Genomic DNA, 96,120 nt, shown 5'->3' on the forward strand with positions numbered 1-96,120 from the left:
CCTCTCCGAAAGCGGTAACCCTGATTACATCAGATACATTTAATTCCAATTCTGATTCACCATAGAGTGTTGCTTTCGCTGTTTTACCAGTTACGGCGAGCGTATTTATCTTACTTTCCCCGTAAGCGGTAAACCTCTGATCTATAATGTTTCCGGACTTAATCTCCAGCCTACTCTCGCCGTAGATCGTTGTACCTAGTTTTTTTAACTGAACATCGTCAAAGGATACTCTTGCTTCGCCGTAGATTAGTAAATGGAAGCTATCCTGATCTAGTTTACTTTGCAAGCGGATAGTTTCTTCTCCTCTTAAAGATAATTCCTGCAGGGTTTTGTAAGAAATCGAAACGGTTAAAACTGTTCCGGTGTAGATACTCTTTTTTATTTTACGACCGTTTTCTTCCGTTTTTTCATTGCCGGTTATCTCTTTAGCACCTTCCAGATAGACTCGTAAAGTATTGCCCTTGGACTCGATATTCACTTTTTGACGGCTCACCGTGCTGTTCTCGATAGTAACACTTTCCTTGTCACCTTTTATGAAGACAACCTGTACGTGAGGACTAATGATAACTTTATCGAAATGATCAACGGATACAACTTCCTGGGCGATTATCCTTCCAGAGGTGAACAGTGTGAAAAGGCTCAGGATTATCACGTGTTTTCTTAAATTAAGCATGGCGAAACTATTGTTTTGGGTTTATCAAAGATTGGTTTTTAAAGCTATTGAGATACTAGCAATTGCGCTGCCGATCTTCTATTTTTCGTTAAGTGGTTGAAAATAAGAGTAATAATATGAATGCTTATTTGTTTTTGTCCGGATTCGGACGTTTGTAGTCCGAATCCGGACAGTTTAACTGATGGAAACATGATCTATATATAATTCCCCATTCAGAATTGACCACTTTGCAAAAATTTGGACAGGTAAGGGGCAGTTTTGCTTTCGCTGATTTTTGCAAATACTTCAGGTGTACCGGAAGCAGTTACCTTTCCGCCGAGATCTCCTGCACCTGGTCCGATTTCAATTACCCAGTCGCTGTCGGCAATTACCTGCATGTCATGTTCAACTACGATTACTGTGTTTCCCTGGTCAACAAGCCTGCCAAGCTGAAGCATGAGTCTTTCTACGTCTGCGGGATGTAAACCGGTAGTAGGTTCATCAAGTACATACAGCGAATTTCCATGTTGAGTTCTCTGTAGCTCAGCGGCGAGCTTAATACGTTGCGCTTCTCCCCCGGAAAGTTCAGTTGCAGATTGACCGAGTTTAATATAGCCAAGTCCGACCTGGCGAACAATATCCAGACCGCGGTGTATTTGAGGTTCATCTTTAAAAAATGCCCAGGCTGAGTCAACGCTCATTGCCAGGACTTCTGCAATGTTCTTATCCCGATAGTTGATTTCCAGTGTTTTGGCATTGTATCTCGTTCCCAGACAAACCGGGCAGGGAGTGTAAACACTCGGTAGAAATAAAAGTTCGACCATTACAAATCCCTCACCCTGACAATGGCCGCACCTGCCTTTTGCGATATTGAAAGAAAAGTGCCCCGCATCGTATTTTCGTCTTCTGGATTCAGGAAGGGTGGCGAAAAGTTTACGAATTGGGTCAAAAAGACCTGTATAAGTTGCAAGGTTTGAGCGTGGAGTTCGGCCGATCGGCTTCTGGTCGACTACGACCAGGCGCTTAATAGCGTCCATTCCCTTAGCGATTTTGCCTTTCGGAGCAACGCTTATTTCTTTTTCCAGTAGGTTTATCTGCGTGTCATCGCTACCAAGTTGTTTCAATCCAAGTTGCGCTGCCACTAAAGAAACAAGCACCTGGCTAACCAGACTACTCTTTCCTGATCCGGAAATGCCTGTTACACTCGTGAAAACTCCAATTGGAAATGATACATTCAACCCCTGCAAATTATGATGAGTAACTTTTTCAAGTTCCAGCCAGCCTGCAGGCTCCCGATTATCCTTTTTCTTCTTTATTTTTTGGCCATAAAGATACTCTCTGGTTTTAGAGCCTTCGGCATTTTTTAAACCTGCTGCAGGCCCGCTGTAGATTATCTGTCCACCATTTTCTCCGGCACCCGGGCCGACATCTACGATCCACTCTGCATGGCGGATCACATCGATTTCATGTTCAACCACAAATAATGAATTGCCCGAAGCTTTTAACTTATCAAGTGCCCGGAGCAGTGCTGCTGTATCGGCTGGGTGTAAACCTGCAGATGGTTCATCCAGTACATAGACCACTCCGAACAGATTAGATCTGATCTGTGTTGCCAGGCGAAGCCGTTGTAACTCGCCTGGCGACAGGGTAGGTGTACTTCTGTCCAGCCCGAGATAACCCAATCCGAGGTCAAGCATGACGGCTAGCCTTGCAATAATATCTTCGGCTATTCTCTTGGTAACAATATGTTTCTCCGGATGTCTGTGATCTCCGGCCTTCTTTTTAGCTGTTCCATTTGCATAGGGTGTGAAAATCTTGTAAAGTGAATTTATAGGTTGCGCCGAAAGTTCAGTGATATCCATTTCGTCGAACAATATAGAGAGTGACTCTTTTTTGAGCTTTTTTCCGTGGCATACCGGACATTCAGCACTTAGCATGAATTTACTAACACGGTTTCTCATCAGTTGACTTTGTGATCCGGCAAAGGTTTGCAGTACATAGCGCCTGGCACCGGTAAAAGTACCCATATAGCTTGGCGGAATGTCCTTCTTTATGGCGTCTTGCACCTGGACTCCATTTAGGCCTGGGTAGACCGGAACTACGGGCTTTTCTTCTGTAAATAGGATCCAGTCACGATCCTTCTGAGAAAGATCTTTCCATGGAGTGTCGACATCGTAGCCGAGGGTAATTAGAATGTCGCGTAAATTTTGTCCCTGCCAGGCAGTTGGCCATGCAGCAATAGCACGTTGTCTTATGCTGAGAGTATCATCCGGGACCATAGACCTTTCGGAAACCTGGTAAACCCTTCCCAGACCATGACATTCCGTGCAGGCGCCTTCTGGTGTATTATAAGAAAAAGCCTCTGCATACAGAATATTCTGCCCTTCAGGATATTGGCCCGCCCGGGAGTATAACATGCGTAGCAGGTTAGATAAGGTAGTTATACTTCCCACTGAAGATCTGGAGGAGCCCGATCCGCGTTGCTGCTGTAATGCGATTGCCGGCGGCAGTCCTTCTATTTCATCAACTTCCGGGACAGACATCTGGTTGAACAACCGTCTTGCATAAGGAGATACAGATTCCAGGTACCTGCGTTGTGCTTCAGCATATAAGGTCCCAAAAGCAAGGGAAGATTTCCCTGAACCCGAAACCCCTGTGAAAACGACCATTGCGTCTCTGGGGATTTCCAATGATACATTTTTCAAGTTGTTTTCTCTGGCTCCTTTTACGCTGACAAATCCATTATGTTGGCTTTTACTCGCGGTTGATTTCCTTTTCATATCACATCTGAAACAGCAGTCAGGTTGGATTGTTTTTCGCCAATGGAAGCGCCTTCACATTTCTGGGAGGCGCTTCCGGCTACTAAATACTATGTCAGGTATAACGTCTTTTTACTTTTCGCCACCATAGTAAAGCACCAGTAATAGAAAGCAGGCCTGGTGACAGGCCGACGATCACATAAAGGATTTTAATGGCCATGCCTCCAAAGCTACCCACATGCAAAGCAAAAAAAGTAGCCTCTATCTTTTCCCATAGACTTCGGGTCGATAATCTTTCTACAGATTTAATCACGCCGGTAGATGGGTCAACAGACACAGTGTTACCTTTGTAGAATAATGCCAGTTGATGTTTTACTGGACCACTGATCCGGAAATCTTTCTCCGGCTGGGTGGGTAGGTAGACATTCTGTATGATCAGATCCGGCATACTTTTTCTAGCAGTAACTAACATTTCGTCTATAGATTGTACTGCAAAGGTATTTGCAGGAGCAGAGACTATTTGTTTTTGCCAGTAAGAGCGGTCCATGGAGAACTTGTTCATCCAGAATCCGGTGAAAAATATAACTACGTTAAACACCATTGCCCAAACGCCCACTATTCTGTGGAGACCTGAAGAAATGGTCCGCCAGTTATCCCATTTAATGCCGACCTGGAAAATCAGAACTTTCCATACATATTTCCGGTAAATGATGAAACCGGTAATTGTAGAAAAAAGCATTGTAATCCCAAAAATAGTCGCCAGTAACAACCCTGGAATTCCCAATTGAAAGCTCCAGTGGAATTGTATTAACCACTGCAGGAAACCTGTATTCATATCTTTCAGATTCCCTTCGCGTAATGTTTCTCCGGTATATGGATTGATGCTGATCATACCCAGGTCATAAGTAGTTAACTTTCCATCATTCTGATAGAGCCTGAATTCATAGGCATCATTAGGCGCGGCATCTGCATTTAACCAGCCAATACCCGCTAAATTTGGATGGTCAAAACCAATCTTCCTGTAAATAGAGTCCAGTGATTGCCTTTTTCCCTTCGGTTGTACAGTCAGCAAATCTGCATTGAGTACATGATCTATCTCTTTCAGAAAAACCAGAGCAGAACCGCTTAACCCAAGCATAAGTAGAAAAACACCACTGATCAGTCCAAGCCAGCTATGAACGGAAAAGGCGATTTTGGTGGTTGAGTTTACTTTTTTCATCGGATCTGATAGCTAATTCCTATGCGATAATTGAAAGGGTCACCCAATCCAGCAGTTACAGTACTGGATCTGCTGCCTGTAAAATAATGCTTGTTCGTCAAATTGTATGCATTAAACTGTATGTTGTAACGACCTCTCTGGTAGTTTACCGCCGCATCAAATACAGTGTATTCCGGAAACACGAAGTTTTGATTGCTGATCAATCCAACCTGGTCGCTCACATACCTTACACCGGCCGCCAATCCTAATCCTTTGGCAGCTGTAGTACGTAAATTATATTTTAACCAGAGGTTAGCGATATGTTTGGGGGCATTTGCGAAACGGTCACCCTTTTTGCCAAATGCGCTGTTACTCAATACAATATGTTCATTATAGGCATATCCGGCGATAATGTTAAAATTACCGATCGTTCCCGTCGCTGATAATTCTACACCTCTGCTTCGGGTTCCATCTATAGCTGCCTGACGGTGAGAATTTTCTTCAGTAGGGGCTGCGGTCAGAATATTAGCATAATTGATTTGATACAAGGATAGTGTGGCCGACAATTGTTCATTAAAGAAGTCTGCCTTCGAGCCTAACTCATATTGCGTTGCCGTTCGTGTTGGAAATGGCCCTCCCGAAAGAACATTATTAGATGTTTGTGGGTTGAACGACCGGAGAAATGTTCCGTATACGGAAACGTTGGTCATTGGTAAATACACCAGTCCAAATCTTGGAATCCAGCCAGTCGCCTGAAGTTCATCACCCTGTTTATTATCTCTGGCGGAAAGTGGCGTTTCCTGCCCATTGTAATTATCATATCTGATGGAAAGCAGCGCTTTAAATTTTTCGCTGAAGCTAAGCTGATCCTGTATATAGAGGCCAAGTAGATTGGTAATTCTCTTATTATCATCAGACTCTTCTGCTTCCACACTTGAGGCGGGAGGGTCGTTACTGTAATCGGGATTGAAAATCGAGATCCGTGTAGATGGTTTGTATTGATAATCATTTTTTGTCCAGCCATAACGGTTATAATCGGCACCAATAATAACCTGGTGTTTAATTGAACCGGTTTTAGTTGTATAAGTCCCATAAGCGGTGGTTTGCAGGCTAAAGCGGTCTGTTCTCCAATCCTGGTAGGCTCTGCTGACAGAGTCGTTCCTGATCTTGCCGACGGGAATATGATCTGTAAAATCGAGCACATTTCTTACCCCACGCTGTACTACAGTTAAGTCGAGATCTTTAGCGAACCTATGATTAAAGGTCAATGTAGCTGAGGCATTATCGGTCTTTCCGTAGTCTGATGGACTTTGAATGGTCAAATTGTCTGGATAGTAATTGAAATCAAAAGTCCCATCCGGACGGGTACGTATAAATGTTCCGTTGTCATATTGCTGAACAGCTTTCTGGTGAGCATAGTTCAGTTCCAGATTTAGATTTGTATTTTCAGAGAAGATGTACGTCAGGGACGGAGCAAGGAAAATGTTCTCTTTATCCTGATTATTGCGGAAACTTTTCGATCGGTCATAACCTATAATTGCACGATAGAGCAGCTTTTTGTTCTTTGTTAAGGGGCCTGTCAAATCCAGTGATGCCCTACGGAAATTCCAGCTGCCTAATGATAGATCGACATTATACCTGGCTTCCGTCAAAGGCTTCTTAGTTACAAAATTGATTACCCCTCCCGGAGCCCCTTCACTGAAAAGAGCTCCTGAAGGACCGCGCAGTAATTCGACAGATTCTACGTTATATAATAATGGTTGCTGACTCCATAAGAATAGGTTTCCGCGTACGCCGTTATAAAGCAGAAAACTGGCATCGGTAGGAGAATAAGCAGTGAATCCACGCATATTGAAGGAACCGTTACCATTATTGGCTTTCATACCGGTAAATGTACTTGCAATCTCATTCAGTGTAAATGCCTGCCGGTCCTGCATGACCTCTGATGAAACAACTTGTACCGATTGGGGGGTAGAAAGTAGAGGGATATCCATTCTGGTAGAGCTATTAGACCGTTTCACCTGGTACCGCGTTTTGGTCGTATTGATCGCCACCTCCTGGAGTTCATTTTTACTTTCAGAAAGCTGGAGGTTAAGAAACGTGTTTTTTCCTGATGCAATGACAAGGTTTTGTTTTAGAGCGCTGTAGCCGATATTTGATACGACTAGAACGTAGGTTCCTGCAGGAACTCCGTTTAGACTAAAACCTCCGTCTGCGTCTGTTTGCGTTGTGATTTTTGTATGCTGGAACTGGACCGTTGCGCCTCTAACAGGCTCATTGTTAATTGTAACTATGCGACCCTTTAACATACCTGTGTTAATTTGTGCAAAGGAATTCGTGGTGACTACTATAAATAGCACCAGTAATGTGAAAATATTGATTTTCATTTGAATGATAAAAATTGGTAATGACAGCACTTTTTGGCGCTATCATTTATACCCGATAAATATTCGTGAACACGAAAAGGCCATATAGACCAGCGGTAGCCAATATCAGTCCAGCCCGTATTGAGCTTTGTCACAATCTGGCGTTCTTGCAGTATTGTGTTAAAAAAACGGAAAAGGCTATGCGGAAAGCTTCTGTGGTGGTTTGAAGATATCGTTTGCGAAAAGAGAAGGTTTGAATTTCAGGTAAAAGGGATTGAATGTCAAGGGCCCATTTTCGGACACGGATTCATTTACCTCAAGCTTGTTCATTCTACAGAAGAACAGGATATTTGTTTTTTCAAGATTTTCTACTCTATGCTTCTCCTCATTCTGCTCTGCCTGCTTTATTTTCTTAGCAAGAAAGCATCTCCCGTTGCAGTTCATTTCCGGCTTGTCTTTATTTTCACAAAAACTAGCCGTAATGTATTCCTGATTCACTTTAAAAGCCAGGATTAAACCAAGTTTATTAAAGGACTGGGTGATCAGGGTGAGCAACAATAAAAGGCAAATGAATCTTTTCAAAGGTTTTATTTAACGCCTGCGAAGGTATATATTTTTTACGATCATTCGGAAAAGTTATGGCCGATAATGCTGCTATTTCTGAATGAGTCCGGCTATTATATTAATTGTAAATGCTACAATGAAAGTATTAAATGCAAATGATAGCAAACCGTGCATTAAGGCTAACCTCCGGATTCTCCGGGAGGTAATCTGAACGTCCGATACCTGAAAAGTCATACCGATAACAAATGAAAAGTAAGTAAAATCCAAATAATCAGGCTCTTGATCATTTGGAAAGATCAATCCTTTATCTTTGATATGTTTTCCCTTTTTATCATTGTCTGCATCGAAATAATAGAAGTCGGCATACCTCAGCGTGAAAAGAGTGTGTACTAACCACCACGAGCTAATTACACAGGCGAGTGGGATAATAATAGAAGTAGATAACTGTTCTTTGGACTGTGCTGAAGCTCCCTGCAAAAGAATAATAATGGCGAACAAACTTGCGAAGGCTGCAACTATTACAAATATAAATATCACTTTACGGCTCGAATCCTGGGCACGGGCTTCATGTTTGACATCGGCAGGGTGACTGGTTAAAATAGTTATCCAGGATAAACTGACATTGGTGAACACATAGGTTAGCCAGCTGAGCATTAGACGAATCTCAGGTTCTAGATGCATTATTGGAGTAAGAAACGTCAGCAAGGCAGCTCCTAATGATATATAAAGCTTGTGATGTGCGTCGAGTCTGTTTATTTTTAACTGCAATTTACCGATGAAAGACATAAGAATTTTCTCTTTTTGACGACTTTTACGAAATGTTGTTTAGTAAATATATGCAGAAAGAATACTAAAATAGCGGGAGTTAATACGATTGTGTACTCATTTCGGTGTGCTGTTTTATATTTGGGAGAAAACCTGCCGGAGCACTGGTAAATTAGTCGGTTTACAACATTCCATCTTAGAAAAAGAGATGGAGCTGTTTTAGCCGCAAGTGGTTTAGATTAAGTATTTTTGAATTCAATAACATCTCCTATGTATATCCCTAATGGTTTTCAGTTCGACAACGACGACGAAAAAGTAGCTTTTATGAAGCAATATAGCTTCGCCACAATAATTACCACAAAAGACAATTTTCCGATAGCTACACAGCTACCTTTTCTTGTAGAAAAGAATTCAGACAAGCTGGTCTTAAGTTCGCATTTTGCCCTGGCCAATGAACAAGCTAAGATTATAACGGAAAATATCTCACTGGTTATCTTCACGGAACCTCATGCGTATATTTCACCCAAACACTACGAGAAAAGGGAGAGCGTACCAACATGGGATTATATTGCCGTACATGCCTATGGAAAGGCTAAGATTTTAGATGATGAAACATCTAAATTGAAAATACTGGAACGGATGATACATTTCTATGAAAAAGACTACCTACAGCAATGGGATGGTCTAACTGAAAAATTTAGAACCGGAATGATGCGCGGCATAGTTGCTTTCGAATTGGAGGTGTCAGACCTGCAGGGGCAAAAGAAATTAAGCCAGAATAAAACAGTGGTAGAGCGTGACAGAATTATAGAACAACTGGAAAACGGTGGTAATACAGTAGAGAAAGATCTTGCAAAATATATTCGGGAAGAAAACAAATAACCAGCTGTACCACTGTTAAATCGTAATTTAAAACGACCAAATCAGGTATCTTGTATCTGAGGTTCTACCAGCTTTGCCAATTTTTCCAGAGATTCCTGCCAGCCTAAATAGCACATCTCTAAAGGGATAGCTTTGGGAATACCCTCCTGAGTGATTTTTATCTCGGTGCCTGCAAAAGTTTTTCGGAGCCAGACTGAAGTTGTCATCTCACCCGGGAGATTAGGGTCATCAAATTTATTTGTGTATTTGAGGAACTCGTTGGGTTCAATACTAATATAGTCTCCGCCAAATGAATGGCTGTTGCCGGTTGAGAAATTTTGGAATGACATGCTGTAAGAACCTCCTGTCTGTACATCCATTTGATGGACGGTACAGAGAAATCCATAAGGAGGAAGCCAGGAAGCAATTGCCAGGGCTTCAGTAAAGGCGCGGTATATCTTCTCCGGAGATGCCTTGAGGATTCTGTGGAGTAAAACGGTATTGTCTGACATATGATTTAGTTTTAGGTTAGAATCAATAACATAAAGATGGCATGAAAATTTGGTTTTTAAAGGGGGGCTGAATCTACATTCTCGTTTCTATTTTAAGGTTATGATTGTTTAGATTGACTATTGTTTTTTTTAAATTCACTTGGGCGCATTCCATATTTTGATTTGAAAACTGTTGAAAAGTAATTTGGGGAGGAAAAGCCTACCATATAGGTGATTTCTGCGATGCTGTATCTTTCGTTAATCAATAGGTATTTTGCTTTCTTTAATCTTCTGCTCATGATGTAGTCGGTTACACTGCAGTCTAACAGCGCTTTGACTTTTCTATACAACTGCACCCTGGAAATTCCTATTTCTTTACTGATTTCATCTACACTAAAATTTTCATTGGAAAGGTTTTGTTCTACGATTCCGGAAAAGTCATTTATGAATTTTTTGTCCAGCGATTTTGATATAGGTGGTTTTCCTGAACTGCTGATGTCGCTCATATAATGGCTTTTGAGCAGGTAGCGGTTTTTTAACAAACTCTTTACGGTGGCCACTAGATAGTCGTAGTTGAATGGCTTTATAATGTAAGCATCCGCCATGCTTTCCATTCCATTAATTTGCTGTTCCAGGCTACCGTGAGCAGATAATAAGATGATAGGGATGTGTGAGGTCCTGATATCCGATTTTAGTTTTTCGGTTAGCGAGCGTCCTGATAAGCCCGGTAGAATGAGGTCTGATATAATCAGGTCTGGTACCTGTTCGTATGCCGAAGCTATTCCATTTTCACCTGTGTTTGCTAGGAAAACTTCATAATCTTGTTCAAGTTTATTGCCCAGGTAATTCAGAAGGTCAGCATTATCTTCAATAATTAATATCGATTGCGGTTTTATTGTTCTTAATAAATCCGGGTTTGTATACTCAGGGATGTCATTTAGCCCCGTAGTGTAGATTTTTGCATCTTCATATAATAGGTCTTTATTAGCTTTCCCTCTTAATTTTTCTTGTTCAGTAAAGTGATCCTCTCCCAATTGAAGCTGAATGCTAAATTTGGTTCCCTGGGATTTTGTGCTTTCGACGTTAATATTACCATGATGGAGGATCATCAGTTCCTTGGATAAGGATAAACCAAGTCCCGAACCTTTGGCCGTATTTGTTTGAGCTTGATAGAAATGCTCAAAGACATGATCAATCTCTTCTGCGGGAATTCCGGGCCCATTGTCTTTAATCGAAAGCGTTACAGACGTCGAAGTATGAGTGATTTCTACGTAAATGACCCCATTGGCGGGTGTGAATTTTAAGGCATTAGATAATAGGTTGAAGATAACTTTGTCGAGCATATTGACGTCCAGCCATACCTTAATGTTCTGGGCATCTGTGAGGAGTCTGATTTCAATATTTTTCTTTTTTGCACTATGCTGGAAGCTTTCCAGTATGTCAGTTACAAAACTGACAATATTGTTTTGAGAAACACTTAATAGCATTTTATCATGTTCAATCTTACGATAATCGATTAGCTGGTTGATGAGTCTAAGCAGCCGATAAACGTTCTTTTGAATGAGATTTAGGTTGTTTTCTGCCCCCGCCTTGATTTTTTCATTTTGTATCAGGTCTTCTAAGGGGGATAAAATCAGGGTGAGTGGCGTGCGAAACTCGTGAGACATATTGGTGAAGAAGTTTAGTTTAGCTTCTGTAGCTGCCTCAGCTTTACTCGACATTTCTATCAATTGATTCCGCTGATTTAATATTTCAATGTTATTTGTTTCCAGGTTTTTATTAATTTTTCTGTTTTCTAGCAAAGCGTAGAGGGCAAGTCCTCCAAAAACTACAGAGAGCACAAGCGCGATTACTGTTACATTAAGAATGATTTGCTGGTTTTTGAACAGGACCTTCTGTTCTTCCAATAGACTTCCCTGTCGTTCAATGTCTTTCTGCTGACTTATAAATTTGTTCCATTGGAGCTTCATGAGCTCAACATTTGTAGAATCGATTACAAGCGACTGTAAAATGTTTTCTTTAGAAAAGGATTCTTTGTTGAGGATTTTAAAGGCAGTACTTATGGCTTCTTTTCCTCCGGTGGGATAAACCACGCTTGCGGTTAAAATTCCACTACTAACCATCTCCAAGCCTCCCCCTTGTCCTGGCAGGGCATCAACCCCGATTACTTTGATCTGTTTTTTATCCAGGAGTGTATTTATAACTTTTCTGCTTGCTGAGGCCATCTGATCGTTATGTGCAAAAATGGCGTCTATGTTTATCAAAGAATTTTTGATTTTATTCAGCTGCTCTTTGGTGTCTTCTCCGAGCCAGTTTCCATAAACCTGATTGGTAATTTTAATATCCGGGTATCTTTTCAATCCCTGGATAAATCCCCTCTGCCGCTCTATAGTGGGTGAGGAACCTGGGAGTCCTAAAACCTCCACTATATTTCCTTTGCCCTTAAGTACTTCGCCAGCGTATTCACCTGCCATTTTTCCAATCTGGAAATTGTCTGCACCCACGTAAGCAGTATAAGCTGATGAAGCTGTTTTTCTATCGATGATAATTACAGGGATACCCTTATTGTAGGCTTGTTCCACAACTGGCGTCAGGGGTTGGGCCTCATTTGGGGATATGATCAGAATATCAATTCCCTTACGAATCATGTCCTGGGCCTGCAACACTTGAAGTTTACTATTTCCATTGGCTTCTTTATAGATCAGTTTGGCACCCGGGTGTAAGGAAAGTTCAATTTTAATTTCTTCAAGCATGGTTTTTCGCCATAGGTCTGAGCCAATGCATTGTGAAAAACCAATGGTATAGGTAGGGTTTTCCTTCTGCTTTTCACAACTACTGAAGCCGAAGGTTAAAAGAAAAAGTAGGATAAAGCTTTTAGGCAGGTAAAATTTGGTTTTCATGGTATTGTTTCAAATTCCAGAGCGGAACAGCGGAAATAAGTAATGGTTGGTGATGGTTATGCAGGGAATTAATTTAAATATATAGAAAAGGCAGAGATAACAGAAATACGGTCAGTCCAGAGCTAATTGCCGTTGAGTTATGGAGGTATCAAAACCTAACCTTATTTGATTCGAAATTGAAGGTTTATAATAATCAGTGTTAGCTGTGAATTATAACTAACTGATTATTAGTCTTTTGTTTGTTTATTGAAATTTGTAGTTTTTAGAAACGATTTTGATGGTTTTGCTTCAGGCTTTGATCTAATTTACGATCATTAACCAATATAAACTTTAGCATGAAAAAATATTCCGTCCTGGCATGGTCCATGGTCGTAGCCCTGGGTGGCTTTCTTTTTGGATTCGACACAGCAGTTATTTCCGGTGCTGAAAAATCAATCCAGCAATTTTGGCATTTATCTTCTTTTGAACATGGCTTTACAATTTCGATAGCACTAATAGGTACAGTAATCGGATCACTTATTGGCTCCAAACCTTCCGATCAATTTGGGCGTAAAAACACCTTGTATTTTGTAGCTATCGCTTATTTGCTTTCTTCTATAGGTACTGCACTGGCTTTAGATTGGTCTGTATTTCTAACCTTTAGATTTCTTGGTGGATTGGGCGTGGGAATATCCTCTGTGACTGCGCCTATCTATATATCGGAAATCTCCCCTGCGCACAAAAGGGGACAGCTTGTTGGTTTATTCCAGTTCAATGTCGTTCTGGGGATCCTGATTTCTTATTTATCAAATTACCTGATTAGTCAGGGGGGCGAATCCTCCTGGAGATGGATGCTTGGAGTTCAGGCATTTCCTTCTTTATTGTTTTTGGTGCTGATTTATTTCATACCGGAGAGCCCTAGATGGCTGGTGTTAAAAAAGGGTGCTAATGAAACTGCTTTGAAGATACTAAGAGTTATTAATCCAGTTAATTGCGAACAAGAACTTGCCGCTATTCAGAACTCAGCATTAAAATCAACATCAGGAAATGATGAAAATCTTTTCAGTAAGAAATATCGGACTCCGGTGATGCTAGCCATACTTTTTGCATTTTTTAATCAGGTTTCTGGGATTAACGCCATTATATATTACGCACCCCGGATTTTTGAGATGGCAGGATTAGGCGCCCACTCTTCTTTACTCTCAACAGTAGGGATTGGCATGGTCAATTTTATTTTTACGTTGATTGCCATCAATTTTATCGATAGAATTGGTAGAAGGGTGCTGATGCTGGTGGGGTCTTTTGGATTGATTGCTTCTTTATTCCTAGTTGGATTTACCTTTTATACAGAGAATTTCTCTGGCTTTGCAATCCCTGCCTATATCATGCTATTTATCGCATTTTTTGCTTTTTCTCAGGGAGCGGTCATCTGGGTTTTTATTTCCGAGATTTTCCCCAATTCTGTTCGCGCCAAAGGTCAGACCCTCGGTAGTTCTACGCATTGGATCATGGCCGCAATTATTGCATTTTGTTTTCCTTATCTGGCAGAAACATTTGGAGGGGCGACCACCTTTTTCTTCTTTGCAGCGATGATGTTGCTTCAGCTAATTTTTGTTTGGAAACTGATGCCAGAAACTAAAGGCAAATCATTAGAGCAAATAGGGACTAATTTAATCATGCATTAATCTTAATAAGATATCGGTATGAATCTTTCGAAAATAAAATCGGTAGTATGTTTTGGCGAAATTCTTTGGGATATTCTGCCAGATGGAAAAAGGCCGGGCGGTGCTCCGATGAATGTAGCCTATCACCTGTATAAATTAGGCCTCCAGAGTCATTTGATAAGTAGTATCGGAAATGACAAGGCCGGGATAGAGTTATTAGATTTTTTAAACAGAATAGGTGTATCATCGGACTGGATACAGACTAATGCTCACTATGACACCAGTCAAGTGCTAGCCTCTATTAACCAGGCAAATGAAGTAAGTTATGAGATTGTAGCACCGGTGGCCTGGGATTATATCCATTGGGACAATGAGATGGAACAATTAATCAAAGCAGCTGATGCATTTGTGTTTGGAAGTCTTGGCTCCAGAAATGAGACTTCCAGGGCTACCTTAATTAAGATGTTGGAACATGCTAGTTATAAGGTTTTTGACGTAAACTTAAGGGCACCACATTACAGTCCTGAATTTGTATCAGATTTACTTAGGCATGCTGACATGGTCAAAATAAATGCTGCTGAACTCTGTTTGATTGCAGAATGGAATGGGATTGATTATTCAAAGGAACTGGAATGTATTGAAGCCATTTTTAGCAAGTTTGGGATGAATGAAATCCTGATTACTAAAGGCGCGCATGGCGCGACCTATTACAATAGAAACCTGACCTATGAATATCCTGCATATAGTATCAATGTAGCGGATACCATAGGGAGCGGCGATTCTTTTCTTGCTGCATTCCTCGCTATGAAGCTCGCTGATGAGCCATTAGAGATAGCGTTGGATTATGCAGTGGCCATGGGTGCCTTTATCACGGCACAGTCGGGGGCTTGCCCTGAATATTCAAAATTCGATTTTGACAGATTCATCTGGAAACGAAAATGGTGTGAATCACTCAAACTAACCAAATAGGTCTATTTTACTATAAATGTCATAGCTCACCATCCATGCCGCTCATTAAAAACTAGAACACATGAATATGAACCGTAAAACTTTAATGATTGCTTTTTTTAGTGTAATAACATTAGGAAGTTCTTTTTTAAACGTTGTAAAAGCCCAGCAGCAAGCAGCTGCAGGAGCTGAACAATATCGTCCTCAATTCCATTTTTCTCCAAAGGAACATTGGATGAATGATCCCAATGGAATGGTTTATTATAAGGGTGTCTATCACCTTTTTTATCAATATTATCCTAAGGGAACCGTGTGGGGCCCGATGCATTGGGGCCATGCCACCACTAAAGATCTGTTCAATTGGCAGGAAAAACCAATTGCGTTGTTTCCCGATAGCCTGGGATATATTTTTTCGGGAAGTATTGTGGTCGATAAAAAGAATACTTCCGGGCTTGGTAAAGATGGAAAAGTACCTCTTGTTGCCATATTCACACACCACGATCCTAAATTGGAAGAGAAAAAATTAAATACATTTCAGACTCAAAGTATTGCTTATAGTCTGGATGAAGGAAATACCTGGAACAAGTATTCGGGAAATCCAGTGATTAAAAACCCTGGGGTCACCGATTTTAGAGATCCAAAGGTGATGTGGTATGAGTCTGGGGAAAAATGGATCATGACGCTGGCAACTAAGGATCGAATAACCTTTTATTCCTCCAAAAATTTAAAGGAATGGAAGAAAGAGAGCGAATTTGGAAATGATTTGGGAGCACATGGTGGAGTATGGGAATGTCCTGACTTATTTCCTATGGAGCACAATGGAAAAACCATTTGGGTTCTGCTAGTGAGTATCAATCCAGGCGGGCCTAATGGTGGTTCTGCGACACAGTACTTTACGGGCAGTTTTGACGGTAGTAAATTTATAGCCGACTCAAAAATAGAGAAGTGGCTGGATTATGGGACTGACAACTATGCAGGTGTTACCTGGTCAAATACGGGTAAGAGAAAAATATTTATTGGATGGATGAACAATTGGCAGTATGCTAACCAGGTTCCCACTAAGGCCTGGAGAGGAGCGACTACTATTCCCCGAGATCTATATTTAGCACAAACATCTGAACAATATTATCTGCGTTCTGTTCCTGTGAAAGAAATGGATCAGCATCTCAGCTCGGTTTATAAAAAAGCAACTTTAACGTTCGGCAACGAAATTGACCTTTCCGGTTATACCAAAGATCTGAATGGACAATTAAAGTTGGATTTCAACTTCAATGCGACAAGTAGTATGGAGATTGTATTGAGCAATAAGGCAGGGGATAAGCTATTAGTCGGATATGACAGCAAAAGCAAAATGTATTATATCGATCGTACCCATTCGGGTGCCACAGATTTTGAAAAAGATTTTGCTAAAAAACATAGCGCCCCGAGGATAGCTGTATCTGAGAATGCCAAAATCAGTTTGATACTTGATGTTGCATCTGCGGAACTTTTTGCTGACGATGGATTGACAGTGATGACTGATGTGTTTTTTCCAAGTACGCCAATTGACAGTGTGAAATTATTTGGGAATGAAAATCAAAAATTGACTAATCTTTCAATTTCTTCAATTCCAACATTTAAGTAAAGTTAAAATGCTTGTTTTTCATGAACTGATTCATGGATTACCAGTTAGATACTAAATAGACGGGGAAATCACCGCAAGCGTAATTTTTTGCTTTTCATGCAAAAATTTAGTCGTTGATCATTCATTTTTCACAGGTGATCATTGGATAAACCGTAGTTTTTGGCATAATAAAAGCCTGCAATCAAATGATTGCAGGCTTTTGTTTGTTCTGGTACTATTTCGCGTGATTCCGCTGGGATTTAGACCTTTGCGAAAATCAGCGTTTATTCATAAGGTCGAAGGTTTTGAAATTGATACTCACCGCTTGAACGTGTGCCTAACAAGTCACTTAGTTCATTTTCAGATAAATCATTTGTTCCGTTCGAAACTTTATAGCTTCTATTGGATTTGGATAAGAAACAGGATAACGTGCTAGTTCATATTCTTTGATTAATAGGCTTAAGATTTCTAATTCATCAGAAATTGCAGAGCCCTCTACGATATCAGTTTGCATCAACTCATACACATGAGCCAGAGCATCATCGTATTCTTTCTCAGTTTTAATTGGTTTTAACATAACTAATTGTTTTAGCATTTATTTTATCATCTTGATTATGCGTTCCAAACCAGACAATAAAAACAATTTTTAATCGACATTCTATATCTACAATTAAGCGGTAACTATTAAATACAATTCTTTTTTCATTAACTATAGAAGCATTTTTATATTGTGCTTTTTAATTCATTTGGATTATTCCATAGTGCAGATTCATACCAGCTTAATAACTCTTGTTCTGCCTGGTGGAATTCATCAATACAATCTTTTTAGAATTTTTATTGCTATCATTCGCATATTAACAAAGACACTAAAATGTTCCCAAAAAGGGAACATCTTGTTCGTTAAGTTCTTTTCCAAAATTTATGTATGCATACCGATAGCGATCTAAAAACTCAAGAATAAAACTTCTTATTTCAAATGCGAATTTGGCAGAGAAAATAAGCGACAATTTGATCAGAATAAATACGACATGGGAGTTAGTCGATCAGTTTTCTAAGAATCAAAAATTAATCAAAGAAATTGAAAACGTAATCAAAACGATTTTAATACAAAATGCCTCAATTTGCATTGAGGCATTTCTTGTGATCCCGCTGGGATTCGAACCTAGTTCAAAAATCAACGTTTATTCAATATTTAGTGGGTTTTGAAATTGGTACTAACCGAATCGCTCACCTTTTGTTTGATACGTTTTAGCTGCAAATGCTATATTCTAATATACTAGAATTATTTTGTAATTAGATTTTATCCCAAATTTGTGATAATGTCTATAGTACGCATCGGGTGATTAATAATATCGTTATCTCTTGTGAAAATCATCCAATTCTTTTGCTGAGCCAATTCTAAAAAACAACAATCATTATAGTCTGCATAATAGCACATTTTAGAAATTATTTCTGCATCAGAATTGTTAAAGTTATCTGGGAATGGAGAAGCTAACTTTAAAATATTTTTAATTGCTGAATTTATAGCTAATGTAGAATCTTTGAACTCTTCAGTCGGTCTAAAATCTTTTTTTAAATTCAACGAATGAGCAGTCATCCTACTTGCTTTCCAATTATCAAACGAAGCGGAAAGAAGCACATTATAAACTTCAGACAGAACTAATGATGTAACATATAAAGATGCATTGACTTTTCTTGCTGACTCTAAAAATTTAGTTATTTGTTCTTGAATTTGGATTTTATAATTTGCCAAAGGTGCAAAAGCATAAATGAGAATATTTGCATCTAAAAAAATATGATGAGAGCCTTTTGGCTCAAAATCTTTCAATTTTAAGATTCTGCCCATTTAGTCAAATTTACCCTCAAGGCCTTCATTAAAAGACTTTTGATCTTTGAAATACGCCTTAGCCCGCTCAATTACTTTTTTTAAAAGTTGTAGATCGTCATTTGGTATATTTACAATATGTAATGCAGAGTTTAATTCGCTAGAACTGTATTTAGAATACAATCTACCAACTGCAGAATTTAAAAAAGCGGAAGTAATTATTTCTATCCCTTTAAAATCTAAAGAAATGCTTCTTTTAGAAGCTATTTCCTCTTCTATTATATTATATATTAATTCTCCAGAAGAAGGAGTTAACGCGCTATCGCTATTTAATATTTCCTTAATATTCACTAACATGTCTTATGGTTCCAAATGTACTAAAAAATATTTTGAGTTTCTTCATCTTCCGTATCAAGAATGTAAAAATTAGGGTCACCAAGTTTAAGTTCAATAGTAACAATGGTTCCTGGAAAATCATATTGAAGCTCTGTAGTAGTTATAATCTTATCTATTATTTCTACAAAACCATTGCCAGAAATCATTTGTAGCTTTCCCTTATTGTAAAATAGTAAATCTTGTAAAAGCTTTAATCCCAACCCACCTGGCTCATCTCCAAATTTGGTTGTGTTTCCTTCTTGTAATGCCCATTTAATAGCTTCTATTCCATTTAACAAAAGTTTTAAATGCCTATTAACATTTGCGGTTATTGTTTTTCCTAAATCTACAAACGTTATGGTGGCTCTAGGATTGTTATTACCTTTAAAAAATTGTCCACAACAATATACATATTCACAACCAGCATGAGTAATCGCATTGACACATATTTCAAAAATACTTCTCAGTATAGCTTTTTTCGCTGCAACACTCATCTGTGGCATACCTTCTTTTCCAAATAATTCAGAATCAAAGAAATCCTTTGCTCTAGTCTCATCATTAAGATTGAATTTTTTAAACTGTACACTGTTTGTATGATACTTAGGAACACTGTATGGATAATTGAACTTTTCTAAAAATCCATTATTGGCTAATGACCTAAGTGTTGCTGGAGTAACATTCGCAATATCTATGATATTGTCTCTTTCTATCAAACCTTCTAATATATTACCTAAGATAGCACAAAGATTCCCTTCTATTAAGCTACAATTTTGAAAATCTATTTTAATAGATAGTTTTGAATGAAGAAGTGATTCGCCCGCCAATTTTGACATAAATGAATACCCTATGAAGTCACTTTGTAAACTTTCAGGAATAGCGATGGATATATCGTACATAAACTAAGTTTGTTTAAAACGGTAAATCATCTTCATCGCTGTAGACAATTGCTTCAACTGTATAAATACTCCAATTAGTATTCCAATCATTCTTTTTGAAAAATTTTAGTTTTTTTTCATCGTCAAATATTTCCGTACTAACAATTAATTTATAGATGTTATTATTAAAGGTTCGAACAAATAAATAGGGGCCAAATAAGGGTTCATCATCATCAATAGTATAGCCATATGCGATCATAAATGCTTTAAGGTCATCGAAGCCCTCAATGTAAAAATTGTATTTAATGCCTAAGTCAGATTTTACACTTTCAGTCAAAGGATGACTAATCATTAGGATACGATTAATTTCCTCAGCTTGATCTTTATTTTCATCGCTTAAATAGTTTACAAGTCGATTTAGTGTTTGAGCTGTTTTTTCTAATCCTTTAATTAAATTAATTTCTTTTACTCTAGTTTGTTCTTGTAGAAATCTTTGAAATAATCCTGCTAATTGTTCTTTTAAATATTTTGTGATGTCTGAAACAGTATCAAAACCTTTAATATTGTTATTTGCTTTTAGCGATTTAATTTCTTCAATGAAATTATAAATTCGCTGATCATCAACATACCTATATTTAATATCTGAGTCTTTATTTAACAAATAAGTCTCATACTCTGAGAGAACATTTTTATCAATAAATAAGTAAATCTGTTTATTTTCCGCAAGTGCCGCTCTTATCTCCATTTGAGAAACTGAAGAGTCATGTTTTTTTGATTCAGAGCCAAATCTACCACCGACTATAGATATTAATATATCTATACTTTTAATTTCTTTATAACAATACTCTTCAAGTGCATCTTCTTTTCCATAGGGAATGTCACCTTCTTCATTCCGAACTGGCTCATAACCTAATTGATCCAGGAATAAATCTAGATCAGCTCTTGTTTGCTTTAAATCATAGAATGTTGAACTAATAAAAACTCTAGGTTTTGCCATATTTTTTTTGTTATGCTGTAAAATCAGAATAAATTGTTCAAGTACCAAAAAACATTCATTATAAATTATAGACCTTTTTCTTGCAAGCGGAAGTTTGGCAGTTGCCGTAGTTTCTTTCCCCATGCTCTGCAAATGGGATTATAAGGATACTCCAAGTATCCTTTACGATTTTGATGGTAGTGAGATAAACGAAAGCAGAATACTCGAACGTATACTATAAGACATTGAGGGAGCAAGTTTATGTTTTTCTACTACATAAACTATTTTACTACTCCCGATGGTCGCAATTTTAAGGCGTGGTAATATTGTGAGTTAGCCCGACGCTTCCTTGCGGCCTGTGAAAATCCTTTGGGATTTTCACTTTGCTTTTACGGAAAAGGCTCTCCCGTTAAGAGTGTGAGACATTCGATGACAAAGGCAGTTCAGTAATTCGGTAGTCAGTTCCTTTATAATTATCTGTAATATATTTTGAGCGCTCTGCTAAAACTGCATTTAGCCATTGTGCCATTACTTTTCGGCCTGAGCGCTACGCATTTGTTCCTTCTTCATCATGATCTAAGAGTTGCAAAAGTCTAAGGTTAAAGATGCGCAGGTAAGGTTCTTCCAATTCTCTGTCGACTTCATATGCATCTTCTTCTACATCTAAAAAATTAAGAAAGAAATAAGTTGCCCAGCGGTCGGTACCAGTAGGGTTGCTATAAAAACAGGGGAAAAATACCTGATTGATAAAACCTTGTATGAGGGTTGCAGGGTTAATCTGGTAAATGGTACATAGAGTACTAAAATCTTCCGGTAGGGCCAGTTGAACAGTAGTTTCCATAGTATTCAATTAAGGGTTAATATTTTGATGACGGGAAAGGTAAAAATCATGTAGGATGGCCGTTCTTTCGGTCAGGCTCCTTACAATATAAAGTTCAAGGCGCGTTTCTTCCATGCGTTCATAAAAATCAAGTTCTGTTTCCGTAAAGTGTAACTTTTCAGAACTGTCTCTTGCAAAGCCATTGGCGATCATCATAAACAAGCCCATTGTTAAATTATCATTTGTTATTTTAAGTCCTTTGCGGGCATGACAATCTGCCAACGAGATCCTACCCATAAAATGTTCCAGATATTCCTTCGGATAGCAGTTATGCAGTTCACAAAGCACAGAGAAATTTTTGCTGAGGTGTATTGTGGTATTTTCATCCAGATATAGTACATCAGATGGAACATAAGTTCTTTCCATAATTTTAAAGAGGGAATCCACGTAAAACATTGATTTCTTTCTTTTCAACTGGTCTTTACCTTTTTCCTTTCTGGCCAGTTCAATAACTCCTTTGATACAACCTACAGCCACTGTTCTGCAATGAAGCAAAGCTTTGCTTTCCCTGAACTTTCTTTTCCTAGCGATCACAAAGGCAGAAATTGTTCTGGTAGCCTCAGAAAACCCTTCATGGTAATAGGGACAGATTGTATCATACAAAGTGACGTGGTCAGTGAAAATCTGTAACACTTCGGGTATATTAAGTTTATAGATAGTACAGGCCACTTTAAATTCTATTGGAACATCAATCAGTTGATACTTTGCTTTTTTCATATCAATACCTGTTCTGAGTGATCTTGTGTTCTTAAAGCAAAGCGCAGTTCTTTGTAATTTGTAGCTTCTTTGTCTAAATACTCAATTTTCTCCTGGCACATTTCCAAAGTCATAACTTTAAACGCAGATACCTTTTGATAGATGGCTTCTTCTTCGTTCACCTTAAAAGTAGGGGCATATCTGGCACCGGTATAGCTCTTTGTCAATACTTCAAATAATCTTTTATCTTCAGCACTACCGGATAAAAACTTTTTTAATGGCCTGTCTGAAAAAGCTGTGCATAAGCCAAGCATCCGGCCAAGGTTATGAATTTCTGAGCGGTAAGCTAAATGTACCCTAATCAATGCAATCAGACACTGTTCTATAACCTGATGAATCATAAAAACGCAAACCGTAAATTGCTCCTTAGTTAGATAGGCATTCACCGGCTCCATTAAAAAAGCCGTCGGCTAATGGCATCCTATGGGATAAATGTTTGATTGCTTTAACTGCGCTTTGTGTTGGGATGAAAACGTTAGAACAGTCCATATTACCCATTCCGTCATGGCTGTAAATTAATTGGCCTTTAGTGCATGCCGTCATGAAGAAGCGGTTGTTAGCTTTAATGGCATCGTTTATGTTTTCCAAGCTATGGCATAGAATAGTAATATTACCATGCTGATAATGATAATTGGAAAAATCCTGTACCTCATAATCATTTCAAATAGTCCCGCAATAAAATAAGAAAGCGGAAATGATCGACGACCATTTCCGCTTCTCTAAATTAACGCTCTCATATTAAAGCGTTAAACAACGCTAAATATTGTATAGCAAATAAATTAAATCACCGCAAATTTCTTTTTCAATAGTGCCATATCAACCCCAACCTTAATATCCAATATTTTTGCGTAATGCTGGGTAGTCCTGATGTTAGTGTGCCCCAACATCTTAGACACACTTTCAATAGGAACGCCATTAGAAAGGGTTACAGTAGTTGCAAAAGTGTGGCGGGCAACATGAGAGGTCAGTTTCTTTTCAATGCCACACAGGTCTGCAATCTCCTTTAAAAACTCATTCATCTTTTGATTACTTGGAACGGGCAATAAAGTTCCTTTATGTAGGCAAGTAATGTTTGTAGCATATTTATCTATGATTTCAACGGCGGTAGGCAATAGCGGAATTGCAGAACGGGTTTTAGTTTTCTGCCTGTTGGTGAAAACCCAGCGTCCCCGTCATTACCCTTACTAATGTGGGAGGTTTTCAAATTAAACACATCTACATAGGCCAGTCCGGTAAAACAGCAGAAGAGAAATACATCCCGTACCTGACCAAGGCGTTCAAAGATAAATTTCTTATCTGCAATCTGTTGTATCTCTTCATTGTTGAGGTAATAGCGGTCTATATTTTTAGATTTTCCCTTGTAGCCTAGAAATGGATCGCTAGCGATCCAGCTATTTGTTAAAAAATGTGAATGATCTTGCTGAGGTTCTTCATATTTTTGACCACATAGTTATTACAACAGTTTTTATCAGCCCTTAGATAGTAATCAAAATCATTTATAAAAGGTTGATCTATCTTCTTAATATCCATATCAGCAATGCCATATTTTGATTATATGAATGCACTAATGTGACGTTCCAGTACCAAATAACGGTTTAATGTGCCCTGCACATATTCCTTGCCCACCAAAGCTCTCATTTTTTGGTTATGGTTTGTAATCGCTTCCAATAGGGTGTGAGAAACAACAGTTTTCCATAGATAGCTGTTTTTAATGGCTTCCGAAGTAATAATTTCTCCTGCTTGGTCAAGCGAATGATATGCCTGATAAACTGAGGTTTGTAATTGATCGAGATAAGTATTTAATAATTTCACTTTTTCTTTTGTACCGATTGCCTTGCCAGCTTTGGCATTCCAGCGAGCAGGTTCACACTCACGGCCAGTAGTCATTTCAGCTCTTTTTCCTTTCACCGTAATACGAATGTAAATAGGAGCAGTACCACTGATGTAGTTCTTTTGCTTTTTCAGATAGAAAAGCAGGCTGAAGTTCGTTTTCATCATTTAATGATTAAGGGTGAAACAAAAATAGCTTTGCAGTTTAACGATTACAAGATGTTCAGTTTGTAACTACCTGTTCAGTAGCTGAATATGCGCAATTCGGTGAGTAGGGTAAATTTTCCAAATGACTCACCGAATCGCTCACTTTTTTTATGTGAATTGGTGCAAGTTTTGGTACCCCCGTAAAAGTAAAAAGGCCGTTAATCATGCGATTAACAGCCTTTTGTATGTTTTGATTTTGAATCTTGTGATCCCGCTGGGATTCGAACCCAGGACCACTACATTAAAAGTGTAATGCTCTACCAGCTGAGCTACGGAATCATTCCTTTTTGTGAAGGAGGTGCAAAGATAGAATTTAAAAATTCTTTTGCAACGTTTTTAGCTAAATAAATTGCTAAAGATACCTTTGCTCTATGGTAGAGTAACTCAAATGGTCTGAAAACCAAAGTATAACATAGGTCTTGCAAACAGACTATCGGTTTTCAGAAGCGGACTTATTTCTGCAATTCAACAAAATCGGGATTATAGAGCTTATCATTAACGCTCTTTAACTTAGTTTCAGGAACCTTGATAATTTTCCGGTCATAAGTCATTAGTCCATTTGTTTCCTGTTCCACGTCGGTTGTCTGCGTATAAACAGCAGCAGAAAGGCCGCGTTGAATAAGGTTTTCCATTGTCGTGATGAAGCTAGAGTACTTTTCAAATAACTCATCTGCAGTTTTAAAAGATTGATAACCCCAGTTATCCTTGTCTTTCCAGGTGTGGCCCGGGACAGGAAGTCCTAAACCGCCATATTCGCCCAATACTAATGCATGTGCTGAGCCAAATAAGTCCGGACGTGGCATGGCAGGATCAGGATAATGGTGCAGATCTACGATATCACCCGTTATAAAATGATTACCACCACTGGCGCTGTTCACTAATCTGGATGGATCTTTCTTCTTTGTCCAATCGCTAATTTCTATTGTTTTGAATTGTCCCCAAGCCTCGTTGAAAGGTACCCAGGTAATGATGCTTGGGAAATTATGCAGGTCGTCCATGATTTTATTCCACTCCTTACGGTAGATAGCTTCAGATTCAGCAGTACGATCTTTATCAGTCCCACCCATTAATCCCAGGTCTGGCTGCCATTTATTACCAAGGTCACCGCTTGGCATATCCTGCCAAACCAATATACCCAGTGAATCGCAAGCATGGTACCAGCTCGCAGGTTCTACTTTGATATGCTTACGTATCATGTTAAAACCCATTTCTTTGGTTTTAATAATGTCGAATACCAGCGCTTCCTGCGTTGGAGCAGTGTATAAGCCGTCTGGCCACCAGCCTTGGTCTAATGGGCCATATTGGAATACAAACTCATTATTCAATAACATACGCTGGACGCCATTCTTATCCTTGCCTAAAGAAGATTTACGCATGGCGAAATAGCTTTTTATTTTGTCTACTGTTTTCCCTTTGCGGATAACTTCGACGGTCAGGTTATATAAAAATGGATGGGCAGGTGACCATAATTTGGGCTGATTAATTTTTAGTTCAGAAGCAACTTCCGGATCTGCAGTTAGCTCGGCGATTTTAGTGGAACCATCATAAGCCGTAAACTTCAGCTGGTCACCAGGTTTGGCAGACTTCACTTTCGCCGAAAGCTGAATATTTCCAGCGTCAATGTCCGGTGTATGTTTCGTTGATTCTATATAGGTTTCCGGAACATTCTCCAACCAGACCGTTTGCCATATTCCGGTAACAGGGGTATACCAGATACCCTCTGGTTTAATTTGCTGTTTGCCTCTTGGCTGCGGTCCTTTATCGGTTGGGTCCCATACGCTCACTACGAGTTCCTGTTTGCCACCTTTTTTCAGATGAGGTGTAATGTCGAATGAAAATGGGTCGAAACCACCTTCATGTACACCAACTTTTTTACCATTTAAAAAGACTTCAGTTTTCCAGTCAACCGCTCCAAAGTGAAGCAAAATCGTTTTACTGCTTTTGGAAGAAAGAGTGAAACTAGTCTTGTACCATAATAAACTGTCTTGTCCAACGGTTCTTCCCACGCCAGATAGCGAGGACTCCACAGCAAAAGGGACCAGGATTTTTCCTTCGTATTTTGCAGGTTGAGCATTTGATTTTGGTTGTATTGCATAGTCCCAGAGGCCATTCAAATTCTGCCAGTTTTGCTGACGGACCAGTTGTGGTCTTGGATAAGTTGGCAAAGGTGCAGCAGGATTAAGCTGTGAGGACCATGGAGTAGCGATTTTTCCAGGAACCGGTTTCCAGTCTTTGTTCTGGGCAGAGACTAAAGTTACTTGTGTCAGGCACAGCCCGAAAAGCAAGGGTAATAATTTCATAAGATTATATTTGGTGAATACTGTAGCTAAACACGTTTGTGTTGCAGGCCTTAAATTAGGAAATATTTTTTACAACTGGTTTATAAAACTGAATATGAGTAGGGTGAATTTTTGGCGTATAGATTTCTGACCATACAGCAGATGACATAATCCTATGAGAATAAAAGACTAAAACCAAAATTACCCGACGGCGTTATAACAGCAAAACTGAATCATATATGCTGCAAAATGAAGTGTATTTTGGGACAAGCGGGTTGCTGCTTCCTGTACCAAACAAGCAATTTTACCCGGAAGAATTTAAAGAGAAGAGCCGGCTGAACTATTATGGGTCATTAATGAATTCCATAGAAATTAACAGCTCCTTCTATAAAATACCCCAGGCTAAAACTGTGCAGCGCTGGTCAGAAAGTGTGCCTGAGAATTTCAGGTTTACCTTTAAGTTATGGAGGGAGATTACGCATAACAAAGGGCTGGTTTACAGAGATCAGGATGTCTTCCGTTTTATGGAATTCATATCTGCTGCAGGAGATAAAAAAGGATCTTTATTGGTGCAGTTTCCTCCATCAGTTACTTACGGTAATAGATTTCAGGTAGAGAAATTAATAGATTTAATCAAGACAGCAGACCCGTCGGATCAATGGGATATAGCAGTTGAATTCCGGCATCCGGGCTGGTATCGCGAAGAAACTGCCGATATGCTAGCTGATAGAAAGATTGCGATTGTCTTACATGATAAGTCGCCGGCAGTTACACCGTTTAACTTCCACGAATCTAACTTTATTTATCTGCGTTTTCACGGTCCAGGTGGTGATTATAAGGGGAGCTATGACGACGCAACACTGGCGGAGTATGCAGGATATATCCGTGAATGGGTTGAAGACGGTAAGCGCGTGTATGTATACTTTAACAATACGGTAGGAAATGCCCTGCAAAACCTGAATGATCTGCGCGATCTGGTTTTGCAGGACTAAATTTTAAATATTGATCTTACCCTCGATCGAATCATCTATTGTTTTCCCCAGAACTGCACCTGCAGCCATTTTAATGGCCGCTATAGCATTTCCATTTTTGTTATCCCAATAATAACCACTTGATGGCGTGAAACTAACTACAGCAATACGCGGATCATTTTCTCCCTCAGTGAACCATGTTTTTAACAGCGGACTCCAGTACTTTTCAATTTTATTCCGGTCCGTCGACGCTTTTGCAGCCCCTTCCAAATATAAAAAATCGGAGTGAGCCGATCCCTGGAAATACAATTTAACTGCAGGATCTGCCTGGATTTCCTGGTAGGTATGACTGTCATTAGACATTAGAAACCAAATATTTCCAGCTTCGTCAACCTCCTGAACACTCATTGGTCTGGTTCCTTGTGATGGGGAACTTTGGCTTTGTGTTGAAAAAAAACAAGTTTTACTTGTTTCTGCCAATTCCTTAACCTTATCTATAGCCGGGCTTCCAGCCAGGTTTTTTCTGTTTTCTTCTTCTTGATTCTGATTGATACTGTCCATAAGCTTTTCATTTCAGCATATTACAAATGAATTTGGGTATTGTTTTTTTAGATTATGGTTGAGCAGAAGGATTGACGTTAAAATGATTCGGAAATACATATCAATTTATAAATTTGATCAAACCGTAAATATCATTCAATCTTATTTCTATGAAAATCGAGACTGTCAATTTATTAAGCCGGGACATCCAGCAGACGAAAGAATTTTACACTGGGGTTCTTGGTCTGGAATCCGTAGGAGAGTCTGTACATGAGATTACTTTTTTAGTTGGCTATACGCAGCTTAATTTCCGAACGACCGAACTTATTAACCCCAATTATCACCTTGCAATTGATATTCCTCGGAACAGGTTAGAAGAAGCGAGCTGCTGGCTTCAGAAGCGAACCGATCTAGTTCCGGTTAATGAAGGGGAGGTGTTTTCAAGATTTGAAGCCTGGAATGCCGGTTCATTTTATTTTTATGATAATAATGGGAATCTGCTGGAGTTTATTTGCCGTTACGATCTTGATAACAGGTCGGAAGAAGAATTTACTTCGTCGTCCATGCTATATATCAGTGAGGTGGGAATAGTAAGCAAGGATGTTCAGGCAACCGCGAAAACACTCATGGCAAAGTATGATTTAACGTATTATGCTAAACAACCACCTGCAGAAAATTTTATTGTGCTGGGAAATGAAACCGGCCTGATCATTTTGGTTTCAGATGACCGCAATTGGTACCCGACAAAAAAAAAGGCAGAAATATTTCCACTTCGTATAGCTATTGAAATGAACGATGACCCTTATCAAAAGTTTCTGATAGATATACCTGCAGATTTGATCTGAAATATATAGTTAGTCATCAGATTTGGTTAATTGAAAATATTAATTATTAACAATTAACCAAATTTAACGTCGTTAATTCAGGGGCTTTTACAAATTGCATTCTCCTCTTTCAAGTGGCATCTGCTCATTGAAATTTAGCGTTTTCAAATCTTTGTAGGTTACTTTGTTTCCAACACTATTGATTTCGCCAAAGCCCTCTAGAAGTCTTTTACCTTGTATCTGAAATACCATTTCCCTTACACTTTCGGATCCTTCTGAATTAAAGGTATAAAGCCCGATTACCTGATCTCCTTTAATCTGTCCGGTAAAGGTGCCGGTATTCTTATCTTTTTCGGCCAGAGCATATACTAATGGGCCTGATACTTTATCGCCGTCGACTGTCGGTTTGAATGCGATATAGTCGCCATTTTTTTCATACACGTAGCATCCGTTTTCTAAAGTGGGTACTGCGTTTAGTGCATCAGACTGTTTTTCTGCCGATACAGTGTCTTCTGTTGAATTGCCGTTTACCTTTTGATCACTGTTACAGCTGCTGAATGCCAAAGGAAGTAAAGCGAGTAAATAAATGATTTTCATATAATTCAGTTTTGATAGAGTGTTTATTTATACAATTATATTACAAAATCAATCGAGTATTGTTTGAAGGTCAGGTTTTTGCGGTTCCCTGCTGCTTTTATTGCCAATTTCTGGGTGTTTAGATTTTGCTTGAAACGGATTCGAAAGGCTATTCATACGGTGTTGAGTCGGTGTTGATATACCAATTTACCGACCCAATACCGTATCAACACCGACTCAATACCCTTTCAATGTGCTGTGAAATAAGTTTAAAGTAAATATTTACTATCTTAAACAGCCGGCCTTTTCAGCCGGTTTATGAAGATTTTAACTGATAATTACCTTATGAAAGTTGCTGTTTTTAGTACAAATCAATATGACCAGGATTTTCTTACCCAGTATAATACCGGGCATGAAGTTAAATTCCTTAAAGTTTCTTTATCTGAAGAAACCGCCGCCGTAGCTTTTGGGTATGAGGCAGTATGTGTTTTTGTTAATGATAAGCTTAATAAAGCCGTTCTGGATTTGCTGGCGGTCGCAGGTCTGAAACTGATTGTTCTCAGGTGTGCGGGATTTAATAATGTGGACCTTCCTTATGCAGAAGAACTAAACATTCCGGTGCTTCGGGTTCCTGCATATTCACCTGAAGCAGTTGCAGAGCATGCAATGGCACTTATACTAACCTTGAACCGTAAGACGCATAAAGCTTATAATCGTGTAAGAGAAGGAAATTTTTCATTGGAAAAACTAATGGGGGTAAACCTTTTTCAGCGTACTGTCGCTGTCATAGGAACCGGGAATATCGGGCAGGCTTTTTGCAGAATCCTTAAAGGATTTGGATGTACTGTCAAAGCATATGACCCTTATCCGTCTTCCGATATGCAGGATCTGGGCGTCATTTATGGAACGCTGGAAGACACGCTGAGAGACGCAGATATCATTTCGCTGCATTGTCCGCTTAATTCATCAACACAATACCTGATTAACGAGAATCAACTTAAGCAACTTAAACGGGGAGCAATGTTAATTAATACGAGCAGGGGAGGTTTAATACATACCCATGCGGTTATAAAGGCTTTGAAATCAGGAATTATCGGTTCATTAGGGCTCGATGTATACGAGCAGGAATCTGAATTCTTTTTTCATGATTTCTCAGAAGATGTAATTCAGGATGATCAGCTTACACAGTTAATCTCATTCCCGAATGTACTGATTACCGGCCATCAGGGATTTTTAACAGCCGAAGCACTTTCAGAAATCGCTAAAGTCACTTTTGGGAACATAGATGCCTGGTATTCGGGATCGGAACTCGTCAACCGCGTTCGGCCTTAATTAAGATAAAAAAAACGCTCCATAAAGTATCTAAATCATGGAGCGTTTTTTTATAAGGGGGAAGAATTAGTTCGCTTTAAGTACAGTAACCTCGACTCTTCTGTTGATTAATCTGCCTTCTTTAGTCTTGTTATCAGCAATGGGACGTGTATCGCCTATTCCAGCCGTTTTAATACTTACTGCGGGGATGCCTAAGCTGACCAGGTAAGCTTTTACAGATGCTGCTCTTTTTTCAGATAACCACAGGTTGTATTCTGAAGTCCCTGTTTTATCGGAGTGGCCTTCAACAAGGATCTTTCTGTCAGCGTATTTATTTTGAATTACCCTGGATACTTCATTAATTCTGGTTTTTGAATTTTCATTCAGATATGAAGAATTTGTAGGAAATAATATCTCTGAACTGAAGGTAAATCTGATACCTGCATCAGTACGATCGACCTGATCTCCAGGTAACGCTTTCTTGATGTTGTCCAGTTCATTATCACCAGTTTTCGTCTCTACGGTTGCAGGTGTTTTTACCACATTTTTCTTGGCTTTGCAAGAATAAATTGCTGGCAGCAATAAAGCTAAAAATAGTATTGTTTTATTTTTCATTATAAAAAGTTAAACGTAAATATAACAAAATAGATAAAGGACGGGATATTAATTTATCAGTAATGTATACAAACTGTTCGTTTACAGCGTGTATTTTTGCCATCCTGATTAAATTCGTGCAATCTCAGGCAGTTCCGTTTTTTTGCAGATATCTAGCTTTAATAGCCGCGTATCAAACATTTTGCATGTTTTTTGGTTAAATATGCACATGAATATTGACTGCGGGCTAAGACCTGAAACACCCAAAGAAACTTCTTATAGCCAGAAAGTCTGGTTGACAGCTGCAATTGTTGTATTAATCATTGCAGTATTGCTCATCGCAAGAGTGGTATTCAATGTTTTGCTGATGGCTTTGGCTGGTTGTTTAATCGCTACTTATTTTCACGGTCTTGGCGATCTTTTGGAGAGAAAGACCGGTCTCAAGCGCAGAATTTGTATGTTTATTTCGATAGTCGGGTCAATTTCACTGCTCGTTACGCTTCTTTGGTTTATGGGTGCAAAGATTCAGGTGCAGGTTGCTGAATTAAGCAACTCATTACCCGGTACCATAAACACCGTAAAGGATAAACTGGGAGAGACGCCTATCGGGCAAAAAGTACTCGGGTATTTTAGTGATAATAATTCCAAGCAGCTTTTTGATACAGCCAGGCAATTTTTTAGTACCAGTTTTGGTGCTTTGGGAAATCTATATATTATTTTGTTCCTGGGTATTTTCTTTACTGCGGAACCGTCTTTGTATAAAAATGGTATTTTGCTGCTGGTACCGCCTGACCGTAAAGAGGTAGCTAAAAGAATAATGGACCGGATTAGTTTTTCGCTAAAAGGATGGATTAAGGGGACTTTACTAGCGGTGGCCTTAATTACAATAATGCTGGCGATCGGACTGTCTGTAATTGGGATACCAGTCGCACTGATTCTGGCCTTAATTGCGGGTATGCTAAAGATTATTCCCAATTTCGGTTCTATGGTCGCCATGATCCCTGGCGTATTACTTGCGCTTACTGTGTCCACCAATACTGCTATAGGTGTTGCTTTACTCTATATTGTCTCACAAACCATAGTCAGCAATATTATTACACCCGTTATCCAGAAAAAAATGATCAGCATTCCACCTGCCTTAACGCTGATCAGTCAATTAATTATGGCTGCATTATCCGGAGCACTTGGGATTATCCTCGCCGTTCCTTTATTATCCATGGTGATTATCTTCACGGATGAACTTTATGTGAAGAAAATAAACAAAGCTCAGCTTATTCCGGCATCGGAGCTTGATAAATAAGCTTTGCCTGTTTAATGGTCCATTAATATCTGTTCCAGCATCATTTTCCCATTTTCATTGTTGGGATTAAGCTCAAGGGACTTTCGGTACATTTTAACGGCGTCTTGCTTCTTTCCATGTTTCAATAAAATTTCTGCATAACTATCATATGTGTTCCAGCTTGAAGGAAAAAGCTGCATGTTTTGCTTAAATGTGATTTCTGCTTCAAATTCTTTATTATTCGACATGAAGGCATATCCTAATGAATTTATTTCATCTTCACTTAAATAATAGTTAGAAGTATCTTTTTTTATTTCTGCTAAAGCTTTATCCCCAGCTTCCAGGCCATTTTTGGCAAGAGCAACTCCGTAAATTCTTGCACCACTTTGTTTGGGTTTTTCTATTACTACACCATTTAGAATACGCAATGCATTATCCGAAATAGGAATAACATTGTTAGCTGTATTATCAAAAATGATAATCGTTTGATGTCTGGTTATGTTTCTAAGCAGCATAGTACGGCCACCGGGAAGGCCTCCGTCATGTTTTACTATTTCCCCCATTGAAGTATCTTCTCTGGTAATCCATCCTAATGCGTATCGTTGAATATTGTCTTTTCCGTTTTTAATTTTAACAGGTGTGAACGCCTCTTTTAAAGTAGCTTTACTTAAAAGCCTACCGTTGTACAGCGCTTCATCATATTTTAATAAATCATGAGTCGTACTTATGATGTCACCATGTCCCTGGCAATTAAATCGATAGATAATTTGAAATTCAGCGGCGGTATCTGCGCGCTGCACCTTATCGGAATATGGATATTTTAAACTATACCTTTCAGAAAGATTATTGTCTTTTCGCTTGAAAAACAAGGACAAAGAAGTGTTCGTCATCCCGGCAGGTTTGAAAATATGCGCTTTAAGATATGCGTCAAATGACAAACCTGTAATCTCCTCTACGATCAAAGCAAGAATATTATAGTTAACGTTATTGTAAGAGAAATCTTCCCCGGGCTTAAAAATTAAGGGTGCTTTTCGTGAAATGAAGGCGGGAATTAAATCCTTATTGGTGAAAACCGTATCAGGGTGTTCAAGTATCATCGCATCAAACAGTGTGTCGGTAATCGGCAGTCCTGCAGTATGTGCTAATAATTGTTTAATTGTGACATTTGAATAAGGGAAATCAGGAAGGAATTTTGAAACAGGATCACCCAATTGCAGTTTTCCTTTTTCTTTCAGTTGTAAGATAGCAGTAGAAGTAAATGTTTTCGTGATGGAGGCCATCGGAAAAGAGGACTGAGCTGTATTAGGCCTTTTGTCCGAATAATCTGCGTAGCCGAATGACTTCTCATAAACAACTCTGCCGTTTTCAGCAATTAATACATTACCATTGAACTGCTGGTTTTGTGATAGTGCCGAAAAGTATGCATCTAATTCTTTTTGTTTGTTTTGGGCAAAAGTATGTGTGGCTGCAATGAGTAATAGAGTCAGTAGACCTAGTTTTTTGATCATAAAGATGTTTTTATACCTGGTTTTATTGAAGAATATGCATTTCAGCCTTTTGATGACAAGTTCGGTCAATTGTTACATTTATATATAACTAATCAATAATTTTCGTGCAGGATGCGAAAAAGTATCTTTAATTCGATCAGGGTTTATAAAGTTCATACCTCTAAAAATGAGCAATGTCATTTTTAGAAGTATGAACTGAATTTGCTCAATGTGAATGGATATTTCTGTTAAAACTTATTTCTGTACATCCAGGTGCAGCACGTTCGCACCCAGTTCTTTTTCAAATACCCGTTCCAGCTTTTTATCGTGCACAGTAACCATAATTTCCAGCGAGCCGGTGCCGACTGTGCCTTTTAAAATATGCCCTCCATATGCTTTAAAATCATCACCTGCGACAATACCATGCATATGTATACTGGGTTTGCTTTCCTGCCAGGCTATACTGCCGGTAAAACTTCCCAACTCTACGTCATTGAATGTCCTGGGATTAAACTTCTTCTTGGCAGAATCGAAAAAACCAAATGTTACATTGACGAAACCCATCCCTGTAAAGTTCGCTGATGGAATATTTTCGGCTTTGGCAAATGATTCCAGTTGCGAATTAATATCATCACCTTGTCGCAGAACCAGGAGATACCCGGCCGGTATTTTGATATACCGTTTAATGGTGTCGGCTTGTTGTGCATTGGCGCTAAATGTGACACTTAATAATATTGCTGTTACGGCTAATAATAGTTTCTTGTAATTCATGACGTTTGATATGTTTATATAACGTGGTAGGCCGGATAATCGGTATAGCCTTTGGCATCACCTCCGAAAAAATATGTTCTGTCCGGTTCATTTAACTTTGAAACGCATGTTTTGAAATTTAAATCAAAGATTAATGTTTGTTTCTTTTAAATTTTATCAAGTTCGGATTGAATCAGTTCCAATTCGGCAGTATCCAGATCAAAACTCATTGCGGCAGCATTAGAAATTGCCTGTTCTGCATTTCTGGCACCAGCTAAGACCACTGTTATACCTTTTTGCATGGTAGTCCAGCGTAAAACGAGTTGGGCCAGGGATACATTTTTCTCTTCAGCTATAGGACTGATGTTGGCTAATAATGTCTTCACCTTTTCCAGATCAAACTGACTGAAGTATCCATTTCTATGGTCAGTACTTTTTAGTTTTTCCTGCAGAAAGTATTTTCCCGACAACAGACCGCGTTCCATAGGGCTATAAACAATAATTCCGATTTTGTTATTGATGGTATAAGGAACTAATTCCTTTTCAATCTCCCGGTTAAGCATACTGTAGTAAACCTGATTGGAAGCAGGAGTGAAAGTTTGTGTCGCTTCTTTCAGTTGATCCAGGCTATAATTTGATACAGCTGCTGCCCGTATTTTGCCCTGCTGGATTAGGGTTTCCATCGCCTCCATAGTTTCAGAAATAGGGGTGGTTGAGTCTGGCCAGTGTTGTTGTAAGAGATCTATATAGTCTGTATTCAGGCGTTTAAGACTTTCTTCTACCTCTTTAATGATGTTTTCTTTGGAGGCGTATTTGTAAATTGAAACTGGTTTTCCATTTTCTTCCATATCAAAAAAGTGTTCGCCTTTTCCTTGATTACTGCCGTCCCAGACAAGCCCGAATTTATTCAGAATTTGGACTTTATCTCTTTGCTTTCCTTTTAATGCCTCTCCAATTAGTTCTTCGCTTAAACCAAAACCATAAAAAGGTGCGGTGTCCAGCGTACTTATTCCATGGTCTAAAGATGCATGTATAGCTTCTATTGAGTCTTTTTTCTCATTTCCGCCCCACATTGTTCCGCCAATTGCGAATGCACCATATGTTATCGCTGACAGTTCTAAGTCGGTATCTCCTAACTTTCTATATTCCATTTTGTGTTTGAATTAATTAATAACTCAAAGGTCTGGAAATAGGATTTAACAGTAAAATAAGTTAAATCATGGGTATCTATCATAATTATGATAGCTGAATACGATAGATATACTGCTATTACTTTTTTATATTTAACCAGTAAACATCAACCCGGATTTTAATTAGGTATATGCAGGATCGAATTTCAGAAAAAGACGGCGACCAGAAGAATGCCGCAATTCAAGAGAAAAATAGTAATCTGACAGTTGGTTTAATATTTATTAACCTGATTTTGCTGCTCATATTTTTGAATTGGGGTTATGTCAGTGAAAATCAATACTATTTTAATATAATCCTGATGATAGGTGCCTTATCTTTTCTTCTGGGCGGGTATGCACTGAGTTACCGGGGTAAGGGGTACAGGGCGGGGAGATGGCTCTTTGTAGCATCCCTTGTGCTGGCTGCAGCAGCTATTGGTCTATATCTTTATGCGGCCGGTATGGCGGCTGCTTTTCAGCATTAAAATATGAAATTGAACCTGGTTAATAAACTATATATCTCCATTGCCGTTTTGTTATTCATTTGTCTTTCCTATAAAATCATAAACTATAAAGGCTGGGAAAGATTTTACTATTTCTCTAGTGTTTCAGCACCAGCAGATTACCCTGTATTTATTGAGAAAATACAGTTTCAGCTACCGGATAACGAAGATTCGCATGACTTCTATCAGTCCAGGGACGAAAATGTAAATGCATTCAGAACAGGATGGGGTGAGGAATATTACTCTGCATGGGTTCATAAACCCTTGCGTTTACCTGAAAAACTGGTAATTGAATATGCATCTTATTCCGAGCAGAAGTTCTATTCCGGTGTGATTGATCTTCCCGGTCCGGAGATTCTTGAAATTTTTAAGGCAGCACTAAAAGAAAAACAGGCTGCTAAGCTGAGTTCCAGTGGTGGGGATAAGCTGGGTTTAAGATTTGTTGTTGGGATTGCTCCGAAAGGGAATATCGTTGTGTGGCTGCGCGGGGTTTACCTGGAAAAGAAAATATTACAGACCAAAATCGAAAGCGTAAATTCTCAGGGAAAGGTTCTTCCAGGAAAGAATAATGCTGCGTTGAATCTCTTATTTAAGGAACTTTCAGATAGTGTGAAACTCGAGTTAAAGAAAGGGTCGGGAACACCTGCAAATTATCTGGATAGTTCTACACATTATATTGAGCAAAATAAAGAACTCTGGGAGTATCAAAAAAAGAATCATTTTATCGACTAAATAGCCAGTCACATTTGAAATGGCATGTATGGTTGAATGAACCATTTACGCTTTTCGAGGCTGTCGGTAGTCATATGTATGTTAATCTTTTAATGGATGAGGAGATGTTTAATAGGCTGTTAGTTTGATATTTATGTGTAAGCATTTTTTTTAATTAAAATTAGCTTTCTTTTTTTTGATTTATTATTCTATACATTTACAAAAAACTTTAGGGGTGCCTTTGTGCTGAGAAATACCCTTTGAACCTGATGCAGTTAGTACTGCCGAAGGGAAAAGTGGAAACGACATGACGATGTTGTTTTTCCTTCCTCTATACGGGGCGTCCTATAGTTTGTAATTTTTTAAACTATGGATATTACCGTCAACCAAAAAACTTATTCTTTATCTCAGGTATGCTCAGTGGTGCAGATGCTCCGGACTGTTATTCAGCATCCTTTAACCGGCATCGCTGTCGCGGTTAACCAGCAGATTATTTCGAAAGCAGATTGGGGTAATTATCTATTGCAACCAGGTGACCAGGTCACTATTATCAAAGCAACTCAAGGCGGATAATTAAAAAACCAAAACATGAAAACGGAAAAACAACCAGGAGAACAAACGATCAGTAGAGCGCCCTTTCCGGCGTCGAAAAAGATATTTGTCAAAGGACAGATTCACGAGATTGAAGTTGCCATGCGTGAGGTTAGTCTCAGCGATACCCAGCTACATGGGCGTTTTGGAGAGACAGAGCCCAATGCTCCCGTTACACTTTATGATACCAGCGGGCCTTACACCGATACTTCAGTCGAAATTGACATTAAAAAAGGACTTTCCAGACTACGTAAAACATGGATTTTCGATCGTGGAGATGTAGAACAGCTCGATCATATTTCTTCTGATTATGGTAATCAGCGGGCCAATGATGAGAAACTGGATCACTTACGTTTCGCACATATCAGCAAACCGTTCAGAGCAAAAAAGGGCCAGAATGTGTCACAGATGCATTATGCGAGGAAAGGAATTATAACTCCGGAAATGGAGTATATAGCAATTCGTGAAAATCAGCGTGCGGACCTCTTGAAAGAGCAGCTTAACGGGCAATACGAGGTCATGTCACATCAGCATCCGGGACAAAGTTTCGGTGCATTGACACCAACAGGTTATATAACTCCCGAATTTGTGAGACAGGAAGTGGCTGCGGGCAGAGCTGTTATTCCTGCAAATATCAATCATCCGGAATTAGAGCCTATGATTATCGGTAGAAATTTCCTGGTAAAAATAAATGCTAATATTGGAAATTCTGCAGTGACATCCAGTATAGAAGAAGAGGTTGAAAAGGCTGTCTGGGCTTGCAGGTGGGGTGCAGATACCATTATGGATCTCTCCACCGGCAAAAACATTCACGAGACCAGAGAGTGGATTATCAGAAATTCACCGGTGCCTATTGGTACAGTGCCTATTTATCAGGCATTGGAAAAAGTGAATGGAAAAGCTGAAGATCTGACCTGGGAGATTTTCCGCGATACCCTTATCGAACAAGCCGAGCAGGGGGTAGACTACTTTACCATTCATGCAGGCGTATTGTTGCGTTATGTACCACTCACAGCCAAAAGAATTACCGGTATTGTTTCAAGAGGTGGTTCTATTATGGCCAAATGGTGTCTCGCACATCACAAAGAAAATTTCCTATACACACATTTTGAAGACATCTGTGAGATCATGAAAGCTTACGATGTTTCATTCTCTCTTGGAGATGGCTTAAGGCCAGGCTGTATTGCCGATGCAAATGATGCCGCACAATTTGGTGAACTGGAAACCCTTGGTGAACTGACGAAAATCGCCTGGAAGCATGATATTCAGACCATTATAGAAGGTCCGGGGCATGTTCCGATGCACCTGATTAAAGCGAATATGGATAAACAGCTGGAGCATTGTTCTGAAGCACCGTTTTATACATTAGGTCCGCTAACTACTGATATAGCGCCTGGGTATGACCATATTACCTCTGCAATCGGTGCTGCTATGATCGGTTGGTTCGGGACAGCGATGCTGTGTTATGTGACGCCAAAAGAGCATTTAGGATTACCAAATAAGAAGGATGTTAAAGACGGCGTCATCACTTATAAAATTGCAGCACATGCGGCTGATCTTGCCAAAGGGCATCCGGGTGCACAATACAGGGATAATGCGTTGAGTAAAGCTCGTTTTGAGTTCCGCTGGGAGGATCAGTTTAATCTATCGCTTGACCCTGATACGGCTAAGGAGTTCCATGATGAAACATTACCTGCAGACGGTGCTAAAATTGCGCATTTCTGTTCAATGTGCGGTCCTAATTTCTGTTCGATGAAAATTACTCAGGATGTCAGGGCATATGCAGATAAGCAAGGGGTTGATGCACAGGAGGCGTTACTCAAAGGTATGGAGGAGAAATCAGCTGAGTTTTTAAATAAAGGCAGTGAAATCTATTTGTAAGCTGGATTTTACCCGTATGCAGGTTCTGGTTATCTCCTCACCGCAAGTGATTTCAGGTGAAGCCCGGCTGATTAATCTGCTTTTTGAAGCAGGCTTACCCTGCTTTCATTTGCGTAAACCGGGGCTCGGTCATCAGGATTTAAGAAGTTTAATCGACGGCATAGATGCTGTTTTTCATTCCCGAATCGCCTGGCATCAGCATCATGAAATAGCTATTGATTTAGGAATGAACAGGTTACATTTCCCAGTGGCACAAAGGAATCTTTCGGGCGGGACTTATTTGTCTGGACTGGCCTCTAATGGTTATATACTGAGCACTTCGGTACATGAAAATGAAAGCTTTACCGGACTTGAGCTTTTTGACTATACATTTTTCGGCCCGGTGTATAATAGTCTTTCCAAGAACGGATATCAGGGGATCTGTACTGAAGATTTCGAATTGGATAGCCAGTTGAAAAAATGCACCTGTGTAATTGGTCTGGGGGGTGTAACACCGCAAAAAATACCGCTAATGCGTGAGATGAATTTCGATGGTGCAGCTGTCCTTGGATTGATTTGGAATGAACCCGAAAGAGCCATTGAGAACTATAAAAATTTGTTGACTGCTTTGCATTAACCTTTTACACAATGAATACTATAGATAAACTACATTATATATCCCAGCAAAGTTTGACTTTTTCGCACCTGGATGCGATAAAAAAAGCTCTTCAGTTCGGTTGTAAATGGATACAGCTGCGGATCAAAGACGAGTCAGCGGAAAACGTATCTGAAATTGCTTCGCAGGCCAGGGTGCTTTGTGAAAGCTTCCAGGCCAGACTGATAATTAACGATTATGCAGATATAGCATTAAAATCGGGTGCCGATGGGCTGCATCTAGGAGAACATGATTTGCCCGTTCATCAGGCCAGACAATTATTAGGAGACAGGCTTATTATTGGCGCCACTGCGAATACTTTCGAGCAAATCGTTAGGCATGCTCAGGATGGAGCCGATTATATTGGCCTGGGCCCATATAGATTTACATCTACTAAAAAGAACCTGAGCCCTGTTTTAGGGTTAGATGGTTATGCCCGGATAATGGAGCAGGTAAATGCGGCAAAGATTCATATCCCTGTAATAGCTATCGGTGGAATTTTAACGGAAGATCTTCCCGCTATACTTCAAACAGGTATCTATGGTGTGGCGTTGTCGGGTGCAATAACCAATGCCGCCGACGGTGCTGTAACTGTAAGATCTATTAAACAGGCTTTGTCGGTTCCTGCTCTAAAATCTGTTCATCTCAATTGAAATAAAATATGCTTCAAATAGGCGATAAATTTTTTGGTTCCCGGTTGTTTACCGGGACAGGTAAATTCAGCTCTGCTGAACTCATGGAAGAGGCATTGATCGCATCGGGATCTGAATTGGTCACAGTGGCGCTCAGACGTGTTCAGCTAGATGGCAGTGAGCAGGATGATTTGCTGGGAAGACTTTCAGCACCTCAATTTAACCTGCTACCTAATACTTCTGGTGTCAGAAATGCTAAAGAGGCTGTATTTGCAGCACAGATGGCAAGGGAAGCACTGGAGACCAACTGGATTAAACTGGAGATTCATCCGGATCCAAAGTATCTGATGCCCGATCCTATTGAAACGCTGAAGGCTACAGAAGAGCTTGTCCGGCTTGGCTTTACGGTATTACCTTATATTCATGCTGATCCTGTATTGTGTAAGCGGCTGGAAGAAGTCGGTACGGCTGCAGTTATGCCTTTAGGGTCTCCGATAGGGAGTAATAAGGGGCTTAAAACTGTTGATTTTCTGGAAATCATTATTAGCCAGAGTCGGGTACCTGTTATTATTGATGCAGGAATTGGATCGCCTTCAGATGCCGCCTATGCGATGGAAATAGGTGCTGACGCAGTACTGGTCAATACTGCTATTGCAGTGTCAGAAAATCCGGTTCAAATGGCAGTGGCTTTTAAACTAGCCGTTCAGGCCGGTCGTATGGCATATTTAGCCAAACTTGCACCCATTGTAAACCGGGCAGCGGCAAGTAGCCCATTAACCTTGTTTTTAGATGAGTAGTTTCAAAGAAGTTTACGACAAAATGGACTGGGAAGAGTCTAAAGCCAGTATTTATTCTAAAACATCGAAAGATGTAGAGCGCGCAATAGCCGCGAATCATCGGACATTGGAAGATTTTAAAGCCCTGATCTCACCGGCCGCTGCACCATATCTGGAACAGTTGGCTTGGGTTAGCCAGCAACTAACTTTGCAGCGTTTTGGTAAGGTAATTCAGTTGTATATCCCCTTATATCTTTCCAATGAATGTAATAATATCTGCACGTATTGTGGCTTTAGTTATGACAATAAAGTGAAACGTAAAACTCTTTCTGGGATTGAGATTATGCAGGAAGTACAGCATCTCAAACAGATGGGATACGACCATGTGCTTTTAGTTACGGGCGAAGCAAATCATACCGTTCACGTCGATTATTTAAAGAAAGCTCTGGAGTTGATCCGTCCTCATTTTGCTCATGTTTCTATGGAGGTTCAGCCGCTTGATCTATTGGATTACAAGGAATTGGTTCCTTATGGTTTACATACGGTTTTGGTTTATCAGGAGACATATCAACGGGAAGCTTACCAGATTCATCATCCTAAAGGGAAGAAGTCAAACTTTGTATACCGGCTGGAAACTCCTGACAGATTGGGGCAGGCAGGTATTCATAAAATGGGCTTGGGCGTACTTATAGGTCTGGAAGACTGGCGAACGGACTCCTTTTTCACTGCCGTACACCTAGACTATCTGGAGAAAAAGTACTGGCAGAGCAAGTATAGCCTGTCTTTTCCAAGGCTGAGACCCTTTAGCGGAGGACTGGAGCCGAAAGTAGAGATGAGTGACCGGGAACTGGTTCAGTTAATCTGCGCCTACAGGCTCTGGAATCAGGAAGCTGAGTTATCTATCTCTACCAGAGAATCGGAGGTGTTCAGGAATAATATAATTAAACTGGGGATCACCTCTATGAGTGCGGGCTCAAAGACGAATCCGGGAGGGTATACAGTGGAGCAGGAATCTCTGGAACAGTTTGAGATTAGTGATGAACGCAGCCCGAAGGTTATTGCGGAGATAATTAGTGCGCAGGGATATGAGCCCGTATGGAAAGACTGGGATCAGCATTTAATGTAAAATCTATTAATTGAGCGCAGATGGACACATTGGAAAAAGAAGATCTGGCGAGGTATAACCGGCAGATCATCCTGCCTGAACTCGGTATAACAGGTCAGGAAAAACTAAAAGGAGCTAAAGTACTAGTGATCGGTGCGGGTGGCCTGGGCTGCCCGGCTTTGCAATATCTGGTAGGAGCCGGGGTTGGGTTTATAGGTATTGTAGAGGATGATGTTGTGGAGCTCAGTAATCTTCATCGTCAGGTATTGTATGGTATAGCTGATATAGGGCGATCTAAGGCATTAGCAGCCAGTGAAAAATTGTCTTTACTTAACCCACTTATTCAGATAATATCTTACCAGCAACGTCTGGTGCCGGAGAACGCGGAGATGTTATTCAGTGGATACGATCTGGTTCTGGATGGATCCGATAATTTTGAAACGCGGTTCCTGGTTAATGATACTTGCGTGCTGTTGAATATGCCTTTTGTTTTCGGGGCAGTTTTTAGATTTGATGGTCAGGTTTCTGTATTTAACTATGAGGGAGGGCCTGTTTACCGGGATGTTTTTCCGGAAGCTCCGTCGGAAGATCAGCGTCCAAATTGCGAAGATAGTGGTGTTTTGGGTATGCTGCCGGGTGTTATCGGGAGTTATATGGCTGCTGAGGCTATTAAAATGATTACCGGTATAGGAACTCCTTTGTCCGGCCGGCTATTGGTTATAGACCTGCTTGATAATAGTAGTCAGGTCTTTATGATTGCGGGGGCTAATCCCGACCTGAAAAAAGACAAAGAAAAATCGGGCACCGAAGAAGCGTATGCAATTAATCTGGAGCAGTTTAAACGTCTTTCGGATTTACATGCTCAAAGGGTCTGCGTAATTGACGTGCGTGAAGTGTACGAATTTGAAGAACTACCGACCCTGGCCCTAAATATTCCGCTCTATGAGCTGCTTACCGCCCAATTACCTTTAGACAAAATACTGGTTTTCATTTGTCAGTCTGGTTCAAGAAGTAGAATGGCTGTTCAGGTATTAAAAGGTCACTATAAAGGTGAAATGTATAGTCTGGGCACTTTATTATTCAAATAGGCGTAGGGGTAGATTTGGATTTAGGTGTTAAGTGATATAGTGTTAGTAATAATATTAATTTTGATGGGTGACACCTGTCAATTATACCCCCGACAAGCGAAATGACCTTTAGAAAAAAACTACTCTGTTCTTGTGTTTACGTCCTGACTTTGGGCTTGCTGTGTTCCCATGCCTATGGCCAGCACAATCTGATGAAAATCGTCACCCTTAACGAAGTTAAAAAACAACCCGTTCAGCAGGTGCTGGAAATGGTCGCTGACAAAGGTGACTTTTACTTCGCCTATAATAGTAATACAATCCCGGCAGACAGCCTGGTTTCGATAAGTGCTTTTAAAGGGTCTGTATTTAGTTTATTGGATAGATTGCTCGGCAACGATTATGAATTTAAGGAGGTTCCGGGTTATATCGTACTTAGAAACGCACCTGGCAAATTCTATATAACTGCAGAAATAGAATCTGCTAAAGGGAAGCAGGCCATAATTAAGGGTTATGTAAATGAACTGCCTTCTCTTAAACCTGTGTCCAGGGCAAGTGTTTATGAGCATAACCAGCTGATTTCTGCAATGACTAATGATCATGGTTATTTTGAATTGAAGCTGAAAAATAAAGATGTATCTATATTGCTGAAAGCAAGTAAGGAGAATTACCGGGATACCGCCTTGTATCTGCTGCCCGAAATAAATATTGCCGGAAAAGGGCGCGATCAGCGCTATGATTATTATCCTGACAATGACAACGGTGTTGAGCACAGCCGGTTTGCCCGGTTCTTTATTAGCTCCAGGCAATTGATGCAAGGAATTAATCTCGGGAATTTTTTTGCTTCGCGGCCATATCAAATCTCTCTTACCCCCGGGCTAAGCACGCATGGAATGTACAACAGTCAGATTATTGACAATTTTTCATTAAATCTGATCGGAGGCTACACTGCGGGGATAAAAGGGTTGGAGATGGCAGGGGTGTTTAATGTCAATAGGAAAGATGTTAGTTTTATTCAAATTGCAGGTGTTTTTAATGTGGTAGGCGGTAATACAAAAGGGATTCAGCTTGCCGGGGTTTACAATAATGTAAGAAGTAAAGGTTCGGGCTTGCAGATTGCCGGAATAGCGAATAACAATGATTCGATGGATGGTCTGCAAATCGCTGGCCTGGTTAACCGGACTAAGGGGGTGGCGGGATCCCAGCTTTCAGGTTCTGTTAATATAGCCGAGAAAGTGAAAGGTTTTCAGATTGGATTGTTGTTAAATGTCGCAGATAGCAGTGATTATCCGGTTGGCATAATAAACCTGATTAAAAATGGGGAGAAAACATTCTCCTTATCTACAGACGAATCTTTACTCAATCATCTTGAATTCCGTTCTGGAGGGCGTGTTCTATACAGTATAATCGGTATTGGATATAGGCCTGGCCATAATCCGGCGAAATATGCTTACGAAGTTGGACTGGGTGGCAGATTGATAGACCGCAGGAATTTTACGCTAAATCTGGAGCTCGTAACTAGAAATCTCATTGACTTTAAAACTAGAAATGGGCAATTCAACTCTGCGAGGGTATTGAATACGATTCGTTTGAACAGGCATTTCAGAATAATCTCCGGACCAACGTTTAACTTCAGTACCACCTATTCTGAGGATGGAATGGAAATTAAGGGATGGAAGTTTAAGGAAAGTTTACATAGCAGAAACCGGATTAAAACGCTCTACGGTGGCTTTAACGCTGGCTTGCAGTTTGTGTTATAAAGGGTCGTATTTCCGATTACAACCCTTTAAACTTACTGGAGGTGAATTATAGGTCCCTTCTTTTGGATCCGGATCTCAGGTGTGGTTTCCCGGATAATCTCCAAAATATCGGATAACGGGCTGTCCCATCTGATTGTAACGGTAATTGGGACATGATTCAGGGCTTTGTTATCGATCCGGATATCAGCACCATAAGCCTCATTTAAGACGTTAACCAGGCGGTCTAGCGGGGTGTTGTTTGCGGTGAAAATTTTGCTTCGGTAATAGTTGTACAGATGATCCGGGCTTTTTTCAACAATCATTTCCGCACTACCATTCTGAATATTGACCATTTCATTTTCATTTAATCGAATAGTCTTCGCAGCTTTACTTACCTCTACAACTCCTTCTTCTACGATAACTTCTGTCTTACCCAAGTAGGCTTTAACATTGAATGCTGTACCAATATCTTTTACAAGGACGTCATTTACGCTGACGGTAAAAGTCGATTTTATTCCATGCTTGACCTCAAAAAAGGCTTCTCCTATCAAATTTATGTTTCTGTATTTACTGAAGTTCTTTGCATACGTAATGCTAGAATTTTTATTGAGGTGAACTATAGAACCATCTGGTAATGTATCTGTAATGAATTTTTCTGTGCTGGTTAAGGTAATTGTTTTTATATCATTCCGGCCAGGGTGGTATAAATAACTATACATCCAGCCGGCCGCAGAAATCAATAATACTGCAGCGGCAATCTGTGCCCAGCTGAATCGTGTGCTGACAGATTTTAAAAGTATCGGATCCGGTACCTGCTTTTCTTTTCTTACCTTAAAATTAGACCAGGCCTGTTCTTCATTTAAGGGACTGGATACAGCCAATTTTCTGCTTGCTTCCAGAATAATCCTCAAATCGTCAAGTTTCTTAGCATTTTTAAGATCTGCGGTAACCCATATCTCAGTTTCCATTTTTTCTACTGCATTTGCTTCTCCAAGTAAATATTTGATCAGTATATCTTCGCTCATGGTCCCTTTCATCATCTGAATATTTTATATAGTACAATAGAAATAAGAGGCAGAAAGTCTTTCATTTCTGCTCTTAATATTCTCAATGCTTTTCCCATCTGGCTTTCTACAGTTTTAATGGAGATATCAAGTTGTACGGCGATCTCCTGATATTTTAACTCTTCAAAACGGCTTAGATGGAAGATTGCCCTGCATTTTTCGGGAAGTTTATTTAATGCACTGCTCAGGTGCTTTTCGAGTTCACTCATTTTCAACCTGCCTGCAGCATCGTCTGTATGGTTTTTCATGCTGTGTACCGTAATGTTCTGATATTTTAACTGGACTTTCTGTCTTCTGATATAATTCAGGCTGTCATGATAAACTGCTTTATATAAGTAGGATCTCACAGCAGTCTGCAAAAGCATCCACTCGTTTTTCTCTAATAGTTTAAGAAATACTTGTTGAACGGTATCTTCGGCAAGGTCCCAATCTTTTAACAGGCTGTAGGCATAGGCATGAAGCTCTCTGAAATGTGTCTTAAACAGTTTTTCAAACGCTGCTTCATTTTCCAGGGAGGTATTGTTTTGAGTATACTCCATTTAGCTGTTTCTTTCGCAGATTGATTCGATCAAACTTAATATTATTGAAATTTAAAACCAACGCTAACACTAAATATGTTGGTTTTCTGTCCCAGGTCTTTATTCATTTTACTCAGGCCAAGGCTGTAACGGGCATCGAAGGTAAGACTTCCTACATCAATACCAGCGTTAACGACTCCGCCAACTGATAAGTTTTTGTACTTATGTCCTGCGGGTGCCGAGGGAGTATTGAGATTGTAATACAGATCCGGGCCGGCAGAAACTCTCAGGTTCATCTGATCGGTATTCATTAACTTGATTCCGGCCATCAATGGTACGTTTAACTGTTTAAACTTAGACTCATATTTCGTGTTGTTAAAACGATATTCATTGCTGAATGAAACGTAGTTTAACTCTGGTTGAAAGAAAATCTTACTTCCGATCCTGGCAAATGCGCCGGCATTCAAACCCAATTTGCCCGATTTATCGTTAATGGCATTCAGTCCGGTTTTCAGGGTGGAAAAGCTCACTCCGGCTTTCAAGCCATAAGTAAATTCGGGTGTGGTTTGTGCTTTAACAGCAGTTGAAGCAAGCGCAAGTAAGGCAGTAGCTAATGTCAATTTGAAAGTTTTCATGTTTTTTTTGTTTTTAATTTTAATGATATTAATTCGTATGTAAAGTTTTAGAACAGGAGTTGTACCCCTGCAGAATAGCCGATATAGAAGCCATATAGATCTTTGTTTTTGTTACCGTTCCAGCTTGATAGATAATGTTTGGTGAGACTCTTTCCATCTTCAGAGCTGGTCTGGACGAAATTCAGAGAAGGCCCGCCGAATATTTCAAGAGTTGGAGTGATTTTGTAAGCTGGGAGTATCCTTAGGGTCGACTTAATGTAGTCTCCGCGTTTAAAACTTTCCAGACCACCACCCGTAAGTTCCGCGTTTAATCTGAACGAGCGGATGTCCAGCAGATGTGCACCGATACCTCCCTCATAGGCATATTTGTCCTTTTTGTTTTTGAAGTTGTAACCGATACCCAGAATCCCGTACAGAGTCTTGCCACCTGAACGAAAAGTTAACATCGTAGTCTGATTTTCGTCAATAGTAAGTCCCAGACTTTTCTCTCCGTTTTTGGAAAGGTTAATAATTCCAATCTGCAGGTTTGCGGTGTCTGCGATGTTGATAAATGCAATTTGCATTCCTTTCACTGTTTTCGCAAGATTGATAAAGCCGGTGAGCTGAACTGAATAGACATCTTTGCTTTTATTCATAAATCCTGAGATCTGACCAGAACTATTACCACCGGATAAATTCGTAAAACCAGCGATCGCCATGCCTTTACCGCCTTTATAAATATTCATAAATCCGGCAACTTGTGTACCACTGGCTTGCTGTCCGATATAGTTGGAGAAGCCGGCAACTTGTGTACCGCTGGCTTGTTGTCCGATATAGTTGGAGAAGCCGGCAATCTGAAAGCCGGATGCATTGTGATGGATAATATTGATCAATCCGGCTATAGTGACCCTCCGTTCTGCTGCCGAAACGCCTGCAAGTATGTTTAAAGAGAAATTATTGGTGTCTCTCGGCGCATTTGTCCAATTGCTGCTTAAAGGATAAGTTAACCCGACATTAGTACGGACTTGTTTCCGGTTTTGCGCATTTAAACGTGTTCCGATAAAAAGCATGCATAGGAGCAGGATGGAGTAAAATTTAGAGTTCATAGGGGTGTTTTTTTTCGTGTATTCAGAGCCATAACACGGAACTCTATCTTTACCCTTACGTCAACTTGCAACTAATTGATTTTACAAGAATTGGAGACAATCTGTTAATAGGGGTAAATACTACATTGCTTGTCTTATCTTAAATTAATTAAGATGACGACAAAACACCATGGCCTGAATTTCATTTACTACCTTATTTTTCCTCCGATCTACTTACTGGGAATGCTGCCTTATTTAATTGTGAACGCATTAGTTGGCAGACCGTTGTTTTTCTTGTCCTATACAGTTTTTAGGTACAGGTACAGTGTAGTTTTACAAAATCTGTCCAGAGCGCTGCCCCTGAAATCTTACCTTGAAATTGAATTGCTGGCCAAAGAATTCTACCTGCATCTTGCATCAATGATTGTTGAAATTATTAGATTGTTTTCTATCAGTAGTCATCAGCAGCTTAAACAAGTGAAGCTTATTAATCCGGAAGTGTTGGAAGAATATTTTAAAGGAGGAAGAAACGTTATCGCTGTTCTGGGGCATTATGGCAACTGGGAATGCCTTAATGTGTTGCCTTTACTGCTGCCTTTTCAAGTGAATGCAATTTATAAACCTTTGTCCAACCCGGTAATGGCGAAATTAGTTACCCGTGTAAGATGCAGGTATGGTATGCGGTTGATCCCAGCACAGCATGCATTAAGACACTTATTAAGGCAGACGCGGCAGCCGCAATTCTCCTTGTTTATTGCCGATCAGTTTCCTGGAAAACAGGCTAAATGCCAGGTTGATTTTCTCCATCAACCGACATTGATGTTTAATGGCGCAGAGAAGCTCGCCAGAGCAACTAATGCTGTTGTGGTTTATTTGGATATGATTCCGCAGGATAGGTGCTGCTGGAAGATTTCTTTATCCCTAATCACTGACACAGCTTCAGCAACAACTGAAAACCTGATTACGCATACCTTTTCGAGCAAGCTGGAACAGACGATCGAGCGGCATCCGGCCTACTGGTTATGGTCTCACCGGCGGTGGAAAGCATAATTTTAAATTGATATTGTCTATTTCGGATATTCGCCGATTTTTTGATCTTTGGGATACACAAATGTAAACCCGGAATTTATGAAAAAGATTTTTTTAAGCGTACTGCTGCTCTGCACGGTATTCTTTTCACAGGCGCAAACTGTTACCAGTGCCCGTTTTTTTGTTGACAACAATCGTGATAGTTTCAGGTATATTGAACTGCTGCTGGATAATGATGTAATGGTTGTAATAGATGACAGCGGGCAGATTGAAAGTATGGAATCTGCGAGGTCCGGTGGAAACAACAGTATAGATAGACCTGATTTCAGGGTGAGTTATTATGACCAGTTTGATATGCATGATCCAACCGGCAAAATTAAGTCAATCGGGAACCTTCAGTTTACTTACTATAATACATTTGATATCCACGATAAATTTGGTTTACTGAAGTCAATAGGAGACATTAAAATTGAATATTATAACAGTTTTGACATCAACGATCCGAAGGGGAAAGTGAAATTGGTAGGTCCTGTGAAAATTGAATATTTTAATAAGTTTGACAGAGATGAGGATTTCGGAAGGATAAAATCTATTCAGGGAAATACTTCCAGGGTAGCTGTAATGGGTAGAACAAATAACAATAATAACTGGAGAAAAGGAAGAAATGATAGATACTAATATAATTAAATTACATACTGCAGGACTCGTGGTATTACGTGATGAAAAACTATTGCTCGCCTACAGCAGGAATAAGAAAGCCTGGTATCTTCCCGGTGGTAAAATTGATCAGGGGGAGACCTCCCTGGAGGCGATACAGCGGGAAATAAAAGAAGAGCTTGATATAGATCTGGTTGCGAATAATTTAAAGCTGTACACACATATTACCGCTCCTGCGTTCGGCGAAAACACAAATATACAGATGGAGCAGGATTGTTTTCTCTATAAGCTGACCGAAGAAATCAAACCAACTAATGAAATCGAAGAGGTTGCTTATTTTAACCTGGAAACGTACCTTTCCGAGCCTGTACAGGTACCCGGTGTAATTTCTATTTTTAAACAACTGATAGCAGATCGTCTAATTTCAGAGTAGCCAGAATGTGACAAAAACGGTCTGATCTTTTAATTCGCATCTGCATTAATTAGCTAAATTTAGCCATCTGAAAATTTTATGAAAAGATTATTATCCGCCCTCGTTATCTCTTCGTTTTGCTATGCAAATCCTGTATTCGCACAACAGACGCAAAAACCGGTTCTTCATGGTAAGAACTGGATGGCCATTACCGGAAAGCCACTGGCTGCTACAGCAGGTGCTATGATCTTCCAGCAGGGAGGTAATGCTGTTGACGCTGCTTGTGCAATGCTCGGAGCTACCTGTACAATGTGGGATACTTTAAGCTGGGGCGGTGAAACGCAGCTATTGCTTTATAATCCTAAAACGAAAAAAGTAATCGCTATAAATGCGATGGGAGTAGCACCCACTGGTGCAACCCCAGAGTTCTTCAAAAGTAAAGGATATAATTTCCCACCTGAATATGGCCCGCTTGCAGCTACGACTCCAGGGACACCGGGAGGACTGATTTATATGCTTGCCAATTATGGTACGATGAGTCTGGAACAGGTACTCGCACCTTCTATGGATCTGGCGAAGGGTTATCCTATTGAAGCGCAGGCAGCCAATATGATTGAAAAGAACAAAGACAAAATTAAACAATGGCCATATAGTAAAAAGGTATTGCTAACCCACCCGGGCGAACAGAGAGAAGCACCTGAAGCGGGCGAGATCTTTGTTCAGCAAGATTTGTTTGAGACATTGTCGAAATTAGTCGCCGCTGAAAAAGCTGCGCTTAAACAGGGGAAAACCAGGAAACAAGCGTTAATGGCTGCATATGACCGTTTTTACAAAGGTGATATTGGACAGGAATTTGTAAGGGGCAGTAAAGAGCAGGGAGGTCTGATCACCATGGCTGATCTGGCTAATTGGAAACCTGTGGAAGAAGAACCTTTAAAGGTTAGTTATAAAGGAGTTGACGTATATAAGCTAAAGCAATGGACACAGGGCCCGGTTATGCTGCAGGCTTTAAATATCCTGGAAAATTTTGATCTCAAGACTATGGGCTTTAACAGTCCTAAATATATTCATACTTTATATCAGGCGATGAACCTTGCTTTTGCTGATCGCGACTTTTATTACGGTGACCCTAACTTCGGTCCTCAGGAACCGATGAAAGGTCTGTTAAGTAAGGAGTATTCTCGTCAACGCGCCAAACTGATCTCATTTGATAAAAACAATCCTAATATTGGTCCCGGCGATCCTTATCCGTTTGAAGGTAAAACCAACCCTTATTTACACTTGCTGAAATCAAGAGGTTTTGAGATGGATACTACCCAGCGTAATTTTGCCCCTAAACATGACCTGACCAATCATTCAAAGGATGAGGTATATCAGGAAAGATTATGGTTAGGTACTACTTCAGTTGAGGCTGCCGATAAAGAAGGCTGGATTGTGTCCATTACACCGAGCGGAGGCTGGTTACCCGCGACTATAGCTGGAAATACAGGTATGGGGATGAGTCAGCGGATGCAGAGTTTTGTACTCGACTCTACTATTAACCCTTTTAATGTAGTTGCTCCCGGGAAACGTCCGCGGGTAACACTGTCGCCTTCACTGGCTCTAAAAGATGGCAAACCCTATGTTTCTTTTGCTGTACAGGGAGGAGATACACAAGACCAGAACCTGCTGCAATTCTTCTTAAATATGACTGAATTTGGTATGAACGTGCAGCAAGCTGCTGAAGCGCCGAATTTCAATACGAACCAACTATGGCTTTCATTAGGCGGTACCAAAACAGAAGACAGGTTGCCTAAACCGGGTCAGATTTTACTAAACAGTAACACCAAAGCAGAAGATCGCGAAACGCTCAAAAAGATGGGTTACACGCCAACTTACAGTGATAGAACGAGCGGGCCGATTAATGCAGTTTACTTCGACTGGAAGCATCAAAGTCTTTGGGGAGGTTCGAGCAATCATGGTGAAGATTATGGAATAGGCTGGTAGCCTTTAATGAAATAAAATGGCAAATATTCAGGATTTCAAACAGTCTGTTTCTGAAGGAAGACTTCCTTCAGATCTGGCACCTCATTTACTGGCGCTCTGGTATGACGGTCGCGGGGACTGGAAAAAGGCACACGATCAGATTGACCATCTTGAAGACAAGGCTTCTTCTCACGTTCATGCATACCTGCACAGAAAGGAAGGGGATATCTGGAATGCCGATTACTGGTATCGCAAATCGGGTGTTTCACGTCCCGATGTCACATTAGAGCAGGAGTGGGAGCAATTATTGTCAATATACTTGTAAAGCGCATCTAACAATATCTGGAAATCTTGATCAATTATGACCTGTGTATGAATACGATAAAAATAACAAAATCTGATGTGCTATCTGATGATTGGTATGTATTGAAAAAAATAAGTTTTGAGGTCACACATTCCGACGGAACGGTATCTGTTCAAACCAGAGAGGCTTACGACAGGGGAAACGGAGCTACTATTCTTCTGTATAATACGGAACGCAGATCGGTTATTTTAACCAGGCAATTCAGAATGCCGACGTTTATTAACGGTAATAAAAGCGGATATATGATAGAATGTTGCGCTGGCTTGCTTGATAAGGATAATCCTGAAGATTGTATCAGGAAAGAAACAGAGGAAGAGACTGGTTTCAGAATAGAAAAAATAAATAAGGTTTTTGAGGCCTATATGTCACCAGGCTCAGTAACAGAGCTTATTTATTTTTTTACAGCCGAATATGCTGCGGAGATGAAAGTGAGTGCCGGCGGCGGACTTAAAGCTGAAGATGAGAACATCGAAGTGCTGGAAATCCATTTTGAACGCGCATTGGAAATGATAACCAGCGGTGAAATCAAAGATGGTAAAACTATCATGTTACTACAGCATGCGGCTATTCATAAATTGTTAGGATAAACTACTGGTCAATTTGGCCGGTTTAAAAAAAGTTTCTTAAGGCTGCTGACATGAATACAGCTTTATCCAGCGTATACATTAAACGGATATCGTCTAATAAACTGCTTTCCTCGTCTAAAAATGACAGGATAACCTCTGCGGGCAATTTGCTGAACATAGCACTGAAAACAGATACTGCAGGGATCTTTTTTTCTGATAACACGCGTAAAAATATGCTGTCATAAAATCGATACTTATCAAGTCGTTTGCTACTTTTTGCCAGGGGATGCACGCCAGCAGCAAGATTATCCGCAATTTTGGCACATTGTTTCTGAATAAAGCTGAATGTATATCCGGTAGATGCTTTCGTTGCTCCTCCGGCAGTGCCGATATTGATGAGTTTTTTACTGCCTTTGTCAAACGCAGCATCTGTCATCGGGATTATCCCAAATTCTTCATGTGTAATTTTATACTTACTGATATTCAGATATTCCTGAATATAGGCTTGCAGTTCCCGGTCATAGCATTCCTGACTTAAAGCTTCGCTTGAAAATCCCGTATATTCTATTAGTGCTTCTGTGTTATTCACCGGGAGTACATATACGAATCTGCAGTCGTTATGCTGTGGAATTCTAAAATCCATGAGCGTGGCTTCTTCGGCATTAAATACAGGGACTTCAGTCTGTATGAAAATTCCTTTGAAGTGTTGCAACAGATAGTGTTTTCCGGGAAGCTGATTGATGTTTTTGAACAGAATGCTGTTAAATATATATGCAGCCTGATAACTATCTTTCAGGCCAGCTACCAATCCCTTCTCCTGGTCTACGTGTCGAATTTCATCTTGTATAAAACTGATATTAGTCTTGTCTTTAATCAGATTGAAACAATAGTTGTAAAACGAAAGACTATCGAGCATTTTATAGGCATAGGGTTTGATGTCGAGCAATCTGGAACAATCGGGGGAATGGAAGGATAGTTTTTTCCAGGTATGCTTTAAACAGCTTTCAAAAGGACTTTCTCCAGTATCCCAAAAACACCAGGTCCGGTCATTTTTATCTTTCAGGTCTCTGTCGATTAGCAGGATGCTTTTATCTTTTAGGTTGTCATTGGAAAGAATATGGCAAAGCAGGCTAAGGCCTGCAGCTCCTGTTCCGGCTATAATATAATCGTAGATTTTGGGTTTTAACTCCATTTGGGTACGCTTCTTAAAATAAAATGCTGCCGGAACCTGCCGGATGCTAAAGATAAGTTATAGTTTTATTTGTGTTCGAATTTTAATTAACTTGTATGCGTCAACGATATTCATTTCAATATATCATAATCTAAGCTTTCAGACAATTTATGCACCACACTTTACTTCTTATCCTGGGACTGCTGTTCTTGGTATTCCTGCTGGTGATGCTTGCGCAGAAAATAAAAGTCGCTTACCCCATTTTTTTAGTTATTGCCGGATTAGGGATAAGTTTTATCCCAGGTGTACCGCTGCTTCATCTTGATCCGGACCTGATCTTTCTGATTTTTTTACCGCCGCTGTTATATGAAGCCGCATGGTATACGTCCTGGAATGACTTTTGGAAATGGAAGAGACCGATTGGATTACTCGCCTTTGGGCTGGTCTTTTTCACCTCTACTATTATAGCTTATACCTCGGTTTCGATCATCCCCGGATTCACACTCGCGCTGGGTTTTTTACTTGGCGGTATTGTTTCGCCACCTGATGCTGTTGCAGCTGCAACGGTTTTAAAGGGTATGAGTGTCCCAAAGCGACTGATGACGATTTTAGAGGGGGAGAGTCTCGTTAATGATGCATCTTCTCTTATCGTATTTAAATTTGCTTTACTAGCAGTACTGACAGGAACTTTTTCGATGCAGGAAGCGACAGGACAATTTTTTCTGGTTGCCGGCATGGGTGTGGTCGTTGGTTTGGCGGGGGCCCATATTGTATACTTTATTCATCGTTTTTTGCCAACTACGCCAGCTATAGATGCTGCCATCACAGTAATGACGCCTTACTTGCTATTTCTGATTGCCGAGCAGTTTCATTTTTCTGGTGTAATGGCCGTTGTGAGTGCCGGACTCTTTATGTCGTATCGTTCACATGAGATATTTAATACCGGAGACACCCGCATGAATATGCTTGGTGTCTGGACTACAATGATTTTCGTGATGAATGCACTGGTCTTTATTTTAATAGGTCTTGAGCTTCCCGAGATTATTATGGGCCTGGGTGACTACTCTGTGGCCGACGGGGTCAAGTATGGTTTGATTATCAGTGCAATTACCATCGCGCTCCGGTTTCTGTGGGTTTATCCGGCGACTTATCTTCCGCGTTGGATTAATGCGAAAGCGAGACAGGAACCTACTTTAGGATGGAAAGGTCCGTTCGTAATCAGCTGGGCAGGTATGCGTGGCGTGGTATCCCTTGCTACTGCACTTTCGATTCCTTTACTCATGCTGGACGGCACTGCTTTTCCACAGCGTAATTTGATCATATTTATAACATTTGTTGTAATTTTCGTTACGCTAGTGTTTCAGGGATTGACTTTACCTTTTATGATTAAGCTGATTAAAATAAAAGATATTGATCATTTGGTAAGGGAAGAGGAGCAGCAGGCGGGTATCAAACTAAGACTGGACAGAATTGCACTAAATTTAATCGATGAAAAGTATCAGCATGCTATTTTAGAAAATGAGTTGGTTGGTTTTTATAAATCCAGTCTGGAAAATGATATCTCCAGAACTCAGGGGCAGTTGGCCTCACTGGAGTGTGATGAGACAGAGCTGAACGAAATTGAATATTATCATCACATGTTATTTGATATTTACGCGCTGCAGCGTAAGGAGTTATTTCAGCTGAGAAAGGAAAAGTTTTTTAGTGACGAGGAAATACGCAAAGCCCAAATGCAGCTGGATCTCAATGAACTAAAAATTCAGCGTAATCACGGAGTCCTTTAACTGAAGGTTCCCAACTACTGCATTATTGCCGAATTGGTGTGCCGGATGTTTAAAGGTTAAGGGTATCAAAGATTTCTCCCCGACTCAGCTTGCCATCTATCTGTGCTATCACCTCGACCTTGGCCTTCAGGCAAAGTGCCTGATCTGAGAAACGGTAGATATCTTCGAAAAATATTAGTTTTATTCCCTGTCTGGCAATCTTTAGTTTAACAAGGAAGCTGTCACCTGAGGTAAGTGATCGCTTAAAATCCATCTCAATCCTGGATACCATTAGGATTTTACCTTCTTCGGTTAGTTGTTTGAATGAAATGGATTTGGATTGCAGATATTCGTGACGGGCATGTTCGAGATAAGACTGGTACACGGCATTATTAACAATGCCCTGGATATCACACTCATAATCTCTGACTTTTAACTGGATTTCGAACAGGTAATCTTCCATCCTGTAAATATCCAAATTATATTTTAAATCACAGTTGCAGAAGCTTTTTTAGGATTACAATCTGGCCGAGATGGTAATGAGAGTGCTCAATAATTCCCTGAATATTTCTATAGTAACTTCCATACTTTTCTGCAGTAAAATTCTCTGATAGGATACTGTCCGGAAGTTTTTCAATATGCAAAGCGAAATTTTCGGCATCCGTCCAGGCTTTTTCCAGAAGTAAATTCCAATCTCGTTCAGAATTTATAGGTGGCACATCGAAACTATATTTGTCACTGGCCTGAAGTGTTTCGCCCGCCAGTACTTTTTCAACTGCATTGATATAGTAATTGATATGAAAGACTAGTGCAGCTATTGTATTAAATGATTGTAATTTGGTTGTAGCCTGCTGCCAGGTCACATTTTTCAAATTGTCTTTCAGATTTGAAGTCGTCCAATTTCCACCGAAATGAACGTATCTGAGGTGTTTTGCCAGCTCTTCTGTTAAATGCATAGTAGTATAGCTTGATTAATTAGCAGATTTATTACGATATATTAGAGTTAAATTATAATTTAACAAAAAATTAACCATTGTATAAATAAAAATGAAAGAGATATCTGACATAGGCGTTATCGGTATTGCAGTAATGGGCGAAAACCTAATTCTCAATATGGAAAGTAAAGGTTTTCATGTAACAGCGTATAACCGGACCGTTGATAAAGTAGAAAAGTTCGTAAATGGCAGGGCCAAAGGTAAAAATATTTTTGGCGCAATGTCTGTTGAAGAGTTCATAGGTTCCCTGAAGCGTCCGCGCAAAGTGATGTTAATGGTCAAAGCCGGACGTCCTGTTGATGATTTTATTGATACTCTGATTCCACTTCTGGAACCGGGGGATATCATTATAGATGGCGGAAATTCTCATTTTCCCGATACGGAAAGACGTGTTAAATTTGTAGAGAGTAAAGGACTGCTTTATGTAGGAACAGGTGTTTCCGGGGGTGAGGAAGGTGCATTATTAGGCCCGTCTATTATGCCTGGTGGTAGCGAGGCTGCCTGGCCGGCTGTAAAGCCTATTTTTCAGGCAATTGCTGCTAAAGTGGAAGATGGTTCTCCTTGCTGCGACTGGATCGGATCCGGTGGTTCCGGGCATTTTGTGAAAATGGTGCATAATGGAATCGAATATGGTGACATGCAGTTAATCAATGAGACGTACCAGGTAATGAAAGAGATGCTTGGAATGTCAGCAGATGATATGCAGAAGGTCTTTCATGAGTGGAATAAAGGTGAACTAAATAGCTACCTGATTGAAATAACCAGTGATATCCTTGCTTTTAAAGATGAAAATGGAGCTCCTCTGGTTGATCAGATATTGGATACTGCCGGACAGAAAGGTACAGGGAAATGGACGGGCACTGTAGCGCTCGAACTTGGCGTTCCCTTAACACTAATTGCGGAGTCTGTATTTGCGAGATGTCTGTCTGCATTAAAGGAGGAGCGTGTTGCAGCATCTAAAGTTTTAACTGGGCCGACTCCTTCATTTGAGGGTGACAAAGAAGCTTTTATTAATGATCTGCGTGACGCCCTTTACGCCTCTAAGGTTATTTCTTATGCGCAGGGTTATCAAATGATTCAGGCTGCTGCTGCGGAGTACGGATGGAGTCTTGATTATGGAAGTATAGCGTTGATGTGGCGCGAAGGATGTATCATTAGATCTTCGTTCCTGGGTAAGATTAAAGAAGCTTTTGATAAGGATCCAAAATTACAAAACCTTATTCTTGACGACTTTTTCAAAGAAAAAATCCTGAATGCACAGGCCGGATGGCGCCGTGTCGTCTCAGCTGCAGTATTGAATGGAATACCTGTACCTTGTATCAGCGCGGGTATTAACTATTTTGATGGTTACCGAAGTGAGCGTCTTCCAGCTAATTTGCTGCAGGCACAGCGTGATTATTTTGGTGCACATACTTATGAACGACTTGATCAGCCACGTGGTAAATTTTTCCATACCAACTGGACAGGACGTGGGGGAGAAACGTCTTCTACGACTTACGGAGTATAAAATCTCTTCTTTTAAACAAGAAAGGCGCACTAGATGCGCCTTTCTTGTTTAAAAGAATTTCCGTGATGCACTTCACCCAGCGATGCCCATAACCTTTACTGCCTCTTTGTTAAGGTCTGTCAATCAATATCTTTGCAATTAGTTTTTGATATACGGCATCTTTTTTTTCGCCGGAAAATGTAAAAAAAGAACTGAATTATGTAAATCTGTTTTCTATTCTTAGTCTAGATTTGTGTAGTTATGAAAAGTCGAGCTATCTTTCTGTTAGTCATATTTTTGCTCAATACTGTTATTGGAATAGGTTGCGCATTAAGCATGGAAAATAACTCCCATAACGAAAAACACAGGCCTAAAAGCAATATTACTCATCACCACCTTTCTAATGTGAAATCTTACACTAATCTTCCACCAGATGACTTCTGTTGCAAAAGCCTGGTGAATGATCTGGTGGTTCAGAGTAAATTAATTCCGGAGATAGGCAAAGTTCAGATCTCCTTGCCGGTAATCTGGTTACCCGCGTATTTTTATCAGTTACCTGTTCCTGCAACAGATATTGAGTTGCACTGTAATTTCTACACGGATTATAGCGATCGCCCCCCGAAACGGGACATCAGGACGGTTATTCAGAGTTTTCAGATATAGAATTAATGTAGTTAAAGCAATGGCTGTAGCTTGTTGCTACGGCTGGAACAGTATTTACATTAAATTTTATACAAATGAAAAATATATTAATGGTCTTTCTATTATGCCTTTATGTATCGGTCTCCGCGCAGGATCTCGGCACAACGAAAATGGAAAGCTTTAGAAAAGTAGATAATCAGAGAGAATCCCGCACAATACGATATGATCTATACGTGGCAGATACAACCGTAAACTATGGAGGCAAACCCAAAAGGGCGATCGCTGTTAATGGTCAGGTTCCGATGCCAGTACTGACTTTTACAGAAGGAGACACCGCAGAGATTTATGTCCACAATAATCTGGAGGTGGAAACCTCATTACACTGGCATGGCCTGTTTTTACCAAATAAGATGGATGGAGTTCCGTTTTTGACACAAATGCCCATTAAACCGCATACTACTTATGTCTATAAATTTCCGATTATCCAGAGCGGTACACATTGGTATCACAGCCATAGTGGCTTTCAGGAGCAGATCGGAATGTATGGCGCTTTCATCATTAATAAGCGAGAAGAGTGGGATATTCCAACGATACCTGTTGTGATCAGTGAGTGGACAAACATGGAGCCCGAAGAAGTTCATAGAAATCTAAAAAATGCAAATGATTGGTTCGCTGTACAAAAAGGCACTACGCAGAGCTACTCAGAAGCTATTAAATCTGGTAATTTCAAAACTAAAGTAAATAATGAGTGGAAACGCATGAATGCAATGGATGTCAGTGATGTATACTACGATACGTTTCTGGTAAATGGCAAGAGTCAGGATCTGCATCCTCAATTTAAAGCTGGTGACAAAGTAAGGTTGCGTATCGCTAATGCCGGGGCTTCAGACTATTTCTGGCTTAATTACTCTGGCGGTAAAATAACTGTAGTGGCAACGGATGGAAATGATGTTGAGCCGGTCGATGTAGATAGGTTGATCATTGCAGTATCTGAAACGTATGATGTTGTCGTAACGGTTCCTGAGAATAAGAGCTATGAATTTCTGGTTACCCCGGAAGATCGTACAAAATCTACATCGCTCTGGTTGGGTGAGGGTGAGAAGGTACCGGCTCTGCACATGCCGAAGCTTAATTATTTTGCCGGGATGAAGATGATGAATAATATGATGGATATGAAAGGGAATATGAAGGAGATGGACGGCATGAAAATGCAAAATCAGACCATGGATATGAATACTGTGATGTACCCTGAGAAAAATGAAATGGTTACCTTAAACTACGACATGTTGCGTGCAAAAAAGAATACAGTTTTACCGGAAGGCCCCTGGAAAGAATTGAAATTCGATCTAACAGGAAATATGAACCGGTACGTATGGACTTTAGATAATAAAACTATTTCGGAAAGTGATAAGATCCTAATCAAAAAGGGCGAAAATGTGCGTATCATTCTATATAATAATAGTATGATGCGGCATCCTATGCATTTACACGGTCATGATTTTCGATTGCTGAATTCGCAGGGCGAGCGATCGCCGATGAAGAATGTCATTGATATTATGCCGATGGAAAGAGATACGATAGAGTTTGCTGCATCAGAATCAGGGGGCGACTGGTTTTTTCATTGCCATATACTATACCATATGATGAGCGGTATGGGCAGAATATTCAGCTATGAAAATTCACCTGTAAATCCGGAAATTCCTAATCCTAAAATGGCGCAGCGGATGTTATTCAGGGAGGATAACGGGTTTCATCCCATGGCGAGAATAGGTATTGAAAGTAACGGCAGCGACGGGGAAATCATGTTCGCGAATACCCGTTACAGGTTTACTACGGAATGGAGAGTGGGTTTTGACAAGTCCATGGGTTACGAAAGTGAAAGTCATTTTGGAAGGTATATCGGTAAGATGCAGTGGCTCTTTCCTTATGTAGGGTGGGACTTCCGTAAACGAATAATTGAACCTGAGAATAGGAATATTTTCGGACAGAACAATACTAAAAACTTAAGGCAAGTATTCCATATAGGCTTGCAGTACACTTTGCCTATGTTGGTTGTGGCCGATGCATCCGTAGACCACAAAGGCAATTTAAGATTTCAGTTGACCCGGGAAGATGTCCCTTTGACTAAAAGGCTGCGTTTCAATTTCATGGTCAATACAGATAAAGAATATATGGCTGGTTTCAGGTATATAATGACCAGAGCTTTCTCATTATCCACGCATTATGATAGTGATATGGGTTATGGCGGAGGACTTACTTTAACTTATTAATTAAGGTCGCTTTAAAATAAACACCTATTTTTGTCAGATGTATGCTAAAGTGCGGTATTATCAATTCTGTAGATAATGGGAGAAAGAAAGCTAAACTCAACAAATATGTTGAATGAGACGAGAATTACTCAGGATTGCGATTCTATATATGCCATTTGTAAGATAGGGGGCCGGTGGAAAATGATGATTTTGCACCAGTTGAAAAACGGGACCCTGCGCTTTGGAGAATTACGTGATGCGATAAACGGAATTACGGAAAGAATGCTGACTTTGCAGTTAAAAGAACTCGAAAAAGATGGGTTGATTATCCGTACTGTTTATGCGCAGGTCCCTCCGAAAGTCGAATACAATTTAAGCCCGATTGCCTGTGAGCTGTTGCCTATTTGGTTAAAGCTGGACGAATGGGGTGCAAAGCATCGTGAATTAATGAAATAGTGAGGCATTCTGAGTTTCCAAAGAATATTCAGAGCGCATCCGGATGATTAGACGATTATTTTTTGATACTATTAAACAGGTTCAGTTTGATAACAAGTATCTTTAAGCATATGAAAATACTATTAATAATCTGTTCGCTCCTAGCAGTGTCTTTCTCGTTGAAAGCACAACAAGATGTTGTAATTAGCCAATTGGATCTCAAAGAAATCACAAAGGCTGTAGGTAAGGAGGTTGTGTTAGTTGATTCGGTGTATGACGGAAGGGCTTTTGATAATCACACTTTACTTAATATCGGGGGAAAGTATCCCGGACAGATTATTTCTGTTTTCATCGCTAAAAATGATTACAAGAATTTTGATCATGACATACTATCTTCTTTTTTGCATAAAAAGGTAACTATCAATGGGAAAGTTTCAATGTATAACGGTAAGGCACAGATTATAGTAACTCGTCCGGAACAACTTAAACTCACATTAAATTTATAATGAAAGAAAAAAGAACTACCATAGCCTGTTTTGGAGAAGTACTATGGGATATATTTCCTGGCGGCCACAGAAGAGCCGGAGGAGCACCCTTTAATGTTGCATATCATCTTTTTAAGATGGGGGCAGATGTTACGATGATTAGTAGTGTCGGTGATGATGAATTAGGGCATGAACTACTGCATAAAATCAAAGAATGGCAAATGTCAGTCGCTGGTATACAGATTAGCAAAGTGCATCCTACAAGTACCGTTATCGCTACAATGGATGAAAATAATGATGCACAATATGACATCGTGCAAGACGTAGCATGGGATTTTATCGAAGTTATCCCGGAAAGTAAACAACTGCTGACCACCGCAGACGCGTTGGTATTCGGTACCTTGGCCACTAGAAATAAACGTTCAAAAAACACGCTGTTTGAATTAATAGAAGCAAGTAAGTTCAATGTTTTCGACATCAATTTACGCCCTCCGTACTATGATGTGCATGTCATTAAAGAACTATTACATAAAACTCAGGTCGCCAAATTTAATAAAGCAGAACTCCGCATGATGGTAGAGTTTCTTGGTAAAGAGTATAGCAGTGAGAAAGATTGCGTCAGGTATTTGCAGGATACTTTTGGTATGCAGGAGGTTATAATCTCCAAAGGAAGCAAAGGTGCTCTATATGTGAATGGAGATGATTTCTATTTGTACCCGACAATCCCTATTGAAGTAAAAGATACAGTGGGCAGTGGAGATTCATTTCTGGCTGGTTTTCTATCAAAGAGATTAGAAAAGGGTGCGTCACCAGATCAGGTTATGCGTCAGGCGGTTTCGTTGGGCGCATTTATTACTGCGCGTGAAGGGGCATGTCCAGAGTACACACTGGAAGAATTTGTAGGCTTCAGGGACAATCATCAGGTCGCAGCGATACCTTTATAGTGTAATTTACAGCGGGTCGCGTAGAGACCCGACCCGCTGTATGCATTTACAAGGTATTTTCAATACTGAGAATATTTTCCTTCAAAGCCTTGACTGTCATTTCAAGCTCTTTTTCATCTAAGGACGCAAACCCAAATCGGAATGCATTTTGAGCTGAATCTAATCTATTGATCTTGAGATTGTATTTTGTCATTGCTTCAACCGGAAAATCTGGATTGAGCTTAATCCAGATAGCCATTCCTCCCGTGGGAAGCGTATAAGAAATGTATTTTGCTAAATGTTCATTCAGCAATTGGTCTAAGTAATCCCTTCTTTTAAGATAACATTTTTTTGCTTTTTTAAGATGTCTTTTGAGCTCGCCCTCATTAATGAGTGTCGCCAGGGAGTTTTGCATGTAACCATCTCCTCCAAAGTCGATTACTTTTCTTAAGGCTGTGCATTGCACTATGAAGTTTGCCGGCGCTACCATAAAGCCGATACGAATTGAAGGGTCTAGTATTTTAGAAAATGATCCAATATAAATGATGTTGCCATTATGATTAGCACTTGCTAATGGTAGGTAGGGAGAAGAAGTATAATGGTAGTCGTAGTCATAATCGTCCTCGATAATCGCGAATGAAAACTGCTTTGATAGCTCCAGTAACTTCATCCTTCTAGCCACGCTTAGGGTTACCGTTGTTGGATAGTGGTGATGTGGTATCACATATACCGCATTTATTTTTGTCTTCTCGCAAATAGCTTCAATCTTATCTGTGTCAATTCCGTATTCATCGACGTCTACCTCAATTAATTTTGCGCCAGTTCGTTCAAATGCCATATTGGCGATCGGGTAGTTAGGTTTGCCGACGATAATACTGGAAGTTGGATTTAAAAGCAGATGTGCAGATAAATAAATAGACATCTGCGCTCCGTGAGTAATCAATATATTTGCTGCAGAAATATTCAATCCCCTGGTCTCAGACAGGTAATTAACTAGTTCGTCCCTCAGTTTTAATGTTCCTTGCGTAGTTCCCTTATTGGCATTTTTTATCCCGTACTTTCGATAAGTGAGGGAGCGGTAAGTTTTCAGTAATTCATCTATCGGAGAGAGCCTTACATCTGGATATCCATCATCTATGATGATGTCTAAAGCAGTAGATATAGTTTCTTCATTTAAATTTTCATTCACTGTATCAAATGGGAGTTTAAACTCATGTCCGTAAGAAGAAGTTATCGTTTCCTCGTCCCACTTTTGTGGTTTAAGTAGTGGAATGTATTGTGAGACTGCAACATGTTTTCTGGGAATGATCACAATCCAGTCTTGTGTATTTAATTCTTCATAGGCTGCAATGACCGTTTTACGGTGTACACATAAGGTTTTGGCCAATTCGCGACTACTGGGAAGGTGCGTTCCGGGTTTAAAAATGCCATTTCTTATTGCATTGATTATCGAAATAGCTATTTGCCTGTAGACAGGAATTTTACTCTTTTTTTCTATTGGAATAATATGTTCGTATGAAAACATGCTGGACTACCTTTGATGTTAAAACTGGATTACAAATGTAGTCCTGTGACCGCATAGTTTTGTAAACTAAATGAAATATGAAATGGATTACAAAATTAGAAAAGCAAGTTTAGAGGATTTGGATGAAGTTGCAGTATTGTTTGACCTTTATCGCATTTTTTACCGCCAGGATTCTGACGTTGAAAAAGGCAAGGCATTCCTGAAAGAGAGATTTCTGAATAGTGAGTCAGTTATTTTTCTTGCGATAGTGGATGATAAAGCTGTAGGATTTGTTCAATTATACAAATTATTCCATTACACTAAATTGCAGAAACAATGGCTTTTAAGCGACTTGTTTGTTCATCCGGATTATCGGGGGAGGAGACTTTCCGGGGCACTTATCGAGCGTAGTAAAAAATGGTGTGAAGAAACTGATGCTTGTGGTTTAATGCTTGAAACCGAAAAAACGAATGATACAGGAAATAGATTATATCCTCGTACAGGATTTATCTATGACGGGCAGCATAATTACTATCATTGGTGGAAATAACAGCAAAATGAAGGGTTTAACCCAGTTTAAATTAAAAACCCGGTAATCATTAGATTATCGGGTTTTTGATATTTTTATTTTGCAGAGGACCACCAGGATTATTCCCGATGAACCGAATTATAGAATAGTGTTTGTAACCAGAATAGTTTTAACCATTGCGGCCATCAGCACCTCTTTATATTTTAAGAATTTACTTTGGCGATCTTCATCTTCTTCACTCACTTTAAGCGACTTTTTGAATTCTTTTACCTGTTGTAAATCATTGATATATAGTTCGTTGAAGTTCTCAGGGTCTTTGTTTTTTAATATCCTAATTGTATGCGAATATTGTTCATATATATCCGTTATAACGGCAAGACTTCTATCATCATAAATCGTCAGACCAGTAATTTTTGCCGACAGCTTTTCAAGCTTTCCTCTTTCTTTTGCGTAACCCATATTGCCGCTAAGGTACAGTTTTTTCTATATCTGCCAGCAATCTGATAACAGAACTATCAAATTAGATTGTATACCCCTGGCGTTCGATATCTATTAATTCAATCTTTTTACCCATCTTCTTTTGGATTACCTCGAAATGATGTAACTCATTCTGGCTCACGAGGGAGATCGCCTCACCAGGTGCCTGGGCACGACCGGTCCTGCCAATTCTATGAATATAGTCTTTAGGCGACCGTGGCAATTCGTAATTTATTACAAACGGAAGAAAATTGATATCAATGCCTCTTGCCATTAAATCGGTTGCTACAAGAACACTGATTTTGCCTGATTTAAAGTGAGATAATGCTTCAGTTCTGGCCCCCTGACTTTTTTTACTGTGAATAGCTTTTGCATCAATATTATTTTTACGCAGCTTATTAACGATTACATCGACCTGATGAACTGAAGAGGCAAATACAAGGACCTGTTTCATTTCATGATGACTGATAAGACGACGTAAAAAAGGACCCTTTTTCTCTTCTTGAACCAAGTAGGCTGTCTGATGTATAAGATCCAGTGACTCTTGTTCGGCTTCGATCTCTATAATCACAGGCTCATGCAATAAGATCTGATGAATATTTTTAAGATCATTACTCAGCGTGGCCGATAGCAATATATTTTGACGCTTTGCAGGTAGAAGAGCTATAATTTTATTCACTTCTTCCTTAAATCCAAGATTAAGCATTTTATCTGCTTCATCGAGAACCAGAGTTTCGATAGCTGAAAGGTGGACGGAATTTGAGTCTACTAATTCCAATAGCCTTCCCGGGGTTGCAACAAGTATATTTACACCTTGCATGGCCATCATTTGGGGGTTAATTGAAACGCCTCCGTATACAGCCAGTGTTTTGATGGGTTCGGGAATTGCTTTACTGAAAAGCTTAAAAACATCCTTTACCTGTTCTGCAAGTTCGCGTGTGGGTACTAAAACCAATACATTTGCATGGCGGTTTTTCACACCCAGTGAATGCTGTAAATTCATTAGCAGGGGCAAAACGTAACCAGCTGTTTTTCCAGAACCGGTTTTAGCGATGCCTAATACATCTTTTTTATCTAGTATCGCTGGTATAGCTGTTGCTTGTATAGGAGTAGGAATGGTGAAATTCTGATCTGATAATGTTTTCAATAAAGCGCATGACAGACCCAGGGACTCAAAAGACATATTTTTAGTTTTTATGCAAAAGTATACAAAAATCGCCATCAGGCAGATAAACACTGTTTATAATCTGGAGTAATTTTGGTTGCTTTTTTTCGTATAAATATCAAAGCCATTAAAGATGCAGTATATCCGAGTACAGCCGAAATTTTCATAATTACATTGTAGGAGTTTATAAAACCGGCCTGATACGCTTTCTTGATTTTTTGTCCCTCAGTTAAAGTAAAACCTTCAGGTACACTTGCGTTTCCAAGGTTAGCTGCCTGAGCTATTATAGTTTGTTTTTGCTGCAGGTCAAATGTGTCCGTCTTAATCTCTTTCTGCAGAGCTGCAGAAAATAAAAGTACGGCTACAGAACCCAGAACTGCATTTGCGAAAACACCAGCTATCCTTGAGACAGCATTATTAACGCCAGATGCGGTGCCGCTAAGGTTGTCGCTTACAGAGCCCATAACCGCCGCAGTAAGCGGAGCGACGGTGAGGGACATCCCAAAACCGAAAACAAGGATACCAGGGAAAAAGGAAGTCCAGTAATCAGAGGCACCACTGGTCTGCCCGATAAAAGAGAGTAACAGTAACCCCGTTCCCGCTAAAAAAGGGCCTGAGATAAGAAATATCCTTGGTCCGTATTTGTCTGCCAGGCTGCCTGCATAACGCGCATTAATTACCATAAAAAAAGTAAATGGCAGAAAGGTCAGACCCGACTCCAGTTGTGTATAACCTTGTACCTGGACCATATTTAGTGAGATAAATAACATACCTGTACCAAGGCCTGCATAAAGGAAAAAGGTGAGCAGATTTGTTCCGCTAAAAATGAGATTACTAAATAAACTTAAAGGCATCATTGGGTGGCTGCTTTTACGTTCTATCCCAATAAAAGCGAACAGAAATACAATTCCGCCTGCAATTGAACCGAAGCTCTGAAGATGAATGAAACCAACCGCCGGCAGACGCAGGAATCCAAAAGTTAACATTGCCAGCCCGGCAGCGATAGTAATGGCCCCATAGAAATCGAGTCCTGTGTGCGCCGTTTCCTCTTTGCTCTCGCTAACTTTTGAAGTCAGAAAGAAAAGTACGATAAGGCCAATAGGGACATTAATAAAAAAAATGTAGCGCCATAAACCAGCATCTGCCAGCGCGCCTCCCAGTGCGGGTCCTCCCATGGTAACTAAGGTGGTTGCCGCAGACCAGGTTCCAATTGCTTTTCCCCTTTCTTTTTCATTGATTGAAGAAGAAATTAAAGATAAACTTCCTGGAATCATTAATGCGCCGCCAATTCCCTGGATTAGCCTGAAGATGATCAGCATAGTTGCACCAGATGAAAATCCACAGGCAACAGAACCCAGAATGAAGATAAATATGCCGGTCATGAATACTTTTTTGCGTCCCAATTTGTCGCCCAGAGTACCGCCGATTAAAATGAGCGAGGCCAGCATCAATAAATAAGCGTTTAATATCCAAAAGAGATCCGGACCCGAAGCCTTTAAGTTCTTCTGTAATGAGGGAAGGATTACATTGAGTGCAGTAGCATCTATAAAAGCCATTGCGGAAGCCATTATGGTACAGACCATAACCCATTTACCTTGGGAACTTCGAAGTGCTACTGTAGCCATAAAATCGGTTTTTTTATGATTTAAGAAAGCTCAAAATGTCGAGTACATTTAAATTTAACTAATTGTCCCGATGAATACATCATTTCATACGCTTTACACTGACAAAACAAAGTTACCAGTCCAATCTTTTATTTTTGGCGTGGCTTGACCCTGATAGTCAGAAATCTTAATGGGAGCGGAGCCTTCCTAAAATGATTAGATTATGAAAATAACTTTTATACGACATTCCAAAGTATTATTTAATTGGGACAAATTTTATAATGCAGATTCATTCGTATCTGCCTGCAAGGAGTATGATAACTCACCTGTGCAGTCCGGCGAAAAATTGAAAATAGAAAAACAACCTGTTTACATCAGTAGCTTAATAAGAACGGAACAAACCAGTAATAACTTGTTTCAGAAAGAAATTGAAGTCATAGCAACAGCGCTTTTAAACGAAATTCCTATAAAGCCATTCATTCGTACAAAATTGCGACTACCAATTTTTTTATGGATGGTCCTCGGCAGATTGCAGTGGTATTTTAATTCTTCAAATCAACCAGAGACGAAAAGGAGTTCTCAGGCACGTATAAATCAATTTTTAGATCATATTCTGAGTGAGAATCAAAACTGTATTATAATAGGACATGGTTTTTACTTTGCTCAGATGGTTGGTGAGATGAAAAAAAGAGATTTTACCGGAAATATGAATAAAAGATTAAAAAATGAAGAATTGAGGGAGTTTAAAGCCTATTAATCAGCGGCTGAAATACCTTTCATTAGAATAAACGCCAAGCACGGCGCCATGGTCCTTTTTCACAGAAAAGGACCTCAACATTGTTCTGAAATTAATTAGCCCTGTACTATCTGATAACATGTATAACTGCCCTTTCAAATTGCCCCAGGAAACTTTGCCTTTTTTATTTATTTCCATATAACCCGATCTTTCGCCGCCTTTGTAAATACCAGCATATTTTTCGTCCATTGGTATTTTGACGCGCATTGCTTCATTAACTTTTTTTGTCTCTTTCAGATCCGAGTCGAAATTTTGCTTCAGCGATACCAGATTGGCTTTGAGGATGCTGTCTTTATTTTTTTTATTCAAAATTGAATTATAGAGGTAATTTGCAACCAAATGGGGCAAGCCGTCGTTCCCACCCTAATCCGTATCCATATCTCCCATATGACTGATATCTGTTACTTTGTACTACAATTGGAGATCGGGCAAACATTAATTGCTTGTTACTTAACAATCCTGGAGTAGAATCTCCATCACTCAGGAAAAATTGAAGATATTTCAGTAAATCATCTACAGTACTTAAATGCCCCCCTGCAGCTGACATTGAATTATCTGCCTTGTCAAATACACTTGTTTGTTTCCCTTCTGAGTCGTCAATTACATAACTAAGATAATGCGGATTCACTTTGGAAATATAGGCAGTTGTGGAATGCATGCCTAAGGGCTTAAAAACTTCATTGGCCATAACCTGCTGCCAGGGTTTACCAGTCTGCCTTTCCACTATCAAAGCATAAATAACAGAACCTAAATTGGAATAATAAAAGCTGGTATCTGGCAGGGCAGTAGTATATTTTTCTTAATGCCATGCGTATGGGTAATCAGGGACGCAATGGTAATTTGATCGGGATGTATATTTTTATCCTCAAAATTCAGCTCTGGCAAATAATCCGCGAGGGTTCGATCCAGTTTTATAATTCCTTTATGATCTAGAACCGCTGCCAGCGTACCCGTTAATGATTTAGATGTCGATGCAAGATAAATTTGAGAATGGTCAGAGAAGGCAGTCTTTTTCTCCGGGTTGGAATAACCATAGTTCTTTTTTAGAAAAACCTGGCCGTCTTTTACAACCCCTAAAGTTAAATTGATGGCATTGTTGCCAAAGGATTGTTGAACCTGGTTAAGTAATACGTCTAATGAGTCGCTTAAATTCCGGGCTTCTTTGTTTTGGCAGTAATCGCAGCGAGATGTATCTCCAGGAAGTTGTCTGACTGTGATAAAAGCAGTCAGAGAAGAAATTATAATGAAGTATATAAAAAAAAGTAAAATGGATGGTAGCCTCCTGGATTTTTTAAGCGGGTTCATGAATTTTGGGTTTAAAATGCGGTATGGCATCTAAGACCCTAAATCAGGGAAACAGGTTACAATGAAAATAATAACAGTTTAATTTTAACGTTGCTGTTATCTTCAGGCAGGAGTGCCTTAATTATTGAGATTACGGGATTTTATTTCAGAATTTACCTGGCTTAATTTGATAAAACCTGGGAACATGCTCAGAAAGAAAATAGGGATGAATGTAATTAGTGACATATTGTGTTTGGCAATACTCAGATACAAGATTACGCTGGAGAGGATTAGCATTACAATACTCGTTGCAATTAGTATTCCACGTGTTGATTTTTTTTGCTTATTTAGTTCATCCAGAGTTAATTCAGATAGTATATTTTTTTTCATGGAATATGCAATTAAAGGTTTACAACATCATAACTCAACTATAAATTTATAAAAAATCAACTATTTATAAAAAATTTTTAAGCTAAAACTTCTATTGAGGATTTATATAAGATCTTTGATAAACTTTTAAATTTTTAAGACACCTTTTTGTTATGAGCGATTCCGAGGAAACTATCACCCACGAAGACAAAACATTTACTGATATTAATTACGCAGAAAAACGTCTGGCTAACCGGGAATTCATCGGTTGTGAATTTGTAAACTGCGACTTTTCTAAAAGTGATTTAAGCCATAATGATTTTATGGACTGTCATTTTAAGCAATGCAATTTTTCATTGACCATTGTCACCGGTACTGGATTTAAAGATGCTGTATTCACGGGGTGTAAAATATTAGGTATTGACTTTTCAAAGTGTAATAAATTCCTTTTTTCCTTCCGTTTCGAACAAAGCCATCTGGACTATTCGACTTTTTACGGTGTTAAACTTAGAAAGACCACTTTTACAGACTGTTCTCTTAAAGAGACCGACTTTGAAGAGGCTGATTTAACGTCTAGTACTTTTCACAATTGCGACCTTTCAGGAGCGACCTTTGTCCGGTCAATTTTAGAGAAGGCAGATTTCCGGACGGCCAGGAATTTCAGCTTAGATCCTGCGGTCAATAAGATAAAACAGGCAAAATTCTCAGCGCTAAATTTAGCTGGATTGCTATATCAGTTTAATCTTGATATTGAGTATGAAGGATGAAAACCTTATCATCGGGCCCACCTGTTAAACGCTACAATTTAACTTTAATTAATTAAGGGTTGTGCCGGTACGCCATTTCCTGTAGTTTTGGGCGAAATGGTTAATCAAATCTAAATGGCTGTATATAAATTATCAGGCGATCTCCAGTTGGTCGATCTTTTAAAGCAAGATGATGAAGCCGCTTTTACAGAAATTTATCACCGCTACGCTGAGAAATTGGTTGGATTTGCAAGTTCTAAACTGTACCATCTTGATGATCCGCGTGACATCATTCATGACCTCTTTGTGAAATTATGGGAGGAAAGGAAATCATTAAAGGTAGACCGGAGTTTAGAAGCTTATTTATTCACAATGGTTCGTTACCGCATTATTGACAAAATCAGAAAGAATATCACTCACGAAGATTATTCTGAAATGATACTCGCTTTACATATAAGTTTAGAATCAGAAATTGAACAACAAATTGCTGCGAAAGAACTAAAACTACGGATAGGAAATTCGTTAGAAGAACTCTCCCCAAGAGTGAAAGAGATTTATCATTTAAGTCGTGAAGAAAACCTGAGTATCACTGAAATCGCCGGTAAATTACAGCTCTCCGAACAAACAGTGAAAAACCAGCTGACCTCTGCATTAAAGCATTTACGAAGGGTTTTAACCTGTCTGTTCTGTCTCTGTGTCATCGCTTTGGTATCCGCATTAATCTTCCAATAAAATTTATTAAAAATATTTTATTTAGGCATAGTACTAAATGGCGGTTCAAACGGCTATTGCTCAAATCCGATAAAATGAACCGCGATAATATCGAAGCTTTAATAGTCCGTTATCTTAATAAGGAAACTTCTGCAGAAGAAAATCTGCTCGTCGAAAAATGGCTGGCAGATAACGGAAATGCCGATCCGGATTGGCAAAAGTTAGATCGAACAGATAAAGACCAGTGGCTTTCAGACGTGCTTGTTGAGATTAAAGACACGATTAAGCAGAACTCACCCCAGGTTATACCATTGGCTTCGAGGAAATACCTTTGGTACAAAATTGCAGGTGTGGCGGCGGTATTAATCGTTAGTTTCAGTCTATATCTAGGCTGGCCATTATTGGAGAACCAAATCCTGTCAGGAAGTTTAGCTTCAATATCCATCCCTGACCACCAGCAAAAGCAGATAACTCTTGCAGACGGTACTACCGTTTGGTTAAATGCGGGCGCTGAACTCAGATATCCCAAAGTTTTTAACGACGATTCAAGAGAGGTCTACCTTTCAGGAGAAGCTTATTTCGATGTGCAGCATGATGCGGCCAAACCATTTCTAATCCACACTGGCGATGTGGTCACCAGGGTGCTTGGAACTGCTTTTAATATTAAAGAAGATAAAAAAAAGCACACCTTGGAAGTTACCGTAACCAGAGGTAAAGTCAGCGTAGCTGATGACGGTAAACTGCTAAGCATTCTTACGGCTAACCAACAGATAAGCCTTGATCTACTGAGCAGAAAGGCCGCTGAAAAAACAGTTGATGCCAGATCCGTTATTGCATGGCAGGAGAATGATATGCTCTTTGACGATGTAACATTTGCTGAGGCAGCGACACAGCTGGAGCAGCATTTTCATGTGAAGATTACTTTTAAGAATGATAAACTGAAAGATTGCCGGTTTAGCGGTACCGCATTAAAGGGCGATAAGCTGGATGATATTCTTGACGTGATATGTGGCTTCAATAATTCAACCTGGCAGAGGTCTTCCCGCAATCATATAACTATCAATGGCGAAGGCTGTAATTAACCGTAGTTAAGAAAAATATATAATGAATAACGACTAAGCTATATATATCCTGAAATGCTTCCAGGAGGCAGGTTCAGTTAAAAAGCCTGTAAACCGACGGCCATCGGTCTACAGGTATCCCGGAGTTTCCGGGGCTTTAAATAATGGGAATCACTTAAAACATTTTAAAATTATGAAAAATTCTGCAATACTGTGGAATATGGGGACGACGTGCGCCTATCTCGCTCGTGTATTATTATTAAATAGACATTTTATAATCTGGTTGATGCGTGTAAGTACCGTCGTATTTCTTTTTATCTTAATTTCATTTCAGGTCCTTCTGGCTGTGCCGGTAAGCAGTCAGAGTATGCGTGATTATAAAGTCAGCCTGAAACTGGAAGATGAAAGTTTACTCACCGGTATCAAAAGAATCGAGGAACAATCAATTTTTCGCTTTTATTACAGAAAATCCGAAATAAAGCGAATTACCGATCTCAATATAGCGTTCCGTACCCGGACAGTAGAAAACACACTATATGAACTGCTGAAAAATACCGGATTCTCTTTCCGCCAAATCAACAATAACATTTTACTAAAGAAACAACAGCAAGTAGCGTATATGTTAAAAGGGAGGATACTCACTTCGGACCGTAAAACTGTTGAATTCGCTACAATACAAATCAATAAGGCTACCAATTCTCAACTTATAACATCGGCTCTTGCAGATACAGCCGGCAGGTTTAATCTGAAAGTGTATGAACAAGGAGATTATCTGCTTAAAGTATTTTCGCCCGGAACTGATAGCTTGATATTGAAAGTGAATGTCGGAGATACAAGTTCCCTTGAGTTGCCTGATATCATTCTAAAAACAAAATCTATACAATTAAACGGAGTTACTATCAGGAGTAGAACGCCGCTGCTCAGAAGATCTACCGATAAGCTGACGTTGAACGTCGAAGGTAGTGTATATGAAAAAGGGGAGGATGCCCTCAGGTTATTCAACGTTATTCCAGGCGTACGTGTAGAAGGAAAAGATATTCTATTCCGCGGTTCAGAAAGTGTGACAGTCTATGTAGACAATAGAAAAGTCATGTTGCAGGGAGATCAGTTATTTGCTTATTTACGTTCTATTCCTTCAGAATCCGTCAAATCTTATGAATTAAGAGCTGTTCCTGGTGCTGAATATGACGCCCAAAATGGTGGGGTGATTATTAATATAGTACTGAAGTCGGAATACCGGTATGGACTGTCCGGTAATGTGAGCAGCAGTTACTGGTATAATGGTTCTCATAATCGCATGGGTTCAACGTTTTTGAACTACAGGGCTGGTAAACTGAACGTACAAGGCGGTTTCAATTATCGGCGTGCGCCTGCTTTTTATGATGATAGTATAATACAGGAGTTCAAATCTACGGGTGTTTATAGCCCTCAAACCGAGAAATATAAAGAAGATTATCATTCTATTGGTTACAATATCGGACTTGATTATAACCTCAACCTTCAACAAACAATCGGTGTCAGTTATAATAAGTTTTCCAACCCCGGCGATATTAGTAATCTAACAACGACTAATATCGATTATTTAGCTAATGCTCACACAAATTCTATTGATTCATCTTTATATACCAGCAAGGATACCAGGTTTCGTTACACTAACCAAATGACAAATGTCTTTTACCGGAACAAACTCGATACCCTGGGCAGCAAATTAGATGCAGGTTATAGTTACATATATTATGGATTAAGAGACCCATCAGCTATAGAAAGCCAGTTTTTAAATGGCGGAGGGATAGAATCTCATCCCCGTGATAGTTTATTTACCGACACCAGGGGTAAATCTTCGGTTCATGTTATCAATATAGATTTTGAAAAATATTTTTCTAAATCGTGGGTACTAGGTGCTGGTGGTAAATACACGAATTCCAAAACGGATTATTCAATGGATTATCGACAGGGGCTTAGTGAACAATCCAGCCTGGATACATTACAGTCAAACAGATTTTTATACAATGAACATATTCTGGCCTTCTATGGAACCCTTGCAAAATCCTTTGACCAATGGGATATAAAGATTGGTTTGAGAACTGAACAAACTAATTATAACGGGTTATCAATAACAACTGGAAAAACTATCGGTCGTAATCAGTGGAACCTTTTTCCTTCGGCATATGTAAATAGAAAAATCGGAGCAGACCATTCCCTAACACTTTCTTATTCCAGAAGGATAAACCGACCTGGATTCAGAGATCTGAATCCTTTTATAACTTACACTAACCTCAACAATATTTGGGAAGGCAATCCAGATTTAAGGCCTTATTTCAGTGATAATCTACAGCTGGAATATCTATGGAAAAATAAATATTCTATCACTACCGGATATCAGAATACGCGTAATGCTATCGCTACTAATGTCACAAATGTTGGCGATCTTATTATTTCAAAAGATGAGAATATCAGCGACAATAATAATGTATTTATGTCTGTATATATCCCGTTAAAACTTACAAATTGGTGGGAATTTAACACCAATGCCACACTGCGATATACCACAATAGATATTCAATCAACACCTGCGGTACACCGGTCTAAACTATCTCAGAATGTATGGGCCTCTAGTAAGTTTAATCTGCCAGGCAACTATTTTATGGAAATTTCAGGGTCTTTTAGCAGGAATAGTTTTTATGGAATCTATGATCAGTTTAACGTTGCTAAAATGGATTTGTCCGTTAAGAAGAGTTTTTTCGGGGATCGGCTGACCGCAAGGCTGGAATTACAAGATCCATTCCATCTATACAAACCACATTATGAGATTAATACGCCAGAGTTTAGAAGGAACGTGATCAGAAATAAAGTCGACTGGGCAAGGTATGCTGGAATCTGGCTTACCTATAATTTTTCAAAAGGCAAGAAGAAAAATAACAAAGACAATATTGACGCCGGAGGGAATGAGGCGAGAGGACGTTTATAATTCTCTCTGGACGATAAGCTGTGTTTCGTCTGTTCGTAAGGTTTTGTTTAAACTCCATACAATGTTCCTTCAATATATGTTCAATCTCGAATGAACGAACAATGAAGGAAGTATGAAGAAACAGTGAACAAAGTATGTACTAGATGTTGGCGAAACCCGACCATGAATCCATTAACCCTTGGTTAAGTTTGAGGTGTCGGTTTGCTGAATGACTGTTGAAAGTCGATCATAAATCGATAAAATTAATATCTTGTATGAAAAACATTCTTTATCTTAATGTGAAATGCTACGGCAATATCAGTACATTATTTAGTTCATATTATAAATATATAGTACGGTATCCATCCGCACATATCTTAAGGGGTAATATTAGTCGGTTATTAATTAAATCTGTAAATATGAAGTATCTTTTCTCTTTTGTTTTTGTAGTATTCCTTTTGCATCAGAAGGAGTCTCTTGCTTGTACACGAGTGGTGTATAAAGGTCCAAATGGAACCGTAATTACAGCGCGCAGTATGGACTGGAAGGATGATATTGCTGCTAACTTATGGGTATTTCCCAGAGGAATAGTCAGAAATGGTGAAGTCGGACCCCAATCCCTGAAATGGACTTCTAAATATGGAAGTGTCATCTCAAGTGCCTGGGATATTGCGACCGTTGACGGTTTAAACGAGAAAGGACTCGTAGCAAATGTATTGTGGCTGGTGGAGTCCAGTTATCCAAAATTTGATCCATCTGGAAATAAAAAGGGGGTTGCAATATCGGCTTGGGCGCAGTACGTATTGGATAATTTTGCCAATGTAAATGATGCTGTAACTGCATTAAAGGACGAATCGTTCGTTATAGTCAGTGATTATATTCCCGGCACTAAAAAGTTTACGACACTTCATTTATCCATTTCCGACGCTTCCGGAGATAATGCAATATTTGAATACATTAATGGAAAATTGGTTATCCATCACGATGCCTCTTATACAGTAATGACCAACTCTCCAATCTTCGGAGAGCAGCTGGCATTGAACAGCTATTGGCAGGGGATTCCGGGAACAATGATGTTGCCGGGTACCAACCGAGCTGCTGATCGTTTTGTCCGCGCTTCGTACTATATTAATGCTATTCCACAAACGGAAGATACCAGGATCGCTGTTGCGAGCGTATTCAGTGTAATTAGAAATTGCTCTGTACCTTTTGGAATCAGTTCAGTAGCAGAACCGAATATTTCCTCAACCCGTTGGAGATCTGTAGCAGATCAGAAAAATAAGGTGTATTACTTCGAGAACGTTTTAACACCAGGTACTTTTTGGGTCGACCTTAAAAAGTTTGATTTAAAAGAGGGTGCAAAATCTATGAAGCTCGCTCTGAAACAGAGCACGGCTATAAATGGCCTGTCTAATTCGGATTTTAAAGCGGCAGAGCCTTTTAAGTTTGTTGGAATCTAATTAGATAAATAAATCTGGTTTAATATAAAAAAAGGAACCGATCGTGGCTGTTGCACAACAGCTACGATCGGTTCCTTTTTTTATTACTAGATTATTTAACTTCGAAACTATAAGTGGCGCCACTCCAGGTTTCCTGGTAAGGTTTGCCATAATGTTCGCCCGCTGTTTTATCCATGTCCGAAATTTCGATCACATATCTGCCCGGGAAGGGAGGGAGAAATGAAACACTGCCTGTGGTGTCAGTAGTTAATTCTTTTGACCATCCATTTGGTGAAAAAACAGAAACTTTCATTTTAGCAGCGTCACTATTATTGTGAGAAGCTTTCAGCATTATCTGCTTGTTCACCTGAGCGCTTGTAATCTCACTTTTTTGAAGCTGTAAGCTATTAACAAAAACTGTGCTTTTACCTGCCGGTTTACCCACAGTAACATCTGCGCTAGCCAGAAAATGATATTTGGTTTCGCCGCCTAACTCCTTAGCCTGATGGCTTATCGTTAATGTATATGCCCCGTTACTACCCGGAGTAAACTTCGCTTCATAATAATTTGCGGCTGCGGTAGTTTTTAACTTTATTTTCTTCTGATCCGGCCCAACCAGCCAAAGTTCCAGATCTTTAATATCTGAATACCATTTGGCTACACTATCGCGTTCTCCGTCAACGAATTCTCCGTAGTAGATTCTCACAGTTTGCGCTTTGCCGATCTGACCAGTATTAGCTGTTTCAATCCAGATTGCATGGGCAAACGCGCCTGTGGTCATTAGACTAATTGCAAAAGTGAGCAATAAAATATTCCATTTTTTCATCTTCATAATTTTTCGTGTCTTATTAAAACTTCCAGGCTCGCTTAATCAGCGATGATATTGAACCCATTTAGTCTTCCACTCTCTTTCAAATGAAAAGTTTCCTTAACGGTTCCTGTAGCAGGGTTATATTGATTTACGCCAGAATAGCCTTCTGAAGTATTGTTAGAAAGGAAATAAATCTCGCCGTTGTGCAAGAAAGGGTTTTGTGTACCGTAGAAGCTGTCAGCTGGAATCGGTAGGCGTTTAGCTTTTTTCGTTGTTGCGTCAATTTCGTTCCAGAACCAGACATCACTTCTGTAAGAGACACCGTGCTGTGCGCCACCGTAATAAGAAACACCGCGTGAAGGGATAGTAGTATAAATCTTACTATCGTATACAAACAGTCTGTTAAATTCAGCAGGGAACTGGTATGACTTGATATCAATAGAAAAGTTTTGATCGAACTGTGTCTCTCCACTTTTAATACGTACAATTTTAGAAGAGTAATTTGATGGTTGCCTTTTCATGTCACCTACTGCAACAAAGTACAGATCTTTGGTTTTCTCATCAAGGCCCCAAAGTACGTGGTCTATAAATACACCCAGATTTGTAGTTCCGGCAAATTTCGTAACATTCAGGATTTTGTTATTGGTCAGATCATAAACCGCTAGAGCAACTTCTTTGTTTTTTGGTGATACCTGCCAGTCTCCGGCCTGTTTTGTCCCCAATAATAAATCTACGTAAAGCTTATCATCACGTTTAGCCAGGATCAGTTGCCCTGCAGATTCATTAGGCAGACCTTCTGATAAGGAGCTAAAGTCAATCTCACCCGTGCGTTCCATAGTAGTCGGATTGAATTTCTGCACCTTTAATCCTCCTCTTACGTCATCCCAGTAATAGCCCTCGGTTGGACTTGCCACCAGGTAGTTAGAGATATACGCCGAGGAAAGCGATGGTAGAAATTTATCTTCGGTTACATTACCTGCAGAATTAAGACCAAGTTTCAGAATTCCCTGCGCATTTGAGGCACTATTAACCTTGTAGAGTGTTTTTCCAAGAACACTTCCACCCAATGAGCTGCTTACCTGGAAAAAAGGCATGCCGGAAAGGTTTATTTCCCTTGCTTTTTTATCTTTCAGCGCGTAAATTCCACCACTCCAGTTGGCGTTGGCGTTGTAAATAATCCAGGTTTCATTTGCTGGCAGATCGCCGCCAGGAGGTGCTGGTTCGACATCATTATCCTTGCTGCAGGAGCCAAAAACCATCAGTGCAGAAAGACCGATCATCATTACGCAAAATTTGTTACGTTTCATATTAATTCTTAATTTGTATAGAGTGATTAAAAAAATTGGTATAGTATTTTGAAATAGAGTGCTCTGCCTGGTTTCTGTATGTTGAAATTATCATATAGCTTAACATCTCCGATATTTCTGCACTCAGCCGACAGCGTTAGCTTAGGCTTTGCGAAGTGATAATAGGCTCCGGCATTGTTTGCAAACTGTCCCAGCCTGCCATCTCTCGGAATTATCAAAGAGGTCTGAATATTGCCAGACTTCTCAAACAGGCCTGGTTCCTGGTTTTTTGGAATAGCGTGTAAAAAGAACCGGTGGGTGTAATTTCCGTTCCAATTTAATTCCACGCGATCTCCGCTATGCAGTACGTCTTTGAAGTAGTAGTTCAACCAGAAATTACCGAACAAAAATGGGACATTGGGCACTCTCGAATTCTCAAGATTTCTAAACATAGCTTCTTTGATATCGATCCGGCGGATATCCTGATAAGTGGCATTCGCTCCGACATCAAAACGTTTGGAGGGCGCATAACTGGCTTCCAGCTCAATACCTTTTACTTTAGCCTGCTCATAGTTAATGTACCTGCTGAACGGAATATCAAGCTGCAGGAAGATGATGTCTTTTACCTTCCGGTAAAAAATACCGGTGGAGAACGTGAAGACCTGATCTCCATTTTCTATCCGGTACTGTCCGTTCACATTGATATTGTGGCTTCGCTCCGGCTTGAGGTCCATGTTTTCTTTAATCAGTCTGGCATCACCGAAAATTTCGTATTCATCGGGTAGGCGGGTGGCGTATTCATAGGAAGCTTTAACCAGATAATTACCCCGGCTCCACCTCAATCCACCCATATAACCCAGACTCTGCCCGCTGCCGGAAGACCGGTATCCCATTCCAAAATTGTCTGTTGTATAACCTTCCGTCTTAAAATGATAGTATTTAGCCGCAATAATGCTTTCCATTTCCTTGCCCAACCAATTTGAGCGAAGACCCAATGCTGTATTATCCTTCCGGTAAACCGCGGGTACGCTAAGCACGTCAATGCCTTCGATAGCTGAAATAGCACCTAGCGGATCACTGCCTTTGCGGTTTTGCTGGTAAAACAATTCACTGAAATCGAGGGTATGCCGGTCTGAAAGCTCATAGGAAAGATTTACGCGTGAAGAAAAAAACCGGTAATCAATATGTTGATTATTTCCCATGTTGATCTCGCCGGGTTTTAAGTTACTGCCGATGATCTTACCATCCCAATCATACCTTACGGTCGCGGTATCGATGAACTTAGTTTTGAATAAACTATATGTTCCTACAATATTTGTTTTCAACCGTTCATTTAAAAAGTTCTTTTTATAGGTCAGCAAACCGGTGTAATTTCTTTCTTTCGAATAAGGGTCGCCATACACTTTATCCATCTGCGAATCATGCTGTATTTCCTTGTAAAAGCTAGAACTGATCAAGGTAAGGCGCAGATCGTCAGCCCATGCTACATTTTGAATACCTGCATAGCCTTCGGCATAGTAAGTGTTTGTGGCATCGTGAAAACGCCTGACATCCTTAAAAGTAACCGGGCTGGTAGGCATTGGGGCGTTAATAGTGTAGCTGTTATCAGAATAATTAAAAGAACTACTCGTTCCCAGATACCATGTTTTCGCTTTATTTCTCCATAAAGCATTAGCAGTAACCCGATGTGTGTTAAATGAACCAACTTCATAGGACAATTCCGCAAAATTCTTATTGTCATGTCGGGAAACAAAGTTGACTCCTCCACCTAAGGCATCAGAAGCAAGATATATAGGCATTACGCCTTTATATATTTCTACTCTGTCTAGCATATTTACCGGAATAGTTCCCAGGTTAAAGCCGTGTCCGAATAATTCAATAGGGATTCCATCTTTAAATAATTTGACTGCCTTTCCCTGTAATCCTCCTAAATTGACTTGCACAGGAGCGCCGAGTCCGCCGTCACTCCTTAATCTAACTCCGGAAGCACGGTTTAAAATTTCTCCGACGTCTCCGCCTTTTTCATAAGATTTTTTAAGATCTATTGTCTGTACAGAGAATGGTGATTGTGCATTCAGTTCCTTCGCGCTTATCGCTTTTACTGTGACCTCTTCCAGTACTATTGACTTGCCGTTATGATCTCTCAATTCAAATTCAAATCGATTTTCCTCTTTACAGTCGACATTTATGGCCGTCTGTTTTAACAGTAATGAGTTGTTACGGAACAGAAGATTATGGTGGCCGCTTTCCAGTTCAACTGTCAGCATTCCGGTAGCATCTGTGTTTCCTTTGACAATACCATCGACAACAATGGTAATGCCCTGAACCGCTTTGCCATTTTTATCCTTCACCTGCATAAATACCGGGCAGGCGGTTGCCAGTAAACAAGTGGTCAGCAGAAAACAGGTAAGTAGAACTTTAATCAAGGTGTTTTATTTAAACTAATTATAAACTAAATTTGTCGTGCAAATGTATTTCTTTTGGTCTGGGGAGCATTTATGAATTAGGAAGTATTTGTTTTGAAAATGGAAGTTTAAATGGGGTTTATATTTCAGGGTAACGATTTTAGCGAATTTCTTGCTTCTGCTAGCTCAGCGGGGGCTGAACTAGCTCAGGCAGATCTAATAAGTCCGGTACAGACCAGGCTGCATACCCTTAAAGGTCAGATCTCGTATAAGGAAGATTTAGTAAAGGACGGTCTGTATATTCTTCAGGGGAGTTATCACCTCAATGAAGACGTTACTATATATGGGGAAGGGGATGCGCATTTGCTGGAAATGCATTTTAATATATCAGACCACGATATATATTATCATAACAACGCCATTAAAAGAGAGTTTGCTCCGGCAATGACTGGTAATATTACCTTTCTTTCTGCGGAGGAAAACCGGGCTAAAATAGCATTCAATCAAGATATATGCTACCGCACATTTGATATTCATCTGCCATTATCTCTGTTATCAAACTATATGGGGGAGAGCCCTACAATGGACACTTTTTTAAATAATATACATAAAAACCTCAGCACGACACTTTCGAATTCTGAAATTGCAATAAATCCCAGAATATATAGTACGATTCAGGCAATTAGGGAATGTCCCTTTGAAGGTTTTACTAAAAAGGTATACCTGGAGTCAAAAATTTATGAGTTGCTTGCTTTTATGCACGAAAGTACCGAACATACTGTTGCGGAATACCGGTTGACAGGGCCTGATATAGAAAGAATCAAATATGCTGCTGTATTGATCCGGGAGAATCTTAATAATCCCTTTACGATTATGGAGCTTGCACGTAAAGTAGGAATCAATCAGACGAAACTGAAGAGTGGCTTTAAGGCCATTTTCAATAATACTGTTTTCGGTTACTTACAAGAGACGAGGATGCATATGGCAACTAAACTTTTACTCGATACAAGCCTGACAATACAGCAGATAAGCCGCTCATCAGGCTATAAAAACATATCCAACTTTAGCACTGCTTTTAAGCAAACCTATGGCTATCCACCGAACCGGCTTCGTGCTAAAGCTTAAAGACTAAACACTCGTTGCTAAACATCCCGACGTCCTATAACATTAGGGACCGAATTTTTTCAATGTTATTTATTAGGCATTAAGCGGAATTTTTCTCTTTGAGTCTGATTGAGCGAAATTTTCTATCCGGGCTATCCATTTTCTTCTGTCATCCTCCTCTAATTCGTAAAGCGGTCCGATGAAACTATCCTGAATAGAAGATATTCCGCAATATTCCAGAATTCCTTTTTTTAATTGAACTAATCCGCTTGACGCATAGATGTCCTCATAAACATCAAGAGACAGATCTCCTGCCGTTGTAATAATTCTTCCTGTCCGACCAGTCAGCAATCCTGCAGTACTCCCTTCTTTATCACTTTTAAAAGTGATGCCAGGAAGAAATGCCCTGTCGAAAAACCCTTTCATAATTGCTGGCATCCCAAGCCACCACAAAGGATGTATCCATACCTGGTGCTCGCTCCATTGGATATCTTCCAAAGCTTTTACCAAATCCGGTTCCAACTCCATTCGCTGGCGATAACCGAACTGTAGATTTGGATTGAAATTCAGTTCTCCAATGGCAATATACCTCACTTCTGAACCGGCTTCTAATGCAGATTTCATATAGGATTGTGCAATAACAGTGTTAAAACTTTCTTTATTCGGATGTCCATTGACAACTAATATTTTTTTCATTTCTATTGATTTAAAATTTGCTTGAATATTTGAATCTGTTGCGCATAAAAATTATGGGAGAGGGGACAGGAGAAGAAATCGAAAGCGTGTACAGCTCCTTTTATTTCTGCCAGATGAACCGGAATATTTGCTTTCTGTAATTCCTGGGCATACATTTTTCCTTCATCTTTTAGCGGATCTAACTCGCAAACAATAATGGTTGCATCTGGGAGGTTCTCGAAACTCTCTGCTAATAATGGAACTGCATATTTTGGCGGCTGAGTTATTTTATGTTGCAGATAATGTTTCCACATCCATTCTGCAGCCCTTTTGGTTTGCATTGGTGCATTTGCTAGTTTAATCATAGATGATGTTTGTAAAAGCTGGCTCATTGGAGGGTATAGCAAGTATTGGTGTCGGATTTCCACCTCCTTTCGGTCTCTTGCTAGCTGTGTAATGGATGCCGCAATTGTTGCACCGGCACTGCTTCCACCGATCAGGATATTATCTTTGTCTCCACCTATTTGATCAGCATATTTAGAAATCCATAGTAACGCATCATAACCGTCTTCCATACCTGCTGGAAATGGGTGTTCCGGAGCTAACCGGTAGTCCACCGAAATTATCATTAAATCAATATCCAGCGCTAAGCGATAGAATATAAAATCATATTGTTCGGGAGTACCATAGATAAACGCACCACCATGGAAATACAACAACATTGGTAAATCCTGCTTTCCTTTTGATCTGTATATTCTTAAGCGGATCTTTCTGGATTTATCAGCAGATTGAACGGATATATCCTTGACATCCAAATGTTCCGGAATCTTAAGAGGTTCTTCTTTTAATGACAAATTAATTTCCTCTTTCCTGATTTCCGTGGGGCTGTTCTCTAACAGGTTTTCGTAATCTATTTGATGATAGGGGCTTTTAGCAATCGCTTTCCAAAGAGCCGGATCAACATTCTCAATCGTACTTTCCATATCTATATTGTTTACAGTTTTACCACAACCTTCCCCACCGTACGGCCGGTTTGGATTTGAATATGTGCTTTTGCCATTTCGTCAAAGTCAAATACATGAGAAATATGTGGTTTTAACAGGCCAGTTCCCAGCAGGGAAGCGATGTATTGTATATCAGAAGAATTAGAATAAACGGACATAAAATAACAGGCATGGAGATGTTTAGCCTGAGCACTACGTTCATCGTCAATGGTATACCCGGAATTCAAAGCAACGATAGTACCGAAGGGTTTTAGAACGCGTACTGATTTCTGAAAATTTTCAGCTCCAACGGATTCTAATACAAAATCAATGTCTTCAAGTGTTTGTTCAAAGCGAATAGTTTGATAATCGATATGCTGGTCTGCTCCCAGTTCCAGCACAAAATCACGATTGGATGCCGATGAGCTAGCGATTACATAAGCTCCAATATGTTTAGCAATCTGCAAGGCAAAATGACCGACCCCACCTGCAGAAGCATGGATAAGAACTTTGTCTGCGGATCTCAATTTCCCATAACGGTCAAAAGCCTGCCAGGCGGTTAGGGCTGCCATTGCGCTTGCAGCGGCCTCAGTGTGGCTAATATTCTTCGGTTTCAGAGCCAGGTGCTCTTCCGAAGCACTCACATATTCTGCATAAGCCCTTCCATGTCCAACAAAGTTTATCATTCCGAATACTTCATCGCCAATACGGAATCTGGTAACTTTATTTCCAGCATCCACAACTTCTCCTGAAATGTCCCAGCCTAAAATCAAAGGATCAAAATGTGCTAAATCCTCTGCCAACGGCGCTGTTCTATTGCGAACCTTAATATCCACTGGATTAATGCTAATTGCTATAACTTTAATAAGCACTTCATTTTCGTTTATTTCAGGTTTTTCTATGTCTTTATAAATGAGATTTTCTATCCCTCCGAATCTCTTCAATACGATTGCTTTCATGTATTTAATAGTTATTCGGCAAAAATAGACTGAAATTAAAAGGTATTACTGGTACATTTCCAGTGTATTTAGGTATTTTTGCGTTATGGCAAGAGAAAATATTCATAACTCACTGGAAGTATATTATGAAAAGATAGATTGCTGTCCATTGCAGGATCGAGAATTCAATTTTTTCGAATTTGTCTACGTATTATCTGGAAATGGAATGCATGGAATCAATGGCAATCAACTTCCTTTTAAAACCGGAGATCTTTTTCTAATCACACCTCGTGATTGTCATTCATTTGATCTGCATCAGGTTTGTGAGTTTATGGTTGTGCGCTTTGCACCATCTTATGTGAAAAGTTATAGTTGGCAAAGTATAGATCATATTGAGTGTTTATTGTATTATGCCTCTCATTTTTCGGGCTCTATTTTAAGCAATGAAGCGGATCAGCTCATTGTTGGTAGTTTGATGCAGAATTTACTGCACACCGTGGGACAGAAGTCTATTTATGGAGAAGATTTAATACGTCATTTAGTCAACGCTGTTATTGTGATTGCGGCCCGAAACATATCAGTTATCAAACCCGAATCCATTTCACCAAATACAGACATCCGAATACTACAAATAACAGATTATATTCAAGAAAATATACGTAACCCTGAACTGCTTAAAATAGGTGTAATTGCTCAGAAATTCGGATTGTCTGACACTTATCTTGGTAGTTATTTCCGGAAGCAATGCAATGAATCAATACAACAGTATATCTCTTCATACCGAATTCGACTGATGGAGCATCGATTACGTTTCAGCGATAAACGAGTTCATGAAATAGCAGATGAATTTGGGTTTGCCGATGAAAGTCATATTAATAAATTTTTCAAACGACATAAAGGATTAAGTTTACGTGTTTACAGGGACAACTGTAAGAAAGTAAATGTTCTGACTTCCTTAGACAATGCCAGTAATGGGCTATAGTAAAATTATGACCAATAATCATTTTCAATATAAGATTATACTTTGTTTCTCCTTGATCATATTTACATCCTGTAAGCATGAAAAAGTATATCAAGCTACACTTTTTGATACAAAAGTTGATTTAAATGAACACCCAAATGTAGAAGAACCTGTGTTTTCACAACGGCATCTAAAAAGCAGGAAAGAAAAATGGGTAGGGGGGATATTCGGATCTAAACAATTCAAAGAATGGAATGAAGTGCTGTACAATAATACAGTTATCAGGATAAATCCACAGGTGGCGCCACCCAGCGATTCCGAATCATCAGACTACCCTTCTCAGGAGCGTTCTCAATACGACTTTGATGATGTTACCTATATTAATCCATCCAAAACAAGTTTTATTGCGCGTATTTCCGGTCCATATAGTATAGGAAATAGATTTTATTTATTCACAGCTCAAAAATCGGGGTTAAAGGTCTATAGTATAGACAGGCCTACAGTTATAGAGGGCGACAGGCAATGGGAAAACCGTGATATGGTGAAGTTTGGACCTGATATCTTAATGGTCGACAATGACTATGTTTTTAACCAGAAAACCGGCAAAGCTTATGAAATAACGCGGCCAGGAAAAGACAGAATCAGAGGGGAATTCGCAGCCTTGTCACCAGATAAGCAAACGATAGCCTTTACAACAAATCAACTGTTATACCAATGCCATTATCCCAGTGGTAAAGTCCATATAGAACGAATTGACGATCAGCAACTGTCTAAAATGGTTACTAATAAATCAAAAGAGTGGCCATACAATTATTTCACCTGGATTACCGTGAATGGCAAAATGTTTCTGAGCGCCGCTAGCTCCTCAAAATAAGCATTTCCCTTAACTCATTAGTTTTCATGAGGCTCATTTCTCGCCTGTCTTTCGGTATGCGAAAGATGCTAAAACTGCCTCAGCTTTTTATCCCGCCCCTTATTTCTAAACGCAAAAATCCGCACAGAAATGTGAGGGTTTTCCTGATCCCGCTGGGATTCGAAGTCATTATCAAAATCAGGATTTATCCTCTCTTAATTCCAAATGGCGATACGTTGGAAGACTGTTGGCCGTATTTTGATGAAAATGATGCCGTAGTTTCTAATCCGCCGTATTCACAGCCATGGGGTTTTACAGATAAAGAGGCCGATCCTCGTTATGCCCGTTTTTATATCATAATTAGCAAGGAAGACTTCTATTTTTTTAGTCAGAATCAAAAAGAAAAATTAAAGAAACCCAACGGGTTTGGAGCGTGTTTTGAGAGTGATTACTTTCACAGTCAATAAAACAAATTTTATATGCAAGATTTAAACAACAAAGTAGCTTACGTCACCGGCGGAACAAAAGGTATAGGATTTGGAATTGCTAAAGCTTTGATCGACGCCGGGTTGAAGGTAGCCATTTCGGGGCGAAAGCTGGAAGATGTGCAAAAGGCAAGGGAAGAGCTTGGTTCGGATAATGTAATTGCTATCGCATCTGATGTTTCAAATTTCGATGATGAGGTCCGCGCGGTAGAACAAATAGTGGAAAAGTTTGGCCGGCTTGACGTACTCATTGCCAATGCGGGAGTAGGAAAATTTGGGCCTGTTGATCAGTTGAGTCTGGAGGATTGGAACGCAATGATAGCTACTAATCTTACCGGTGTGTTTCATACACTTAAAGCAGGAGTGGAGCAACTCAAATTGAATAAGGGTTATTATATCACTATTGCTAGTCTGGCCGGGACGAATTTCTTCGCAGGCGGATCGGGTTATAATGCTTCAAAATTTGGTGTTGTGGGTTTTACCCAGGCTGCAATGCTGGATTTAAGGGAATATGGAATAAAGTCAACTACAATTATGCCGGGTTCGGTAACATCTCATTTCAATGATCACCAACCGACTGAAGCCGATTCCTGGAAAATTCAACCATCAGATATTGGTGAAATGATTGTTAGTTTACTGAAATTGAATGCAAATGTATTGCCCAGTAAAATAGAGGTTCGCCCGACACAGACTAAATAGTTAAATATCCATGAAAGGGATATCGAACATCAAATCATTATCTGAATTAGTTAGCGGCTTACCTGATTATATTCTTTCAGAAATAGTATTTGATGAGGATTTAAATGCCGAACCGATGCGAACTCTTTATGATTCGTAATAAATGTCCGATAAACAGTCGGTTGGATGAAACAAAAAAGGAGACAATCAATTTTGATTGTCTCCTTGAGTGATCCCGCTGGGATTTGCACCTGGTGCAAAATCTGGGTTTGCAATATTTTAGAGTGGTTTTGAAATTCTACTCATTGAATTACTCACGTTTTTTTTAATACGTTTAAGCTTCAATTGCTATATTATAAAGATATTAGAACTTAGATTTTAATTCACTTATTTAAATTTTGCAGTTAATAAGCCTCAATTAGAACATTAGCAGGAATGTGAAGTACATCTGCTAATTTTCGGATCATAGACAGGCTTAGTTTCCTTTTTCCCGATAGAACCTCTGATTTCCTTGAACGGGTACCTAATAAGTCGCTAAGTTCGTTTTCAGACAAATTCATTTGTTCCATCCGAAACTTTATAGCTTCTATTGGATTAGGATAAGAAACAGGATAATGCACTAATTCATATTCCTTAATTAATAGACTCAAGATTTCCAATTCATCAGAAATTGCAGAACCTTCTACGATATCAGTTTGCATCAACTCATACACATGAGCTAGAGCATTATCGTATTCTTTCTCAGTTTTAATTGGTCTTAACATAACTAATTGTTTTAGCATTTATTTTATCATACTGTTTATGCGAACCAAACCAGACAACAAACACAATTTTCAATCTATACTCTATATCTACTATTAGGCGATAACTATTGCCGTGTATGTTGAATACAACTCTTTTTTCATTGAGAACAGAAGCATTTTTATAGTGTGCTATTAATTCATTAGGATTATTCCATAGTGCAGAAACGGCCTCTTCATGCCAGCTCAATAACGCCTGTTCTGCCTGATGGAATTCATCAATATAATCCTTTAGAGTCTTTATTGCTATCGCTCGCATATTTAATAAACCTACTAATTTGTTCCCAAAATGGTAACATTTTGTTTTAGTAATTTCTTTTACCAAATTATATACGTATACGGATAGAGATCCTAAAAACTCGATAATGAAACTTCTTATTTCAAATGCCAATCTAGCACAGAAACTAAGTGACAATTTGAGCAGAAGAAACACTATATGGGAGTTAATAGATCAATTTTCTAAGAATCAAGAATTAATCAAAGAAATTGAAAAGGTAATCAAAACGATCTAATAATATGGTGATGACACCCTAGTGGCTGTGGGAAAGGCTGTCATTGTGTTCATCCAGCGGACGATTGCGCATGTGACGATTGTGAACGCAGGCATTCATATCGACTTCTAAAAAGCCATATTATGAATAAATTGATCACAATTAGATTGAATTAAATTTTATTCGACTAAATATTTTTTAATGCAAAATGCCTCAATTTGCATTGAGGCATTTCGTGATGTGCGCCCGGCATGGGCGCGAACTATAGGGTGGAAGTCCCGAACGTGCCTTGATAGTGGGAAACGTTAACTTAAGGCAAGGGTGTACTCTGCGAGGAGGAATCTGAAGGAAGCCTGCGGTAAATCTCTGGCCTGAGGAACAGGAAGCAGATGAGGCAATGACATGTGGGTGAGTTTGCATTCCAAACGAAGCCCTAAACTATCCGAAATGTGTTGTTGTAGATCTGACAGGTAGATGGAGAGAAAGTTTGCGCTCTTACCCGGGGAGATCTGATCAACCGTTGCCAAAGAGAGAAGCGCCTCTTGAAGGAACAAGGATATGTAGTGATATATATCTGGTTCATCAGAAGTCAGCCGAGGCCATAGTACCTTTTTGTTTAAGGGAAGGGCTGAACATTAAACGTCTGAGTGGACTCTGGAAATGGGAGGGTCGTAAAGAAAGCAGAAAACTCTGAATAGAGGGCTGCCTTGGGAGGAATATGCTGGAAGCAGAAAGGTAACAAGGAGCGCTGAGCGACATCCTGAAAGAAGGATGAAACAAGGAAACAGTAGAAAAAAAAATGTATTCGACATGTTACTCGAACAAATCATCAGTAAAAGCAATGTGCGCCAGGCTTATGAGCGGGTGGTTGCTAACAAAGGAGCTGCCGGAGTAGACGGCATTGGATTCTTGGACTTCACTAGCGATGTCAGGGTGAAATGGCCATTAATCAAAATTCAGCTGGGAAAAGGAGAATATCGCCCCATGGCAGTAAAGCGGGTAAAAATCCCCAAAGCTAATGGAGGCGTTCGTCTATATCCCTAACTATATGGACAGAATGATTCAGCAAGCTATCTCGCAGGTATTAACTGGCCTCTACGATCCCGAATTCTCAACAAACAGCTATGGCTTTCGTGCAGAAAAGAATGCTCATCAAGCCTTAGAAAAGGCTAGGGAGTATATTAATGCAGGTTATAGCCACGTTGTAGACCTAGACCTGGAACAATTCTTTGACCGGGTAAATCATGATTATCTAATGAATGAATTGAGCAGGAAAATACAAGACAAGCGATTATTGAGGCTTGTTCACAGTATCCTGCGGGCTAACATTCAGGAACAGGGTAATCAGACTGCCTGTAAACAAGGTGTTCCACAAGGTGGCCCGCTCAGCCCCTTACTTTCCAATATTATCCTTGATAAACTGGATAAAGAACTGGAAAGAAGAGGTCACCGCTTCGTACGCTACGCTGATGATTGTAGTATTTACGTGAAAAGTAAACGTGCGGGAGAACGGGTCATGGAAAGTATCAGTACTTATATAGAAAAGGAATTGAAACTTAAAGTGAACGTAGAAAAGAGCGTAGTTACCCGGCCGTGGAGCACTAAGCTACTGGGCTTTACATTTTATCATAAGAAAGGTAGTAAAGGCATATCGGTTCACCGTAAAAGCATCGCCACCTATAAGGATAAAATCAGGACAATTACCTGTCGAAGTAAACCTTACGCAATGGAAGATCGCATGATGCAGATCAGGCAACTCAATCAGGGCTGGGGAAACTACTTTAAACTAAGTGAGGCTAAATCAGTGTTTAGTGAGTTAGATGAATGGGTACGAAGTCGGGTAAGATTGTGCTACTGGATTCAGTGGAAAAAGCCCCGAACGAGAGTACGTCAATTACATAAGCTCGGGGTTAAGCCTTATCAGGCTTACCAGTGTGGGAACACCCGTAAAGGTCACTGGAGAACAGTACATAGTCCAATCTTACTGCGAACGCTTAATAATGCATTTTTAAAGAAAGAAGGGCTACTATGTCTTAAAGAAATAGTAGCCCCTAAAGCTGTTAATGTTTAATGAACCGCCGTATGCCGAACGGCACGTACGGTGGTGTGAGGGGACAGGTAGTCAATTAATGACTACCTTCCAACTCAATCCCGCTGGGATTCGAACCTAGTGTGAAAATCAACGTTTGCAATATTTTAGAGTAGTTTGAAATTCGAACTCCCCGAATAACGCACCTTTTATTTAATAGAGAATAGCTGCAAATGCTATCTCAAATTTAGATTCTATTTCTAATTATGGGGGGATATTTTTACTTTTTCTCAGTTATGTAGAATTTATGATTCATATCTAGGAAAACAATATAAAACACGTTCATAATAATATGACCAGCTAATCGCCCTTTTTGTCCTTTTATGTTTTTAATAACTGCCCAATTTACCTTTTCGTTAATATGTTTTGGATGTTTAAAATCTGATTTAGGAGGAAAATTGCCATATACCGTCAGCATACCTAGTTGTTGAGCTTCAGTAATATTATATTGACATATTTGTCCTAATTTATCTACCATAATAGAAAGAGTTCCTTGATTTTGCCATTCCAAATAACTCTGACCAGGTGGTATTTGTCCAATATCAATATCTTTAAAACTGAAAACTATTTTAGGAAGCTCTTCTTTAACTATTTTTTCTTCTCGATTATTTCTTCTTCTGTCGTAATCATCTGAACTCTTTGATTTGAAACGATTATTATTTTTATTACTCATTGGTAAAATCAGCTAGGAACTTCTTAATATCTCCAAAATATGGAATAGCACCATATTTTCCTAATAAGTAATCTTTTTCAAAAGAAGCATCATTTCTAACACTCATTGCCTGATTGATTTTATACTCTACTAATGAATATAAGTCAGTAGAACCAGTTTGATCTTTTTCAGTAAACCATATTTGATCTCTTCGGAATAAGTCACCTCTTAAAAGATTGGTGTCATGTGAAGCAAAAATTAATTGCGCATTTTTGTCGTTTAACTTTGATTGAAAAAGTTTAATTAGTTCGGTTGTCAGTTTTGTATGTAATTTTGCATCGAGTTCATCTATAATCAATACCTCACCATTCTCTAAAGCTTCAAAGAATGGGCCAAGTAGAGCAAATAGTTTACGAGTTCCATTGGATTCTAATGAGAAGTCTAACGCAATGGTGTCAATTAAATTATTTGCTTCATCATATTTTTTATGATATGAGTTAATTACTAATTCCTTGCTTGGTAAGTCCTCATTTTGTTGGAGAGTTTTGACTTCATTTTTTAACTCTTCAAGCAAAGCAGCAAGTTTAGCTTGTTCTTTATTAAGCTTTGGGATGCTAGCTAGTAAATTACTAATAATCTTCTCTTCAAATGTAATGTTCTCTATTCCGAGATTTATTAATTTTAAGAAATTGATTGTTTTTTCTTTGAATGCGGTACTTTCTTGTAATTTATCAATGGTATATTCAAATGTATTATCATGCAGACCTGAAATAAGATTGAAATTATATCGGAACCAATTTTGTAATTTTGTTGCTATTACACCATTAAGCTGTGCTACAGTCGAAAGGAATAGTGCATTGGATCTGGTATTATTTTCTATTCCCTTGCCTTCCTTAAATATTTTTAAATTAGTTTTTATGGATTGCAATTCTCTTGTAAAGTAATAACTTTCTTTATTTGAATTTCCTAAATCTATACCGAATAGCCATTCAGAGTATATTTTTTTTTCATCTGCTTCAAATCCATAACGATATTTGAAACCGTCAACAACGAATACGATTTCAAAAGTTGAAGGTGAATCTTCTGTAGAGCTATTTAATAAAAAAGGGATAATATCGATATTGTCATCCGCCTGACTATTATTTGAGGAATTTTGAATAAATCCTTTAAGAAATGCCATGGCATTTATTAGGTTGCTTTTACCACTCCCATTTGCTCCATATATAACTGCGGTTTTAAGGTATTTCTTGTTGTTTATGTCGTAAAAAACATTGTTTAAATCATCTTCTTCACCTTCCAGTTCTTTTACAGGAGTAGAAGCGACCATGCTTAAAGTTATATTGTCTTTTATTGACAAGTAATTGCTTACACTGAATTCGACTAACATTTTTGTTTTTTTTTTCAAAGATACGGAATATGCATTCAAAACACTTTTTTTTGTGAATTTTTCACTAAATTCAATACTAAGGTGGGGTTGGGTAGTGTCCATTCCTGAAAAAGCTATACACTATAAAACAGTGTATGGAAAGAGAAGAAGAGTTGTTCTACTCAGAAAGACCGAGTAAAAATCAGAAGTTTGACAAGCGATTGATCGCTCATGTTGTTAAGCTGGCCGAAGAAGGAACGCCCCGGAGGGATCTGATAAAGACTTATAAAATGACCGGAGAAACCCTTGGGATGTGGTTGGACAAGTACAGTTCAATTTTGCATAAACGCAAGCTTCACAGTACTGCAGAAAAACGATCGATTGTTCGAGCTATCCATGGGGGGATGAGTATAAAGGAAGCCGTTATCGTATACAATATCAGCTCAAGGAGTACCATACGAAATTGGATTAAGGCTTTTTCGGATGAAAATATTGAAATTAGTATTTCAAACCCGAGTGAAATGTCTAAAAAATCCACGTCCCAAACCGAAAGTACAGAAGTAAAAGCACTGAAAAAAGCCTTGGATGAAGCTAATTT

General features: G+C 39.5%; 98 protein-coding genes, 1 tRNA gene and 1 riboswitch (1 of these 100 only partly in view). Of the genes, 46 read left to right on the forward strand and 53 right to left on the reverse strand.

Going from position 1 to position 96,120, the window contains the following annotated elements:
• The 6 genes from BM192_RS11045 to BM192_RS11070 form a co-directional block, all read right to left on the reverse strand.
• Positions 1-673 carry the 5' portion of a GIN domain-containing protein gene (locus BM192_RS11045; RefSeq protein ID WP_037444266.1) on the reverse strand. 83 nt of this gene lie to the left of the window's left edge, so only the first 673 of its 756 coding nucleotides appear in the window; it begins with the start codon at positions 671-673; its stop codon lies beyond the left edge, outside the window.
• A gap of 212 nt (positions 674-885) precedes the next feature.
• Complete coding sequence (locus tag BM192_RS11050; RefSeq protein WP_037444265.1) at positions 886-3,432, reverse strand: excinuclease ABC subunit UvrA; 2,547 nt, start codon at positions 3,430-3,432, stop codon at positions 886-888.
• A 94-nt stretch (positions 3,433-3,526) separates the two neighbouring features.
• A complete protein-coding gene (locus BM192_RS11055; RefSeq protein ID WP_037444262.1) occupies positions 3,527-4,630 on the reverse strand; it encodes a PepSY-associated TM helix domain-containing protein in 1,104 nt (367 codons plus the stop codon).
• Positions 4,627-6,996 (reverse strand): TonB-dependent receptor, encoded by a 2,370-nt coding sequence (locus BM192_RS11060; protein ID WP_037444260.1) that lies wholly within the window; start codon positions 6,994-6,996, stop codon positions 4,627-4,629. The genes BM192_RS11055 and BM192_RS11060 overlap by 4 nt, the downstream gene beginning before the upstream one ends.
• Positions 6,997-7,173: 177 nt before the next feature.
• Positions 7,174-7,557, reverse strand: coding sequence for a hypothetical protein (locus BM192_RS11065; RefSeq protein WP_074963982.1), 384 nt, complete (start codon positions 7,555-7,557; stop codon positions 7,174-7,176).
• Positions 7,558-7,629: 72 nt separating this feature from the next.
• On the reverse strand, positions 7,630-8,325 hold the full coding sequence (locus BM192_RS11070) for a DUF1345 domain-containing protein (RefSeq protein ID WP_037444258.1): 696 nt from the start codon (positions 8,323-8,325) through the stop codon (positions 7,630-7,632).
• 249 nt (positions 8,326-8,574) lie between these two features.
• On the opposite strand from BM192_RS11070, the gene BM192_RS11075 reads away from it, so the two are divergent.
• A complete protein-coding gene (locus tag BM192_RS11075) occupies positions 8,575-9,186 on the forward strand; it encodes an FMN-binding negative transcriptional regulator (RefSeq protein WP_037444256.1) in 612 nt (203 codons plus the stop codon).
• A 41-nt stretch (positions 9,187-9,227) separates the two neighbouring features.
• On the opposite strand, the gene BM192_RS11080 is transcribed toward BM192_RS11075, so the two are convergent.
• Together BM192_RS11080 and BM192_RS11085 are read right to left on the reverse strand one after the other, a co-directional pair.
• Positions 9,228-9,677, reverse strand: coding sequence for an SRPBCC family protein (locus BM192_RS11080; protein ID WP_037444253.1), 450 nt, complete (start codon positions 9,675-9,677; stop codon positions 9,228-9,230).
• Between the two features lie 98 nt (positions 9,678-9,775).
• Positions 9,776-12,556 carry a hybrid sensor histidine kinase/response regulator transcription factor gene (locus tag BM192_RS11085; RefSeq protein WP_037444250.1) on the reverse strand — a complete coding sequence of 927 codons (2,781 nt, stop codon included), beginning with the start codon at positions 12,554-12,556 and terminating at the stop codon, positions 9,776-9,778.
• A gap of 335 nt (positions 12,557-12,891) precedes the next feature.
• Between BM192_RS11085 and BM192_RS11090 the strand changes: the two genes are divergently transcribed.
• The 3 genes from BM192_RS11090 (at position 12,892) to BM192_RS11100 (ending at position 16,771) form a co-directional block, all read left to right on the forward strand.
• The gene (locus tag BM192_RS11090) at positions 12,892-14,220 is read left to right on the forward strand and encodes a sugar porter family MFS transporter (RefSeq protein ID WP_037444247.1); all 1,329 of its coding nucleotides are present in this window, start codon (positions 12,892-12,894) and stop codon (positions 14,218-14,220) included.
• 18 nt (positions 14,221-14,238) lie between these two features.
• The gene (locus BM192_RS11095; protein ID WP_037444245.1) at positions 14,239-15,168 is read left to right on the forward strand and encodes a carbohydrate kinase family protein; all 930 of its coding nucleotides are present in this window, start codon (positions 14,239-14,241) and stop codon (positions 15,166-15,168) included.
• A gap of 61 nt (positions 15,169-15,229) precedes the next feature.
• Positions 15,230-16,771 carry a glycoside hydrolase family 32 protein gene (locus BM192_RS11100; protein WP_201771418.1) on the forward strand — a complete coding sequence of 514 codons (1,542 nt, stop codon included), beginning with the start codon at positions 15,230-15,232 and terminating at the stop codon, positions 16,769-16,771.
• A gap of 328 nt (positions 16,772-17,099) precedes the next feature.
• Here the strand turns inward: BM192_RS11100 and BM192_RS11105 are convergent, their stop codons facing one another.
• The 14 genes from BM192_RS11105 to BM192_RS11165 form a co-directional block, all read right to left on the reverse strand.
• Positions 17,100-17,327, reverse strand: coding sequence for a hypothetical protein (locus BM192_RS11105; protein WP_234797542.1), 228 nt, complete (start codon positions 17,325-17,327; stop codon positions 17,100-17,102).
• Positions 17,311-17,463 (reverse strand): type II toxin-antitoxin system HigB family toxin, encoded by a 153-nt coding sequence (locus BM192_RS21120; protein WP_317040250.1) that lies wholly within the window; start codon positions 17,461-17,463, stop codon positions 17,311-17,313. Before BM192_RS21120 ends, BM192_RS11105 begins: the two co-directional genes overlap by 17 nt.
• A 587-nt stretch (positions 17,464-18,050) precedes the next feature.
• Positions 18,051-18,596: a type II toxin-antitoxin system VapC family toxin gene (locus BM192_RS11120; protein WP_037444242.1), complete on the reverse strand. Its 546-nt coding sequence runs from the start codon at positions 18,594-18,596 to the stop codon at positions 18,051-18,053.
• Complete coding sequence (locus tag BM192_RS11125; protein ID WP_157282942.1) at positions 18,597-18,926, reverse strand: STAS-like domain-containing protein; 330 nt, start codon at positions 18,924-18,926, stop codon at positions 18,597-18,599.
• A 26-nt stretch (positions 18,927-18,952) separates the two neighbouring features.
• Positions 18,953-19,846 carry a hypothetical protein gene (locus tag BM192_RS11130; protein WP_037444236.1) on the reverse strand — a complete coding sequence of 298 codons (894 nt, stop codon included), beginning with the start codon at positions 19,844-19,846 and terminating at the stop codon, positions 18,953-18,955.
• Between the two features lie 13 nt (positions 19,847-19,859).
• Positions 19,860-20,945 carry a DUF4062 domain-containing protein gene (locus BM192_RS11135; protein ID WP_201771417.1) on the reverse strand — a complete coding sequence of 362 codons (1,086 nt, stop codon included), beginning with the start codon at positions 20,943-20,945 and terminating at the stop codon, positions 19,860-19,862.
• Between the two features lie 403 nt (positions 20,946-21,348).
• Positions 21,349-21,642, reverse strand: a complete 294-nt coding sequence (locus BM192_RS11140; protein ID WP_074963984.1) for a hypothetical protein — start codon at positions 21,640-21,642, stop codon at positions 21,349-21,351.
• A gap of 9 nt (positions 21,643-21,651) precedes the next feature.
• Positions 21,652-22,398 (reverse strand): hypothetical protein, encoded by a 747-nt coding sequence (locus tag BM192_RS11145; protein WP_037444230.1) that lies wholly within the window; start codon positions 22,396-22,398, stop codon positions 21,652-21,654.
• Positions 22,395-22,832 carry a HEPN domain-containing protein gene (locus BM192_RS11150; RefSeq protein ID WP_037444227.1) on the reverse strand — a complete coding sequence of 146 codons (438 nt, stop codon included), beginning with the start codon at positions 22,830-22,832 and terminating at the stop codon, positions 22,395-22,397. Before BM192_RS11150 ends, BM192_RS11145 begins: the two co-directional genes overlap by 4 nt.
• A gap of 384 nt (positions 22,833-23,216) precedes the next feature.
• Positions 23,217-23,549 carry a site-specific integrase gene (locus tag BM192_RS21265; protein ID WP_316931027.1) on the reverse strand — a complete coding sequence of 111 codons (333 nt, stop codon included), beginning with the start codon at positions 23,547-23,549 and terminating at the stop codon, positions 23,217-23,219.
• Positions 23,550-23,835: 286 nt separating this feature from the next.
• Complete coding sequence (locus tag BM192_RS21270; protein WP_316931026.1) at positions 23,836-23,967, reverse strand: phage integrase SAM-like domain-containing protein; 132 nt, start codon at positions 23,965-23,967, stop codon at positions 23,836-23,838.
• 21 nt (positions 23,968-23,988) lie between these two features.
• Positions 23,989-24,435 (reverse strand): Arm DNA-binding domain-containing protein, encoded by a 447-nt coding sequence (locus BM192_RS21275; protein ID WP_316931025.1) that lies wholly within the window; start codon positions 24,433-24,435, stop codon positions 23,989-23,991.
• A gap of 245 nt (positions 24,436-24,680) precedes the next feature.
• A tRNA-Lys gene (locus BM192_RS11160) sits at positions 24,681-24,753 on the reverse strand.
• Between the two features lie 173 nt (positions 24,754-24,926).
• Positions 24,927-26,774 (reverse strand): glycoside hydrolase family 2 protein, encoded by a 1,848-nt coding sequence (locus BM192_RS11165; RefSeq protein WP_037444224.1) that lies wholly within the window; start codon positions 26,772-26,774, stop codon positions 24,927-24,929.
• Positions 26,775-26,992: 218 nt separating this feature from the next.
• Between BM192_RS11165 and BM192_RS11170 the strand changes: the two genes are divergently transcribed.
• Positions 26,993-27,745 carry a DUF72 domain-containing protein gene (locus BM192_RS11170; RefSeq protein WP_037444221.1) on the forward strand — a complete coding sequence of 251 codons (753 nt, stop codon included), beginning with the start codon at positions 26,993-26,995 and terminating at the stop codon, positions 27,743-27,745.
• A gap of 3 nt (positions 27,746-27,748) precedes the next feature.
• On the opposite strand, the gene BM192_RS11175 is transcribed toward BM192_RS11170, so the two are convergent.
• Positions 27,749-28,285, reverse strand: a complete 537-nt coding sequence (locus BM192_RS11175; RefSeq protein WP_037444220.1) for a pyridoxamine 5'-phosphate oxidase family protein — start codon at positions 28,283-28,285, stop codon at positions 27,749-27,751.
• Positions 28,286-28,434: 149 nt separating this feature from the next.
• On the opposite strand from BM192_RS11175, the gene BM192_RS11180 reads away from it, so the two are divergent.
• The gene (locus BM192_RS11180) at positions 28,435-29,109 is read left to right on the forward strand and encodes a VOC family protein (protein ID WP_037444217.1); all 675 of its coding nucleotides are present in this window, start codon (positions 28,435-28,437) and stop codon (positions 29,107-29,109) included.
• An 87-nt stretch (positions 29,110-29,196) separates the two neighbouring features.
• On the opposite strand, the gene BM192_RS11185 is transcribed toward BM192_RS11180, so the two are convergent.
• Positions 29,197-29,685, reverse strand: a complete 489-nt coding sequence (locus BM192_RS11185) for a hypothetical protein (protein WP_051760216.1) — start codon at positions 29,683-29,685, stop codon at positions 29,197-29,199.
• A 297-nt stretch (positions 29,686-29,982) separates the two neighbouring features.
• Here BM192_RS11185 and BM192_RS11190 point away from each other — a divergent pair, with 297 nt between their 5' ends.
• Entirely contained in the window at positions 29,983-30,996 is a 1,014-nt protein-coding gene (locus BM192_RS11190) for a 2-hydroxyacid dehydrogenase (RefSeq protein WP_316931024.1), read from the forward strand.
• A 66-nt stretch (positions 30,997-31,062) separates the two neighbouring features.
• Here the strand turns inward: BM192_RS11190 and BM192_RS11195 are convergent, their stop codons facing one another.
• On the reverse strand, positions 31,063-31,590 hold the full coding sequence (locus tag BM192_RS11195) for an OmpA family protein (protein ID WP_037444214.1): 528 nt from the start codon (positions 31,588-31,590) through the stop codon (positions 31,063-31,065).
• 208 nt (positions 31,591-31,798) lie between these two features.
• On the opposite strand from BM192_RS11195, the gene BM192_RS11200 reads away from it, so the two are divergent.
• A complete protein-coding gene (locus BM192_RS11200) occupies positions 31,799-32,869 on the forward strand; it encodes an AI-2E family transporter (protein ID WP_051760214.1) in 1,071 nt (356 codons plus the stop codon).
• 11 nt (positions 32,870-32,880) lie between these two features.
• Here the strand turns inward: BM192_RS11200 and BM192_RS11205 are convergent, their stop codons facing one another.
• From BM192_RS11205 to BM192_RS11215, 3 genes are all read right to left on the reverse strand, one after another.
• Positions 32,881-34,356, reverse strand: a complete 1,476-nt coding sequence (locus tag BM192_RS11205) for a serine hydrolase domain-containing protein (protein ID WP_074963985.1) — start codon at positions 34,354-34,356, stop codon at positions 32,881-32,883.
• Positions 34,357-34,590: 234 nt separating this feature from the next.
• Positions 34,591-35,106 carry a PPC domain-containing DNA-binding protein gene (locus BM192_RS11210; protein WP_037444206.1) on the reverse strand — a complete coding sequence of 172 codons (516 nt, stop codon included), beginning with the start codon at positions 35,104-35,106 and terminating at the stop codon, positions 34,591-34,593.
• A gap of 146 nt (positions 35,107-35,252) precedes the next feature.
• Positions 35,253-36,236 carry an aldo/keto reductase gene (locus BM192_RS11215; protein WP_037444203.1) on the reverse strand — a complete coding sequence of 328 codons (984 nt, stop codon included), beginning with the start codon at positions 36,234-36,236 and terminating at the stop codon, positions 35,253-35,255.
• 170 nt (positions 36,237-36,406) lie between these two features.
• Here BM192_RS11215 and BM192_RS11220 point away from each other — a divergent pair, with 170 nt between their 5' ends.
• The 10 genes from BM192_RS11220 (at position 36,407) to BM192_RS11265 (ending at position 45,911) form a co-directional block, all read left to right on the forward strand.
• The gene (locus BM192_RS11220; protein ID WP_037444200.1) at positions 36,407-36,739 is read left to right on the forward strand and encodes a hypothetical protein; all 333 of its coding nucleotides are present in this window, start codon (positions 36,407-36,409) and stop codon (positions 36,737-36,739) included.
• A 3-nt stretch (positions 36,740-36,742) separates the two neighbouring features.
• Positions 36,743-37,489 carry a DUF2931 family protein gene (locus BM192_RS11225; protein ID WP_037444197.1) on the forward strand — a complete coding sequence of 249 codons (747 nt, stop codon included), beginning with the start codon at positions 36,743-36,745 and terminating at the stop codon, positions 37,487-37,489.
• Positions 37,490-37,689: 200 nt separating this feature from the next.
• A riboswitch (TPP riboswitch) is annotated at positions 37,690-37,778 on the forward strand.
• 59 nt (positions 37,779-37,837) lie between these two features.
• Positions 37,838-38,041: a sulfur carrier protein ThiS gene (gene thiS, locus BM192_RS11230; RefSeq protein ID WP_037444195.1), complete on the forward strand. Its 204-nt coding sequence runs from the start codon at positions 37,838-37,840 to the stop codon at positions 38,039-38,041.
• Positions 38,042-38,056: 15 nt separating this feature from the next.
• Positions 38,057-39,940 carry a phosphomethylpyrimidine synthase ThiC gene (thiC, locus tag BM192_RS11235; RefSeq protein WP_037444192.1) on the forward strand — a complete coding sequence of 628 codons (1,884 nt, stop codon included), beginning with the start codon at positions 38,057-38,059 and terminating at the stop codon, positions 39,938-39,940.
• Positions 39,924-40,556, forward strand: coding sequence for a thiamine phosphate synthase (locus BM192_RS11240; protein ID WP_083401130.1), 633 nt, complete (start codon positions 39,924-39,926; stop codon positions 40,554-40,556). Before thiC ends, BM192_RS11240 begins: the two co-directional genes overlap by 17 nt.
• 11 nt (positions 40,557-40,567) lie before the next feature.
• The gene (locus tag BM192_RS11245) at positions 40,568-41,227 is read left to right on the forward strand and encodes a thiamine phosphate synthase (RefSeq protein ID WP_037444187.1); all 660 of its coding nucleotides are present in this window, start codon (positions 40,568-40,570) and stop codon (positions 41,225-41,227) included.
• An 8-nt stretch (positions 41,228-41,235) separates the two neighbouring features.
• The gene (locus BM192_RS11250) at positions 41,236-42,003 is read left to right on the forward strand and encodes a thiazole synthase (RefSeq protein ID WP_037444186.1); all 768 of its coding nucleotides are present in this window, start codon (positions 41,236-41,238) and stop codon (positions 42,001-42,003) included.
• A complete protein-coding gene (thiH, locus tag BM192_RS11255) occupies positions 41,996-43,108 on the forward strand; it encodes a 2-iminoacetate synthase ThiH (protein ID WP_037444184.1) in 1,113 nt (370 codons plus the stop codon). Before BM192_RS11250 ends, thiH begins: the two co-directional genes overlap by 8 nt.
• 20 nt (positions 43,109-43,128) lie before the next feature.
• A complete protein-coding gene (moeB, locus tag BM192_RS11260; RefSeq protein WP_037444182.1) occupies positions 43,129-44,175 on the forward strand; it encodes a HesA/MoeB/ThiF family protein in 1,047 nt (348 codons plus the stop codon).
• A gap of 101 nt (positions 44,176-44,276) precedes the next feature.
• Positions 44,277-45,911, forward strand: coding sequence for a hypothetical protein (locus tag BM192_RS11265; RefSeq protein ID WP_037444180.1), 1,635 nt, complete (start codon positions 44,277-44,279; stop codon positions 45,909-45,911).
• A 32-nt stretch (positions 45,912-45,943) separates the two neighbouring features.
• On the opposite strand, the gene BM192_RS11270 is transcribed toward BM192_RS11265, so the two are convergent.
• From BM192_RS11270 to BM192_RS11285, 4 genes are read right to left on the reverse strand one after another with little or no spacing between them, the layout of a single operon-like run.
• Positions 45,944-46,930, reverse strand: coding sequence for a FecR domain-containing protein (locus BM192_RS11270; RefSeq protein WP_037444178.1), 987 nt, complete (start codon positions 46,928-46,930; stop codon positions 45,944-45,946).
• Positions 46,927-47,493 (reverse strand): RNA polymerase sigma-70 factor, encoded by a 567-nt coding sequence (locus BM192_RS11275; RefSeq protein WP_037444176.1) that lies wholly within the window; start codon positions 47,491-47,493, stop codon positions 46,927-46,929. Before BM192_RS11275 ends, BM192_RS11270 begins: the two co-directional genes overlap by 4 nt.
• Positions 47,494-47,534: 41 nt before the next feature.
• Positions 47,535-48,107, reverse strand: coding sequence for a porin family protein (locus BM192_RS11280; RefSeq protein ID WP_037444174.1), 573 nt, complete (start codon positions 48,105-48,107; stop codon positions 47,535-47,537).
• A gap of 47 nt (positions 48,108-48,154) precedes the next feature.
• The gene (locus BM192_RS11285) at positions 48,155-49,192 is read right to left on the reverse strand and encodes a hypothetical protein (RefSeq protein WP_037444173.1); all 1,038 of its coding nucleotides are present in this window, start codon (positions 49,190-49,192) and stop codon (positions 48,155-48,157) included.
• Positions 49,193-49,345: 153 nt separating this feature from the next.
• Here BM192_RS11285 and BM192_RS11290 point away from each other — a divergent pair, with 153 nt between their 5' ends.
• The 6 genes from BM192_RS11290 (at position 49,346) to nudK (ending at position 54,185) form a co-directional block, all read left to right on the forward strand.
• A complete protein-coding gene (locus BM192_RS11290) occupies positions 49,346-50,221 on the forward strand; it encodes a lysophospholipid acyltransferase family protein (RefSeq protein ID WP_051760207.1) in 876 nt (291 codons plus the stop codon).
• Positions 50,222-50,299: 78 nt separating this feature from the next.
• Positions 50,300-50,878: a hypothetical protein gene (locus BM192_RS11295; RefSeq protein WP_051760206.1), complete on the forward strand. Its 579-nt coding sequence runs from the start codon at positions 50,300-50,302 to the stop codon at positions 50,876-50,878.
• Positions 50,865-51,290, forward strand: coding sequence for an NUDIX hydrolase (locus BM192_RS11300; RefSeq protein ID WP_234797543.1), 426 nt, complete (start codon positions 50,865-50,867; stop codon positions 51,288-51,290). The genes BM192_RS11295 and BM192_RS11300 overlap by 14 nt, the downstream gene beginning before the upstream one ends.
• A gap of 78 nt (positions 51,291-51,368) precedes the next feature.
• Complete coding sequence (locus BM192_RS11305) at positions 51,369-53,255, forward strand: gamma-glutamyltransferase family protein (protein ID WP_037444170.1); 1,887 nt, start codon at positions 51,369-51,371, stop codon at positions 53,253-53,255.
• Between the two features lie 16 nt (positions 53,256-53,271).
• Positions 53,272-53,559 (forward strand): hypothetical protein, encoded by a 288-nt coding sequence (locus tag BM192_RS11310; RefSeq protein WP_037444169.1) that lies wholly within the window; start codon positions 53,272-53,274, stop codon positions 53,557-53,559.
• 47 nt (positions 53,560-53,606) lie between these two features.
• Complete coding sequence (nudK, locus tag BM192_RS11315; protein WP_037444168.1) at positions 53,607-54,185, forward strand: GDP-mannose pyrophosphatase NudK; 579 nt, start codon at positions 53,607-53,609, stop codon at positions 54,183-54,185.
• Between the two features lie 22 nt (positions 54,186-54,207).
• Here the strand turns inward: nudK and BM192_RS11320 are convergent, their stop codons facing one another.
• Positions 54,208-55,356, reverse strand: coding sequence for a lycopene cyclase family protein (locus BM192_RS11320; protein ID WP_037444167.1), 1,149 nt, complete (start codon positions 55,354-55,356; stop codon positions 54,208-54,210).
• Positions 55,357-55,505: 149 nt separating this feature from the next.
• Between BM192_RS11320 and BM192_RS11325 the strand changes: the two genes are divergently transcribed.
• Positions 55,506-57,119 carry a Na+/H+ antiporter gene (locus BM192_RS11325; RefSeq protein WP_037444165.1) on the forward strand — a complete coding sequence of 538 codons (1,614 nt, stop codon included), beginning with the start codon at positions 55,506-55,508 and terminating at the stop codon, positions 57,117-57,119.
• 49 nt (positions 57,120-57,168) lie between these two features.
• Here BM192_RS11325 and BM192_RS11330 read toward each other — a convergent pair whose 3' ends face one another.
• Positions 57,169-57,576: an acyl-CoA thioesterase gene (locus tag BM192_RS11330; RefSeq protein ID WP_234797544.1), complete on the reverse strand. Its 408-nt coding sequence runs from the start codon at positions 57,574-57,576 to the stop codon at positions 57,169-57,171.
• 13 nt (positions 57,577-57,589) lie between these two features.
• A complete protein-coding gene (locus BM192_RS11335) occupies positions 57,590-58,054 on the reverse strand; it encodes a hypothetical protein (protein ID WP_037444160.1) in 465 nt (154 codons plus the stop codon).
• 91 nt (positions 58,055-58,145) lie between these two features.
• On the opposite strand from BM192_RS11335, the gene gnd reads away from it, so the two are divergent.
• The 6 genes from gnd (at position 58,146) to BM192_RS11365 (ending at position 64,334) form a co-directional block, all read left to right on the forward strand.
• Positions 58,146-59,600: a decarboxylating NADP(+)-dependent phosphogluconate dehydrogenase gene (gene gnd, locus BM192_RS11340; protein WP_037444158.1), complete on the forward strand. Its 1,455-nt coding sequence runs from the start codon at positions 58,146-58,148 to the stop codon at positions 59,598-59,600.
• A gap of 240 nt (positions 59,601-59,840) precedes the next feature.
• Positions 59,841-60,242: a hypothetical protein gene (locus BM192_RS11345; RefSeq protein ID WP_139218431.1), complete on the forward strand. Its 402-nt coding sequence runs from the start codon at positions 59,841-59,843 to the stop codon at positions 60,240-60,242.
• 74 nt (positions 60,243-60,316) lie between these two features.
• Positions 60,317-62,491 (forward strand): multicopper oxidase family protein, encoded by a 2,175-nt coding sequence (locus tag BM192_RS11350; RefSeq protein WP_081857566.1) that lies wholly within the window; start codon positions 60,317-60,319, stop codon positions 62,489-62,491.
• Between the two features lie 75 nt (positions 62,492-62,566).
• Positions 62,567-62,926: a winged helix-turn-helix transcriptional regulator gene (locus BM192_RS11355; RefSeq protein ID WP_037444155.1), complete on the forward strand. Its 360-nt coding sequence runs from the start codon at positions 62,567-62,569 to the stop codon at positions 62,924-62,926.
• 110 nt (positions 62,927-63,036) lie between these two features.
• Complete coding sequence (locus tag BM192_RS11360) at positions 63,037-63,411, forward strand: hypothetical protein (protein ID WP_037444153.1); 375 nt, start codon at positions 63,037-63,039, stop codon at positions 63,409-63,411.
• Positions 63,411-64,334 (forward strand): carbohydrate kinase family protein, encoded by a 924-nt coding sequence (locus tag BM192_RS11365; protein WP_037444151.1) that lies wholly within the window; start codon positions 63,411-63,413, stop codon positions 64,332-64,334. Before BM192_RS11360 ends, BM192_RS11365 begins: the two co-directional genes overlap by 1 nt.
• Before the next feature lie 46 nt (positions 64,335-64,380).
• Here the strand turns inward: BM192_RS11365 and pdxR are convergent, their stop codons facing one another.
• Positions 64,381-65,838, reverse strand: a complete 1,458-nt coding sequence (gene pdxR, locus BM192_RS11370; RefSeq protein WP_037444149.1) for a MocR-like pyridoxine biosynthesis transcription factor PdxR — start codon at positions 65,836-65,838, stop codon at positions 64,381-64,383.
• Positions 65,839-65,920: 82 nt separating this feature from the next.
• Between pdxR and BM192_RS11375 the strand changes: the two genes are divergently transcribed.
• Positions 65,921-66,367, forward strand: coding sequence for a GNAT family N-acetyltransferase (locus tag BM192_RS11375; RefSeq protein WP_037444479.1), 447 nt, complete (start codon positions 65,921-65,923; stop codon positions 66,365-66,367).
• A gap of 117 nt (positions 66,368-66,484) precedes the next feature.
• Here the strand turns inward: BM192_RS11375 and BM192_RS11380 are convergent, their stop codons facing one another.
• The 3 genes from BM192_RS11380 to BM192_RS11390 form a co-directional block, all read right to left on the reverse strand.
• A complete protein-coding gene (locus tag BM192_RS11380; RefSeq protein ID WP_037444147.1) occupies positions 66,485-66,805 on the reverse strand; it encodes a hypothetical protein in 321 nt (106 codons plus the stop codon).
• 61 nt (positions 66,806-66,866) lie between these two features.
• A complete protein-coding gene (locus tag BM192_RS11385; RefSeq protein ID WP_037444145.1) occupies positions 66,867-68,006 on the reverse strand; it encodes a DEAD/DEAH box helicase in 1,140 nt (379 codons plus the stop codon).
• Positions 68,007-68,044: 38 nt separating this feature from the next.
• Positions 68,045-69,613, reverse strand: coding sequence for an MFS transporter (locus tag BM192_RS11390; protein WP_037444143.1), 1,569 nt, complete (start codon positions 69,611-69,613; stop codon positions 68,045-68,047).
• Positions 69,614-69,815: 202 nt separating this feature from the next.
• Between BM192_RS11390 and BM192_RS11395 the strand changes: the two genes are divergently transcribed.
• Complete coding sequence (locus BM192_RS11395) at positions 69,816-70,349, forward strand: hypothetical protein (RefSeq protein WP_051760204.1); 534 nt, start codon at positions 69,816-69,818, stop codon at positions 70,347-70,349.
• Here BM192_RS11395 and BM192_RS11400 read toward each other — a convergent pair whose 3' ends face one another.
• The 4 genes from BM192_RS11400 to BM192_RS11415 all read right to left on the reverse strand — a co-directional run bounded on the left by BM192_RS11400 (position 70,350) and on the right by BM192_RS11415 (position 72,062).
• Positions 70,350-70,697, reverse strand: a complete 348-nt coding sequence (locus BM192_RS11400; protein WP_037444142.1) for a hypothetical protein — start codon at positions 70,695-70,697, stop codon at positions 70,350-70,352. It lies immediately after the preceding gene.
• A 7-nt stretch (positions 70,698-70,704) separates the two neighbouring features.
• Positions 70,705-71,112 (reverse strand): serine hydrolase, encoded by a 408-nt coding sequence (locus BM192_RS21195; RefSeq protein ID WP_037444140.1) that lies wholly within the window; start codon positions 71,110-71,112, stop codon positions 70,705-70,707.
• 23 nt (positions 71,113-71,135) lie between these two features.
• Positions 71,136-71,693, reverse strand: a complete 558-nt coding sequence (locus BM192_RS21200; protein ID WP_074963989.1) for a serine hydrolase domain-containing protein — start codon at positions 71,691-71,693, stop codon at positions 71,136-71,138.
• 117 nt (positions 71,694-71,810) lie between these two features.
• On the reverse strand, positions 71,811-72,062 hold the full coding sequence (locus BM192_RS11415; protein WP_037444138.1) for a hypothetical protein: 252 nt from the start codon (positions 72,060-72,062) through the stop codon (positions 71,811-71,813).
• Between the two features lie 152 nt (positions 72,063-72,214).
• On the opposite strand from BM192_RS11415, the gene BM192_RS11420 reads away from it, so the two are divergent.
• The 5 genes from BM192_RS11420 (at position 72,215) to BM192_RS11440 (ending at position 78,966) form a co-directional block, all read left to right on the forward strand.
• Positions 72,215-72,808 carry a pentapeptide repeat-containing protein gene (locus BM192_RS11420; RefSeq protein WP_037444136.1) on the forward strand — a complete coding sequence of 198 codons (594 nt, stop codon included), beginning with the start codon at positions 72,215-72,217 and terminating at the stop codon, positions 72,806-72,808.
• 114 nt (positions 72,809-72,922) lie between these two features.
• Positions 72,923-73,519, forward strand: coding sequence for an RNA polymerase sigma factor (locus tag BM192_RS11425; protein WP_037444133.1), 597 nt, complete (start codon positions 72,923-72,925; stop codon positions 73,517-73,519).
• A gap of 74 nt (positions 73,520-73,593) precedes the next feature.
• Complete coding sequence (locus tag BM192_RS11430) at positions 73,594-74,580, forward strand: FecR family protein (protein WP_037444132.1); 987 nt, start codon at positions 73,594-73,596, stop codon at positions 74,578-74,580.
• Positions 74,581-74,752: 172 nt separating this feature from the next.
• The gene (locus BM192_RS11435) at positions 74,753-77,527 is read left to right on the forward strand and encodes an outer membrane beta-barrel family protein (RefSeq protein WP_081857563.1); all 2,775 of its coding nucleotides are present in this window, start codon (positions 74,753-74,755) and stop codon (positions 77,525-77,527) included.
• A 398-nt stretch (positions 77,528-77,925) separates the two neighbouring features.
• Positions 77,926-78,966 (forward strand): linear amide C-N hydrolase, encoded by a 1,041-nt coding sequence (locus BM192_RS11440; RefSeq protein ID WP_037444128.1) that lies wholly within the window; start codon positions 77,926-77,928, stop codon positions 78,964-78,966.
• Between the two features lie 91 nt (positions 78,967-79,057).
• On the opposite strand, the gene BM192_RS11445 is transcribed toward BM192_RS11440, so the two are convergent.
• Genes BM192_RS11445 through BM192_RS11455 form a run of 3 tightly spaced genes read right to left on the reverse strand, consistent with a single transcriptional unit; the run spans position 79,058 to position 83,468 of the window.
• On the reverse strand, positions 79,058-79,777 hold the full coding sequence (locus tag BM192_RS11445) for a DUF4198 domain-containing protein (RefSeq protein WP_234797545.1): 720 nt from the start codon (positions 79,775-79,777) through the stop codon (positions 79,058-79,060).
• A gap of 35 nt (positions 79,778-79,812) precedes the next feature.
• Positions 79,813-81,063, reverse strand: a complete 1,251-nt coding sequence (locus tag BM192_RS11450) for a hypothetical protein (protein ID WP_234797546.1) — start codon at positions 81,061-81,063, stop codon at positions 79,813-79,815.
• A gap of 26 nt (positions 81,064-81,089) precedes the next feature.
• Positions 81,090-83,468, reverse strand: coding sequence for a TonB-dependent receptor plug domain-containing protein (locus tag BM192_RS11455; protein ID WP_051760202.1), 2,379 nt, complete (start codon positions 83,466-83,468; stop codon positions 81,090-81,092).
• A 111-nt stretch (positions 83,469-83,579) separates the two neighbouring features.
• Between BM192_RS11455 and BM192_RS11460 the strand changes: the two genes are divergently transcribed.
• On the forward strand, positions 83,580-84,572 hold the full coding sequence (locus BM192_RS11460) for a helix-turn-helix transcriptional regulator (RefSeq protein WP_037444126.1): 993 nt from the start codon (positions 83,580-83,582) through the stop codon (positions 84,570-84,572).
• A 72-nt stretch (positions 84,573-84,644) separates the two neighbouring features.
• On the opposite strand, the gene BM192_RS11465 is transcribed toward BM192_RS11460, so the two are convergent.
• The 3 genes from BM192_RS11465 to BM192_RS11475 are packed head-to-tail and all read right to left on the reverse strand — an operon-like array spanning position 84,645 to position 87,168.
• Positions 84,645-85,247: an NAD(P)H-dependent oxidoreductase gene (locus BM192_RS11465; protein WP_037444124.1), complete on the reverse strand. Its 603-nt coding sequence runs from the start codon at positions 85,245-85,247 to the stop codon at positions 84,645-84,647.
• Between the two features lie 2 nt (positions 85,248-85,249).
• Positions 85,250-86,209, reverse strand: a complete 960-nt coding sequence (locus BM192_RS11470) for an alpha/beta hydrolase (protein WP_037444122.1) — start codon at positions 86,207-86,209, stop codon at positions 85,250-85,252.
• Between the two features lie 11 nt (positions 86,210-86,220).
• Positions 86,221-87,168: an NADP-dependent oxidoreductase gene (locus BM192_RS11475; RefSeq protein ID WP_037444120.1), complete on the reverse strand. Its 948-nt coding sequence runs from the start codon at positions 87,166-87,168 to the stop codon at positions 86,221-86,223.
• Between the two features lie 85 nt (positions 87,169-87,253).
• Between BM192_RS11475 and BM192_RS11480 the strand changes: the two genes are divergently transcribed.
• From BM192_RS11480 to BM192_RS11495, 4 genes are read left to right on the forward strand one after another with little or no spacing between them, the layout of a single operon-like run.
• Positions 87,254-88,129: an AraC family transcriptional regulator gene (locus BM192_RS11480; protein ID WP_070808227.1), complete on the forward strand. Its 876-nt coding sequence runs from the start codon at positions 87,254-87,256 to the stop codon at positions 88,127-88,129.
• A 7-nt stretch (positions 88,130-88,136) separates the two neighbouring features.
• Entirely contained in the window at positions 88,137-88,982 is an 846-nt protein-coding gene (locus BM192_RS11485; RefSeq protein WP_139218432.1) for a hypothetical protein, read from the forward strand.
• A gap of 26 nt (positions 88,983-89,008) precedes the next feature.
• Entirely contained in the window at positions 89,009-89,428 is a 420-nt protein-coding gene (locus BM192_RS11490) for an N-6 DNA methylase (RefSeq protein ID WP_139218433.1), read from the forward strand.
• A gap of 12 nt (positions 89,429-89,440) precedes the next feature.
• The gene (locus BM192_RS11495) at positions 89,441-90,145 is read left to right on the forward strand and encodes an SDR family oxidoreductase (RefSeq protein ID WP_037444114.1); all 705 of its coding nucleotides are present in this window, start codon (positions 89,441-89,443) and stop codon (positions 90,143-90,145) included.
• A 383-nt stretch (positions 90,146-90,528) separates the two neighbouring features.
• Here BM192_RS11495 and BM192_RS11500 read toward each other — a convergent pair whose 3' ends face one another.
• Both BM192_RS11500 and BM192_RS11505 read right to left on the reverse strand, forming a co-directional pair.
• Positions 90,529-90,888: a helix-turn-helix domain-containing protein gene (locus BM192_RS11500; protein WP_081857571.1), complete on the reverse strand. Its 360-nt coding sequence runs from the start codon at positions 90,886-90,888 to the stop codon at positions 90,529-90,531.
• Complete coding sequence (locus BM192_RS11505) at positions 90,872-91,183, reverse strand: type II toxin-antitoxin system HigB family toxin (RefSeq protein ID WP_037444111.1); 312 nt, start codon at positions 91,181-91,183, stop codon at positions 90,872-90,874. Before BM192_RS11505 ends, BM192_RS11500 begins: the two co-directional genes overlap by 17 nt.
• 1,003 nt (positions 91,184-92,186) lie before the next feature.
• Here BM192_RS11505 and BM192_RS21020 point away from each other — a divergent pair.
• Together BM192_RS21020 and ltrA are read left to right on the forward strand one after the other, a co-directional pair.
• Entirely contained in the window at positions 92,187-92,459 is a 273-nt protein-coding gene (locus BM192_RS21020; RefSeq protein WP_201771414.1) for a reverse transcriptase family protein, read from the forward strand.
• Positions 92,434-93,486: a group II intron reverse transcriptase/maturase gene (ltrA, locus tag BM192_RS11515; RefSeq protein ID WP_212611583.1), complete on the forward strand. Its 1,053-nt coding sequence runs from the start codon at positions 92,434-92,436 to the stop codon at positions 93,484-93,486. The genes BM192_RS21020 and ltrA overlap by 26 nt, the downstream gene beginning before the upstream one ends.
• A gap of 238 nt (positions 93,487-93,724) precedes the next feature.
• Here the strand turns inward: ltrA and BM192_RS11520 are convergent, their stop codons facing one another.
• Positions 93,725-94,177, reverse strand: a complete 453-nt coding sequence (locus BM192_RS11520; RefSeq protein WP_037444108.1) for a hypothetical protein — start codon at positions 94,175-94,177, stop codon at positions 93,725-93,727.
• Complete coding sequence (locus tag BM192_RS11525) at positions 94,170-95,645, reverse strand: AAA family ATPase (RefSeq protein WP_083401133.1); 1,476 nt, start codon at positions 95,643-95,645, stop codon at positions 94,170-94,172. Before BM192_RS11525 ends, BM192_RS11520 begins: the two co-directional genes overlap by 8 nt.
• Before the next feature lie 32 nt (positions 95,646-95,677).
• On the opposite strand from BM192_RS11525, the gene BM192_RS11530 reads away from it, so the two are divergent.
• Positions 95,678-96,120: helix-turn-helix domain-containing protein (locus tag BM192_RS11530; RefSeq protein ID WP_139218434.1), on the forward strand; the 443-nt coding region annotated here is incomplete at its 3' end.

This window comes from Pedobacter antarcticus (assembly GCF_900112985.1).
GTDB lineage: Bacteria > Bacteroidota > Bacteroidia > Sphingobacteriales > Sphingobacteriaceae > Pedobacter > Pedobacter antarcticus.

Excerpts from the sequence above, each read along its gene's own strand:
- BM192_RS11050 (WP_037444265.1), bottom strand. The coding sequence starts at position 3,432 with ATGAAAAGGAAATCAACCGCGAGTAAAAGCCAACATAATGGATTTGTC.
- BM192_RS11055 (WP_037444262.1), bottom strand. The coding sequence starts at position 4,630 with ATGAAAAAAGTAAACTCAACCACCAAAATCGCCTTTTCCGTTCATAGC.
- BM192_RS11060 (WP_037444260.1), bottom strand. The coding sequence starts at position 6,996 with ATGAAAATCAATATTTTCACATTACTGGTGCTATTTATAGTAGTCACC.
- BM192_RS11070 (WP_037444258.1), bottom strand. The coding sequence starts at position 8,325 with ATGTCTTTCATCGGTAAATTGCAGTTAAAAATAAACAGACTCGACGCA.
- BM192_RS11075 (WP_037444256.1), top strand. The coding sequence starts at position 8,575 with ATGTATATCCCTAATGGTTTTCAGTTCGACAACGACGACGAAAAAGTA.
- BM192_RS11080 (WP_037444253.1), bottom strand. The coding sequence starts at position 9,677 with ATGTCAGACAATACCGTTTTACTCCACAGAATCCTCAAGGCATCTCCG.
- BM192_RS11085 (WP_037444250.1), bottom strand. The coding sequence starts at position 12,556 with ATGAAAACCAAATTTTACCTGCCTAAAAGCTTTATCCTACTTTTTCTT.
- BM192_RS11090 (WP_037444247.1), top strand. The coding sequence starts at position 12,892 with ATGAAAAAATATTCCGTCCTGGCATGGTCCATGGTCGTAGCCCTGGGT.
- BM192_RS11095 (WP_037444245.1), top strand. The coding sequence starts at position 14,239 with ATGAATCTTTCGAAAATAAAATCGGTAGTATGTTTTGGCGAAATTCTT.
- BM192_RS11100 (WP_201771418.1), top strand. The coding sequence starts at position 15,230 with ATGAATATGAACCGTAAAACTTTAATGATTGCTTTTTTTAGTGTAATA.
- BM192_RS11105 (WP_234797542.1), bottom strand. The coding sequence starts at position 17,327 with ATGTTAAAACCAATTAAAACTGAGAAAGAATACGATGATGCTCTGGCT.
- BM192_RS11120 (WP_037444242.1), bottom strand. The coding sequence starts at position 18,596 with ATGGGCAGAATCTTAAAATTGAAAGATTTTGAGCCAAAAGGCTCTCAT.
- BM192_RS11130 (WP_037444236.1), bottom strand. The coding sequence starts at position 19,846 with ATGTACGATATATCCATCGCTATTCCTGAAAGTTTACAAAGTGACTTC.
- BM192_RS11135 (WP_201771417.1), bottom strand. The coding sequence starts at position 20,945 with ATGGGGAAAGAAACTACGGCAACTGCCAAACTTCCGCTTGCAAGAAAA.
- BM192_RS11140 (WP_074963984.1), bottom strand. The coding sequence starts at position 21,642 with ATGGAAACTACTGTTCAACTGGCCCTACCGGAAGATTTTAGTACTCTA.
- BM192_RS11145 (WP_037444230.1), bottom strand. The coding sequence starts at position 22,398 with ATGAAAAAAGCAAAGTATCAACTGATTGATGTTCCAATAGAATTTAAA.
- BM192_RS11150 (WP_037444227.1), bottom strand. The coding sequence starts at position 22,832 with ATGGAGCCGGTGAATGCCTATCTAACTAAGGAGCAATTTACGGTTTGC.
- BM192_RS21270 (WP_316931026.1), bottom strand. The coding sequence starts at position 23,967 with ATGGATATTAAGAAGATAGATCAACCTTTTATAAATGATTTTGATTAC.
- BM192_RS21275 (WP_316931025.1), bottom strand. The coding sequence starts at position 24,435 with ATGATGAAAACGAACTTCAGCCTGCTTTTCTATCTGAAAAAGCAAAAG.
- BM192_RS11165 (WP_037444224.1), bottom strand. The coding sequence starts at position 26,774 with ATGAAATTATTACCCTTGCTTTTCGGGCTGTGCCTGACACAAGTAACT.
- BM192_RS11170 (WP_037444221.1), top strand. The coding sequence starts at position 26,993 with ATGCTGCAAAATGAAGTGTATTTTGGGACAAGCGGGTTGCTGCTTCCT.
- BM192_RS11175 (WP_037444220.1), bottom strand. The coding sequence starts at position 28,285 with ATGGACAGTATCAATCAGAATCAAGAAGAAGAAAACAGAAAAAACCTG.
- BM192_RS11180 (WP_037444217.1), top strand. The coding sequence starts at position 28,435 with ATGAAAATCGAGACTGTCAATTTATTAAGCCGGGACATCCAGCAGACG.
- BM192_RS11185 (WP_051760216.1), bottom strand. The coding sequence starts at position 29,685 with ATGAAAATCATTTATTTACTCGCTTTACTTCCTTTGGCATTCAGCAGC.
- BM192_RS11190 (WP_316931024.1), top strand. The coding sequence starts at position 29,983 with ATGAAGATTTTAACTGATAATTACCTTATGAAAGTTGCTGTTTTTAGT.
- BM192_RS11195 (WP_037444214.1), bottom strand. The coding sequence starts at position 31,590 with ATGAAAAATAAAACAATACTATTTTTAGCTTTATTGCTGCCAGCAATT.
- BM192_RS11200 (WP_051760214.1), top strand. The coding sequence starts at position 31,799 with ATGAATATTGACTGCGGGCTAAGACCTGAAACACCCAAAGAAACTTCT.
- BM192_RS11205 (WP_074963985.1), bottom strand. The coding sequence starts at position 34,356 with ATGATCAAAAAACTAGGTCTACTGACTCTATTACTCATTGCAGCCACA.
- BM192_RS11210 (WP_037444206.1), bottom strand. The coding sequence starts at position 35,106 with ATGAATTACAAGAAACTATTATTAGCCGTAACAGCAATATTATTAAGT.
- BM192_RS11215 (WP_037444203.1), bottom strand. The coding sequence starts at position 36,236 with ATGGAATATAGAAAGTTAGGAGATACCGACTTAGAACTGTCAGCGATA.
- BM192_RS11220 (WP_037444200.1), top strand. The coding sequence starts at position 36,407 with ATGCAGGATCGAATTTCAGAAAAAGACGGCGACCAGAAGAATGCCGCA.
- BM192_RS11225 (WP_037444197.1), top strand. The coding sequence starts at position 36,743 with ATGAAATTGAACCTGGTTAATAAACTATATATCTCCATTGCCGTTTTG.
- thiS (WP_037444195.1), top strand. The coding sequence starts at position 37,838 with ATGGATATTACCGTCAACCAAAAAACTTATTCTTTATCTCAGGTATGC.
- thiC (WP_037444192.1), top strand. The coding sequence starts at position 38,057 with ATGAAAACGGAAAAACAACCAGGAGAACAAACGATCAGTAGAGCGCCC.
- BM192_RS11245 (WP_037444187.1), top strand. The coding sequence starts at position 40,568 with ATGAATACTATAGATAAACTACATTATATATCCCAGCAAAGTTTGACT.
- BM192_RS11250 (WP_037444186.1), top strand. The coding sequence starts at position 41,236 with ATGCTTCAAATAGGCGATAAATTTTTTGGTTCCCGGTTGTTTACCGGG.
- thiH (WP_037444184.1), top strand. The coding sequence starts at position 41,996 with ATGAGTAGTTTCAAAGAAGTTTACGACAAAATGGACTGGGAAGAGTCT.
- moeB (WP_037444182.1), top strand. The coding sequence starts at position 43,129 with ATGGACACATTGGAAAAAGAAGATCTGGCGAGGTATAACCGGCAGATC.
- BM192_RS11265 (WP_037444180.1), top strand. The coding sequence starts at position 44,277 with ATGACCTTTAGAAAAAAACTACTCTGTTCTTGTGTTTACGTCCTGACT.
- BM192_RS11270 (WP_037444178.1), bottom strand. The coding sequence starts at position 46,930 with ATGATGAAAGGGACCATGAGCGAAGATATACTGATCAAATATTTACTT.
- BM192_RS11275 (WP_037444176.1), bottom strand. The coding sequence starts at position 47,493 with ATGGAGTATACTCAAAACAATACCTCCCTGGAAAATGAAGCAGCGTTT.
- BM192_RS11280 (WP_037444174.1), bottom strand. The coding sequence starts at position 48,107 with ATGAAAACTTTCAAATTGACATTAGCTACTGCCTTACTTGCGCTTGCT.
- BM192_RS11285 (WP_037444173.1), bottom strand. The coding sequence starts at position 49,192 with ATGAACTCTAAATTTTACTCCATCCTGCTCCTATGCATGCTTTTTATC.
- BM192_RS11290 (WP_051760207.1), top strand. The coding sequence starts at position 49,346 with ATGACGACAAAACACCATGGCCTGAATTTCATTTACTACCTTATTTTT.
- BM192_RS11295 (WP_051760206.1), top strand. The coding sequence starts at position 50,300 with ATGAAAAAGATTTTTTTAAGCGTACTGCTGCTCTGCACGGTATTCTTT.
- BM192_RS11300 (WP_234797543.1), top strand. The coding sequence starts at position 50,865 with ATGATAGATACTAATATAATTAAATTACATACTGCAGGACTCGTGGTA.
- BM192_RS11305 (WP_037444170.1), top strand. The coding sequence starts at position 51,369 with ATGAAAAGATTATTATCCGCCCTCGTTATCTCTTCGTTTTGCTATGCA.
- BM192_RS11310 (WP_037444169.1), top strand. The coding sequence starts at position 53,272 with ATGGCAAATATTCAGGATTTCAAACAGTCTGTTTCTGAAGGAAGACTT.
- nudK (WP_037444168.1), top strand. The coding sequence starts at position 53,607 with ATGAATACGATAAAAATAACAAAATCTGATGTGCTATCTGATGATTGG.
- BM192_RS11320 (WP_037444167.1), bottom strand. The coding sequence starts at position 55,356 with ATGGAGTTAAAACCCAAAATCTACGATTATATTATAGCCGGAACAGGA.
- BM192_RS11325 (WP_037444165.1), top strand. The coding sequence starts at position 55,506 with ATGCACCACACTTTACTTCTTATCCTGGGACTGCTGTTCTTGGTATTC.
- BM192_RS11335 (WP_037444160.1), bottom strand. The coding sequence starts at position 58,054 with ATGCATTTAACAGAAGAGCTGGCAAAACACCTCAGATACGTTCATTTC.
- gnd (WP_037444158.1), top strand. The coding sequence starts at position 58,146 with ATGAAAGAGATATCTGACATAGGCGTTATCGGTATTGCAGTAATGGGC.
- BM192_RS11345 (WP_139218431.1), top strand. The coding sequence starts at position 59,841 with ATGAAAAGTCGAGCTATCTTTCTGTTAGTCATATTTTTGCTCAATACT.
- BM192_RS11350 (WP_081857566.1), top strand. The coding sequence starts at position 60,317 with ATGAAAAATATATTAATGGTCTTTCTATTATGCCTTTATGTATCGGTC.
- BM192_RS11355 (WP_037444155.1), top strand. The coding sequence starts at position 62,567 with ATGGGAGAAAGAAAGCTAAACTCAACAAATATGTTGAATGAGACGAGA.
- BM192_RS11360 (WP_037444153.1), top strand. The coding sequence starts at position 63,037 with ATGAAAATACTATTAATAATCTGTTCGCTCCTAGCAGTGTCTTTCTCG.
- BM192_RS11365 (WP_037444151.1), top strand. The coding sequence starts at position 63,411 with ATGAAAGAAAAAAGAACTACCATAGCCTGTTTTGGAGAAGTACTATGG.
- pdxR (WP_037444149.1), bottom strand. The coding sequence starts at position 65,838 with ATGTTTTCATACGAACATATTATTCCAATAGAAAAAAAGAGTAAAATT.
- BM192_RS11375 (WP_037444479.1), top strand. The coding sequence starts at position 65,921 with ATGGATTACAAAATTAGAAAAGCAAGTTTAGAGGATTTGGATGAAGTT.
- BM192_RS11380 (WP_037444147.1), bottom strand. The coding sequence starts at position 66,805 with ATGGGTTACGCAAAAGAAAGAGGAAAGCTTGAAAAGCTGTCGGCAAAA.
- BM192_RS11385 (WP_037444145.1), bottom strand. The coding sequence starts at position 68,006 with ATGTCTTTTGAGTCCCTGGGTCTGTCATGCGCTTTATTGAAAACATTA.
- BM192_RS11390 (WP_037444143.1), bottom strand. The coding sequence starts at position 69,613 with ATGGCTACAGTAGCACTTCGAAGTTCCCAAGGTAAATGGGTTATGGTC.
- BM192_RS11395 (WP_051760204.1), top strand. The coding sequence starts at position 69,816 with ATGAAAATAACTTTTATACGACATTCCAAAGTATTATTTAATTGGGAC.
- BM192_RS21200 (WP_074963989.1), bottom strand. The coding sequence starts at position 71,693 with ATGAACCCGCTTAAAAAATCCAGGAGGCTACCATCCATTTTACTTTTT.
- BM192_RS11415 (WP_037444138.1), bottom strand. The coding sequence starts at position 72,062 with ATGAAAAAAAATATACTATCTGAATTAACTCTGGATGAACTAAATAAG.
- BM192_RS11420 (WP_037444136.1), top strand. The coding sequence starts at position 72,215 with ATGAGCGATTCCGAGGAAACTATCACCCACGAAGACAAAACATTTACT.
- BM192_RS11425 (WP_037444133.1), top strand. The coding sequence starts at position 72,923 with ATGGCTGTATATAAATTATCAGGCGATCTCCAGTTGGTCGATCTTTTA.
- BM192_RS11430 (WP_037444132.1), top strand. The coding sequence starts at position 73,594 with ATGAACCGCGATAATATCGAAGCTTTAATAGTCCGTTATCTTAATAAG.
- BM192_RS11435 (WP_081857563.1), top strand. The coding sequence starts at position 74,753 with ATGAAAAATTCTGCAATACTGTGGAATATGGGGACGACGTGCGCCTAT.
- BM192_RS11440 (WP_037444128.1), top strand. The coding sequence starts at position 77,926 with ATGAAGTATCTTTTCTCTTTTGTTTTTGTAGTATTCCTTTTGCATCAG.
- BM192_RS11445 (WP_234797545.1), bottom strand. The coding sequence starts at position 79,777 with ATGAAGATGAAAAAATGGAATATTTTATTGCTCACTTTTGCAATTAGT.
- BM192_RS11450 (WP_234797546.1), bottom strand. The coding sequence starts at position 81,063 with ATGAAACGTAACAAATTTTGCGTAATGATGATCGGTCTTTCTGCACTG.
- BM192_RS11460 (WP_037444126.1), top strand. The coding sequence starts at position 83,580 with ATGGGGTTTATATTTCAGGGTAACGATTTTAGCGAATTTCTTGCTTCT.
- BM192_RS11465 (WP_037444124.1), bottom strand. The coding sequence starts at position 85,247 with ATGAAAAAAATATTAGTTGTCAATGGACATCCGAATAAAGAAAGTTTT.
- BM192_RS11470 (WP_037444122.1), bottom strand. The coding sequence starts at position 86,209 with ATGGAAAGTACGATTGAGAATGTTGATCCGGCTCTTTGGAAAGCGATT.
- BM192_RS11475 (WP_037444120.1), bottom strand. The coding sequence starts at position 87,168 with ATGAAAGCAATCGTATTGAAGAGATTCGGAGGGATAGAAAATCTCATT.
- BM192_RS11480 (WP_070808227.1), top strand. The coding sequence starts at position 87,254 with ATGGCAAGAGAAAATATTCATAACTCACTGGAAGTATATTATGAAAAG.
- BM192_RS11485 (WP_139218432.1), top strand. The coding sequence starts at position 88,137 with ATGACCAATAATCATTTTCAATATAAGATTATACTTTGTTTCTCCTTG.
- BM192_RS11490 (WP_139218433.1), top strand. The coding sequence starts at position 89,009 with ATGAGGCTCATTTCTCGCCTGTCTTTCGGTATGCGAAAGATGCTAAAA.
- BM192_RS11495 (WP_037444114.1), top strand. The coding sequence starts at position 89,441 with ATGCAAGATTTAAACAACAAAGTAGCTTACGTCACCGGCGGAACAAAA.
- BM192_RS11500 (WP_081857571.1), bottom strand. The coding sequence starts at position 90,888 with ATGTTAAGACCAATTAAAACTGAGAAAGAATACGATAATGCTCTAGCT.
- BM192_RS11505 (WP_037444111.1), bottom strand. The coding sequence starts at position 91,183 with ATGCGAGCGATAGCAATAAAGACTCTAAAGGATTATATTGATGAATTC.
- BM192_RS21020 (WP_201771414.1), top strand. The coding sequence starts at position 92,187 with ATGAAACAAGGAAACAGTAGAAAAAAAAATGTATTCGACATGTTACTC.
- ltrA (WP_212611583.1), top strand. The coding sequence starts at position 92,434 with ATGGAGGCGTTCGTCTATATCCCTAACTATATGGACAGAATGATTCAG.
- BM192_RS11520 (WP_037444108.1), bottom strand. The coding sequence starts at position 94,177 with ATGAGTAATAAAAATAATAATCGTTTCAAATCAAAGAGTTCAGATGAT.
- BM192_RS11525 (WP_083401133.1), bottom strand. The coding sequence starts at position 95,645 with ATGGACACTACCCAACCCCACCTTAGTATTGAATTTAGTGAAAAATTC.